Here is a 115,343-nt window from a genome sequence, read left to right on the forward strand (position 1 = left end):
CTAATGCCCCAAAATGGTTCGATATCATCAAAGAATGTCTATTTTGGGCTGTTTTTTGCCGTTTTGTTGCCAATTCTTTACAGCGTTAATGCTAAATTAGAGCAACTTGGTTAAGTTGTCTGACCAATTGTTCTTGATTCAAACGAATTCTACGGGTATAAAGTTTACCTATAAATGTAATTGTTGTTGCGTAATTGTTAAGATGTTGTGTTTTTATTCGTATTTTATGAATATAAAGTCAATATGAGGCCGCATAGAGCAGCATTACGTGAATCAATATTCAATCGAACGTTTGAATATGTTGTCGTGTTGTAGTTTTTTATTGCAAGGTATTAGTTATGGATATATCGCAAGCGTTAGGAATGGCAGCAAATATCATGTTGTTAGGCATGGTTTGTGTTTTTTCTTTTCTTGGGTTGCTCGTGGTTGCGGTCCAACTTTTGGCTAAGTTTTGCCCAGAAGAAGCCCCTGTGACACCCGTTAAGTCTGGCCTAGCGAATCAGCCCGGCCTAGCAAATAATCAAGTTAATCCGAATGTAGTTGCCGCTATTTCTGCAGCCGTTCATAAATATCGTAACTCTCGTGGCAAGCCACAAGATAAATAGTACTAAGGAATATTTTATGTCTAAGCGCCTAGCCCTCACCGATGTTGTTTTACGAGATGCACATCAATCATTGTTAGCGACTCGTTTTCGTTTGGAAGATATGCTTCCTATTGCTGATAAACTCGACAAAATTGGCTTTTGGTCGCTCGAAACCTGGGGCGGAGCAACTTTTGATTCGTGTATTCGTTATCTTGGTGAAGATCCGTGGCATCGTATTCGTGAATTAAAAAAAGCGATGCCCAATACTCGCCAGCAGATGTTACTGCGTGGCCAAAATTTACTTGGTTATCGTCATTATGCAGATGACGTTGTCACTAAATTTGTTGAACGTGCTCATACGAGTGGCGTTGATGTGTTTCGGATCTTTGATGCGATGAATGATGTTCGTAACCTTGATACTGCGGTTAAGTCGGTATTAAAGGTTGGTGGGCATGCTCAAGGCACCATTTCATATACCACTAGCCCAGTGCACAATTTGCAAATGTGGTTAGATATGGCCAAGCGTCTTGAAGACATGGGTTGTCATTCTATTGCGATTAAAGACATGGCGGGTTTGTTGAAGCCTTTTGAAGCTTATGAATTGGTTACTAGCCTTAAACAGACGGTTGATTTGCCTATTTCAATGCATTGCCATGCAACGACGGGTTTGTCTACGGCCACTTATCAAAAAGCGATTGAAGCTGGTATTGATGTTTTAGACACTGCTTGTTCTTCAATGAGCTCAACGTACGGCCATACTGCGACTGAAACCGTGGTAGCGATGACCGACGGTACCGAATATGAAACAGGGCTAGATTTAGTTTTGCTTGAGGAAGTGGCAGCCTATTTCCGCGAAGTGCGTAAAAAATACGCCAAATTTGAAGGTAGTTTACGTGGCGTTGATGCGCGTATTTTATTAGCGCAGGTTCCTGGTGGCATGTTAACTAACATGGAAAGTCAGCTTAAAGAGCAGGGCGCCGGTGACAAAATGGACGAAGTATTACTTGAGATACCTAAGGTTCGTGAAGATTTAGGCTTTTTACCGCTAGTAACACCAACGTCACAAATCGTCGGTACGCAAGCGGTGCTCAACATCTTAACGGGTGAACGATATAAAACGATCACCAAAGAAACCGCAGGTGTTTTAAAAGGCGAATACGGCGCTACTGCTGCTCCGAAAAATGCCGAGTTGCAAGCGCGAGTATTAGACGGCGCGCAAGAAATAACATGTCGTCCGGCTGATTTAATCGATGATGAGTTTGAATCGTTAAAGGCCGAATTACAAAAATTAGCGGCAGAGAAAAATATTACCCTAGCTGACGAGATTGACGATGATGTATTAATTTATGCGTTATTCCCGCAAATTGGTTTGAAATTTTTAGAAAATCGCAATAATCCAGATGCATTCGAACCTGCACCTGGTACTGAGCCTGAACCTGAACCTGAACCAACAGCGGTTGCACCAGTGGCGCAAGCTGCAGGTACGCCAGAGAGCTATAGTGTGCGGGTTAATGGTCAAGTTTACCAAGTTGAAGTTGCCGCAGGTGGCGACATTAGCAATATTGCACCGATGGCAGCCGGCGCAGCCCCTGTTAACGTGGCAGCAGCATCTAGTGGCGAGCCACTTAATGCGCCACTGTCGGGTAATATCTTTAAGGTTTTAGTTCAGCCTGGGCAACAAGTTGAAGCCGGTGAAGTGGTTATTATTCTCGAAGCCATGAAGATGGAAACGGAAATCCGTGCTGTTAACGGCGGGGTTATTGGCCAGGTAAGCATCAAAGAAGGTGACAGCGTTACTGTTGGTCAGCTCTTGATGACAATAGGTTAGAGGTTGCTATGGATGGATTAATCACACTATGGTACGACACCGGAATTGCAAATTTCGAGCTCGGTCAAATAATAATGATGGCGGTTGGTGGGTTATTACTCTACTTAGCTATTAGCAAAGGTTACGAGCCTCTGTTGCTTTTACCTATTGGTTTTGGTGCTATTTTAGCTAATATTCCTATGGCAGGGTTTACCGACGAAGGTGGCATTTTATGGTATATCTACCATGTTGGCATTGAAACTGGGGTCTTCCCACTGCTGATATTTATGGGTGTTGGTGCCATGACAGACTTTGGTGCCTTAATTGCGAACCCTAAAATGCTATTTTTAGGGGCGGCAGCGCAGTTTGGTATTTTTGCGACTTTGTTCGGGGCAATTACCTTAAACTTGGTGCCCGGTTTTGAATTTAGCATGGCCGATGCCGCCGCAATTGCGATTATAGGTGGCGCTGATGGTCCTACGGCCATTTTCTTAGCCTCGCGTTTGGCACCTGATTTGTTAGGGGCAATCGCCGTTGCAGCTTATTCGTATATGGCGTTAGTGCCGTTAATTCAGCCACCGATCATGAAAGCCTTAACCACGCACGAAGAACGCTCAATCGTGATGGAGCAGTTACGTCATGTGTCGAAAAAAGAAAAAATAATCTTTCCGCTGATGGTGCTTGGGGCGACGATATTATTCTTGCCTGCGGCGACGCCACTGGTTGGCATGTTCTGTCTTGGCAACTTAATGCGCGAGTCTGGCGTGGTTGATCGTTTAAGCAATACCGCTCAAAACGAACTAATCAACATTGTGACGATTTTCTTAGGCTTAGCAGTAGGCTCTAAACTATCGGCTGATAAGTTCTTAACTGTTGAAACACTAGGTATTTTAGCGCTTGGTGCCGTAGCTTTCAGTATTGGTACCGCGTCGGGTGTGATGATGGCGAAGTTAATGGGTCGTTTCTCTAGCTCACCCATTAATCCATTGCTCGGTGCTGCTGGCGTGTCAGCCGTGCCAATGGCGGCGCGAGTTGCCAATAAAGTTGGTTTAGAAGCTAACCCGCATAATTTCTTGCTGATGCATGCGATGGGGCCTAATGTTGCAGGGGTACTTGGTTCTGCTGTCGCGGCGGGTATTTTACTGGCGCTAGTCGGTGGTTAATCGCTGAGCTTAATCTTAACCAAAAAAAAATAGCTTCTTCGGAAGCTATTTTTATTTGTGTCCCACAACTTTAAAATCTAGGTTAACCACAACATTAAACTTAAATAGCCACCGATAATTGCACTTAAGGTTAAAATGTAGATAAAGCCTTTTTTCCCCTGAGCTAAGCTCCAGTTATGTTGTTTTAAATACAGTGCCCACAACAAGCAGAGAATAAGGGGCAGTAAAAATATTCGTGTAATCATTAATTAATCCATTATATGATGCGAATGGTTTGATTACTTTATCAAAAATTTTATCAAGAGGCACAATTAATGTCGTTTATTGAGTTACCTACAACATATAACGCAATGGCTATCACCAAGTTTGGTGACGCTGATACGTTACGGTTAATTGAGCGACCGTTGCAATTACCAGCCACAGGCGAAGTACTCATTAAGGTAAGCTCGGCAGCGGTTAATCCGATTGATGTCAAAACACGCGCTGGGCTTGGCTGGGCAGCGCAGCAAAATGCGGACAAATTACCTTTTGTTGCCGGTTATGATTGCTATGGTGAAGTTGTGGCTGTGGGCGATGGCGTTTCAGAATTTAGCGAGCATGATATGGTCGTCGGCATGGTTGGTTTTCCACTGGTCGCCGGTTGTTATGCACAATACGTTTTAGCGCAGGCCGCCAACGTGACCACTGTTGGCAACGATATTAATGCCGACATTGCGGCATTGCCGCTAGCAGGGTTAACCGCTTATCAAGGGCTATTTGAGTTTGGCCAATTGCAAGCCGGAGACACTGTTGTTATTAGCGCTGCGGCTGGCGGTGTCGGTCACATTGCGGTTCAGTTAGCCGCGATGAAAGGTGCGCATGTTATTGCGGTGGCTAGTGTTCATAATCATCAGATGTTAAGCGAGCTTGGCGCCACGCAGGTTATTAATTACCATGAGCTCAGTCAATTTGAGTCATTAACAAATGTTGATTTGTGGCTCGACTTAATTGGCGGTGACGCCGCGATTGAGCAATTAGCGTTAGCAGGAGAAGTTAAGCGTTTAGTGACGGTGCCTACCATGAGCGCAGCCGCTGTTTGTAATTCGGTCACAGCTAAAGGCACGATTGGGCAAGGCATGTTAGTAAAACCAGAACTTACGCAATTAATTGAGCTGGTTGAACTGGTTGAAAAAGGCAAGCTTCGTCTCAATATAGTCAAACAGCTAGACTTTAAACTGGCCAGCGAGGCTCACATGTTAATCGAGCAGGCTAATGTCAGCGGTAAGATCGTACTAACGATGGATTAATCATGGAGCTACTCGGTTTATTTGTCGCCAGTTTTTTAGCGGCAACGTTATTGCCCGGTGGTTCAGAAGCGGTATTGTTGATGCTGCTAGCCCAATCGCCAGAGCTATTATATAGTTTAGTTTTTGTCGCCAGTTTAGGAAATACCCTTGGTTCTTTAACCAGTTATGGGGTCGGTTATTTAGGCCGAGTTAAATTAGCTCAAGCTCAGTTTAATTCACGTTCTGCCAAGCTGATTGAACGTTTTGGTGTTTGGGCGTTGTTATTAAGTTGGTTGCCGTTAATTGGTGACCTATTATGTGTTTTAGCGGGTTACTTTAAACTCAGGTTCTGGCCCAGTGTGTTGCTTATTAGCCTAGGTAAAACCGCCCGCTATAGTATATTGGCTTTTGTTTATTTACGACTGTAGTCGTTATGTCGCTTGTTGAGCGGCTAACCAAATGATACAGTCACTTTTTAAAATTAGGGTCTTGTGATTGTATTCATTAAGTCGCCGAACCCCGTTATATCTTGGTCACAAGACAAGTATTAATTTAGAGAAATCATTTTGATAAATCGCTATAAAGATAAAATTTCAGCGCTAAAGTCGCCTCAGTATGCGCCGGTTTTTACTGGTATTCAGCGCGGTATTGAGCGTGAAGCACTTAGGATTGACGATAATGGTCGGTTGTCTTTAACACCGCACCAAAGTGCCTTAGGCAGTGCGCTGACTCATGAATCTATTACCACCGATTATTCTGAGTCTTTACTGGAATTTATTACGCCAGTTAGTCAAGACATTGATCAACTGGTTGGGCATTTACGAGACGTTCATAGCTATACCCTAAATAATATCGATGGTGAGTTATTGTGGCCATTAAGCATGCCTTGTGTGATAGCCAAAGAAGCTGATATTCCGATTGCGCAATATGGTCAGTCTAATGTTGGGCAAATGAAGACTATTTACCGTGAAGGTTTGCGTAACCGTTACGGTAGCCTGATGCAAATTATTGCCGGGGTACATTTTAATTTTTCATTTTCTGATCAAGCATGGCCACTGCTGCAGCAATTTTGTGATGATAAAACTGACGAGGCTGATTTTCGGTCGAGCAGTTACTTTTCATTAATTAGAAATTTCCATCGCTTAGGCTGGGTTATTCCTTATATGTTTGGCGCCTCGCCAGCATTGTGTGGCTCTTTTTTACAAGATAACACTCCGTATAAATTTGAAAAACTAGGCAAAGGCACTTATTACTTGCCCTTTGGCACCAGCTTGCGTTTAAGTGATTTAGGTTATACCAATAGTGAGCAAGACAATTTATCGATTTGTTATAACAACATTGATAACTATCTTGAGTCAGTGAAAGTTGCCATTGCTACGCCGTCACAAAAGTTTGCCGAAATTGGGATTAAGACAGATGGTAAATATAGCCAGCTTAACTGCAATGTCTTGCAAATAGAAAATGAGCTATACGCACCTATCCGTCCCAAGCGTGTGGCAAAGTCAGGTCAAAAACCTTCTGAAGCCTTAGCTGAACAAGGTGTTGAATACATTGAAGTGAGATCATTAGATCTTAATCCATTTTCAGATATTGGCATTACCAAGACTCAAATTCGTTTTCTAGATCTATTTTTGGTTCATTGCTTGTTATGGCAAGACAGTTCGATGACACAAGAACAACGCCAACAAACTGCAGACAACCTTAATCGGGTAATTTTAGAAGGGCGAGCGCCCGGATTAATGTTAACTGATGATCAAGGTGAAATATCTTTAACTGCATGGATGGAGCGCTTATTTGATGCGTTGGGTTCAATTGCGCAATTGTTTGACCATCACCTTGGCGGCACGCAGTATCAGCAATGTTTGGCCGAGCTATCGCCGATGATCAACGATCCGCAAGCGACTTACTCAGGCCAGTTAATGGCGCTGCTTCAGGAAAAAAATCTTGATAATACGCCATTTGGCATCGCTCAAGCTAAGATGTTTAAGACGCAGTTAAACGAAGCGGCCTTTGGTACGATTAGCTATCAGACGCTAGAGCAACAGGCTGTTGACTCAATCGTTAAACAGCGAGAATTAGAACAACAAGATACGTTAAGTATTGATCAGTTTCTTAGCGATTACTTTGCCAAGTAAGCAGTGAAATAACGTTTAGGCCACGCAAGGATCGCATTAATGCACCATAGTACTCGAGTGTTAAGTGAAAAAATAAGTCACTGCAAGCTAGCTTTATTGGTTGTGGTTGGCTTGTTGCTTAGTGGTTGTTCTACCTCTCCGCCGGCTAATCCAGAAAATATCTGTGCTATTTTTCATGAAAAGCCCGATTGGCATGACGCCGCGATTAGCACCAAAGAAAAATGGGGCGTGCCGGTGCACGTACCATTTGCAATGATGTATCAGGAAAGTTCATTTCGAGCCGATGCGCGCCCGCCAATGCGTTATTTTTTAGGTTTTATTCCGTACGGACGCCCGAGCACGGCTTACGGTTATTCGCAGGCCAAAACTATAACTTGGGGCGATTACGTTAAAGCAACGGGCAATAGCTGGGGCAATCGAGATAACTTTGATGACGCAATGGATTTTATGGGTTGGTATATGTATCAAAGCCATAAAATTAACGGTGTCTCGAAATGGAACGCTTATAGTCAGTATCTTAATTATCATGAAGGCTGGGGCGGTTACCGTCGCAAGTCTTACAACAAAAAACCTTGGCTAAAAAAAGTGGCCAAAAAAGTACAGTCACGTGCTAAACGTTACGCGGGACAGTATCGTAAGTGCAAAGACAACTTACCGAGCTCAGGCTGGTTTTGGTAGTAACCAATCACATGTAAAGTCGTCGTTTAATGGTAGGGTAGCTGTGGATTACCCTCTAAATAAACGGCGGTCTTGCCTTTTGTCGTATAACATCGCATCACTTAGTTCAGTTTATTTTCGGCTATCGCTGTTTTAATATCACCAATTTAAACCCTGTCGCGCAATTTTAGGATCTAACATCATGTCACACTCATCAGAACAATTATTGTCGCAATATTTCGGTTTTAGTACCTTTCGTCCCGGTCAGGAGCAAGTGGTTAACGCGATACTGCAAGGGCATAGTGCCGCGGCGATATTCCCGACGGGTTCAGGCAAGTCTTTATGTTATCAATTGCCAGCGACTCAACTGCCGCATTTAACCTTAGTGGTTTCACCTTTGTTGGCGCTGATCCAAGATCAGCTCGCGTTTATTAAAAGCAAAGGCATTAGTGCAGCCAGCATTGATTCAACACTTTCGCGCGAAGAGGTCAATGACGTAATGCAGGGAGTACGTGAGGGCCAAATCAAAATTTTAATGATTTCGGTTGAGCGGTTTAACAATGAACGTTTTCGTCAATTTTTGGCCCGGATCCCTATTTCGTTATTAGTGGTCGACGAAGCGCATTGTATTTCAGAATGGGGCCATAATTTTCGGCCTGACTATTTGAAATTACCTCACTATCGCCAACAATTTGATATTGCGCAAACCTTGTTATTAACGGCAACAGCGACCCCGAAAGTCATCAGTGACATGGGACGTAAGTTTGCGATTGCGCCAGCCAATATTACGCTCACTGGTTTTTACCGACCCAACCTTAATTTAGCGGTACAAGGTGTCAGTAGTGACCAAAAAATAGCTAGGCTTGAGCATTGGCTGGGCCAACATCAAGGGCAATCGGGCATTGTTTACGTGACGTTGCAACAAACAGCAGAGCAGGTCGCCGCGCAGTTATCACAGCGTGGTATCAGCGCTCAGGCATATCATGCGGGCATGCCCAGTGACCAGCGCCAGCATATTCAAGCGCAATTTATGCAGGACGACATTAAAATCATTGTCGCCACTATTGCTTTTGGCATGGGCATCGACAAAAGTAATATTCGGTTTGTCGCGCATTATGATTTACCAAAATCAATTGAGAATTATGCCCAGGAAATCGGCCGAGCAGGGCGTGATGGCGCCAGTTCACAGTGCTTAGTGTTAGCCAATAACGATAATATCAATGTATTAGAGAACTTTGTTTACGGTGATACCCCTGAGCCGCAGGCGATTAAATACGTGCTGGCGCAAATCGCGCAGCACTCAAGTGCGCAATCAAGCCAACAGTCAGAGCAATGGGAAGTTATCGATCATAGCCTGTCTAGCGCGGCTAATATTCGTTTGCTAAGCTTGAAAACGTTATTGGTATATTTAGAAATTCTAGGGGTGATTAAACCGCTTTATAATTACTTTGCCGAGTATAAATACAAACAATTAGTGGCACAGCCGCAAATTGTGGATCAATTTAAGGGCGAGCGCGCTGACTTTGTACGCGCTATATTCGACAGTGCTGACAAGAAAAAACTTTGGGCTACGGTTAATTTCGATACCCTTAATAGCCAATATGCCAGTGAGCGCAGCCGAGTGGTTAGTGCGCTTGATTATATGGATCAGCAAGGATTGATTGAGCTGCAAACTAAACAGCTGACTCAGGTTTATCAGGTATTAGAATCGAACTTTGATCTTGAACAGCTTGCCGCTAAGCTGGCCAAACGCTTTATTGATAAAGAAACCAGCGAAATTGACCGAATTCATCAATTGTTGGCCTTTTTTGCCAGTGATAGCTGCTTGTCGCAGCAGTTATGCCATTACTTTGCCGATTCTCGACTTACCCAAGCCTGTGGTCATTGCTCAACGTGTGCTGGTTTGGTGGCTCAACTGCCGCCGGCGCCAGAGCTACCGCCATTAGCACAGTTAAACTTTAGCCAATTAACTCAAGCGATCAGTGACAAGCTCGGTGAGCAAGTTAGCGCGGTATTGTTGGCGCGGTTTTTGTGTGGCTTGCCAACCCCAATATTCACTCGCTTGCGGGCTCGTTCTTTAACGGGGTTTGCGCAGCTCGAACGTTATCGCTTTGCCGAGGTTAAGGAATGGGTTGCAACGCAATTTAATAGTAAAGGTTGAAATATAAGCATTTAGTATAGTGTTTTATTGATTGGGGCAAGTTAAGATTGGCTGACAATAATATAAGATAAAACTTAACATTAGAGGGATTATAATGAAGTTAGAATCGTTAGCACTACACCATGGATATGAGTCAGAATCAACCACCAAGGCTGCCGCGGTACCCTTGTATCAGACCACATCTTTTACCTTTGACGATACTCAGCATGGCGCTGATTTATTCGATCTTAAAGTTGCCGGTAATATTTATACCCGAATCATGAATCCAACCAGCAGTGTGCTTGAACAACGAGTCGCTGCAATGGAAGGCGGTATTGGTGCGTTGGCTGTCGCGTCGGGCATGGCCGCTATTACTTACGCTATTCAATGTATTTGCGAAGTGGGCACTAATATTGTCAGCACTAGCCAGCTTTATGGTGGCAGTTATAACCTGTTTGCTCATACCTTTCCCAAGCAAGGCATTGACGTGAGAATGGTCTCGTTTGATGACTTTGACGGTTTTGAGCGAGCGATTGATGCCAACACCCGCGCGATATTTTGTGAATCGATCGGCAACCCAGCAGGCAACATTGTTGATATTGAAAAATTAGCAGCAATTGCTCATAAACATGGCCTGCCATTGATTGTTGATAATACCGTGGCGACCCCATATTTATGTCGACCGTTTGAACTGGGCGCCGACATTGTGGTTCATTCATTAACCAAATATATTGGCGGTCATGGCACCTCTATTGGTGGCATTATTGTCGACTCTGGCAAGTTTGACTGGGTGGCCAACAAAGAACGCTTTGCGATGATGAACGAACCCGATCCGTCATATCATGGCGTGGTATATACCGAAGCCTTAGGCGAAGCGGCGTATATTGGTCGTTGTCGCGTAGTACCGCTACGAAATACTGGTGCGGCTATTTCACCTTTTAACTCGTTTTTAATTTTGCAGGGGCTGGAAACCTTAGGTTTACGGATGGATCGTCATTGTGAAAATGCGATGGCGCTAGCGCACTACTTGAATAGCCACGAAAAAATAGAATGGGTAAATTATGCCGCATTACCCGATAGTCCATATTATGAGGTGTGCCAGAAAATTACTGGTGGCCGAGCATCTGGAATTTTAAGTTTTGGCCTTAAAGGCGGTCTTGAAGGCGGCGGTAAATTTATTGATGGCCTCAAGATGATCTTACGTTTGGTCAATATTGGCGATGCTAAATCATTAGCCTGTCATCCGGCATCTACTACGCACCGTCAGCTCAATGATCAAGAATTAGCGGCAGCGGGTGTTAGCCGCGACTTAGTCCGTATTTCAGTCGGTATTGAGAGCATTGAAGATATTATCGCCGATGTGAGCCAAGCACTAGATTTAGTGTAAGGCGCAGTTAATTTAGCTAAGTTGAAAGTCGCCGCTGCTGGTAAGCCGCGGCTTTTTTATGCGTGGCATACAATTGATTGCCTCGGCTGCTGCTAAGGCTTAATATTAAGTATTAATAACAGTAACAAACATAGAGTATGACAATGATTAGAGCGTGTTACGTGGTGTTGGCAAGTTTGGCGTTGACTGGTTGTTATCGAAACTGGCCACAGGTCGATGCCTTAACCAATAAAGTGACTTGTGAGACGACCAAGTCACAGGCGAGCAGCTTGGCGCAGAAATTTGACGCGACAGTGGCATGGGATCCGACTTATCTGGTCTTGTCGGTGGTCAAAGAACAAGATGCACTGGCATTGCAATTTGTGCCAGTGACCTATGGTTCTAAAGTGTTAAGGCTCGACACTTTGTCGGTCGCCCGCTCGAACATTCGTTATTTCGGGCTGCACCGCCAGCAAGGCGATGTTGAGGTTTTATTACGCTGTAAAAGTTAGCAGCCGTTACTTTAATCTTCTATCAGGTGCCATTGCCGTCCTTGTTCAGACAACAAAATCAGTAAACCCGGTAATAAAGAAAACATCAGTAATGACAATAACATCACCGGGCTTATGTCCAATCGCTGTAATAAACCAACAATCGCACTCGCGCCACTCATTTGAAATAATCCCAACAATGCCGCGGCAGTACCGGCTCTGTCACCAAAGGGTGCCAATGCGGTACCCGCAGCAGAACCCAAGGTCCAAGCAAAGCCGATTGATGAGAAAAATATTGGTACCATAAAGGCCCAGGGTTCGTTGATGCCGCTTAAACCAAACATCAGCAAGCCAGAAAATATTAATACGCTTAAACCTAGAATTAATGCTGGGCGAGAACCGTACTTGGCCATGAACACCGGGGCGGTAAAACACGCGATAATATTAAAGAAGGCGTTAAGGCTAAACCAGCCCGTAAACTGGGCCATCGTTAATCCCTGCTCAATCATTAACAATACTGGAGCCGAAGTAACATAGGCTAAAATAACAGCCATCGCTAACATGCATAAACAAGCATGAAAAATAAATATAGGGTGTTTAAGTACACTAAAGTAGCGACTAAGACTAATCAAGCGACCTTGAGTATTAGTATGGGCTGGGCGAGTTTCTTTAAAGTAAACACTAATGATGACCAAGCTAACGAGCGCAAAGGCAGCCATGAAACTAAAGTTAGAGCGCCAGCCAAATTGGTGAGTTAACCAGCCACCAAAAATTGGGGCTAAGGCCGGAATAAAACAAATAGCGCCGTTAAGGTAGCTGATCATTTGACCACTGCGCTTGGCGCCAAAGCTGTCGCGAACCGCAGCAAAAGCGGCTACCGAGGTCGCACAAGCGCCGAGCCCTTGAATAACTCGGGCTGTTAGCATTAGCTCAATATGTTGGGCATACCAAGCTAATAATGAGCTAAGACCATAAATTGCAATACCTGCTAAAGCGATGGGCCTGCGGCCATAACGATCGGCTAAAGGGCCTGCAAATAGCTGCCCAAAACCAAGGCTGAACATAAACCAAGTAATAGTATCTTGCGCTAAAGTCGCTGACACACCTAAGTCTTGGCTAATTTGCGGCAGCGCCGGTAGATAGATGTCGATCGCCAACGGGCTAAATAACACCAGTAACACCATTAGTGCGATAATCCGGGTATCATTGTGGCTGGTTTGTTGTTGGCTTGTCGCGCATTGTTGAATCGTCATTAGCTACCTCATATTAATAAGGCTGATATTTTAGAGGCATGTGATCCTAAAAGAAATACCCATGTGTGATCTTTGCGAGTAGTAACGAAAATAAAGTCTCAAAAGGTCATTAATCCAGCCAGCAATGACAGTTGCGGCAGGGCAAGCGCAATATAATTTAGATGCATATTACGTAAACTCGCGGTGAATATGTCTGTAGACGTTCAATTTTTCGTCCATGAAAAATACGGTTTACTCCACATGCACCGATATCGTGACCAATACCTGCGTTATATTTAAAACGCTCTGCCGTGACAGTTGCGGATTATACGGTGATTATTTAGACTAACCCTAAAGAGCACAATTTGTATTTACTCGGAGACAATATGGATCTTAATACGTTGCTGGTGTTTGGACTGGCATCATTATCAATTAACTTAATTCCCGGTCCCGATGTTGTTTATATTGTGTCAAATACCATGAAAGGGCAGCTAAAATTAGGTATTGAGGCTGCGTTAGGCCTAGGCGTTGGTTACTTGCTGCATACGGTAGCTGCAGTCTTGGGCTTGTCGGCGTTAATCCTCAGCTCGACCTTGCTGTTTAACATTGTTAAATATATCGGCGCGGCCTATTTATTGTATTTAGGGATTTCATCAATACTCAACGCCTATCGTGGCCAATCTAGCTTTATCGCTAAAGACAGTGTCAACGACAGCACCAGCCAAAATGTTTTTAAGCAGGGGGTTATTGTTAGTATCTTTAATCCGAAAGTAGCAATGTTCTTTTTAGCCTTTTTACCGCAGTTTATTGATATAACGTCAGCGACGGCGACTAAAGAATTGGTGGTGCTTGGTTTGTTATTTACGGTGTTAGCGACTGGTTGTAATGTTGTTTATGCGTGTTTGGGCCATGTTATGTTTAATAATGCCCAAGCGTTGAAGTACGCGAGAGGCATTGAAGCGGGATCTGGTTTTATCTTGCTTGGTTTAGGCACTAAAGTCGCGTTGAGCGATCATTAAGCATTATATTACCGCCGATCCGCCAATATTTTATACGAACTGGCTGAATTATCGGCGGTTGATGTAATTTAAGCATAAAAGAACTTTACCTTTAAGTTCCCTTATGTATAATTCATTTCGTTCGCAGGGGTGTGGCTCCAATTGGTAGAGCAGCGGATTCCAAATCCGATGGTTGGGAGTTCGAGTCTCTCCACCCCTGCCACATTTAGAAAGCCCGGTTATGTTAAGTCATGGCCGGGCTTTTGTCGTTTTAGTCTTAAATATAAACGCCCACAGCTTAGCACAGCATATTCTATTATCTCTGAACAATAATCATCTATTTAATCAAAATGGTATCACTTGCTATTATTGTGCAATATGCTGCTGCATTAGTCTAATCTCGATGTTGAAACTTCGCGAGCGTCTTATACTCGTTTTTCTAACTTAGCCAGAGAACATCATTTCGTTTAGTAACGATAGCGAATGCACCAACCATCTATTGCACATTCTTGCTTTTATCAATGACCGCATCTACTCTTTTTATATCGACACTTGATTTTTTGCAGTGTCACAGAGGCTCTCTGACGCTAGTATTTTCATTAATGAAGATACTTTATATCTCTATTTTCTCATACGTGAATAATTTTTTGCTAGCTGCCGCACTTTTAGCCACGACAATTGCAATTGGATTGGACGATAAAAGCAATATATATATATCGATGATTTAAACAGGATGGACCCGTAATGTTAAAAAAGATCAAAGCAATTAAAAACAAACTGGAATTTGAAATTTCATTGCCGATGAAAACCCGCGCAGCACGCCGGCAAGATCATCAAGGATTGAGTCAGACCGATCCGGGCTCCCAAGCATGTATCATCGCGGCGGTGGGGTGGTTGAAAACCGCGCAGCAATGCTCTGCTTCAGATGACGGCGGTTATGCGCGAGACTTTAATCTTGTCACCGATCGTTGGTCAACATCTTACCCTGAAACGACGGGCTACATTATCCCGACCTTGCTGACATACGCTCAACGTTTTAACGATCACGAAGCAAAATTAAGTGCTATTCTGGCTCTTGATTGGTGTGTCGATATTCAATTAGCTTGTGGTGGATTTCAGGCGGGAAAAATTGATGCGACTCCCGTTGTGCCAGTGACTTTTAATACTGGGCAAATTTTGATTGGCTTAGTTAGCGGCGTGACCGAGGTCGGAGATAAGTATCGCGCGGCGATGTTAATGGCTGGCGACTGGTTAGTTAAGACCATTGATGATGATGGTTGTTGGCGTAAACATGCCACGCCCTATGCTGCTCCAGGAGAAAAAGCCTATGAAACGCATGTGTCTTGGGGATTGTTTGAAGCGGCAAAAATAGAGCCTGACAGGTTATACGGTGAAACGGGACTCAAGCAAGTAAAGTGGGCCCTAACTAAGCAAACCGCCAATGGCTGGTTTGGTTCGTGCTGTCTCGATCAGCCACAGGCGCCGCTTACTCATACGCTTGGATATGTGTTGCGCGGTGTTATCGAGGGTTACCTGTGGAGCAAGGATCAACAGTTACTAGACGCGGCTTTACTTACTGCCAATGCGTTAGCTGAGCAGGTAGCAGACGATGGTTATTTGGCCGGACGGTTTGACCCGCAGTGGCAACCCGAAGTTGAATGGGTTTGTTTAACCGGTAGCAGTCAAATTGCCGCATGTTTGTTTATTTTAAATGATGTAAAAGCTAATCCAAAGTTGTTGTTGGCGGCTAAGCGTTTAACCGCTTATGTTCGACGCTCAATGGTGGTGCAAGGGGACAAATCAATCCAAGGTGGCGTAAAAGGCGCCTTCCCGCTCGATGGTGCTTACGGTAATTACCAGTATTTAAACTGGGCCGCAAAGTTTTTTATTGATGCCGCTATGATGGATATTAAGGTTGATGAAAATGAAAGCATTGTTACAGTTAACTAAAGACAGCGTTAAAAAAGTACTTAAAGCTGTACATCGGATTCGTCGCCAGTTTGAAGTAAAAAATAGCGCAAAAACTATTACGCTTGAACAGTTAATTACAGATATTGCGAAATTAGGGATAAAAAAAGGCGATACCTTATTTGTTCACTCTTCTTTAAAAAGTTTGGGTTATGTCGAAGGAGGGCCACGCACTTTAATTGAAGCGCTTTATCAGGTGGTATCGCCATCGGGCACCATTATATTTCCGACCTACTATCTGCCAGGCGGAACTATTTATGCCACCTGTAAAATGGAAGATTATATCTTTGACCCGCGTAAACATGGCACTAATATTGGGCGCTTGCCTGAAGCTGTTTTGAAATACCCAGGAGTTGAGCGCAGTTTACATCCCACTCATTCTGTATCTGCGATCGGGGCAAATAGTAAATTTATCACCGAAGCTCATCATTTGGCTCCTTCGGTCTTTGGTGAAGGTTCACCCTGGGCTCGATTTCTTGAACTAAAAGGCAAGGTTTTAGGTTTGGGTGTATCGATGGGACCGATCACCTTTTATCATATGCTCGAAGACAGCTTAGCTGATGACTTTCCTTTGCCGGTCCGAATGGCCGAATGTCAGCTTAAATGTCGTAACGAAAATAATGAGGTGATTGAAGTGCCTATCCGTCCGTTAGATATCGATTTTTTGCCGCGGCGCATTGATAATAAAGGACGCAGTGATCTTCGTGAGTACTTTTGGCAAGAGTTCACCAGTAAAGAGCTATTAACGATTGCTCAGGTTGGACAGTCAACTTCGTGGGCGATTGACGGCAATGATTTTTATCGTCATTTAGAAAGGTTGAATGACGAAGGTATTACTATTTATGCGACGCCAGAGCAATTAGCCGCACGACCCATTTGACCACTCTTCTTCTACTAGACAACATAACAAGAAGTCGGATGGCGTAGGTTGATTTAATGATAGTGTTGGTCTTAATCGGTACATCATCGCACAAGCCCAGTTTTGCTTAGTCATCACTGGGCTTTTTTTATCACTAAATATTAAAGTCATGATCCGAGCCATGAAAACGCGATAGGTTGTAAAATCAATAAGCTAGTAACAACTAAAAGCAGAGAATATAGCAAAGTTAGGGCCGAAAATAAGACCTTGTCAGCGAAAAAACAAATCTTGTTGCTCGTCTTATTTGTGCTTTTGCACATTATGTACTATATTCCGCATTTGCCATCGAAACGTTTGCGTAAACGTTTCGATGGCAGTTGTAATTGATGTTGAAACACTGTTTCAGCTCAATTGGACGATGGATCCACCGTAGATCATCAATAATCATAATCAAGGCGTCACCATGAAGAAAAACTCACTCATTAATGCCGAGCTGTCTCACCTAGTAGCACGGCTTGGTCATACTGATGAAATTACGATCTGTGATGCGGGTTTACCGATCCCAGCTATAACGCAACGGATTGATCTTGCCCTTATCCCTGGGGTGCCAACTTTTATCGCGACTGTCAAAGCGGTATTGAGTGAGATGCAAATAGAGGGTGTGATATTAGCTAAAGAGTTGAGCAGTATCAGCCCTGAACTGCATCAACAGTTGCTAGATGTTATTGCCAATGAGCAAGCATTAACGGATAACAAAATTGTGATCTCTTATATCGACCATGAGCAATTTAAGCAGCAGACTCACGCGAGCAAAGCGGTGATCCGTACTGGAGAATGTACCCCTTATGCGAATGTTATTTTTCAATCAGGCGTAGCTTTTTAGCAGGGCTAACTAAGTGTATTTATCTACAAATAAGCGTAGGGACTGACATGACGCAACCAATTTTAAAACTCAGTGGCATTGTAAAATCATTTCCAGGGGTTAAAGCGCTCGATAATGCGTGTCTTAATGTCTACCCTGGCCGAGTCATGGCTGTGCTTGGTGAAAATGGCGCTGGTAAGTCAACTTTAATGAAAGTGTTGACCGGAATTTATTCGATTGATCAGGGCGAGATTTATTATCAGGGCCAAGTGGTAAGTTTTGATGGTCCGCGCCATTCTCAGGCGGTGGGCATTAGTATTATTCATCAAGAGCTCAACTTGTTGCCCGAGCTGACCATTGCTGAAAATATCTTCTTAGGGCGTGAAAAAACCAATGCCTTTGGCGGCATAAAGTGGGCCCAAATGTATCAGGACGCCGATGCCTTATTGCAGCGGTTAAATGTTAAACACAGCTCGCGTCAATTATTGGGTGAACTGAGTTTAGGAGAGCAGCAAATGGTAGAAATTGCCAAAGCGCTCTCATTTAAATCACGGGTCATCATCATGGATGAGCCAACCGATGCATTAACCGAGACCGAAACTCAATCGTTATTTCAGGTCATCAAGGAATTACGTAATGATGGCTGTGGCGTTGTGTATATTTCGCATCGACTAAAAGAGATTTTTGAGATTTGTGACGATATTACCGTATTACGTGATGGCAAGTTTATTGCCCAAACCCAGGTAACCGACATCGATGAAGACGGCTTAATCGAAATGATGGTTGGCCGTCGCTTAGACGAATTATATCCCCGGGTTGACGCGGATCATGGCACTACTTGCCTCGAGGTGAAAAACCTTAACGCACCTGGCCTTAATGATATTAGTTTTAGTTTAGATCATGGCGAGATCCTCGGGATCTCTGGCTTGATGGGCGCTGGTCGAACCGAGCTAATGAAAACGATCTACGGGGCGCTTGCTCGTCAGTCAGGCGAAGTTATTATCGACGGTAAGTCTATCTGTCCGAAAACACCGCTCGAAGGTTTGGCCAATGGTATTGCTTATATATCGGAAGATCGAAAAGGCGATGGCTTAATTTTGGGCTTGTCGGTTAAAGAAAATATGTCTCTTTGCGCCTTAAAGCAGCTATCGAAAGGCGTTCAGCTCGATCATGCCAAAGAAGTTGCGGCGGTCGAAGATTTTATTGGTTTATTTAATATAAAAACGCCAAGTCGTGAGCAAATAATTGGTAATTTGTCCGGAGGCAATCAACAAAAAGTGGCAATAGCCAAGGGGTTAATGACTCAGCCTAAGGTACTTATTCTTGATGAGCCAACCCGTGGGGTAGATGTCGGCGCGAAGAAGGAAATTTATCAGTTAATTAACCAGTTTAAAGCCAAAGGCATGAGCATTATTTTGGTGTCGTCAGAAATGCCGGAAATTCTGGGCATGAGTGATCGTATTTTAGTGATGCATCAAGGCGGTATCAGCGGTGAATTTATGGCCGACCATGCAACGCAGGAAAAACTGATGGCGTGCGCCGTTGGTAAAAATATTAATGAGGTAGCACAATGAGCGGTAAGGCCATGAGTAAAAAACAGCAGGCGGCGACTAGCAATCAGCTAATAGGTAACAAGCTTTTTAGTAAAGCATGGTTAATCGATCAAAAATCACTGATCGCATTAATTTTGTTGATTACTGTCGTGTCTTTTCTTAACCCTAATTTTTTCACGATGGGTAATATTCTTAATATTTTAAGACAAACATCGGTTAATGCCATTATCGCTGTCGGCATGACCCTAGTGATCTTAACCGCAGGTATTGATTTAAGCGTCGGCTCAATTTTAGCGCTGTGTGGTGCCTTTGCCGCCACATTAATCAGCATGGAAGTGCCGGTGATGTTTGCTGTGCCTATCGCATTATTAGCGGGCGCAGGCCTAGGTGCTCTTAGTGGAGTGATTATTGCCAAAGGCAAGGTACAGGCTTTTATTGCGACCTTGGTGACCATGACATTATTGCGTGGCGTTACCATGGTGTATACCGATGGTCGACCTATTTCTACTGGTTTCACTGATGTTGCCGATGACTTCTCATGGATCGGAACCGGTTACTTACTGGGACTTCCGGTACCAGTTTGGTTGATGATCATAGTCTTTGGCGCGGTGTGGTATTTATTAAACCATACCCGATTTGGACGTTACGTTTATGCCTTAGGTGGCAATGAATCAGCAACGCGTTTGTCGGGCATCGATGTCGACAAGGTCAAAATTGGGGTTTATGCAATTTGTGGCATGTTAGCGGCTTTAGCTGGCTTAATTGTTGCGTCTCGGCTGTCATCAGCCCAGCCTACGGCAGGCATGGGCTACGAACTAGATGCAATTGCGGCAGTGGTACTCGGAGGCACTAGTCTTGCTGGGGGCCGCGGCCGAATTATGGGCACGTTGATTGGTGCCTTGATCATAGGCTTTTTAAATAACGCATTAAATTTGTTAGACGTTTCTTCTTATTACCAAATGATCGCTAAAGCAGTCGTTATTCTGCTAGCGGTGTTAGTCGATACCAAAAATAAATAACCCCATCTGTTATTGCCTCGGCGCTATTGTCGTGGCAGCAGATTTAACAATAAAAAAAGGAAAATCGAATGAAAAAGTTAGCAACCCTAGTAACAGCAGCAGTGGTTTCAGCCTCAGTTAGCTCAGCCGCTTTAGCGCAAGACACTTTAGCGATGGTAGTATCTACCTTGAACAACCCATTCTTTGTAACCATGAAAGAAGGCGCAGAAGTTAAAGCTAAAGAATTAGGCTACAAACTAATCGTGCTTGATTCACAAAACGATCCAAGCAAAGAATTAGCGAATGTTGAAGATCTTACGGTACGTGGCGTTAAAGCTATCTTAATTAACCCAACCGATTCAGATGCAGTATCAAATGCCATTCGCATTGCTAATCGCGCTGGTGTGCCAGTACTAACATTAGACCGTGGTGCAAGCCGTGGTGAAGTCGTTAGCCATATTGCTTCTGACAACGTTGCTGGTGGTGCACTAGCCGGTCAATATATTGCTGACACATTGGGCGCTAATGTTAAAGTAATCCAATTAGAAGGTATTGCTGGTACTTCTGCTGCTCGTGAGCGTGGCCAAGGATTTATGCAAGCAGTTGCAAGCAACAAGATGGAATTACTGGGTAGTCAGCCTGCTGATTTCGACCGTGCAAAAGGACTTAACGTGATGGAAAACATGCTAGCCGCTAACCCAAATGTGCAAGCTGTTTTCGCTCAAAATGATGAAATGGCATTAGGCGCATTACGTGCAATACAAGCATCAGGTAAAAAAGTATTAATCGTTGGTTTTGACGGCACTAAAGACGGCGTTGCAGCAGTTAAGCGTGGCATCCTTGGCGCAACTATTGCCCAACAGCCTGCACTAATTGGTGCGTTAGGTATCGAAACAGCTGACAAAGTATTAAAAGGTCAAACTGTTGCTAAGAGCATTCCAGTATCACTGCAAGTGATCACTAAGTAATAGCAAGATGGCGAGCGTTCTAGTCAGGCGGTATAAAGTGTGACTAGAGAGCTCCGCCGTTTTTTATTTCTGATGATAAGGTTAACAAATGAGTAAGTTAGTTGTTTTGGGTAGCGTAAACGCTGACCATGTGCTTGAAGTTGCTACTTTTGCGCAGCCAGGGGAAACTTTGCTAGGGCATGGTTATCGCATTATCCCTGGAGGTAAAGGGGCTAATCAGGCTGTTGCTGCGGCGCGCTTAGGTGCTGATATTGCCTTTATTGCCTGTGTTGGTGATGACGCATTTGGCCATCAAATGATTAAAGATTTTAGCGCGGATGGCATCGATACTCATGCGGTGATGGTTGAAAAAAACCAACTTACCGGCGTCGCGATGATTCAAGTAGCCGCAACCGGAGAAAACAGCATTTGCATTGCTGCTGAAGCAAATAGTTGTTTAACACCACAACGGTTAGCACCTCATCATGCACTGATTGAAAATGCTAATATTTTATTAATGCAGCTAGAAACACCCATTGCCACCATTGAAGCCGCGGCTAAGATCGCGCATCAAGCTGGCACGCAAGTGGTGTTAAATCCAGCCCCTGCTCAGCAATTGTCTGATCAGTTGTTAGCGCTGGTTGATATGATCACCCCTAATGAAACCGAAGCACAAATACTGACTGGTATTAAGGTCGTTGATATGGATTCGGCGCAAACCGCCGCTAATGTATTACATGACAAAGGCATTAATTTAGTGCTGATCACCTTAGGCAGTGAAGGCGTTTGGCTGAGTCAAGCCGGCGTAGGCCAGCAAGTTAAAGGGTTTAGTGTTACTGCGACCGATACCACTGCAGCAGGCGATACTTTTAATGGTGCATTGCTCGTGGCATTACAAAATGATAAGTCACTTGATGACGCTATTGTCTTTGCTCACGCTGCTGCTGCAATATCAGTAACACGCAAAGGTGCACAAACATCTATTCCGCAACAAGACGAAGTGATTCGTTTTTTGCAACAACACAGTTAATTAGCGCTGAGTTATTACCAGCTTGTTTTATAATGTATTAGCTATTTTGGTCTGATTAATAAGGGTATTTTATGGCGACAATTAAAGATGTGGCAAAACATGCCGGCGTATCAACGTCGACCGTTAGTCATGTGCTCAATAAAACTCGCTATGTTAGTGATGGTGTTTCAGCCCGGGTTAAAACGGCGGTCGATGAACTGCGTTATGCCCCTTCAGCGTTGGCGCGCAGTTTAAAGATTAACAGCACCAAAACTTTTGGCATGCTGGTGACCACCTCAACCAATCCATTTTTTGGTGAAGTGCTAAAGGGCGTTGAATTGCGCTGCTACGAGCAAGGTTATACGCTTATTTTGTGTAATACCGAAGGCGATATAACACGGATGCACGCGAACCTTGATACCTTGTTGCAAAAACGGGTCGATGGTCTGTTATTAATGTGCAGCGAAGTAGAAAGCCAAGGGTTTAACTTGTTTGAACGTCACAAGCCCGTGCCTACGGTAGTGATGGACTGGGGCCCGACTCATTTTCCCTGTGATAAAATACAGGATAACTCCCATCGCGGTGGTTACATTGCCACTCAGCATTTAATTGCTAAAGGCCATACTGAAATCGGTTGCATTACCGGCGTGCTCGATAAACTGACCGCCCAGCAACGTTATTCGGGTTTTACCCAGGCAATGAACGAAGCGGGACTGGCGATTAATCCGGCTTGGATTGCTGCTGGTGATTTTGAATGTGAAGGTGGTGAGCAGGCGTTTGCTACCTTGTATGCCAGAGGGCCATTGCCATCGGCGTTATTTGTTTGTAACGACATGATGGCGTTAAGCGTTATCAATGCCGCGAGTAAAAAAGGACTGTCAGTACCCGATGATTTATCAATTATTGGTTATGACGATATTAACTTAGCCAAATACATGACCCCGTCGTTGACCACTATCCATCAACCTAAGCATCGTTTAGGTCAGCAAGCCGTTGATACATTGCTCGATAAAATAAAAACCAAACGACAAAACAATCAAGTGATTAAGCTCGAACCTGCCCTGGTTGAGCGAGACAGTGTTAAAACCCTAACTTAAATGTTTATCTTGCTATGATATTAGTTAGCTTTTTCGCTAATAAATACTCATTGTAGCTGCACAACAAAACGGGACTAAAAACCGGACTATTGTGCAGCACTTCAATCGGCTAAATTACCGCTGAGTTAAATATTGAGCCAAGAGAATTAATCTAGAGACTTAACCTAGAAACTTAAACAAGAGACTTCACCACATTGATAACCTTTAATTGGGTAAACTCATGTAAACCTTGCTCAGTAAACTCGACGCCAATTCCAGACTCTTTAGCGCCAGCGAAAGGAGCGAATGGGCCAAATACTGCATGCTGATTTATCCAAGCGGTGCCACATTCGAGCTTATTGGCAAGCTCAGTCGCCAATTTAATATCATTTGACCAAACCGAACCACCCAAACCAAATTTAGTATTGTTAGCACGGTTGATCACTTCGTCGAGATCATCAAAAACCATCACGGGTAAGATCGGACCGAAGGGTTCCTCGTCGACTAGAATGTTACCTTCTGTTATTTCGCTGACAATGGTCGGCTCAACGAAATAACCATTGCCTTGGATTACCTTGCCACCTGCTGTAACCGTTCCGTGCGTATGAGCGGTGTCGAGCAACAGTTTTATCTTATTGTATTGAGCTTCATTTTGGATTGGACCCATAGTGATACCGGGTTGAGAACCGCAGCCAACGACCGTCTGTTTAGCAAGCAGCGATAATTGCGTAACCATTTCTTGATAAATAGAACGATGAACATAAAGACGCTTTAAGGCAATACATACTTGTCCGGCATTCATAAAGGCACTGTGAAAAATCAGCGGGGCAACTTTTTTCGGATCAACATCGCCAAGTACGATGCCTGCGTCATTGCCACCAAGTTCGAGGGTAATACGTTTTAAATTTTGTGCGGCAGCCGCAGCCACTTTTTTACCGGTTACTGTTGATCCAGTAAAGCTGATTTTAGCGACATCAGGATGAGCCGTTAATAAATGACCAAGGTCGTTATTGTCGGTTAACACATTGACCACGCCGGCAGGAAATATTTGCTGACAATATTCACCAAGCTTAAGTGAGCTTAGTGGGGTAGTGGCAGCTGGCTTTAAAATAAAACTGTTACCGGCAAGTACCGCTGGCGCTAATTTAAAAGCGGCAATCATCAGCGGAAAATTCCAAGGGACAATACCAACAACTACCCCTAATGGCACGCGGTGAACTTCGATGCGATTATCGGCATCATCATTAAGCACAGTAACAGGCAGAGTCATCGCAGCGAAGGCACGTAAGAAAACGCAACTGTAGCTTACTTCAAATGCAGCTTCGCTTAGTGGTTTGCCTTGTTCCTGAGTGATTAATGACGCGAGTTCATCGGCATGTTGTTCTAATTTATCAGCCAGCTGAAGGATCATTCGCTGTCGGGCTGAAATATCACTAAATTGCCAAGTTGTTTGAGCTATTTTTGCCTGAGTTACCGCGTGCTCAATTAAGTCGGGTGTCGCTTTGGGACAAGTGGCAAACACTTCGGCAGTTGCTGGATTGATGACTGATAATTGCTCGCTGCTTTGTACAAGTTCACCGTCGATTAGTAATGAGTATATAGACATAATAAATCCTTATTGATTATTTTTTAGTTGCTGTATCATCGTTTCACGCATCTTAAATTTTTGAATTTTACCGGTTACCGTCATTGGATAATCTTGCACAAACTCGATATAACGGGGAACCTTATAGTGGGTTATTTTCCCTTGGCAAAAGGTTCTGACTTGCTCGCCGGTTAGGGTGTTACTCACTTTGGTTTTTATCCAAGCACAGATCTCTTCGCCCATATGTATATCTGGCACGCCAAAAACCTGTACCTCCTGAATATCGGGGTGGCTATATAAAAACTCTTCTACCTCACGTGGATAAATGTTTTCTCCGCCGCGGATCACCATGTCTTTTATCCGACCGACTATTGTCAGGTAACCTGCTGCGTCCATTACCCCGAGGTCGCCAGAATGTAACCATCCTGCATCATCGATAGTTTTTGCCGTTTGCTCGGGATCATTCCAGTAACCTTTCATTACCGAATAACCACGGGTGCAAACTTCACCTTTTTGGCCAATGGCAACGACGTGATTCTCATCGTTAATAATTTTTACCTCGATCCTTGGTACTGCCCGGCCTACTGTATTGACTCGTTTTTCGATCGGATCATGTGGTAGCGTTAAGTGATTAAGCGGGCTAAGTTCTGTTTGTCCGTAACCTATTAATATCTCGCTCATATTCATTTGCTTGATCACTCGGTTCATTACTTCTACCGGGCATGGGGCGCCAGCCATGATGCCTGTTCGCAATGTTTTTAAGTTAAAAGACGAAAATTGAGGATGATCAAGTTCACTAATAAACATCGTTGGCACACCGTGTAAGGCGGTGCATTTCTCTTGCTCACATGCTTTTAGCGTAAGCAAGGGATCAAAAGCGTCGTTGGGGTACACAATGGTTGCCCCATGCGTAATACAGGTAAGGTTGCCCAGCACCATGCCAAAACAATGATAGAGTGGCACGGGAATACAAAGCCGGTCTTGATCGCTAAATTTCATGCCGACCCCACAAAGGTAGGCATTGTTTAAAATATTACAGTGACTTAAAGTCGCACCTTTGGGAAAGCCGGTGGTGCCACTGGTAAACTGAATGTTAATTGGATCGTCGGGCAACAATTGCTGCTGTATTTTAGCCATTTGTTGGTGCTGCTGCTCGGTCCCGCAAGCCGCAACATCGCTAAAATTGAACATGCCCGGGCTGATTTCATCCCCCATTCGGATCACGAGACGTAGCTCAGGTAATAACGCAGACTTTAGTTTGCCAGGCTGTGATAGCGACAGTTCCGGTAGTAGCTGTTGCAGCATGTCTAAGTAATCACTGCTTTTAAATTTAGGCGCAGTCACTATCGCTTTGCACTCGACTTTTTTTAAAGCATATTCGAGTTCTGATATGCGATATGCCGGATTTAGACAGACTAAAATAACGCCAATTTTCGCACTGGCCATCTGGGTTATTAACCAATCTGCGCTGTTGGGTCCCCAGATCCCTAGTCGGTCACCTTTCTCTAAGCCTAGCTTTAGTAAGCCGGTGGCAAAAAGGTCAACCTGTTGTTGCAGTTCACGATAAGTCCACCGAATGTCTTGATGGCAAGATACCAGCGCTTGATTGTCAGGAAAACGACTGACAATCAGATCAAAATATTGACCTAAGGTTTGATAAATCAGCTGGTCATTAGCTGCGCCACACAAGTAGCTTTGAGTTAACATAAATATCTATCCTTTGTTAATTACTGCCGTAAAAACGCCCATCAGACCAGCGCGGCTGGCTCATGTTAAATTTGCCAGCCATTTCCGTAGCTGGATCCGAAAGAGTTAATACCAAGATCATCAATTTAATGTCATTGGTAATATCGATGCGCTTGCCTATGACGGCTTGGCTAGGTTTTCTATTTTCTTAATTAAATCGGCTCTAACTTCAGCGGCATTAGCACCGAGAGGGTTTTTTCTAAACGTTGAAACTTCTTGCACACTGAATGGTTTTTTTATTGTTTTACTGCGTCCTTGCGTTCGAATTAACCAATTAAGAATATCGGCAGTGTCTTGATCAGAAAGGGCCGAACGGCTAACGCCAGGCACCTGAATGAGGTATTGACGACCACCATCTACTTCAAGAAATCGATCGATAAATCCATTCATGTCGGGTACTGATGCATGAGTTGCCTTGGCCTCTGGTCCGTGGCAACCGCGGCAATTCATTGCATAATTAAACTCGGCTCTTTGCGCGGTGGTAACGACACTAACTTGTGCTGATTTAGGCTCGATTTCAGCGTTGGCGTTGTTCGTCGTAATGATTAAGACGCATAAAACAATAATTTTTTTCATGTAAACCTCTTTAATCAGCTGCTAGGCCTAAAATAACGGCTGTTGAGCACACATAGGTTTCACTAGAGCTACCGATACACCAATTGGTATCGTTGTTGGCATATACTCGATACATCGGTTTGTCATTTTCATTTCTATTACATAAACAACGTCCGCACGAAGTTTTGCCGCAACAATCGTTATAAGAAATAATGTAGTGTTTACCGTCTGCCGGATTAAGGCAGGTACCAATCCAGGTAATCGGTGACATTTCCGTGCCTGGGGGGCAAGACGAAGTGGTGCCGCCACAGCATGAGCACAAGAAACCATCGATGGCACAATGGCGCCAGTAATCGCAACTCGTTGGATCGCCGGGATCATTGTCATTGCCGGTTGTTTGCCCGGCAACCCCTGGATAACCGCCAGAGGCACCTGAGCTGCCAGCGGCTTTGGCGACCGGTAATAAAGGAATGCTGCTGACCCCGACTAACCCAACGCCTAGTTTGGTAATAAAGCTGCGACGAGAACTGAGCTGAGCAACTTTACGTGCTGAGTTTTCGACTCTTTTGTCTAAACTCTTGGTCAATAATTTATCGAACAACTTCATAATCTTCTCCTTTATTGAGTGGCGTGAAGTACAATGGGCATCACGCCAATCGCGCCAATCATTCGAATGTGTTTACCGTTTTGTGCGCTATAAACATCAAGGTTCATGTCTGCATTAGTCACGACCAACAGAGGTTTTTCACCTGTGGTCACTTCAATTGATACACCATGGTTTTTTAACGATATTGTTTTTATCTTTTTGTGGCTCTTGGCGTTAAATACCCAAACTTCAGTGCCACCATCTTTATGGCTACCGTTATATCCGTCTTGGTGCATCAAGATATAAATTTGTCCGTCGGGGTGACTGGTACTAATTTGCCAACCGCCAGGGCGCCAGTTTTTTTGACGTTCGCTGTCTGTCACCAATGACCAAGTGGGTAATATTTTTGGTTGTGATTGAGAAAAATCTATCGGTTGCATTTTTCCAAGGAAGCTTGGGAAGTAAGCCGTATCATTAATGTAGACACTCTTTTCAAACAGAGGATCGCTGGCAGCGTCGAAAAATGGAGGGATCGTAAACTGCTCAATAATTTCTCCTTGACGGTCAAACTGAAAACTCAGTAGGCCACCATCAGCACACAAACTGCTAAAACCGCGCTGGCCGGTTGGATAAATCAGGCTGCAGCCGGGGATATCAATGGTATTTAAAATTTTTCGCTGCTCAACATCAATGATTGATATAGAAGCGGCAGGGGTAAAATTAAATACTAATAGAAAGTCATCGTTATCAACTAACTGTAACGAATTTTTCTCGGTAACAACTTGGCCGCGTTTGCCCCCGGGTAGGATTAACTCAGCGATAACCGCTAAATTGTCTTTATCGGAAATGGTTAAGACGTCGGTGCGTTTTCCTCGGGTACCTCTACTGTAAAAGGTTTCGGTCGAGTAGAGCTCATTTCGCGAGCTTGAAGCAATAAAGCTGCCAAATTGAGCTGAAGTGATTGTGCCCTTGTAGTGCTTGTTAACGCTACCGACATCGACAAGTATAACCTTGCCTTCGGTGAGAGAAATAAAGTTTGGGTCATGTGCAAAAATCCAGCTAGATGGATACTTAATGGGTAATTTTTCTATCTTGCCCATTGTTTCATTTTCTAGATCTGCGGCTTGCAGCGTGAAACTTGCTAGTAAAAGAACCTTAAATAGGGTTCTGTTTGCTAATACAATCAAATTGAACATAGTTCGGTCGTCCTAAATTCAGATTAAAAAAGAAGATTAACTAAGTGAAGTGAGGCACTTAAATTAATCCCAATTTATAACAACGACAACAAACAGTCTTAGCCATGTCCCAATAGTGATATTATGTGGGTAAGGTCTGTTTTAGTTCGGTCGTCCTAAATTAAATTTACACAGGGCGAACAAAAAAGCAACATAAAATTAACATGCGAGTTGTTAGTGAATGGACAGGAAACAAATAAATTACTGAATAATAAATAGATTGAGAATAATATTGATGACAAAAAAAACAATGCCAAGAACGACTAGATATGAACGTGGTAAAGAAACCTATTTATCAATTATCACCGCTGCAACTGATGTATTTACGACAGAGGGTTATGGCGCGTTATCGATTAGAAAAGTGGCGGCGAAGGCGCAAATTAGTATTGGTAACTTAACCTATCATTTCCCTAACAAGCAATGCTTGGTCGAAGCGATGTTTGAAGATTTGTTAGAAGCGTATCTTGTTGAATTTGATGGCTACCTAAGTGATACCGAGGCTTGCCCGACGAAACAGCTAACCAGTATTGTTGCATATATTTTTAACGATTTAGCCAGTCCGCGTACTACGGTCGTGTTTCCTGAGCTATGGGCTTTGGCTAATCATGAAAAATATGCAGCATTAGTGGTTGAGCAAGTCTATCAAAAGGCGCGGAGCGCTTTTACCAAATTAATCCCGCAGATTAATCCCGCGCTATCGACTCAGCAGATTGAAGATCTTGCATTATTTATGTCGGCCTCTCTTGAGGGGCACACGATGTTTGTCGGGGCTAACAAGCAATTTACCGCGTCAATTGAGCGTTTAACTGCGATTGCACAGGCATCGTTTATTGAGCTCATTAAAAATCCGCCGAGCGATCAATAAAATATTTTTTGATATTTCACCTTGTTGATTAATAACAAATAGACAAATTAAATGTTGTTTATTTGTTAAAAAATCTCGACATGGGGAAAAAACCTGTCAATATTTAGCACGACCGACCTAAATTCAAAATAAGGATGTCTTATGTCAGACTTAACCATAGAACTTGCGATCGTCTTATTTTTTTGCTGGCTTTTTTGCTCATCGGCATTTGAAAAATACCGCAATATTGAGGATTACATCAATATTGTTGGCCAATTCAACATACCTGGTATTGGTTATCAAAAACATTGGGTGTGGGTATTAATTACTGGTGAAGGATTAGCTGCGCTGTCGTTGATTATATCGACCAAGTACCCAGTTTTTTGCAGCTTAGCTGTGGCGATACTCTTACTCTATTTTTCGGTAATAGCCGCGAATTTACTCCAAAATAGAAGCGATCTGAAATGCGGTTGTTCGGGGGCTGCGAAGCAGCAAACCATTAGTAATATCCATTTATGGCGCTTAGCCATTCTGATTAGCATGTTGCTGTTAGTTGCAATTCCGGCTGCTACACGTGTGCTCAATTGGCTTGATATATTCACGGTGCTATCAAGTTCAGTAATTCTAGTTATGTTTTATTTGGCAAGTGATTTACTGATTGAAAATGACTACAAACTAAGAAAACTAAGGAACTAACAAAATGAATTCATTAATAATTTCTAATATTGTATTGTGGCTAGCCGTTGTCGGACTTAGTCTGGTTGTTTTTGCCTTAACGCGTCAAATTGGTGTTTTATATGAAAGAGTAGCGCCGGCAGGAGCTTTGGCGATGAGCCAAAAACTCAAGGTAGGAGATCTGGCGCCAACAATGGATTTAATGACCGTCACTAATCATCCGATTACCATTGCACCTAAAAATCCGACTAAGAGTCAGCTACTATTTTTTGTCGCACCTGGTTGTCCAATCTGTAAATCGTTATTTCCGATCTTAAAATCGAGTTATCGGGTTGAGAAGGATTGGCTTGATATTGTCTTGGCCAGTGATGGTGACGATCAAAAACAGTTAGCAATGATCGAGCAATATAAATTACAACAACTACCATTTGTATTGTCAAAAGAATTGGGACAGCAATACGCTGTGGCTAAATTACCCTTTGCTGTACTAATCGATCAACAGGGGAAAATAGCCAGTTTAGGATTGGTTAATAGCCGCGAGCATCTTGAAAGTTTGTTCGAAGCGAAGGAGCGTGGCGTAGCATCGTTGCAAGATTACTTGGCACAAAAGGCTTAATTAAGACCGAATTTTAGCTTTAATCATAATGCCATCCAAGGGGGAATGCTCCTTGGATTTTTGGCGTTGAGCTTTACACGTTGTAACAGCCAAAATAAAATAGACATCAATAACAGTCTCTCTAACGAGAGATCAATCACTTTACGCAGTTTGTATGCCCAGCATAACCCAAACCCCTCTCGTTATACATTGATTGAAAATTATTCTAACGTACCGCTAGTCACTAAAGGGTATAATAAATGCTTATCAGATTAGGCGCTTTGTGGTTGAATGGGCTGTTAAGTGGTGGAGTTTTGTTTATCCCTATCTTTGAGTTTAATTAACAGCAATACTCATCGTTTTATCATAAAATTCTAGCGATAAATATCTAAGGGGATATTGATGGCAAACTATCAAAAATCTGCCGAGGCCATTGCGGCACTTAGCGAAGAACAATACCGAGTCACCCAGCAAAGTGGCACTGAGCATCCTGGCACTGGCGAATATCTTCATACCAGTGAACCGGGGCTTTATGTTGATATCGTTTCAGGCGAGCCGTTGTTTGCGTCAGCCGACAAATTCGAATCTGGCTGCGGCTGGCCAAGTTTTACGAAAGCGGTTGATACGAGCTATGTTAACGAAGTAAGCGATGCCACTCATGGCATGGTGCGGGTTGAAGTGCGCTCAACTCATGGCGACAGTCACTTAGGCCATGTATTTAACGATGGCCCAAGCACCAGCGGTGGGCTGCGCTATTGCATCAATTCAGCGTCTTTGCGCTTTGTACCACGAGATGAAATGACCAACCAAGGTTATGGCGCTTATATTAATCAAGTAGAGGATTTAGGATAATGGCAAACGAACGGGCAGTATTAGCGGGTGGATGTTTTTGGGGCATGCAGGATCTTATTCGCAAGTTATCTGGCGTAACGGCGACGCGGGTTGGTTATACCGGTGGTGATGTCGCCAACGCGACCTACCGTGATCATGGCAGCCATGCCGAAGGCATTGAAATTTTATTTGATAATGAGATCATCAGTTATCGCAAAGTGTTAGAGTTTTTCTTTCAAATTCACGATCCAACCACCGAACTGCGTCAGGGCAATGATCTTGGTACGGCTTATCGTTCGGCTATTTATTATGTCGACGAGGCGCAGCGCCTTGAAGCACTTCGCACGATAGGCGACGTTAATGCCGCAGGAATTTGGCCGGGCAAGGTGGTGACTGAGCTTGAGTTAGTGAGTGATTTTTGGGAAGCCGAACCAGAGCATCAAGACTATCTTGAGCAGCGACCAGATGGCTATACTTGTCATTTCCCTCGCCCAGACTGGGTGTTACCAACGAGCGATAGCCAGTGATCTTGGTTGCTATAATACGCTTAACTCGTCAGTCATCAATTAATCATTTAGCGGAAGTAACAGCATGAGCGAAGTCCAAATTGAATCTGGATTAAACGTTGATAATAGTTATGCCGAGCAATTAACCGGCTTTTATGTGGAAGGGGCAGGTGAGAAAGCGCCAACTCCGCAGTTGGTAAAACTCAATAGTTCACTGGCTAAGCAGCTAGGCTTTGATCTTGCTAATTTGTCCGATCCTGATTTAGCCGCGATGCTATCGGGTGGCATCACGCCAGTGGGTGCTTGCCCGTTATCACAAGTTTATGCGGGTCATCAATTTGGCGGCTTTAGTCCGCAGTTAGGCGATGGTCGCGCGTTGTTATTAGCTGAAGTTATCGACACTCAAGGCCAGCGGCTTGATATTCACTTAAAAGGTTCAGGCCTGACGCCATTTTCACGTGGTGGTGACGGCAAGGCGGTATTAGGTCCCGTTTTACGTGAGTATATTCTCGCCGAGGCGATGCATGCCCTCAATATACCGACCACTCGAGCATTAGCGGCAGTAACAACTGGCGAGCAGATTATGCGTAGTGGTTTGTTGCCTGGTGCCGTTATCGCACGCGTCGCGAGCAGTCACATTAGAGTCGGCACTTTCCAGTTCTTTTCCGCCCGAGGCGAACAAGAACAAGTCAAAAAATTAGCCGACTATACAATAGCGCGCCACTTCCCACAGCTAAAAGGCACCAGTGATTGTTACTTGGGCTTATTACGGGCAGTGCTAGCAGTGCAAGTGACATTGATTGCCAAATGGATGGCGGTTGGTTTTGTTCACGGGGTAATGAATACCGACAATATGACGATTTGTGGTGAGACAATTGATTATGGCCCTTGTGCTTTTATCGACAATTATCACCCTGAAGCGCTCTTTAGTTCGATAGATCAGCAAGGGCGTTATGCTTACGGTAATCAGCCTGGCATTGCTCAATGGAATTTGGCTCGATTTGCCGAATGTTTATTGCCACTAATTGACGATGATATCGACGAGGCGGTTAAGCAAGCTTCAGAGGTCATTAATGGCTTTAGCGATTGTTATCAGCAGCAGTGGCTTGCGGGCATGCGCGGTAAACTAGGTTTAACTAGCCCCCAAGAAAACGACTTAACCTTAGTTAATGAGCTACTTGACATGATGGCGCAGCAGCAGGTTGATTTTACCCAACTATTTCGTGCGTTAGCCAAGGTCGTACTGGGCGATAATGATGCTGCGGTTAAGCTATTTAGCGATACTGAATCATTTATGCAATGGCAGGCACTCTGGTTGGCGCGTTTAACCGAGCAAGCTGACAGTAGCGATGTGATAGCAGCGGCGATGAATGCGCTAAATCCAATCTATATTCCTCGTAATCACCAGGTGGAAAAAGCGTTACAAGCTGCTGAAAATGATGGCGACTTTGCTCCTTTTGAACAGCTTATGACGGTATTGGCGCAGCCGTTTACACCGCGCCAAGGTTTAGAAGAGTATGAGTTAGCTGCCCCAGCTGAGTTCGGGCGTTATCGAACCTTTTGCGGGACTTAAGTAAGCTAAATTCCATCTCGTGCCATTAACATTGAATGAAAATTCCATTCGATGTTAATGGCTAGCTTTGGTCGCGGTAGTTAACCTGCGAGGTGCCATTGCCTGTTGCTGGTTTAGCGAACTTGGCTATTAGCTGACTTTTGTTGGCAATTAATGCCCCGAGCATAATCAAGCTTAAGGCAATTAAAATGTTGCTGGTCCAAGCATTGAAACCCGCTACAGATAAAGCAATCGATGAGATTAACGGCGCGCAAAAACTCAGTGATGCCAGTAAGGTTTTATTGCCCTGTTTTAGCCCTATATCCCATAAATAAAAGGCACCGCCAACGGGCCCAAGGCCAAGCAGCGCAATGCCAAACCATTGTGAATAACTGAACTGCCAGTTAGATGGTTCAAGTGCTAAATGCGCGATGAACGCCAATACCGACACCGCCAACGATAACCAACCAATGTCTTCAACTTCGTTATCAGACCTTGTTAAATACCACGAGTAACTCGACCAAATAATCGCACAGAAAATAGCTAACACATAACCTAACAAGTATTGCTGATTCAACGCTAAGCCACTGTCGCCGACTAAAATAAAGCAAATGCCAATAAAGCCGATGACGCTGCCGATCACTGCATTGAATAACGTTGCTTTTGAAGCGACAAATACCGCAAGCAACATTGGCCATAAATAGACTATTAGGCTCACTTCGATGGCGGGGGCCGATTTTAATGCCATAAAAAACAGAAAGTGAAAACCGAACAAACCCGTTATGCCAAACAGCCACTGCGTTATGGTTAATGTCGGTTTTCTAAATAATGGCTGTCGCGTGACTAGGCGTTTGATAACAACAATTAGGGCTGACACTAAAAAGCACAGCGATAATAATTGAAAAGCTGGGATTTCAGTAGTCGCTGTGCCCAAAAGGGCTAGCGACCCCCACATTGTAATTGCCAGTAAACCATAGAAGGTGGCCATAATATTAGTCCGTTGTTGTAATGTAGGCCAATATTGTAACAAGCTTAATACTCTAAATGTATGCTATAAGGACGCAATTGTAGGCAGGTAAGACGCAGTTGTTTGATTTGATTTCTGGTTGATTACTTTAAGATTATCGTAAAAAGGCGCTGGGAGAACGACCAAAATAAGCCTTAAATTTTCGACTAAAAGCTGAAGGGTTAGTAGAGCCAATGGCTAAAGCAATTTGTTGAATGGGTAAATCTGAGTGGCTTAGCAATGCTTTCGCTTTTTCCATTTTACATTGGTTAATGTAGCTTAAGGTTGTTTGGCCTGTGCTTTGTTTGAATATTTTTTTGTATTGGGTGGTACTTAAGCAAGCTAATTTGGCTAATTGCTCAATCGAATAAACTTGGCTCAAATCTGATGTGATCAGATCAATGACTTTTTCTATTCGACGGTCAATGCGAGACAAGCACGTTTGCTGAGCGAGCAGTTGATAAAAAAGATCAAACAGACTCGATTCAAGTCGATCATTAACTTGATGGGCTAATTGCTGAGCAACAAATTGAATATAAGCCATCAGTGGCGCCGAGATTGATATTTTTTGATGATTGAATTTATCAATGTTGTCGGGTAACTCGGTCATATCTGCGACTAAAAAACTTGCCGTTTCAGTGGCTCTAAATTGATGGACTTGACCCGCTTTAATGATCACGCAGTCGCCAAGGCAGATTAGTCCAGCGTAATCACCGACCCTAATATCAATCGAACCGTGCATAGGCAGCACTAGTTGGTGATACAGATGGCTATGACAGCTGACATTATTAGTATAAGAACGAATGGAGAGTTGGTTGTGTTTGATCACGTTAATCCTGCTGTTATTGCTCTTTAATTTAGGCGCCAGATGAATATTTAGTTAGCAGTAATAGCTTAACTCGTTTATAGCTTGTTATACAGACCATCTCGATTGGCTCGTTTTATCCAGAGCAGGGATATACTTACACTGGATAAATAAGCGCAGGTGGGTAATAAGTAAAGTTTAGTCAAAAATAGGACAATTTTAATGAGAAATCTTGTCAGATTTAACATAGCGAGCTACACTTTTTTTATTCATCTAAAAAGGATCTCTGATGCTTAATACGGACCCCGGCAAGTCTAGTGACGAAAACTTGCGAACTTCAAGCACCATTAATAGTAATAATGCCCCCTCCTGTAAGGCTCAAGTTAGTCGTCGCTCTTTTTTGATCAAAGGTGTAGTAACAGCTCCAATATTAGCGAGTTTCGTCAATAAACCGCTATGGGCAGCTGATGATAATTGCATTAACTCTGGCAGTATGTCTGGTAACTTATCTAACCATAATTGTGCCGCGGTTGCGCGTAGTGCCAGCTGGTGGGCCGATGCATCGGACTCATTATGGAATGGTATAGAATTTAATAGTGCAACTTTACTGCCTTCAAGTAAATTTTATCAAGTGATCCAGACAGCACCGTTAAAGCTCAGCGCCAATAACAAATACCATGAAAAAATTAGTGGTGTGTTTGTTTTTCAAAGTTTAGATACTGATAGCAATAAATTATCTCTACGCGATGTTTTAAGAAACGGTCCACAGGTTGATCGAGAGTTACTAGCAGCGTTACTCAATATTGGTCATCCTGGGATCGCTTATGACGGCTACGCAGATCCATTACTTTTGATCCGTGACTATCAGGATGTTAAAGATAATTATCTGATGAGTTTGAATTCTGGTGCCTCGCAAGCGATTTTAAATGGGATGTTTGATACTTTTGCTGCAAGTTTAGCTAATATAAATCGAGATTATGACAATTTACCCGGCGTGCCATAAGCACTTGAAGTTTCGGCCTGATATTGCAATGCTCTATCATAGCTTTGATGATGGAGTGGTTTTGTTTGATCCGGACTCTTCAAACACGACGCTTTATCACACCATTGTATTGTGGTTAATTGAGCTAACGGCAACAGATGAGTTTGAGTATGAGCAGGTGCTTAATCGTCTGATTGATGATTATAAAAACGACGACCCGATGGAACTGTCGCAACTATTGGACCGTACATTAAACTCACTAATGAAGTTAGGATTTGTTCAAAGGATTTGACTCTGATTTTATCAACATATAGCAAAAAGGAATTTTGCCGGCTGGTTAAAACGACCGGACTCAATATTAAAATTGGGCCGTTTAATATCAAGCTGACTTCCAATGTTCCGACATTTCTGGACAACTTCTATTTCCTCTATAGCGACTGCGTTATAGTGGGTGATGATCAATACATCGATTTTCATATCTGCCTTAAGCCGCCGAGCATTTTTCGGCGCTGGTATCGGCCGCAAGTTAATTTTTTTATAAATGAATTTCGTCCCTTTAAACCCTTACCTATCGACCAAACCATGGCTTTTTTTGAATGGGGCTTAAATTGGACGATTGCCCAGCAAGCATTGCAATATCTTATTATTCACTCTGCGGTTGTTGAAAAAGAGGGTAAAGCGATTATTTTACCTGGTATGCCTGGAGCAGGTAAAAGCACGCTTTGTGCGGCATTGGTTCATCATGGTTGGCGTTTGTTGTCAGACGAGCAGGCGTTGATTAGCCAAGACGCTACTGAAATTGTTCCGCTTGCTCGACCAATTAATCTCAAAAACCAATCAATAGAAGTGATTAAAGAGTTTTGTCCTGATGCAAAATTTGGCCAAGTGTTTGCACAAACCTCCAAAGGTGATATTTGCCATGTAAAACCACCGGTAAGCGCTATCGAGCAAATAGCGGTTAATGCCCAGCCATTTGCAATCGTATTTCCGAGTTACGAGCACGGGCTGGATCAAACTAAGTTGACAACAATGGCTAAAGGGGAGACCTTAATTGAACTTATTAACCATTGCTTTAATTATACGATCCTTGGTCTTGATGGTTTCAAACGCTTAAGTACTTTGGTTGAAAATAGTCAGTGTTTTAGTTTGTCCTACTCGGACTTAAACAGTGCTATTTCGACACTTGACGAGTTGTACTAATGTTATTAGCTGGAATATTTAAGATGGAAAAGTCAATTTTAAATCGGCTATTGCAAACGCCAATTATAGCTCAGTCATTTTCGGATCCTCAGTGGGATCTGTGTTTGCGTCAAGCACAGGCAGCAAACTTATTAGGGCGATTGAATTTTCTGCTGCAACAACACGATAATTTACAATACCTGCCGCAGCGGGCGTTAAATCACCTTGCCGCCGCTGTGCTGCGCAGCAATAAACAGCACCAAGACATCAGGGCCGAAGCTAAACGATTGTCGAGTCACTTATCTGAGCACGGCCTTGAAATAACCTTTTTAAAGGGCGCTGCTTATGTATTAACGGGCATTGCCAGTCAAGGGCGGATATGTTCAGACATTGATATATTGGTTAAAAAATCTCAATTAAGCCAAGTGGAGCGGCGGTTAGAAGATGTCGGTTGGGCCCCTGAAGCGGTTAGTGATTATGATAAAAAATATTACCGACAGTGGATGCACGAAATTCCGCCGATGATCCATTTGGGTCGGCAGACTATTTTAGATGTCCATCATAATATCGTGCCATTAACGGCGAAAAAATTACCCAATGCCCACCAATTATTAGAAAGCCGCTGTGCTACCGATGATCAACAAGCACATTATGTGTTATCTCCGATGGATATGATTTTACACAGTGCTGTTCATCTGTTTTCTGAAGGGGAACTTGATAAAGGGTTAAGAGATTTAACCGATTTGGATTTATTATTTAAGTACTACTTTGATGATCCTGGCTTAGATCATTACCGCAGCAAGCAGCTGTTTGCGCGAGCCCAGCAGCTCAATCTTGAAACCAGTTTGTGTTATGCGCTGCGATATTGTCATCAAGTACTTAAAACCGAGTTGCCTGCACACTCTTTAATACAAAACCCGAATAATCCGGTTAAATTATTGATACTCGATTATTGCTATCAACATACCTTAGTGCCTTACCATAGTAGTTGCCAAGGATTGCACTTTGAGCTGGCCTGTTTAATTTTGTATTTGCGTAGCCACATCAAAAAAATGCCTTTGAAATTACTACTGCCTCACCTCTCGATTAAATGGTGGCAACGCGCAAAAAAACTATTTGTAGTAACTTAATTTTTAACAAGAATTCAGGTTACTTAAGCTTCATCCAGATGACTTAAAATAAAAAAAGGTACTAAGCAATGCTTAATACCTTTTTATCAGGAGCTTTTAATTAGGATCGTTAACAGAACCTTTAATTAAAGAAAGGATTACCAGCCTTTAACTATGCCACCCTTGAACGTTTTAAAAGCAGCGTTATAAACTTCTTCAGTTTGGTAAGCCTTAACAAAGTTTTGAACGTTTTGTGCTTGCACGTTATCGCTACGAGCAACGACTAAGTTAACAAATGGTGAGTCTTTGTCTTCAACAAATAAACCATCTTTAGCAGGCGTTAAATCGATAGCGCTTGCGAACGTCGTATTAATCACAGCCAGCGCAACATCGTCTAATGAACGGGGTAACTGTGCCGGTTCTAATTCAATGATTTTAAGATTCTTTTCACTGCTAACAATATCAAGCACGGTTGAATTAAGACCCGTACCTTCTTTAAGCGTGATTAGGCCTTGTCTCTCTAGCAACACTAATGAACGACCAAGGCTGCTTGGCACGCTTGATAACGCAATTAGGTCGCCATCTTTAAGTTCGTCTAATGTTTTAATCTTGTTTGAGTAACCCGCGATTGGGTAAACCAACGTGTTACCGGCAATAGCAAACTTATAACCGCGGTCAGCTATTTGCTGATCAAGATATGGCTTGTGTTGGAATGCATTGGCGTCAATAGAGCCTTCATCTAGTGCTGCGTTAGGCGTGATGTAATCAGAAAAAGTCACTAGCGTAACCTCTAAGCCATACTTCTCTTTAGCAACTTTAGCCGCAATTTCAGCAACCTGAGCTTCTGAACCAGCCATAACGCCAATAGTTACTTTGTTATTATCTACCACAGCGGCTTCTTGCTCGCCACAACCGACTAAGGCGATAGTTGATGCTAAACCTAAAGCGGTTAAGACTTTTTTTAGATTAAATTTCATGGTCTTTCCTTTAATAAAAATAATAATAAAAATATATTAGCGGTGATCAACACGTTTAACGAGGTGATCACCTATTGATTGAATCAGTTGCACCAACACCACTAAAATAACGACGGTGATCATCATCACTGTGCTATCAAAGCGTTGGTAACCATAACGAATGCCAACATCACCTAAACCGCCACCACCTACAGTGCCCGCCATTGCCGAGTATCCCACTAAGGTAACGAGGGTGATGGTAACTGCATTGATAATGCCCGGTAGTGCTTCTGGCAACATAACCTTGGTAATGATTTGATGTGGTTTTGCGCCCATTGCTTGGGCCGCTTCAACTAAACCTGAAGGTATCTCTAATAATGCGCCTTCTACTAATCGCGCAATAAATGGAATAGCTCCAATGGTCAGCGGCACAATGGCTGCGGCGGTACCAATTGAGGTGCCGACCAAAAAGCGAGTTAGCGGAATGAGCACCACTAACAAAATAATAAACGGGATCGAGCGCCCGACATTAACCACCATGCCAATGGATTTATTAAGCGCGATATTCTCCATCAAACCATTTTTCTTACTGATGTGTAATAACACACCAAGTGGAATGCCAAAAACAAAACCAAGTAAACCAGAGACGATTACCATGGTGAGTGTTTGGCCTAGTGAGTCGACTAGCAGTTCGATTAAACGAGTATTTTCTGTCCACCAAGTGGCCACAGCATTAAGCGACATAACCAAGCACCTCTACTTCTACTTTTTGATCTTTCAAATAATTAATTGATTGGGTAACGGCTGCTGGAGTACCGATAAATTCGGCTAACATTAAGCCAAATTTAACGCCGCCAACATAGTCCATGTTTGAGTTGAGAATGCTAACATCGATATTAAACTCGCGAGCAATATGGCTAATGATTGGTGCATCGACCGAAGCGCCAGTAAACTCTAACCGAATCAGTGGGTAGCTGTTGGCGACTTGAGTCTTTTGCAGCAATGCCTGATAATCTTCTGGGATCGAAAGATCTAAGGTCGAGCGAATAAACTCACGGGCAAGATCCGTTTTAGGATGAGCAAAAATATCGCCCACTTTACCTTGTTCAACCAGCTTGCCATCACCAATAATCGCCACTTCTTGACAGATGCCTTTGACGACAGCCATTTCGTGGGTAATTAATAAAATGGTGAGGTTTAACTCTTTATTAATTTTACGTAATAATTTTAAAATCGACTGAGTGGTTGCTGGATCAAGTGCGCTAGTCGCCTCATCACATAATAATACTTTGGGATCTGACGCTAATGCTCGAGCAATTGCTACGCGCTGCTTTTGACCACCACTTAAGTTGGCTGGATAAGTATTACGCTTGTCGGTAATGCCAACTAAAGCGAGTAAACTTTCTACTTTGGCTTTTATCACTGGTTTAGTGATACCTGCTAACTCTAACGGCAGGGCTATATTGTCAAAGACCGTACGAGAGGACAGTAGATTAAAATGCTGGAAGATCATCCCAATTTTACGGCGAGTTAAGGTTAACTCCTGCTTCGACAGTGTCGTTAAATCAATACCGTCAACTATGATGCTGCCATTGGTTGGCCGCTCAAGCAGATTAACACAGCGAATAAGGGTACTTTTACCGGCACCAGATGCGCCAATAACACCAAAGATAGTGCCTTGAGCTATGGTCAGGTTTATATCACAAAGTGCATTAATCGCTTTGTCACCTTGATAAAATACCTTGTTAACATTGTTTATTTCTATCATCGAACTTCCTGAAATTAAATATGAGTTACGCAATTATCTGCTACCGGGAATAACAACACCGTGCTGACTACTACGTAACAATAGTTGGATGGTAAGACATCTAGACGGCCAAATCAATCACTAATTATATTCTATTTGCTATAAGTTAGATTTTTGGGATGCAGTGGGTGTTATTGGTTTAATTTCGTACAAACATTAGCGGGCTTCAATTGTTTTTTTTCGGTGTCATTATCGAGGTAATACAGCGCTATTTTTTACTCTTCATCGACGTCGTCGGACAATCGTTTACCAAAGAAATCGTTCGAGCTGTTGTCATGAGGGTTGGTTAGTCAGGAAGTTCGTTATTGCTTAAAGAATAAACAAGTGAATAAATGATTTTTCTCGCTGTTTTTTGCTGGGGCTAATTTAGCTTGTTTTTGTGCGCATCCGTCGTGTTTTTGTTTGTAATGTTTAGGGTTTTAAATTATTTTAATCGTTATACAAGGTGTTAGAGCTTTACACTGTTCATAAGGTCTTTTTGAGTCTATTTTCAAAAGTAGCTAACTAATTCGGTGATGTTCCAACTACCATATAATGTTAGATAAGGAAGCTGCTGCCATGATCGTTGAAAGACTAAAAAAATACTAATAAAAAACAGATTAAGGTTAAAGATTAAGGTTAAAGATTAAGGTTAAATATTGAGTACTCAGACAGTTAAAAATAGTTGGTTTGGTCATTTACGAGACTTAGTGTGTATGGGGTCGACCACACTCACTGTGACACCTGATGGCATGCAGTGGTCAGATGCTAAAAACAGCAACACATTTATGTGGTCGCAATTAAAAAGTCCACCCACTTTTACCATGGGCTGGTTGGGTAGCAAGCTGGTATTTATCGTCGACGGTAAAGAATATAGAAAATATTATCTCAGCTATAGCGCAAAACAGGCATTCGAATCAGCAACAGCTACGCAGTGGGTCAATGCTAATCAAAGCAGCCTAATAGAGTTTATTGGCAAGATCGAACGTTTAGTCAGCCGTCGTTATTTACGCCAGTCATACCTGCATTCAATTAAACAATCTGCTGCCAATGAATGCGAGCGCTGGTTACCTTGGGCCCAAACGACCGGTTTAAGTACTGAGTTACGAGGCGCGCTTAATAAGCTAATCACCATTGACCAGTGGCAGAGCCAATCGGTAAGCGATGTTCAAGCGGCTTATGTCCGTGAGCAACTCAATAATTATCAGCATTTCTTCGATACGGTTGAGGCTAATCCGTTAACCCAGAAACAACGTGAAGCTTGTGTTATCGACGATGATAACAATCTGTTACTTGCGGGGGCAGGAACCGGTAAAACAAGCGTAATGGTAGGGCGGGCAGGTTATTTACTTGCAAGCAACCAAGCTGCTCCTTGTGATATTTTATTATTGGCCTATGGTAAAAATGCGGCCAAGGAGATGGATCAGCGGATTAAAGACAAACTCGATAATGATCGGATTAAGGCAAGTACTTTTCATGGTTTAGGCATGAAAGTGATAAGTTCGGTTGAAGGCGTTAAACCGAGTTTATCGCCATGGGTTAATGATCCGAAAGCCAAAGATAAGTGGGTCCAAAACACCCTTGAATCTTTGATGACAGCGGCTGATTATCGGCACAAGTTATTAGAGTATTTCGTTAAGTATTATTACGTCGAGAAAAGTGACTATGAATTTGAATCGATGGGGCACTATTTAGATTACTTGAGCGCTAACGATATTCGATCACTTAAAGGCGATTTAGTGAAGAGCTTTGGTGAACTGTACATTGCCAATTGGTTATTTAGCATGGGCATCGAATACCAATACGAAGCACGTTATCAGCATAAAGTAAGTTGTTTAGACTTTATGCAATATCAGCCCGACTTTTATTTACCAGAATATGATATTTATATTGAATATTATGGTATTGATGAAGTAGGCAATACCGCGCCATATATTGATAAAGAACAATATCACGCGGCAATGCAGTGGAAGCGTAGTATTCATCAGCAGCATCAAACGACTCTAGTAGAGTTATTCTACTATCAACATCGCGATGAAACCTTACTCGATATACTTGCGCAACAGCTAGCATCACTCGATGTAAAAAGTGTGCCGCTACCCGATGAGGCAATGTTAGCAACCTTAAATGAGTTAGGTCGAGTGACCGAACTAGCTAAGTTGTTTTCACAATTAATTGGCTTATATAAATCAGCCTGTTTAGATCAAAATGGCTTAGAAACAGCTATCGCTAATTCAGCCGATGCCAAGCAAACGAACAAAGCATTTGAGTTGTTACAACCCGTGTTAGAACGATACCAGACCTTATTAGTTAAGCATGATTATATTGATTTTGAAGACATGATTGCTAAAGCCTTAACCTATATTGAACAAGGCAAGTTCAGCTCACCATGGCGTTATATTATGGTTGATGAATTTCAGGATATATCGGAACCTAGGGCTAGGCTTGTTCGTGCGTTACGAGATAGTAACGTCGGCTCATCGCTATTTTGTGTCGGCGATGATTGGCAGGCTATTTATCGATTTAGTGGTGCCGATGTTGGATTAACCACCGGTTTTACCCAATATTTTGGACCAACGACCACGTCCGTTTTAGATAAAACCTTTCGCTTTAATAATAGCATTGGCGATGTTTCCAGTAAGTTTGTGACCCAAAACCCGGTGCAGCTAACCAAAACGATTACCTCAGAAGCACAAATAAGCCAGCCTGCTGTTTCAATTGTTAGGTCCAATGCTGTTTCAATTGCAGACGCAAGCGCGTTACAGCAAGTGTTAGCGGCTATTTCTGACAAGGTGTCCGACAGCGCAACCGTTTATTTATTAGCGCGCTTTTGGTTTCATTTACCGGACCAACAACAAGAACGGCAATTAAATAGCTTGTTTCCTAAGCTGAAAATTAAGGGTCTTTCTATTCATACCTCTAAAGGCAATGAAGCTGATTATGTCGTGTTAATGGGCATGGTTAAAGGTAAGCAAGGCTTCCCGTCAGCCAAGGTTACACCGCCCTTGTTAGATGCATTACTGCCAGCCGTTGAGGCCTATGCTTATGCTGAAGAGCGTCGTTTATTCTATGTTGCACTAACCAGAGCGCGTCATCGTGTTTATGTGTTGGCTGATATGACGGTGTGTAGTGAATTTGTCACTGAGTTAATTGATAACGAATATGAGGTTGAGCTTGATGAATTTGCAACATCGTTTGTTCAACGCTTAATGAAAGAGATTAAATGTATGCGCTGCCGTAGCGGCTCGTTAGTCGAGCGGTTAAGTAAGTTTGGCGTTTTCTACTCGTGTTCTAATTATCCACGATGCAAACACAAAGAAAAGGGCTGCTCAAGCTGCGCTAGCCCGATGACCAGAGAGCAAGTGACTGGGTTTAAAGTGTGCTTGAGCGATCAATGTAATAATTTCACGCCCTTGTGTGATATTTGCGGCGGAGAAATGGCTTTGCGTAAGGGGCCCCGCGGTGAATTTTGGGGCTGTCGTAATTATCGCGCTAAAGAAAAACCAAGTTGTGGCCATACTAAACAGCGAGATGAAATAGTATTGCCTGTGTAGCGCTACAGCAGATGCATAACAAATACGATGTGCACGTTGTTACGACGTGCATAAATTTAACGTTTTGATAGCCACAAAAAAAGCCCAATCAACTTTCATTGATTGGGCTTTGCTTTGAACACGTTACTAAGCGTTGCTTAGTTCATGCCGTATTTTTTAAGCTTCTTACGTAAAGTACCACGGTTGATACCTAGTAAGTTTGCTGCGCGAGTCTGGTTGCCACGAGTAAACTGCATAGTTAGGTCAAGTAGTGGACGTTCCATTTCACATAAAACCATTTCGTAAACTTCAGTTGGCTCTTCACCATCTAATTGAGCAAAAAAGTTACTTACCGCACGTTTTACTGAGTCACGTAGTAATTGTGGCTTAACGGTACCATTAGCAAGTTGAATAGGATCAATTGATAGTGGAGTTTCAGTGGTAGTTGTAGGAGTTTGATCAAACATGTAAATTTGCTCTTCTGTTAAATATTGTCGGTGAAAAATTTATCTAAGACGACAAGCTGCTCGCTTGCCGTTTCTATTTTAAATAACTCTTGACGTAAATCACTACGTCGCTCCTTGAGATACCAGCCAATGTGCTTTCGTGCTATTCGCACCCCTAAAAAATCACCATAAAACTGGTGAAGGGCTTGCACATGGTCAAGTAATGTCTCACGAACTTCAGTAGTAGTAACTGGAGTAAGCTTGTTTCCTGTTGTTAAAAAATGATTAATCTGTTGGAACAACCAAGGGTTACCTTGAGCTCCTCGACCAATCATAATAGCGTCGGCACCTGTGTAGTCTAAGACGTCACGGGCTTTTTCCGGGCTAGTAATATCGCCATTGGCAACCACAGGTATTGAAATCGCCTGTTTAATTGCTTTAATGGTGTCAAACTCAGCAAAACCTTTATACATACAAGCTTTGGTTCTGCCGTGTACTGCAAGGGATGCAATGCCAGCATCTTGTGCTAGCTGCGCAATAGCAATGCCATTACGATTATTGGTATCCCAACCAGTGCGAATTTTTAAGGTTACCGGTACATTTACGGCGTTAACCACGCTATCGAGAATCTCTTTAACTAATTCTGGATATTGCAGTAAAGCTGATCCCGCTAACTTCTTATTGACCTTTTTAGCTGGACAACCCATATTAATATCGATTATCTGCGCGCCTTGTTCAACGTTGAACTGAGCAGCGAAAGCCATTTCCTGAGGATCCGAACCTGCAATCTGAACGCTACGAACACCCGCTTTATCGGTGTGGCTCATTCGCTGCATTGATTTGCTGCTTTGCCATACCTTAGGGTTCGACGAACACATTTCAGAGACCGTCATGCCGGCGCCAAGTTTAAAACACAACTCGCGAAACGGTTTATCAGTAATTCCGGCCATTGGGGCTAAAATGAGCGGATTGGCTAATTGGTACTGACCAATCTTCATACGGGTAACATCTCTACGTCTTCAGGGCTGCGTATACTACGCATTTTTAATGGATTAAGAAAGCTCAATATTTAAACGAAAAGTAATTATTTATCTTGACAGTGAAAAAGTGTGATACCGATACAAAAAATAAGAAGTTTTAACCAGAGCTAGGCCTACTCTGGCATTGCTAACTGTCGTTATTGTTTATTATTGGTATCAAAATGGTGGTTTTTGTAATAGAAGTTAACACGATGTAACGGACGATTGGCGCGGTAAAGCGCCAGTCGTATTATTAGCGCTTTATGCCGTTTAAACGAATCCATTCGTCATGTTCGGTTGCCGGGGCCATGTCGAACCACTGGCTGTAAACTTCTAATAATTTATCAGCTTGTGAGGGTAATAAGCCTGAAAGCGCTAGCGGGCCGCCAGATTTTACTAAGCCTTGCATTGCTGGCGCTAATTGTTCTAGCGGTCCGGCTAAGATGTTAGCAACCAGCACATCAGCTAAAATATTGTCTGGTTGATCTTGAGGTAGGTAAAGCTCAATTTTATCTTCCACGCCATTACGACGGGCATTTTCTTTACTGGCTAGAATTGCTTGTGGGTCGATGTCGATACCGATTACACGCTTCGCGCCTAATTTTAGTGCCGCAATGGCTAAAATCCCTGAGCCACAACCAAAATCGACAACAGTTTTATCGGTTAAGTCTAAACCGTCTAGCCAAGTTAAACATAGCGCGGTCGTTGGGTGAGTACCGGTGCCAAACGCTAAACCAGGATCTAACATCACGTTCACGGCTTGTGGATCGGGTACGTCGCGCCAGCTTGGGCAAATCCACAAACGTTGGCCAAATTTCATTGGGTGGAAATTGTCCATCCATTCACGAACCCAGTCTTTATCTTCTAGTGGCTCAATTTTATGAGCAAAATCATTACCAAGTTCAGGCTGAGCACTTAAAAAATCGACCACGGCGATCATATCTTGCTCGCCTTCATAAAGCGCAACAATATCAGTATCGCCCCATAAACGTGTTTCACCCGGTAAAGGCTCAAACACTGGGTTATCCTTGGCATCTAAGAAGGTGACAGATAAAGCACCGCTGTCGCTGAGAATATCACCAAGATGTTCGGCTGTTTTGTCGGTGGCGTTTAGTTTTAATTGGATCCAAGGCATCGGGTAATCCGTATGAGTCTGTAATAATGGCGCCGATTATAGCCTAACCGCCAATTAACGCCCATAAAAAAACCAGCGTGAACGCTGGTTTTTTTTAAATTGCGAGCAAGCGCTAGTTACATACCTAATTTCTTTTCAAGGTAGTGAATGTTGGCGCCACCATTTTGAAAGTTTTCATCTTCCATAATGCTTTGCTGTAGCGGAGTATTGGTTTTAATACCTTCAACCACTAGTTCGCTCAAGGCATTACGCATTCTGGCAATGGCGATGCCACGGTTTTCACCGTAAGTGATTAACTTACCGATCATTGAATCGTAATGAGGTGGAACTGTGTAACCGGCGTAGATGTGAGAATCCCAACGGATCCCTAAACCACCTGGCGCATGGAAACGCTTGATTTCACCTGGACTTGGAATGAAAGACACCGGATCCTCAGCATTAATACGACATTCAATCGCATGGCCACGAATTTTAACTTCATCTTGAGTAATAGATAACGGCTGACCAGCAGCGATCCGCAATTGCTCTTTGATTAAGTCAATACCAGTTACCATTTCAGTAACACAATGCTCAACTTGAATACGGGTGTTCATTTCAATGAAATAGAACTCGCCGTTTTCATAAAGAAACTCAAAGGTGCCCGCACCACGGTAACCGATATCAACACAAGCCTTAGCACAGCGATCGCCAATGAAGCGGCGAATTTCTTCGGTAATGCCCGGTGCTGGTGCTTCTTCAACTACTTTTTGATGACGACGTTGCATTGAGCAATCGCGCTCGCCTAAATGGATCGCATGGCCTTGACCATCCGCTAAAACTTGAACTTCGATGTGACGAGGATTTTCAAGGAATTTTTCCATGTAAAGCTTGCCATTATTAAAACAGGCAATGGCTTCGGCTTTGGTTAGCGCGATAGTTTCAATGAGTTCAGCTTCACTGCGAACTACGCGCATACCACGACCACCGCCGCCGCCAGAGGCTTTAACGATAATAGGGTAACCGATGCGTTTAGCGATTTTTTTATTAAGCGCTTCATCTTCGCCTAACACACCGTCAGAACCAGGTACTGTTGGTACGCCAGCTTTACGCATGGCTTCAATGGCAGAAACTTTATCACCCATCAGGCGAATAGTATCGGCTTTAGGGCCAATGAAAATAAAGCCTGATTGCTCAATTTGCTCTGCAAAGTCAGCATTTTCAGCTAAAAATCCGTAACCAGGGTGGATAGCAACAGCGCCAGTCACTTCGGCTGCACTGATAATAGCTGGGATGTTCAAATAGCTTTTGGCCGCAGGAGCTGGACCAATACATATTGTTTCGTCAGCCAACAGCACGTGTTTTAATTCACGATCGGCGGTTGAATGGATAGCAACAGTTTTAATGCCCATTTCTTTACAGGCGCGCAAGATCCGTAATGCGATTTCGCCACGGTTAGCGATAACAATTTTATCTAACATGACAAATAGCCTTTATTCGATGATTACTAGAACCTGATCAAACTCAACCGCTGCACCATCTTCAACTTCGATAGCAACAACAGTGCCGGCTTTGTCGGCTTCAATTTGATTCATCATTTTCATTGCTTCAACGATGCATAGAGTATCGCCAACTTTAACCTTACTGCCCACTTCAATAAATGGCTTAGCATCAGGTGATGCCGCGCGGTAGAAGCTACCAACCATAGGTGATTTCACTTGATGTCCAGTAACAACGGCTGGCGCAGCTTCAGCAGCAACAGGAGCTGCAACAGGAGCGGCGACGGCAACTGGTGCAACAGCAACAGGCGCTGCTACAGGCGCAGCACGACTGATGCGTACAGACTCTTCACCTTCAGAAATCTCAAGTTCAGTGATACCTGACTCTTCAACTAGTTCGATCAATTTTTTTATTTTACGGATATCCATGATTTTTCTCTTTTTTATTCAGTGGGGGGCTGTGATAAGTGATTCACAGCCGCATGTAAGGCATATTCATAACCCGCACCGCCTAAGCCACAAATAACTCCGATCGCGACATCGCTGAAGTACGAGTGGTGACGAAAAGCTTCACGTTTATGAACATTTGATAAATGAATTTCTATAAAAGGGATGTTAACGGCTAAAATAGCATCACGCAGCGCGACACTAGTATGAGTGAACGCTGCAGGGTTGATAATAATAAAGTCGGCATCGGTTTGATGAATAGCATCAATTAACTCAAATTCGGCATTTGATTGAATATGGGTTAATGAAACATTCAGCTCCTGTGCTTGCTCTGTTAATTTGGTCACTATTTGTGCTAGTGTTTGCTGACCGTAGTGGCCAGGCTCACGACGCCCTAACATATTTAAGTTTGGACCATTCACCAATAAAATGCGTCTATTTTCGCTCATCTCGCTGACATCCTCTGAGTATATCTAACAACGTCTTAATAACTTTATTCTCTAGTGCAACTAAACTTAAAATTGCATGAAAATTGCAGATATTACTTTATCTAAGCACAGTATATACAATTGCTGTCTTTTAGCAGCAAAATACTGGTCTTATCACCTACGATGGTGTTTGAACTGAATATAAAGAGCAAGTGTCACTTTTTCTGATTTTAGTTCAAAAATACTTTTTTGTTTATTGGTAATAGGTCGATGTCCTGCCTCTCCAATTTACCCTGAATGAACTTTAACGTCATGGAGCTAATAATGTAGCTTGGGAAAGATGATGACAAATTTAGCGCCGAGCAGATCAGATTGTTCAATGTTTAATTGCGCTTGGTAGCTTTTTGCAATATCAACGACCACCGCCATGCCAATGCCTTGCCCTTGCTCTTGAGTGTCTAGCCGAGCGCCGCGCTGGATTATTTCTTTAGCTTCGACCTCGTCGAGGCCAACGCCATTATCTTCGACAATTAATTGTAATTGGTCTGCTTGCTCGACCACCGATACTTTGACCTCACCAGCACCGTATTTATAGGCATTGTCCATCAGGTTACCTAGCAGCTCCATTAAATCACCTTGATCGCCCTGAAAATAACTGCTTTGCTTAATTCTTACTTCACACATCACCGCTTTGTCGCGATAGACTTTGTCGAGTGCATTTTTTATTTGCAGTACGTGATCAAGAATATTAACCCGGGTGATGCCAGTAACTTGCTGGGAAACAACGGCACGTTGCAGTTGGTATCGGACAATTTGATCCATCCGCTGGGTTTGTTGCCTGGTAATGTTAACCAGGTCACGACTATTGTCATGCGCGGCATTGCTGAGTACCGCCAAAGGTGTTTTTAGCGAGTGGGCTAAGTCACCTAGGCGTTGATGATAACGTTCGCGCTGTTTTCGTTCGCTATCGATCAAACGGTTGAGATTGCCGGTTAAACGGCTTAATTCATTGGGGTAATCATCGCTTAATGCCTCAATATATCCCTCTTCAATTTTCTTTAATTCAGTGGCTAAATGCTGTAATGGCTTTAGTCCACGACTGAGTAATAAATGCTGCGCGGCTAATAAGATCACTGCTACGCCGCCGAGCCACAGCCATAAATCTTGTCGAAAGCTACTTAAAGATGATTGGTATGGCGCGTTATCTTCCATTACTACAAAGGTATATTGATAATCTTTGCCGCCACTTTCTTCAATCGTGCCATAAGCGGCGACAAAGAGCTCTAGTCCACTGTGGCTGTTGTCGGTGCCAAATGAACGTTTGCCCGGCTTTTGTGGGTAGGCGGTAATTGGCGAGATATCTAACGCTGACTTTGAACGCCATAACTCGAGACCAGCGCGATCTAGTACATAACCATACAAACCAGAACTGACCTGATTAAAACGTGGTTCTTGCTGGTAGACCGGAATGGTGAGGTATTTGCCTTGTTGTTCGGAATTAGAGATCAGGCTAATGATGTGTAACTGGAGTTTTTCTTGGCTGGCAGAACGAGCAGCGCGGCTAAAGGCTGAGTCCAATACCGCGGCGGTAATACTAAAAAACACCAGCAGTAACAGGCTAGCCATAATTAATATTCTGGCGCGTAAAGAGTAGCGATTCAAACGGTAACCCTCATGAGTTCAATATTCATCGATAGGTCGATTGGAAATAACGGCATGGGTGCGCCACCTATTCTTTATGCTTGTTTATAAGCAAAGTGTAACGACAAGGCCGCCGTTACACTAGGTGTTTTATTTATTTTAGGCGCGAGCTATGTTAGCCATTAGCTAGCGCTGGGTTGATCCGGTAGCCTCGTCCACGCAAGGTTTCAATCGGGATTAAGCTGCCGTCAGGGTCGAGTTTTTTTCGCAACCGACGAATGAACACTTCAATGACGTTTGAATCTCGATCGTAATCTTGATCATAAATATGTTCGGTGAGTACTGTCTTTGAAACCACTTGATGCGGATGGGTCAGTAAGTATTCAATCACCTTATACTCATAGGCGGTTAATTCAACGTCAACGCCGTTAAGTGAAACAGATTGCGCGTTTAAATCTAGGCAAATAGGGCCGAAATTTTGGGTTGCCGACGCCATGCCGACACTGCGGCGCAATAATGCTTTGACGCGGGCTTGTAGTTCGTCCATTTCAAAAGGTTTGGTTAGGTAATCGTCGGCACCAGAGTCGAGCCCAAGTACTTTCTCTTGCCATTGGTCGCGCGCTGTTAAAATGATAATAGGAAAGTTTTTTTCCTGAGCCCGTAATTGTTTGATCACTTCAATGCCATCAATTTTTGGCAACCCCAAATCAATAATGGCTAAATCGTAAGGATATTCAGTGCCCTGAAATAGACCGTCTTCACCGTCGACTGCCGTGTCTATTGCATAACCTTGCTTGGTTAAATTGCCCGACAATTGTTCTCGTAATAATGGCTCATCTTCAATGATTAAAATTCGCATTTTATTCCCTTATTTTTGAGGCTCTTTTTTCAAAAACTCACCAGTATTTGTATCGATATATACTGTTTTTATTCTGCCATTTTTTAGTAATAATTTTATTTTAAAATAACTGGTATTGCTTGCATCAATTGATTTTACGGCTAATACCTTAGCGTGATACTTGAGGCGAGCCTGTTGTGTTGCTTCGCGTTCATTGATAACGCCAGCGATTGCACCAGCTTGCAACAAAATAAAGCTTAGTGGAAGAAGAATTATATTTCGTAATGCCATTTCTTTCTCAGTTTTTAAAGTAAACCAAAACACCATAAATAACCAGTAGTCTTAAGTTAGACGTTAGATCTAGGTTATTTGGTGAGCGACAATAGCAATTCTCGTTCCTCGAGCACACACCATAACTGGTGCTGCCTGTCCTTAGGTTTGTTGCTTTGATCAATTACTCAATCATCGTCAATAAATAAGTTGGTTGTGTCATCAACATGTTGCATAACCATAGTACAAAGTCTTCAAGGTGTTTATGACAAAACAAACAACTAAATAGGCTCGCTGAATGCTAGAATCGTAGTGACATTATGGCGTTTAGATTCTGAACTTTGGCTGAATTAACAATCAGAAGAAAGTACTGGACTTTATAACTGCTGCGATGAAACAGTCAACATCATTTTGCGTATTATAGGGGGCAAATGACGCGCGAATTGTACCATTTAATTGCAAAGATTCCATCAATGGCATTGCACAATGATGACCCGCACGCACCGCAATGTTTTGTTGATCTAATAAGGTTGCGATATCGGACGGATGCTCATCGCTAAAAACGAAACTAATGATACTCAATTTGTTTTCAATATTGCCAACAATGGTCAGGCCATCGATTGTTAGCAATGCTGCCGCTGCTTGGCGCATTAGGTTGTTTTCGTAGCTACAAAGCTGCTGGCGATCAAATTGCGCTAAAAAATCAATCGCAGCTGCAAGGCCAATAACACCACTAATATTAGGTGTGCCGGGTTCAAATTTAAACGGTAACTGGTTAAATGTGGTGCCGCTAAAACTAACCCGTTTAATCATTTCACCGCCGCCTTGCCAAGGCGGCATTGCTTCAAGCAGCTGCTGCTTGCCATAAAGCACGCCGATACCGGTCGGGCCATAGAGTTTATGGCCCGAAAAAACATAAAAGTCACAATCGAGCTCAACCACGTTTACTTCAATGTGCGCTATCGCTTGGGCCCCGTCAATTACGGTCACAGCGCCAACATCTTTGGCCAGCGCAATTAATTGCTCTATCGGGTTGATAACGCCAGTGACATTTGAGGCATGAGCAACGGCGACTATTTTTACTTGGTCGGTGATAATGGCTTGTGCTTGAACGATATCTAGCTCGGCGTCGTCGGTCAGATTAATAACCTTTATTTCGGCACCCGTCTGCTGTGCTAGCAATTGCCAAGGCACGATGTTGGCGTGGTGTTCACTAACGGCAACGACTATTTGATCGCCCGGTTTAAGCGTTGAACGGCCATAACTTTGGGCAATTAAATTAATCGCTTCGGTGGCTCCTTTAGTAAAGATAACTTCTTTACTGGAATGAGCATGAATAAATTTGGCCACCGTGGTGCGAGCCAATTCAAATTGCGCGGTGGCTTTGGCACTTAACTGATGCGCCGCGCGGTGAACGTTGGCATTACTGCTACTATAAAAAGTAGATATAGCATCAATGACTTGTTGTGGCTTTTGCGCTGTTGCCGCACTGTCGAGGTAAATTAGCTTACTGTTACAAATTAACGGAAAGTGGCGACGAAAATCTTCAGGGTTGAACATAGTAGCAATTGACCTTAAACCAGCGGTTTTAAAAAACGTGCTGTATGTGATGTTGGATGCTGGGCAATTTCTTCGGGAGTGCCGGTACACAATATTTGACCGCCACCTGCGCCGCCTTCAGGGCCTAAATCAATCACCCAGTCGGCAGTTTTTATCACATCAAGGTTATGCTCAATCACGACAATGGTATTGCCATGGTCGCGTAAGCGGTGCAACACATCGAGCAACATCTGAATGTCCTTAAAATGCAGACCTGTGGTTGGTTCATCAAGAATATACAGGGTTTGCCCGGTGTCTCGTTTCGAGAGCTCTTTGGCAAGTTTAACTCGCTGTGCTTCACCACCCGATAAAGTAATGGCCGATTGTCCTAATTTTATATAAGACAAACCGACATCCATTAAGGTTTGCAGTTTGCGCGAAATCGCGGGAACAGGTTTAAAGAATACGTTGGCATCTTCGACGGTCATCTCTAATACCTGATGAATGCTTTTGCCTTTATAGAGTATTTCAAGAGTCTCACGGTTATAACGTTTAGAACTACAGACATCACAAGGTACGTAAACATCAGGTAAAAAGTGCATTTCAACCTTAATTAAACCATCACCCTGACAAGACTCACAACGACCCCCTTTAACATTAAAGCTAAAGCGACCTGGTTTGTAACCTCGTGAACGTGATTCTTGAGTGGCGGCAAAAAGTTCACGGATCGGGGTGAAAATACCAGTATAGGTTGCTGGATTAGAGCGTGGCGTTCGACCAATTGGGCTTTGGTCGATGTCGACCACTTTGTCACAATTGTCCAAGCCTTCAATTCTATCGTAAGGAGCTGGTTCGTCATTAACCGCTTTATTAAGTGCTAAATGGGCAATGCGGTAGAAGGTATCGTTAATTAGGGTTGATTTACCTGAGCCTGAAACACCAGTAATACAAGTAAACAAGCCATTTGGAATAGCTAAATCAACCGATTTTAGATTGTTGCCGCTCGCGCCAAAAAGCTTAATCCATTTGTCACTGGCTTTGGTCCGCACAGCAGGATATTCAATCTGTTTAACACCAGATAAATACTGCCCAGTTAACGATTCCGGAGTATCAATAATGTCTTGGTAACTGCCTTGTGCGATAATTTCGCCGCCGTGAACACCAGCGCCGGGGCCAATGTCGATAATGTAATCGGCACTGCGAATAGCGTCTTCATCGTGCTCGACCACAATCACGGTATTGCCAAGATCACGTAAATGATTAAGCGTTTTTAACAAGCGTTCGTTATCGCGTTGATGTAAACCAATCGAAGGTTCGTCAAGCACATACATTACGCCGACTAATCCTGCGCCAATTTGGCTGGCCAAACGGATCCGCTGTGCTTCACCGCCCGATAAAGTGTCGGCGCCGCGTGATAGGCTCAGATAATTCAAACCAACATTAACTAAAAATCCGAGTCGGTCATGAATTTCTTTTAAGATTTTTTCAGCGATTTTGGCCCGTTGACCACTAAATTCAAGTTGTTCAAAATAATCGAAACATTCGCCAATCGAATATTCTGTTATTTCGGGCAGGTTAACTTTGCCAATAAAGACATTGCGCGCCTCTAAACGTAAGCGGCTGCCATTACAACTTGGACAAGATTGCTGATTAAGGTATTTAGCCAGCTCTTCCCGGACTGAATTCGATTCAGTCTCGCGGTAGCGGCGATCCATGTTATTAATAATCCCTTCAAAGGGATGATTACGAATAACCACATCACCACGGTCATTCATGTACTTAAACTCAAGAGATTTATTGCCGCTGCCGTATAACACCAGATCTTTATGTTCTTGAGGCAGTGAAGCGTATGGTACTTCTAAATCGAATCCGTAGTGCTCGCTTAGTGAACTTAGCATTTGAAAGTAATAAAAATTGCGACGATCCCAGCCGCGGATCGCGCCACCGCCTAAACTGAGTTCGTCGTTAACAATCAATCGCTGTGGATCAAAAAATTGTTTAATGCCTAAGCCGTCACAGCTGCCACAAGCACCAGCCGGGTTATTAAACGAAAATAATCGCGGCTCAAGTTCTGCCATTGAATAACCACAATGAGAACAGGCAAAATTAGCTGAAAACAAAACAGGTTCAATGTCACTGTCGTCATCCATCGCGACAATGCTTGCGACGCCACCCGACAAATCGAGCGCCGTTTCAAATGACTCGGCTAAACGCTGTTGTAAATCATCACGCACTTTAAAACGGTCAACCACCACTTCAATATCGTGCTTTTTTTGCAGTTCCAGTTTCGGTGGATCGCTTAAATCGCATACTTCGCCATCAATGCGAGCACGAATAAAGCCTTGAGCGGCCAAGTTATCTAATAATTTGGCATGTTCACCTTTACGTTGTTGGACCACAGGTGCCAGTAACATCAGTTTGCTGCCCTCGGGCAGGGATAAAACCTTGTCGACCATTTGGCTCACGGTTTGAGCGGCCAGCGGGGTATCGTGGGTTGGACAGCGTGGTTCGCCAACTCGGGCAAACAGCAGTCGCAAGTAATCGTGAATCTCGGTAATGGTGCCGACGGTTGAACGCGGGTTATGTGAGGTCGATTTTTGCTCAATCGAAATAGCTGGGCTTAAGCCTTCAATTGAATCGACATCTGGTTTTTCCATTAAGGATAAAAACTGCCTGGCGTAAGCCGACAAGGATTCAACATAACGGCGTTGTCCTTCGGCATAGAGTGTGTCGAAGGCGAGCGATGACTTACCCGAACCTGATAATCCGGTAATCACCACCAACTTATCGCGTGGAATAGTTAAATTGATATTTTTAAGATTGTGGGTTCTGGCGCCCCGTATTTCAATATTATTTACTCGCACTAATCCATTCCTGTCACAACACTATTATCGAACGGGCTAGTATCGCATAATCAATGGGTTTTTACTGTCAAAATTAATCAACTTAGCTTGTTCGTTGAACGACCCGCTGTTTTATTGAGCTTATCATTGCGAAAATTGATAAACATCATCTCTTGGCTAATCGTCCCTTGGGGATTAAAATAAGCTCATGCTACAATCCGCATTTTATTAACGAGAGCCTTGGTTATATTATGGATTATTCCAGTGGTTTAAATTCGATCGAAAAGCGCGCCGCCATTTCATTAGCGCTGGTTTTTGGCTTAAGAATGCTCGGGTTATTCATGATTATGCCGGTATTTGCGGTCTACGGTCAGCAACTAGACGGTTATTCTCCGATGTGGGTTGGACTAGCGATTGGTGCTTATGGTTTGACGCAAGCATTGTTACAAATTCCGATGGGCATGCTCTCGGATCGTTACGGGCGCAAGCCGATTATTCTTATTGGTTTAGTGATTTTCTGCATCGGCAGCCTTATCGCTGGATTCTCTGATTCTGTTTATGGCGTTACCATCGGGCGCGCAGTTCAAGGCATGGGCGCTATTGCGAGTACTATTTTGGCCTTAGCCGCTGACGTAACCCGAGACGAGCAACGGCCCAAAGTAATGGCCACCATCGGCATGTGTATTGGTTTGTCGTTTGCGGTGTCGTTAATCGTTGGCCCGATATTGGTTGATAGCATTGGTTTGTCAGGACTGTTTAATGTGACTGCACTGCTGGCTATTGTGGGCATGTTAGTGGTGCTATTTATTGCGCCTAATGCGGTGAGTAAAGCGCCCAAAGGTGATACCCGTGCCGCGCCTGAATTGATTTTAGATTTGCTCAAAGATGGCCAATTGTTACGCTTAGACATTGGCATCTTTGTTTTGCATTTAGTGCTTACCTCAATCTTTGTTGTTTTACCTTTGATGTTGCTTAAGCTCGATTTCTCAATTCACGATCATTGGCAATTATACTTTCCAACGTTGCTTATCTCTTTTGTGTTGATGGTGCCATTAATCATTATTGGTGCAAAAAATAAAAGCATGAAGCAAATGTACCGCTGGTCTTTGTTGTTGCTGGCGATGTCTTTGGTGATGATGTTTACTTTACAAGACTCATTACCAGGGCTATTTGTCGCAGTGGTGGCATTTTTTACCGCCTTTAATTATTTAGAAGCCTCGTTACCATCACTTATCGCAAAGTTTGCACCAGCCGGAAAGAAAGGCACCGCGATGGGGATTTATTCATCGAGCCAGTTTTTTGGTGCCTTTTGGGGCGGCATATTAGGCGGCGTTTGTTTTCAGTGGTTTGGTCTAGGCGGGGTCTTTGCCACGTCAACCACCTTGGTATTGCTGTGGTGGTTTTACGCCAAGGGCATGGTCAATCCTAAGGTGCTAAAAAGCTATACTTTAGACGCGAACGCTGATGATCAACACAGTGCCGAGCAAATGGCTGGTAGGTTAATGTCATTGCCCGGAGTAAGTGAGGCTATTGTCATCTTTGACGACAAAGCCGCATATTTAAAAGTTGATGCTAAATTATTTAATGTCAGCAGTGCACGGACTGTGTTGCTTGGTTAGTGTTATTGGCTTGTCGAAGATAAAATGAATAAATTTGGGATGATGTTTACGATTAACATATCAGTTTAGCGTAATTTTATTTGAGTAAACCACATGCTGTGTTACTCTTTGACGCTAGTCAAAATGTCGCAAAAAATTTAGGGGATAAGCATGGCCAGTAAAGGCGTGAATAAAGTAATTTTAGTCGGAAACTTGGGTAAAGATCCTGAGATCCGCTACATGCCGAACGGCGGTGCAGTAGCTAACTTAACATTAGCGACCTCAGAGTCATGGCGCGATAAAGCCACCGGCGAGCAAAAAGAGAAAACCGAATGGCATAACGTGTCTATTTTCGGCAAGCTTGCTGAAATTGCGGGTGAGTACTTACGCAAAGGCTCTCAAATTTACATTGAAGGTGCATTGCAAACGCGTAAATGGAAAGATCAAAGTGGTCAAGACCGTTATACCACTGAAATAGTGGTACAAGGTTTTAACGGTACTATGCAAATGCTTGGCGGACGTCAAGGTGGTGGTCAAGGTCAGCAACAAGGCGGATACCAGCAGCAAGGCGGTCAAAATCAAGGCCAGCAGGGCGGATACCAGCAACAAGCACCACAACAGCAAGGTGGATACCAGCAGCAATCGGCACCACAGCAAGCGCCAGCTCCACAAGCTAACTTTGGTGGCCAGCAATCACAGCAAGGTGGTTTCCAGCAACAAGCTCCTGCTCAGCAGCCTGCGCAACAACCAGCCCAGCAGCCAGCTCAAGCACCTGATTTAGACGATGGTTGGGATGACGATATCCCGTTCTAGATCATATAAAACAATAAAGTGTCAATTTAGACATCGAAAATCATAAAAACCCAGCGTAATTGCTGGGTTTTTTTATGCGAGTATTTTATAACCAGTCATGATGAGATATTATGAGAGCGACTATATAAAATCATCATCTTTCAGTGACTTGTTACACCAATCTACGCTCAGTGGTGATCATGTTATTCGATAAAAGGAATTAAGCACATGGGATCGCAAAGGAACGAACTGCTCAGTTTAATTGAGCAGCATCGCGGGGTTCAAGACAACATGACAGACGCCGTCAAGATGTCAGGCATCTTGCCGCAGCCAACAGCGTGGGCCTGCTTTATTAATAGCCTCTTGTTGTGGGTTGGCTGTATTACGCTGGGCTTGTCGTTTATTTTCTTTTTAGCCCACAACTGGTCTCACATGAGCCGCTTGGTCAAATTTGCTTTGGTCGAGTCAGCTTTGGTGCTGGCGATATTGGCCTATTTAAGAGTTCAAATTTACTCGGTAAGTAGCAGTGCAGCGTTAATGCTGGGGGCTATTTTACTTGGTGCGTTAATGGCCTTTTTTGGCCAAACCTATCAAACCGGTGCCGATCCATGGCAGCTATTTTTTTATTGGGCAATGTTAATAACGCCATGGGCGTTGATTTCGCGTTTTGTCGCGATTTGGCTGATGTGGCTAGTATTACTTAATCTATCAATAGGGCTATATTGTGATGTGAACGGTAATCCACTGTCGTCGATTGTTGAGGGGCGGGTCAGTGTAGTGTGGTTAATTTTTGGGTTTAATACCTTTAGTTTTGTGGTGTGGGTTGGGTTAAGCCAGAAATTACAATGGCTGCAAAAACAGTGGGCGATTAGGCTTCTGGCGACCGTTGCTGGCATTACCATTACCAGTTTAGCTTTAGGCTATATTCTAGAATCAAGCGGGCCAAGTGTATTAGCGCTGGCGGCTTGGGCGGTGTTTTTATCATCGCTCTACTATGTCTATCGAGTACGACAAATCGATCTATTCATGCTCGCGGGTTCATGCCTGAGCGTTATTGTCGTTATTGTGACGTTTATAGGTAAAGAAGTCTTAGAGCACGGTGATGAGTTCGCCTTTTTATTGCTGTCGGGTCTTGTTATTGGTTTGGGGACCGGGGCCGCATTTTGGCTCAAGCAAGTCCAGCAGGAGGCACAGCTATGACGATTAAAACAAGTGAATTATGGCTCAAGCTTGAAGAAAAAGGCATTATTCAAGCTGATGACGCGAAGCATATTGCTGTCATTTCACCATGGTATATCAAAGTGTTACTGGCTATCTCAGGTTGGTTAGGTGCGCTATTTCTATTGTGCTTTGTATTTATTGCACTGTTTTGGTTTATCGAAAGTTTGGTGGCTTCTCTTTTTGTCAGTGTCGTGCTGATATTTATCGCTTATCGGATACTGTTAAGGCCCAATAATGAGTTTTATGAACACTTAGGCTTGGCAATCAGTATTAGTGGTCAGGTGTTGTTTATTCGGGTGATAAGTGATTGGGAATCTTCTTTGATGATTTCACTAACGCTAGCCATTTTTCAGGGCCTGCTAACGTACTTTATGCCGAGTTTTTTACATCGTTTTTTCTCAACGATTTTTACCGCGGGAGCTTTGGCTGCAAGCTTAGCGATATTAGGCGCGCCGCAATTGATGGCTAGTGGCTTAATTTTTGTAACTGCATGGCTTTGTTTAAATGAATTTAGCTTTGCTAAGCAATACCAGCGAGTTAGCGCAGTGATGTACGGATTAGTCGTATCGACGCTACTGTTAAACTGCAACGCACTTTTTGGCACCGATGTTGATAGCTCATTGCACCGCCTGAGTGAAACAGCCATGCAAATGCCGGGCTGGGTTAGCGACGCAATTTATATTATTGCGCTTGTTTTTACCGTGTGGCAGTTACTGGTGGCAAATCGTGTCGGGTTAAACACGGGATTTTCCAAGTTGGTATTACTCTTTGCACTGCTCTTAGGCTTGGTGACATTAAATGCGCCGGGTATTGGGGTTTGTTTAGTTATTTTACTGGTTGGCTTTGCGCATAGTAATCGGGTATTGGTTGGGCTGGCGATTAGTTCGTTGGTAGTCTATAGCTCGACCTATTACTTCATGATGGAAGAAACGCTGTTGTATAAATCTGGCCTATTACTGGTGGTAGCTGCTTTGATGTTGCTCGGACGATTTTTGCTTAATAGCACTCTGCTACAGCTTAAGGATAAGTAAGATGCAAAAAATAATCGCAATGGTGGCATTGGTCTTGTCATTACTCGTTATCAATTGGTCAATTTACCAAAAAGAACAATTATTGGAAAACGGTCAAAGGGTTTTGCTTAAACTGGCACCGGTCGATCCCCGTTCATTAATGCAGGGCGACTACATGGCATTACGATTTGATATGGCCAATAAAATTCAATCGACGCTAAAAGAGGCTGGCGTGACCGGTTCCGATAATCCGTATAATAAGTCGTACAATGGTCACATTAATATTGAATTAGACCAAGATGATGTCGGCTCTTTTGTCAATCTTGTGACTGACGATGTCGCTAAAACTGAGGTGGTTTTACAGTTTAGATTGCGGCAAGGGAAAATTAAATTTGCGACCAATGCTTATTTTTTTGAAGAGGGCAGCGCCAAGCAATTGGAAGGGGCGCAATACGGCGAATTTAGGGTTAATCATCAGGGCGAGTTATTACTTATCGCTTTACTTGATAAAGACTTAAATAAGTTAGGTTAACGCGTTAGTGATAAAAACAACTGGGTAGTATCGATTGGTGTTTAATGTAATTGGCATAATCGAAGTAAAGGTTTAATTAATATGCTTAAAATTAGGCGGATCAGCAACTCAATCGATCCGGCATGGCTGCAAAGTCGTCAAATATACCGTGACCAATTCCCAAGTGATGAGCGCGAACCTGAAGCTGTGCTCTGTGCTGGCATTGACAGTGGGGAGTATCAGTTATGGGTTGGCGAATATGACGGGACCGTTGTCGGCTTTTACATTTTAAGCCTTTACCCGGTTCACAACTATGTGCTTTTTTCTTATTTAGCGGTGGCGGGGCAACATCAAGGACAGGGCATTGGCCGTGAGCTATGTCGCCATGCTATCGCAACCACGCAAACCGCTGCGACTTGTAAGTGGTTATTTGTCGAAGCTCAAGCGCGCCAAGCACGTTATTACGGCGGTTTAGGCTTTTTAATGTTGGACTATCAATATTTGGCACCTTGTTTTGACAGTCGCGAGAGTATTGCCATGTCATTGTTAGTGGTAGCGGTTAATAATCAAACCAAACATATTGAAATTAATGAACTTAATGATATTGTAGAGCACATGTTTGTCGTCGGTTATCAATTAGAACCCGGCGATTTAAGACTGCAACAGCAGTTATCTTGTCATCAATCAACCATTGCACTTATTGCATGGCCATAACAGTGGAAGTTACGACATGCGCAAATCTGAGCCTCTTAATGTTTTAGCTAAATTGTTTAGTTATTTAACGGATGAATCATTTCTTGATGGTCGAAGTTGGGCGTTGGCGCAACTTCGAGAGCACTCAGTGGAGCTGTATCAAGACATTTCCTTGTTTGATCATAATCAAAGTCAGCCATTAGCGGGCCAACATACTGATTCAACCCTGTTATTGATTTATAGCGCGCAATATTTTAATGCTCGGATCATGATTGAAAATAGCTACCATTATCGTGACGCCAATCAAATGATCAAATTGGCTTGTGCCGCTTTAGCTCAAGTCAGTGATGGCATCAATAGTGAATTTATCCAAGCTTTATCCCGGTTTAGCCAGCTGCAGCATTGGCTGTGCGAAATCGACCGCGGTATTTACAACAGTTATGCCGATACCTTAGCCGTGGCGAGTGGCCAGTTGATCGATGATACGCAGGTAATAAAGCAATTAAGCTGCAACTTTGATCAAGCATCGTTAGTGTTATTTAATGACAACTTACGCGAGCTGCTCGACGCTTATGCCCATTATGGAATAGCGATACAATATATTGCGCAATTGAATTTAATTAAGTGGGATGATCGATCTGAATTTGGCAAACAATTAGCGACAATTAAGCCGCTATTTGATCAACAAGTTAGTGCGTTAGAGGCAATGGGCCAGCATATTTTAGCGGGTGATTTGTGCCCGCACTTTCCGATATTACAGCAGTTTCTGGCGCAAAGAACCGCCGACGAAGGCAAGTTAGTTGTCAGCCAAGGCAGGGTGGAGATAAACTATTTTTCCCGCTTAGGTTATGACTTTATTTTACCTTTTGAGCAGTTTGTGGCGACCCAGCAGCAATCAAATGGCGGTAGCAGCTTAGCGATTACAGCGTTATATTCTGATATCCCAGAGTGGGAGCCAATGTCTGACATTTGGTCTGGGTTAGCAGCCAATGGCATTGTAGAAACCTTGGGTTGGAACTTACCTGATTTGGTGATTAATTTTCGCGGTCACAAGCTCTCTTGTACGGTCGAGTTAAAATATTATAGTACGGGCATGTTTAATTTAAGCATTAATCTGCCGATTGAGCAGCAATGCATTAGCGGAGTGCGCCATGCGGCCAGTTTAGGAACCGCTTTTGCGCTTGATCAAGAGATGCTGTGGCACGATAACAAGCATTTTAGCTTTGTTGCCGAGTTGGCCGATTATATTTTTTCTCAACTCGATATTTTCGTCAAGCAATCAATACCGAGTGAGGCCGATACTTCGGGCGATTTATTATATTACAACGTTGAAAATAATCGTTTTGTGCAATTACAGGTAGATCGGGTGTTTCAGCAAACGCAGGACAACCGAGAATATTTAACCAGCGAGCAATTACTGCAGCATTGCGCATTTGTCGCATTAGTTTTACCCCAGCGAGAGGTTCGCAGCGCAATTGACGATTGGGTTGCTTATGATACTAGCGCGATTAAGGCCAATAATATCGGCGCGGTGCGTTATAACAAAAATGATTTGTTGTTTTGCAATCAATTTGAATCGGTGATTGCACTGACCGAGCAGCCGATGTGGGTGACCGAGCAAGCAGCAGAATCATTAAAGGTTGCGGCGATGATTATTAACTTGTTGCAAAGTGCCAACACCCAGTTTAATCAGCAGCTTAAACTGGCAGATCTTAGTCAGCGAGCCACCAGTAAAAATTCAACGAAAGAACTGGTAGTAATAAGGAAAAAGCTGGCGACCCAACTGTTGAATTTAGTCCACTTTGAAGACAAAATTAAATGGTTATTTGAAATTATAAGCGCTGGCAGCATGATGACTTATCCCGATCATACCAAGCTGATGAAACAGATCTTAAATCATATGCAATTTGAACAATTGCACCAACGCAGCATTCATTTATTAACTTACATTGAAAGTCAGCACCAGCAAACCGTACTAGAAATAGAAAATGTGGATGCTTTAATGGCTAGCAAAGAAAAACAGCGACTAAATTCAATTTTGTCGGGGGCAATGCTGTTGATTTCTGTTGGTGCATTAAAGGACTTTTTCGACATGATTAACGATGCTGAAATCGGTGTTGTGTTGTCTGGTTTTTCCAAGTTCAGCATTACCACCGGGGCCTTATTGTTTGTGTTGTATGCCTTAATGAAAGGGGCAAATTCGAAAGACTAATTGAAAGCGGCGCTTTCAATAATTTGTTATTTTTCTAACATGATCACTGTTCAGCGAGGATAGATATAATTGTCAGCGCTGAGCTGAGTTTGGTTTATTTTAGGTTAGTGTTGGATTAAATCTTCACTATACTAAAAGAATGATTAAATCTTACCCATTCTTTTACGCTGTAATATCACGTTCGCGCTTAATGTTAGTGGTAGCGCGAACCACCAATGCGTTGGTGGTTGCATTATTGGCACTGGTATTTTTTTATAGTCAGGTTCACTGGAGCGTGATTGTCGCGGTAAGTATACTGGCGGGCTGCGGTTTAGAATATTGTGTACATATTACGTCGCCAACGATTGAAAAAATTAGTTTTAATGAGCAAGGGACCGTGGTATTTCGTGATAAGACCGACTGTTACCGTGGCATTATTAGTGAGCGTAGTTTAGTGTGTGATTGGTGGTGTTTATTGCATATCAAACATCAGCAAGCTCAGCCTGATCTTTGGTTAACGTTGTGGCGTGATGCGATTGATGATCAAGCGTATCGCCGCTTATCGAGAGTTGTTCGAATTAAGCGGCGTTTAATTTAGCGCGTGGTGTTATTGCGGTGGCGTTAAGATTGACGGTCCACTGTTTGGTAAACTATCTGGATAATCAAGATTGTAGTGTAAGCCGACACTTTCTTTGCGCGACATCGCACAAGCGATGATTAACTCAGCGACTTGCACCAAGTTGCGCAGTTCGAGCAAGTTGTTCGACACTTTGAAATTTTTGTAATAATCATGAATTTCTTGTTGCAGCAACTCTACCCGGTGTTGAGCTCGCTCTAGCCGTTTGTCCGTTCTGACAATACCAACGTAATCCCACATAAATAGTCTAAGTTCGTGCCAGTTATGCTGAATAACTACCTCTTCGTCAGAATCACACACTTGAGACTCGTCCCACGGTGCTATATCTGCAACTACTGGACTATCGTGAAACTTGGCCTGAATATCTTTGGCGGCAGCTTGAGCAAAGACTAAACATTCGAGCAAAGAATTACTGGCCATTCGATTAGCGCCGTGCAAACCGGTATAAGCCACTTCGCCTATTGCATAAAGATTGCTGATGTCAGTCGCGCCATTTTTATCGGTCATCACACCACCACAGGTATAATGGGCCGCAGGCACGACGGGCATCGCTTCTTTAGTAATATCGATGCCGAGATCAAGGCATTGGCGATAAATAGTGGGGAAATGCTTGATGATAAATTCATCGGTTTTATGGCTGATATCAAGGTATAAACAGTCAACACCGAGGCGTTTCATTTCAAAATCGATAGCGCGAGCGACAATATCACGTGGCGCTAATTCACCGCGCTTATCAAAGTCGTCCATAAACCGGCTGCCATCGGGACGCTTTAAGACCGCGCCTTCGCCACGCAGTGCCTCAGACAATAAAAAATTGTTTGATTGTGGGTGGTAAAGGCTCGTGGGATGAAATTGGTTAAACTCCAAATTAGCCACACGACAACCTGCGCGCCATGCCATGGCAATGCCATCGCCGCTGGCTACGTCAGGGTTGCTAGTATATTGATAGACCTTGCTGGCTCCGCCAGTGGCGAGCGCGACGTGTTTGGCCTTGATGGTTTCGACATGTTCAGCTTGGCGATTCCAGACATAAGCACCAACGGCATAAGTTGTATCTTGATCCTTTGAGGTAATAATGTCGACCGCATTATAACGTTCTAGAATTTGAATGTTCGGGTGTTTCATCACTTGCGACTGTAAGGTCGTTTGAACCTCTTTGCCAGTCGCGTCGGCCGCGTGAAGAATGCGGCGATGACTGTGGCCACCTTCTTGGGTTAGGTGATAACGTTGCTCACCTAAGGCCGATTCTTCTTGATCGAAATCAGCGCCACACTCGATTAACCATTCTAATGATGATTTCGCATTTTTCGCCGTCATTTCAACGATTGAGCGATCGCACAGATTTGCGCCTGCGATCAACGTATCAGCCACGTGCGACTCAATGCTATCTTTTTTATCAAAGACGGCAGCGATGCCTCCTTGGGCATAAAAGGTTGAGCCATCATTAAGTAGTGCTTTGCTCAGCACGATAATTTTTGCCTCTTTGGCCAACTGTAATGCCAAAGTTAAGCCTGCCGCGCCACTACCGATAATTAATATGTCGCAGGAATGTTCAATAACTTGTTTCATGTGATCGTTGCTTGAAAAGCCTTGGTATACTATGGTTGCTAAAATAGCATTATTTTTACTAATAAAAATAGCGTGATCCGCATTATTTTTTATAAAAATTAAAAAATGTATTCTTTTTTAGAACTTTTTAACAAATAGTGAGTCTATTGTTGAGCGTTTACTTCGAGCAATCAGTAAAATAGCAGATGAACTGGAGATAGTGCTTGAATGAGCGAACAAAAAACAGACCAACAACTTGTTGAGTTGGTCCAGCAGGGAAATAAAGCTGCATTTGATTTATTAGTCAGAAAATATCAGAACAGAGTTTTAAATTTAGTTAGTCGTTTTGTTAAAAACCAAGGCGATGTTCAGGACGTGGCTCAGGAAGCTTTTATTAAAGCTTATCGAGCGTTACCGGGTTTTAGAGGTGAAAGTGCGTTTTATACTTGGCTTTATCGCATTGCGGTAAATACAGCTAAGAACTATTTAGTGGCGCAAAAGCGTCGACCTTCTGGTTCTGATATTGATGCCATGGATGCAGAAAATTTTGATGGCAGTGATAATTTACGTGAAAATTCATCACCCGAGCGATTATTGTTATCAGAAGAATTACGAAAGGTCGTGTTTGCGACCCTAGAGCAACTACCTGAAGATTTACGCACGGCAATTACGTTGCGTGAAATGGAGGGGTTAAGTTATGAGGATATTGCACAGGTGATGGAATGCCCAGTTGGGACAGTTCGCTCACGGATTTTTAGAGCACGCGAAGCGCTAGATAAGCAAATTGAACCACTAATGCAAAGGTAAAGTTATGGTTGGTGAAAACAAGCAACAACTCTCAGAATATATTGATGATCTGTCTCTTTCAGATGACATGCTTAAACAGTTGGCTGAAAGCGGCGAATTGAAACAAACATTTACTCATTATCAATTGATTGGTCAAGCAATGCGTGATGAATTGCCACCGCAGATTGATCTCGATTTTTCCGCTAAAATTGCGGCGGCAATTGAACTTGAGCCAACCATTATCGCGCCTAAAGCTAGTCATGTTGATAATGCCGTCAAGACTCCCAAACAAGCGAAAATAATTCCTTTTATCAGTAAGTTTAGTCAATACGGTATTGCTGCTAGTGTGGCTGCGGCCTTAGTTATTGGGGTGCAGCAATTGAATATTGCAGATAGCTCAATCGCTCCTTCGCCAGTATTACAGACCGTGCCGATGGGTGGGTTTGTGTCGCCAGTTAGTTTGCAAGTCAATACTAAGTCAGCGGTTCAGCAGCGTAACGAGCAACAGCAACGCATAGAGCGACGTCGTCAGGTTAATGCTTATATTCAAGATCATGTTTTACAACAGCGCATTAAATCTGAGGTAGTGGATAAATAATCTGTGGCAAAGCATAAGTCATAACATTGAGGTGTTAAGTTGGTAAAAGTTTTTTTGATTGGCGTGGTATTTTATATTTTGATTGGGCGCTTTGCGTACGCTGAAAAGAATCCGCTGCAATGGTTAGCTCAAATGGACCTTGCATATCACAACAACAATTTTTCATTATCGATTACGCATCTACAACGTAATCGTGTCCAATCATTTTTATTTGAACATGGCATTGTTGAAAGTAAACAAGTAGTTTACGTTAAATCATTAACAGGGCCAATTAGTTATAGCTATCGAATTGATAACCTCGTTACCTATATTGACCCGGAAGTTCAGCCGTACAGTGTGCATGCTAATACCATTGCCGTGCCATCCCCGTCATTTTTTATCAACAAGCAAGCGGCGATCGAAAGAAATTATAACGTTTCGTTAGCGGGAAAAGGGCGGGTTGCTGGGCGAGTGACTCAACTAGTCCGGTTAAAAGCGAAAGACAAAAATCGCTTTAATTATGTGTTGTGGCTCGATATTGAAACAGCCTTGTTACTGAGATACGACTCGTTTGATTTGCAAAATAACCTGATAGAACAGATGCAAGTTATTCAAGCGCAATGGTCCCCCCAGGCCAGTAATAAACTAACAGAATTAGTTGCGGCTGATATCCCTTCGCTTAAAATGGCCCCTGCAGGTGATGTAGAAACCCGATGGAAATTTAATTGGTTACCACAAGATTATCAAATAATAGCCACGGACAGTCACCGGTTGTTAACGACGACTCAGCCTGTCGATTATTTGATGTTAAGTGATGGCCTGTCAGAGGTCTCGGTTTATATTGCCCGTGCTGGTGAGGTTTCTTTTCCTGAACGTTTGATAACTCAAGGCGGCACGGCGGTGGCTCGTCATCGTCAAGGCTCGGTCGATATCACAGTCGTGGGTAAAATCCCCTTAGACACCGCAACTAAAATTGCACGTTCAATCACTCTTAAGTAAAATCCCCCTCTGGTATTAAACGAGGTAAGATTGAGGCGATGATCAAACAACAAGCGTTAGTGACACAGGTGATGATTGGTCAGGTTGAAGTTGAAGTGGCCATTGAATCGAGTTGTAGTGGCTGTAACAGTGCCGATAACTGTGGTGTTGGCACGGTGTCGAAAGCCTTTAGTGGCAAAACACAGCACTTAGAAATTGAGACTCAACGCATTTTGCATGTTGGGCAGTGGGTAACAATTGCAACACAAGAGGGCAACCTATTGATGTTAGCAGCTTTGACTTATTTACTGCCGTTAGCTGGTTTGTTATTGGCCGGGTTAATAACCCAACCGTTGTTTGATTCTGAGGTCATTGCATTGATCATTAGCTTGAGCGGGGGTTACCTGTTTCATTTAATCGCTAAGCGACTGATTAATGCTCGCGAGGCTAAGTCACCGACCATATCTATTTTGTGACCGAACTGATTCTTACGTCAATAAAGCTCATTTCGCGTGCAAGCTTATTGGCTGGTACCATTAAAGCACGGTTAAGTTGAGCCGATAGATCAGCGCCCGCCTCACATCTATTAGCGATTAACTTTGGCAGCGCTTGATATTTACGGTAGAATTGCCGTTTTTCTTATTTCACTATCTTTTAGGTTGGCTACACATTAATGAAGAACATACGTAATTTCTCAATTATAGCCCATATTGACCATGGTAAATCTACCTTATCGGATCGGTTGATTCAGTTTTGTGGTGGTTTGTCGGATCGTGAGATGGAATCCCAAGTTCTTGATTCAATGGATATCGAGCGCGAGCGTGGTATCACGATTAAATCGCAAAGTGTATCGTTAGATTATAACGCCAAAGACGGTGAAACTTACCACCTTAACTTCATCGATACCCCTGGTCACGTTGATTTCACTTATGAAGTTTCACGTTCACTAGCGGCGTGTGAAGGTGCATTGCTTGTTGTTGATGCGGCACAGGGCGTTGAAGCACAAACACTGGCCAATTGTTACACCGCACTGGAAATGGATTTAGAAGTTGTTCCTGTGCTCAATAAAATTGATTTGCCGTCAGCAGATCCTGAAGCCGCTTCTGAAGAAATAGAAGACTTGGTTGGCATTGAAGCAATTGAAGCTGTGCGTTGTTCGGCTAAAACCGGTTTAGGCATTCAAGATGTTTTAGAAGAAATTGTTAGCAAGATGCCGGCACCCGTCGGTGATGTTGATGCGCCGCTGCAAGCACTGATTATTGATTCGTGGTTTGATAACTACCAAGGCGTTGTTTCTTTAGTAAGAATCAAGCATGGCAAAGTTAAAGTCGGCGATAAAATGAAAGTGATGTCAACTGGTGATATTCATCAGATTGACAAAGTAGGGGTGTTTACGCCAAAGCAAACTGAAACTGGCGCCTTAAGCGCGGGCGAAGTAGGTTATATCATTGCTGGCATTAAAGAAATTCATGGCGCGCCCGTTGGTGATACTCTCACGTTGGCCCGTAACTCGGCCGCCGAACCATTACCTGGTTTTAAGCGAGCAACTCCGCAGGTTTATGCCGGTTTATTTCCGATTAGTTCAGATGATTACGAAAACTTCCGCGATGCCTTAAATAAGCTAAGCCTAAACGATGCCTCGCTGCAATTTGAGCCAGAAAGCTCTAGTGCGTTAGGTTTTGGTTTCCGGATTGGTTTCTTGGGCATGTTGCACATGGAAATCATTCAAGAGCGGTTAGAACGAGAGTACGATCTTGATTTAATCACGACGGCGCCAACAGTAAATTATGAAGTTATCACCACTTCAGGTGAAACTATCCAGGTTGCTAATCCATCTGATTTGCCGCCGGTGCAAAATATTGAAGAAATTCGCGAACCTGTGGTTGAAGCCAATATCTTAGTCCCGCAAGAATACTTGGGCGCAGTTATCACGTTATGTATTGAAAAGCGTGGTGTGCAAACAAACTTGGTCTATCACGGCAAGCAGGTCGCAGTAACCTACGAATTGCCAATGGCTGAAGTAGTATTGGACTTTTTCGATCGACTAAAATCGACTTCACGTGGTTACGCGTCACTTGATTATAACTTCAAGCATTTTCAAACATCGAACATGGTTCGAGTTGATATGTTGATTAACGGTGAGCGTGTTGATGCGTTAGCTATGATCACGCACCGTGACAATGCTCAGCGTCGTGGCCGTGCTGTGGTTGAAAAAATGAAAGAACTTATTCCCCGTCAAATGTTCGATATCGCGATTCAGTCAGCGATTGGTGGTCAAATTATTGCCCGAACCAACATTAAAGCATTACGTAAAGACGTGACCGCAAAATGTTATGGTGGTGATATTAGCCGTAAGAAAAAGCTACTTCAAAAGCAAAAAGCCGGTAAAAAGCGAATGAAGTCAGTGGGTAATGTTGAATTGCCGCAAGAAGCATTCTTGGCCGTATTGAAAGTCGGAGAGTAATTAATGGCAGCCTATTTTGAATTGTTTTTAGTCTTAGCTACCGCATTTACCGGGGTAGTCTGGGCGATAGATCATTTTGTTTATTTACCTAAGCGTAAGGCCGCTGTTGCTGGTTTGCCAAGCGATATTGAGCAAGAAGCTAAAGACAAAGTATTGCTCGAGTCGATATTAGTAGAAAACTGTCGCGGTATTTTTCCGGTGATTGGTTTTGTGTTGGTATTACGGTCATTTATCTACGAACCTTTTCAAATTCCGTCGGGCTCAATGATGCCAACTTTATTGGTTGGTGATTTTATTTTGGTTGAAAAGTTTGCTTATGGCATTAAATTGCCGGTGTTACGTAAAACCGTCATCGAAACGGGCAAGCCACAGCGTGGCGACTCGGTCGTTTTTAAATATCCACCGCAGCCACAGGTCGATTACATTAAGCGAGTAATCGGTTTACCCGGTGATACGGTGTTATATCGTAATAAAAAGATTTATATTAAGCAGGCGTGTCAAGCAGGCGTTAGCCCTTGTCCAATTTTTGAAGAAGTGGCATTAGATATTGTTGATCAAGGTGATTTTTTCCAAGGTAATTATCCGCTCACAGAAGCGTCTGAAGACCTCTTAGGCATTAATCACCATATCTTATTTAATCCAGCATTTGCTGGACGCCCAGAACAGTATTATCGTCAAGACGGTACCCGTCAAGGCGAGTGGATTGTACCACCGGGTCAGTATTTTGTAATGGGAGACAATCGAGACAATAGTTTAGATAGTCGCTATTGGGGTTTTGTGCCTGAGCAAAATATGGTCGGTAAAGCAGTATTTATTTGGACCAGTTTTGAGTTTGCCAACGGTAGTGATAGTTGGTTACCGAGCTGGATTCCATCAACAGTACGTACAGAACGTATAGGTAAAATTGGTCAGTAGATGAATCAAATAGCAGTTGATAAGCTAGAACGTAAAATAGGTTACAGTTTTAGCAATAGAGAATATTTAGTGCAAGCACTAACGCACCGTAGCATGGGAGGCGCGCATTACGAGCGGCTCGAGTTTTTAGGTGATTCGTTATTAGGCATGTTTATTGCTGAAGCACTTTTTGATCAGTTTCCAAAATCATCGGAAGGTGACCTTAGTCGCATGCGTGCGACCTTGGTTCGCGGCCAAACGTTGGCTGAAATAGCGCGTGAATTCGAACTTGGTGATCATTTGCGTCTTGGGCCCGGTGAGTTAAAAAGCGGTGGCTTTCGTCGCGATTCAATTTTAGCCGATGCGGTAGAAGCTATTATTGCCGCGGTCTATATCGACCGTGATATGGAGGCGTGTAAAACATTAGTTTTACGCTGGTATCAAGGACGTTTGCAACAAATTGAGCCTGGTAATAACCAGAAAGATCCGAAAACCCAATTACAGGAATGGCTGCAAGGCCGCCGTTTACCTTTGCCTGTTTATGAAGTATTGGAAGTTACGGGTCAAGCGCATAACCAAAAATTCACCATGTCTTGTCAGGTCGAAGGTGTTGAACAACAGCTTGTTGGCAGTGGCACATCACGTCGTAAAGCTGAGCAAGACGCAGCGCAAAAAACGCTGGAGATAATTCATGCAACAAAATGATCAAGAAACCTACTGTGGTTTTATCGCCATTATTGGCCGTCCTAATGTTGGTAAATCAACTTTACTGAACTACATTTTAGGGCAAAAAGTTAGTATTACATCGCGTAAGCCACAAACGACGCGTCACCGTGTTATGGGTATTGAGACTGAAGGTGCTTACCAGACCATCTATGTTGATACTCCAGGCTTGCACAGTGAAGAAAAGCGCGCGATTAACCGTTTAATGAATCGCGCAGCCGCTAGTTCAATTGGTAACGTTGAAATGGTGTTTTTCTTAGTTGAAGGCACTCAGTGGACTGGCGATGACGAAATGATCTTAAATAAATTACGTAAAAGCTGCCATGATACACCGGTAATTTGTGTGGTTAATAAAGAAGATAATGTTCAAATTCGTAGCGCGTTATTGCCACATTTAAAATGGCTTGGCGAGCAATATGATTTTGAACAAATCGTGCCTATTTCGGCTAAAAATGGCGATGGTGTACCACGCTTAACCAAATTAGCGCGCGGTGCTTTACAGCCGGGCCAGCATCATTTTCCAGAAGAATACATAACGGATCGTTCGCAGCGCTTTATGGCGTCAGAAATTATTCGCGAAAAGTTAATGCGTTTTACAGGTGATGAAATACCTTATTCGGTAACGGTTGAGATTGAAGCCTTTACGATGCAGCCAAATGGCGTGTTTAATGTCAGCGCTTTGATCTTGGTTGAGCGCGAAGGCCAAAAACGGATGATCATCGGTAAAAAAGGTGAAAAACTTAAGCAAATCGGCCGTGAAGCTCGTAAAGACATGGAAGAAATGTTTGACAATAAAGTCTTTCTTGAGCTGTGGGTTAAAGTGAGATCTGGCTGGGCTGATGATGAACGTGCGTTGCAAAGCTTAGGTTATGGCGACTTCTAATACGGCATATGGCGATGAATTATCTAGATAAAACATCGCCATCTATTCAGATGCCTAGTCGTCATTCAAAACACAGTGTTTCAGCATTAAGTGCCGCATATTTACTCCATACCCGTCCTCTGGGTGAAAATAGTCTAATAGTCGAATTAATTACCGAAACCCATGGTCGCATTGCGGCGGTAGCTAATGGCGCTAAGCGTAAAAATAGCGCGACCAAAAGTTTGTTGCAGCCGTTTCGACCCGTATTGGTTTCTTGGCGTGGTTTGGGCGATCTAAAAACCATTGTTCGCATTGAATCGCCAACCCTGTCCTTACCGCTTAAACGAGAGTTTCTCTATAGTGGCTTGTATCTCAATGAGCTGTTATTACGCTTACTTGGCAAAGAAGATCCTCAGCCGCAAGTTTATAGCAGTTATCACGCCACCCTGATGGCACTCGCTAAACAACAAGATATCGAGTCATCACTGCGGATGTTTGAGCTTTCGCTATTAGGCGAACTCGGCCATGGTTTTACCCTTACTTTCGACAATACGGGTCATCCGATCCAGCCCGATTGGCAATACCGTTATCACGCTGAACTTGGTTTAATGTCAAAAGTTGGTGGGAAATTTAGCGGTCAGCACCTTTTGGCTATTGCAAAGCATGATTTTTGTGACAAGATAACCAGAAATCAGGCTAAAGCGTTGACTCGTCAAGCCTTAGCGCCGTTGTTAGGCTCTAAACCATTATACAGCAGACAATTGTTTGCCCGTCGACCTATCCATAATATTTAATAAGGACCTTAGCGTGAACCCAATTTTTTTAGGCGTTAACATTGATCATATTGCGACTTTACGTCAAGCGCGTGGGACCACTTACCCAGATCCTGTTCATGCAGCGGCCGTCGCCGAGCTAGCGGGTGCCGACGGCATCACGATTCATTTACGTGAAGACCGTCGTCATATTCAAGATCGTGATGTTTATACTTTGGCTAAAACCCTGCAAACCAGAATGAATCTGGAGCTGGCGGTGACCGATGAAATGATCGCGATTGCATGTGACGTTAAGCCTGAATATGTCTGCTTAGTGCCTGAGAAGCGTGAAGAGCTAACAACTGAAGGCGGGCTTGATGTCGCAGGGCAACTAGACACCATGTTAGAAGCGGTAGCTGAGCTTAAAGCCGCAGGCATTAAGGTGTCACTGTTTATTGATGCTGACAAAACTCAAATAGATGCTGCAGTGACGGTTGGCGCGCCATATATTGAATTACATACTGGCTGTTATGCCGAGGCAACGACTGACAGCGAAATTAAGCGCGAGTTAGAGCGCATTCAAACCATGGCAACCTATGCGCATAGTCAAGGTTTGATCGTTAATGCTGGCCATGGTTTGCATTATCACAATGTGGAAGCAATTGCGGCTATTCCAGAAATTTATGAATTAAATATCGGTCATGCCATTATTGCCCGCGCTGCCATCGATGGCCTCGACAAAGCAGTACGCGATATACGTCAAAAGATGGTTCAAGCCCGCGTTATGGCGGCAACCTAACCAATAGTGTTAGCGCCAAGGACGGTGCAAGTTCAAGTCATAGAACAATTCTTTAGTTTAACCCTACCGCTTTTAGCCAACCGTAAACAGCTTTAACAACGTTGTGATTGGCGTATCGATCGCCGAGCTCTATTTGTCGATAACTGTGTTGTTTTTGTTTAATACTGAGTTTTTGTCGGTATGACATCTCAACGCTCAAGTTTTCTTGACGGTGATATACATCTAACATTTTAAGATCCAATTCGCTTATTTGAACGGAAAGCTGCTGATAATCTTGGGCATAGGAAGGTTGATCTTCGGGTGTTTTTGGCAGTATCAGTAAGGGTTTGCTATTGAGCATAATGAGTGCATTGGGCAATTGGATTTTCTGTTGCAGATAGGCCATCATTAGGTAACTTATTTGACTGCCTTGCGTGATGAGAATAATGCGACCGCCTATTTCCTCGGCGGCTTTAATCGCGGAGTTTAATCGTTCGTTGAACCGCTGTTGATAAGATAGCGGTTTCTGTTCCCCTCGAGACGAATAACGTGGCGGTGGCATTATTGCAATCGTGGTCCAGCCATGATCATTAAGCCCTATTCGAAGCAGGTTTATGGCTCCGCTGGCAGAGGGTAAGCCGTCTATTTCTGGTAACAAGATGGCAACACCACGCTCAGTCGCGGTTAAATATTGGCGTTGTAACGCCAAAAACTTGCCGTTCTCCAGACTCAGCCAGCGCACTTCGATAGCCTCGATGCTGCGGGATAAGTTAATCTCATTGGCGGGAGCTTGAGGCTCGGTAGCAGCAAGCACCATTTTGCCACACAATAAGATCGACCAAGCTGCTAGGGTCAGTACAACAAATTTAACTCTGCCATTTACCACTATTGCTCTACCTTGATTAGACATCCGTTATCTTTTTAGATTAGAACACTATTTATCAGCTCTAATCAGCCCATTTATCATCGCATTAATATAACCGCTATTCAGGTTAATATAATGCAATAAAGGGGCCGTCGGCTCAAGTTAGGGATTTAGCAAGGTGATTTAAAATGGGCAGGGCGCAACAAAGGTAATAGGTTGCTCGGTGCCAGGATGAGTGATTGTTAACTTGTGGGCATGCAGTTGCAACCGGTTTGCCATTGTAACCGCGGTTGGTTTACCATAAAAGCGATCACCCAATATTGGATGGTCTATTTGTTGCATATGTACTCGTAATTGATGAGACCGTCCAGTAATTGGCGTCAACTCTATCAGCGATGATTGTTCTTCACGTGATAATACCTGCCAATGCGTTAGTGACGGCTTGCCATCGTCATAGCAGACTTTTTGTAAGGGCCGGTTGGGCCAATCGCAAATCAGCGGTAAATCAACCTGACCGTTTTCACTGGACGGGTGGCCTAATACGCGGGCCAAATATGTCTTGCTGGTAGTACGTTGTTGAAATTGGCGTGAAATATGACTTTGCGCCGCTTTGGTTAATGCAAAGAGCATAATGCCAGAGGTATCCATGTCTAGCCGATGAACAACGACGGTGCTTGGTAAAACCCGCATTAACCGCGTGGTTACGCTGTCACGATGATGGAGTTCGCGACCGGGTACCGACAATAAACCACTGGGTTTGTTAATGACAATAATGTCATTATCAACATAGATAATTTCAAGCCAAGGGCTGGTAGGTGGGTTGTAGACAAAAGCCAAGGGGAACCTGCTAATTAAGAATGCAAAACACTATTGTATCATCAAAGTCCGATCACTAAAGTTGTACGATTAAAGTTTTGGCCAAATTTGACGATATATTAAAAGAGAGTAAATAACTGAGTCACTATGCGAAAGATAATAAATAATTACCTAGTCAGCCTAAGTTTGTTGACGCTAGTCGGTGTGTCGACTCCCACTTTAGCTGAGCTCGAAGACGGCGTAATTCAGCTCTATTCACAACGTGATTTACTAGGGCTGATTGCTAAAAATACCCACCTGCAGCGGGTGAAAGCCGACGACTGTCAGTTGGTTGAAGATATTAAAGCGCGAGCCGAAATAGTTAAGCTGCCCAGTTATCAATTCTTATACGGCGATATGCTTGCTTATGGTGTGTGTGTTGAGCGTGATGCAAAACACGGTATTTACCTGATGGAACAAAGTGCTCATCAAGGGTTAGTCGAAGCCATCGAACAATTAGGGCGCTATTATCATATTGGGCGATTCTTTCAGCAAGACAACCAGCGGGCGTTAAGGTATTTGTCTGAGGCGGCAGGCTTAGGCAATGTTAGGGCCCAGCTACGTTTGGTCGGGATGTTAGTGGATGGTGAAGGCAGTCCAGTTGATTATGAAGAGTCCTATCATTGGCTGCACAACTCGATTATCAGTGACGCTAAAAAACGTCAACAAGCTAAAAACTTGTTAAGTAAACTGGCGAAATTAATGCCGCAAAGAGTCATCGAACGCGCGAAACGACCGTTACTAAAATAGCGACGATTGTTGATGATAGTTCGAAAAGAAATCAATTAAAATCAAATTAGAGCGATTCATTTTTAGGCGGTGCTAGCGATACCTGTTATACTAGCGCCAATTATGATTAATAACGTTTAAAGATGTCTAATAAATTTAGCCCAGAGCAAGATCCACATTTTGCTCGTGAGCAGCAAAATTACGAAAAACCCATCGCCAGTCGTGAGCTTATTCTTCAATTGCTCAAAGATTCTGACGCCCCACTAAAGCGTGAACAAATTGCTCAAGCCTTTGAAATTGACGATCCTGATTCATTAGAAGGTCTGCGTCGTCGCCTGCGTGCGATGGAACGTGACGGTCAAGCGGTTTATATTCGCAACGGAAGCTACGGCTTGCCAGAGCGGATGGACCTAATGAAAGGCCGAATTATTGGTCACCGTGATGGTTTCGGTTTTTTCCGACCTGAAGAAGGCGGTAAAGATCTGTTTGTCGATCAAAAACAGATGCACGGCGTTTTGCATGGCGATATCGTGTTAGCACAAACTGGTGGTAATGACCGTCGTGGTAAGCGCGACGCTCGCATTGTCCGAGTTGTTGAACATGGTAAAACCGACTTTGTTGGTCGTTTCTTTGTTGATGGTGAGATTAATTTCGTTGTACCAGACGAGTCTCGGATTGCCCAAGATATTATCATTACCGACGGTAGCGTTAATGGCGCTCGTAATGGTCAGGTAGTTATCGTTCGGGTAACCAAACGACCATCACGTCATCAAAGCCCACTCGGTGAAGTCATTGAAGTGATGGGTGATGAAATGGACCCAGGCATGGAAATTGAGATGGCGTTACGCAATCATGATTTACCACACCAGTTCTCTGATGCCCTGTTAGCTGAAATTGCTGATCTTACCCCTGAAGTGCCTGAAAGCGCTAAAGCCGGTCGGGTCGATTTACGCGAGTTACCGCTAGTTACTATTGATGGCGAAGACGCACGCGATTTCGATGACGCTGTTTACTGTCGTCGTAAGAAGAGCGGTGGCTGGCGCTTATGGGTTGCCATTGCTGACGTTAGTAGCTACGTAAAAATGGGAACCGCGCTTGACGATGAAGCATTAGAACGTGGCAACTCAGTTTACTTCCCTGCGAACGTTATTCCAATGTTACCTGAAGTTCTGTCTAACGGCTTGTGTTCACTAAATCCACATGTCGACCGCTTATGTATGGTTTGTGAAATGACCGTGAGCGAGAAAGGCAACTTGTCGGGTTATAAGTTCTATCCGGCGGTCATGAACTCGCACGCTCGTTTCACCTATACCAAGGTTGCAGCTATTCTCGATGGCGATAAAGCCTTGTGTCAGGAATATGCGGCACAAGTTGGCGATTTAAAAGAGCTGCACAAGTTGTATACGGCATTAAATGCTCGTCGACTAGAACGCGGTGCTATTGCGTTTGAAACAACTGAAACTCAGTTTGTCTTTAATGAAAATCGTAAAATCGACAAAATTGTACCGTTAGTACGTAATGACGCGCATAAGATGATCGAAGAATGCATGATTTTAGCCAACGTTGCTTCAGCTAAATTTGTTGAGAAAAACGAAGGTGTTGCCTTGTATCGAGTACACGATACACCGGGTGATGACAAACTGACTAACTTCCGCGCTTTCCTTGGGGAATTGAGCTTGTCTCTGGGTGGTGGTGAGAAACCAACTCCGGCTGACTACAGCCAGTTACTCGACAAAGTCAAGGGACGTGATGACGCTGAACTGATTCAAATTATGCTGCTTCGTTCAATGAAACAAGCAGTATATGCACCTGAAAATGCAGGGCACTTTGGTTTAGCACTTGATCATTATAGTCACTTCACTTCGCCGATTCGCCGTTACCCTGATTTAATTTTACATCGTACGATTAAATCGTTGTTGGTAAAAACTAATGAGCTAGATGCCATCGAAGGTAAAAAGATTGGGGCTTACCCTTATCTTGCTGAGCAAGTATCTAACTTAGGTGAACATTGCTCAATGACCGAGCGCCGTGCTGATGATGCAACGCGTGATGTCGCTGATTGGCTTAAATGTGAATACATGCTTGATCATGTTGGTGACAGCTTTAAAGGTACCATCAGCACAGTGACCAGTTTTGGTTGTTTTGTGCGACTTGACGGTGTCAATATCGAAGGTCTATTACATATCAGCGCTTTGCCTGGTGATTATTATCATTTTGACGCCGCCAAAGCACGATTAGTGGCAGAGCACTCTAATGATACTTATCACATGGGTGATCGCATTGAAGTGCAAGTGGCTTCGGTTAATCTTGATGACAAGAAAATCGATTTAACCTTAGTTGCTTTCCAGGGCAATAAAAAACGTCTGCGCGGCAGCAACAAGCGCTCGGGTGATAAACCAAATCGCTCGAATAGCAGTAGTCGGAAAAAGACCTCAAACGATGACCTGAAATCAGGTTACAAGAGCGGTCATCAGCCGAGTGATAAGCCAGTTAAAAAGCGTAAACCGAGCAGACGCAAGTCAGGTCCGGGCGCTAAAGAAAAATCACGTCAGGGCAACAATGCCTAGTATTAAGACGTTTAATTAAAGAACAAGGTAGCAAACAGTAAATGAGTAAACACGATCTTCTATTTGGATTACATAGCGTTGAAGCAGTTTTAAATAACGAACCTGAACGTATTCTTGAAATTTTCGCCTTAAAAGGTCGCGAAGATCAACGAATGAACAAGGTGGTTAACGCTGCGCGTCGTAACGGCATAAGTGTTGCCTTTGTTGGTAAAAAAACCATGGACGATAAAGCCGATGGTGAGTCTCACCAGGGCATTATTGCTAACGTGCGTACCGCCAAGGTTAAAACCGAAGCAGATTTAGATGATATTATTGCCAACAATGATCAGCCGTTTTTATTGATCCTTGACGGTGTGACCGATCCGCATAACTTAGGTGCTTGTATCCGTAGTGCCGACGCTGCTGGCGTTCATGCGGTGATCGTACCGAAAGACAAATCAGCATCGTTAACACCGATAGTGCGTAAGGTTGCCTGTGGCGCCGCTGAGACTATGCCACTGATTCAAGTGACTAACTTAGCGCGTACTATGCGTGAAATCCAAGACAAAGGTGTCTGGATTATTGGCACGGCTGGTGAAGCGACATCGGGTCTGTTTGAAACCAAAATTAGCGGCTCAGTGGCTATTGTCATGGGCGCTGAAGGCAAAGGCATGCGTCGGTTAACTCGTGAGCATTGTGACGAGTTAGTATCACTGCCAATGGCTGGCAGCGTATCAAGCCTTAACGTTTCGGTAACGACCGGTATTTGTTTGTTTGAAGTGGTCCGTCAACGCGGATAATAATTTACAACAAATTATTACTAAAATGGTCGTTAACCTTTAGGTAACGACCATTTTTTTGTCCTCATTATTAGAAAATCCTGCGGTTAGCTTAAAATAATATTATTGCTCGTTATTGTTAATTCACCTCAGGTCAGTGCTTTGCGCGATTATATTTAATAATAAATCAATATTGCGGCCTACAAAGCGTTGATTGTGGTATTTCTCATTGCGAAATATTTTTTTCTGCTATATAATTTCGCCTCCAAAATCGGCTTCTCATTAGTTCCTTGCCCTATTACTGGTCTAGCCGAGCCACGTTGGGGCTAACAAACCGTAAGGAATAATAAATGCGTCATTACGAAATCGTATTTATGGTTCACCCTGATCAGAGTGAACAAGTACCTGCAATGATTGAGCGTTACACTGCTTCAATTAAAGATTCTGGTGGTCAAATCCACCGTCTAGAAGACTGGGGCCGTCGTCAGTTGGCTTACCCAATCGAAAAGCTTCACAAAGCTCACTACGTTCTTATGAACGTTGAAGCTGGTCAAGAAGTAATGGACGAGTTAGAGCATAACTTCCGTTACAACGATGCAGTGATCCGTAGCCTAGTACTTCGTACTAAAGCTGCAGTTACTGAAGCTTCTGACATTGCTAAGGCAAAAGAAGAACGTCGCGATTCAAAGCGTCGTGAAGCACCAGTTAGCGAAGAAGCTAAAAAAGAACAACCAGCAGCAGAGTAATCTGTAATAGGTAATTTGAAGATTGATGACTGAAAACTCAACGGTTATAAGTGGCACATTGTGCACCAGCCCGCGTCGTAAAGTCAGTCCCGCCGGTATTCCACATACATATCTTGTAATGGATCACCGTTCACAGCAGTTAGAAGCAGGTTTCCCTCGGGGGATCTATTGCAGAATGACTATTGTGTTAAGTGGAAAAGAGAATCAAAGCACCGTTACTAAGTTGGTTAAGGGCAGTAATATCAAGGCAAGTGGTTATCTTGTCTGGCATCAAGGCCGAAATGGCTCGCCAAAAATTGTATTACATGCTCATTCGATTGAATTGATGAATTAGGAGAAATCTCCATGGCACGTTTTTTTAGACGTCGTAAATTCTGCCGTTTCACAGCAGAAAATGTAGTAGAAATTGATTACAAAGATATCACTACTTTGAAAAATTATATCACTGAAAGTGGTAAAATCGTTCCTAGTCGTATCACTGGTACTCGCGCAAAATATCAGCGTCAGCTTGGCCGTGCTATTAAGCGCGCTCGTTACCTGGCTTTACTTCCATACACAGACTTACACCAGTAAGTCGGTTATTGAATTTTTAGGAGATAGGTAATGCAAGTTATTTTACTTGATAAGATTGCTAAGCTTGGTGGTTTAGGCGACAAGGTTTCTGTGAAATCTGGTTTCGCTCGTAACTTCCTTTTACCGCAAGGTAAAGCTGTTTTTGCAAGCAAAGAAAACATCGCTAAGTTCGAAGAACGTCGCGCTGAGTTAGAAGCTAAATTAGCTGCTAACCTAGCTGCTGCTCAAACCCGTGCTGAAAAAGTTGCTGCGTTATCAAACGTTGTAATTTCTTCTGTATCTGGTGACGAAGGTAAGCTATTCGGTTCTATCGGTACTCGTGATATCGCTGATGCAGTTTCTGCTGCTGGCGTTGAAGTTGTTAAGAGCGAAGTTCGTCTTTCTGAAGGCGCACTACGTCACACTGGCGAATTCGAAGTTGTACTTCATCTACACGCTGAAGTAAATGCAACTGTTACTATTGAAATCGTAGCTGAGTAATCTCTAGCTAATTTTTCAAAGTAAAAAAAAGCCGCTTAAGTAATTAAGCGGCTTTTTTGTGTCATAAATTTGATGTAATTGGGATTAACAGTCATTGGTTAGTTGATGTAAGACGAGCTCTTGATAACCAATCACCCCTAAGATCTCTTCTTTTTCTACCACAGGGGTATAATGCAGGTCGAAATTTTCGAATAATCGCGCGCAATAGCGAATATCCATTTGCGGCGGTACGCTGATCAGGGGTTTAGCCATTACTTCATAAATATTGACCCGTTCGGGCGCACGATCCTTGGCAATCACTTGCTTGGCAATATCTTGCAGAAGCAAGATGCCATAGGCGTCATGTGGGTCGCGTTTATTAACAATAATAACATCGCACTTTTCACGTTTCATTACCTCAATGGCTTCACGAATTGTCTGCATACCGTCCATTTTAATGAAACGATTGGTCATGACTTCAGATGCTTTAATCAGAGTGTTTGTACTCACAATTCTTTCTCCACAGTTTCGCTTAGTCGATTAATTTGATGACTAACGCCGACGGCATCTTCGACATCAATTTGGATTGCTATGCCAGATCCTGGTTTTTTATCAAATTGACCAACTTGATAAATTTTTTCCAAAATATGGCGACTTAAATGTTCTTCGACAATAAATAAGATGACATCACGAGGCTCATCTAAGGTTAAACCAAAGAAGGTTTTAGGTTGTTGAATACCTTCTCCTCTGGCGTTATTAATAATAGTAGCACCGGTTGCTCCTGCCTCTCGTGCCGCATCCATAATGAGATCCGTGGTGTTGTCATCAACGAAGGCGATGATTAATTTAAAATGCATATTTCTCTCCGATCATGCGTTTTTTACTTAGTAACATTATGTTTTATGTGAATGTTTGGTTAGCTTTTCCGATATCTGCGCATAAGCCATTACCGACATAATAGGGAACAAGCTAGCAAAAGCGATTAAACCAAAACCGTCAATTATTGGGTTTCGTCCGGGTACTGTCTCGGCTAAACCCAACCCAAGTGCGGCGACTAATGGTACTGTAACGGTTGAAGTTGTAACGCCACCTGAATCATAAGCCAGTGGAATAATTAATTTTGGTGCAAATAAGGTTTGAATAACAACGACGACATAACCCGCCATGATGTACCACTGAATAGGATCTCCGACCACAATCCGATAACAGCCGAGCGAGATACCAACGGCAACACCAAATGCGACAGAAAGCCGTAAGCCCCACACGCCGACGGTTCCACCTGATACTTCATTGGCTTTAATTGCAACGGCAATAAGAGACGGCTCAGCAATGGTGGTTGCAAAACCAATTAAAAAAGCAAAGATATAAACCCAGCTATAATCGGTCCAAGCAAGTTGCTGTACCACGCCACTAAGCTGCGCTGCATTATCAACACCGGCAATAAAGGCTGGATCAGTCAGTTGCTTGGCCATTAACCGCCCTAAAGGAAACAGCGCTAATTCAAGCCCAATTAAGAATAATGATAAGCCGATTAAGACCCAAACAAAGCCCCGTAATACCTTACCAAGATTGGGTAATGGCTTGCGGATTACGGCAAATTGAAAGCCAAATAAAATCGCCGCTATCGGCAGGACATCGGTGAAGGTGGCTAAGATTGTTTGCACAATCTGAATTAGGATGTCGCTCAAGGTCATAGTTTAATCATCCCGTAAGCCATCACGAAAATCATAGGGGTTAGGGAGGCTAAGGCGATTAGCCCAAAGCCGTCGATCATCGGATTTCTGCCTTTAATTGAGGAAGCTAAACCCACCCCCAAAGCAGTGACTAGCGGCACGGTGATGGTTGAGGTTGTAACGCCGCCAGAGTCATAAGCAATCCCGATAATCTCTGGTGGTGCGAACATTGTCATAATAACGACGAGTAAGTAGCCGATAATAATAAACCATTGCAGCGGCCAGCCTTTGATTATTCTAAATACCCCCAGCGCGATAGCAATACCAACACTTAACGCAACACTTAGTCTAAGTCCTTGGGCATAATCGTTCATCGCGGCTTGGCTGGCTCCAATTAAACCACCATCAGCCGCTACTTTTGCCGCTTCAGCGGCAACGGCTATTAAAGCTGGCTCGGCGACTGTCGTGCCAAAACCGAGGCAAAAAGCAAAGATCAATAACCACTTCACGCTGCCTTTACGGGCAAAGGCGTGGGCCATTGATTCACCAATCGGAAATAAGCCTTGTTCCAGGCCGTGAATAAAGAAAGTAAGACCTAGTAAAACAAATAAGACCCCAAGCAGTAACTGACCGACATTAGGCAAGGGCTGGCCAATCACTACCAGCTGAAAGAAAACAATCACCGCAATGATCGGTGCCAAATCTCTGGCACTGCTGATCATAAAATAAAACAGTTTTTTGAAGGTCTTTTGCAACTTAGATCCCTTAAATTGAGCTGATTGTACTTTTATCTTACCGTAAAAGTGAGCTTTTGATCTAGGCCATATATTAGTAACTAGCGGGTTAAAACAGGTTTTTAAATAATAAGATAGTAGGATTGACAGTTAATTAAAGCGCTAATCCGATGGGCGGGGGTTTAATCGAAGAATTGATGGCGGCAGCTGGTGAGCTACAACAAGAGAAAAAGGTGATTAAATTTGGATAAAAAAAGCCGCGTTAAACGCGGCTTCAATCTTTAAGCTAAGTTAAATGCTTGCTTAGTATTCGAACATTGCCGAAATAGATTCTTCGTTTGAAACGCGGCGCAGTGCTTCAGCAATCATGCTGTCTAATGACAGAACTTTTACTTTACCGGTTGCAATCATTTCAGGGCTCAGTGGAATTGAATCTGTAACAATAAATTGTTCGATTACACTGTTTTCAACGTTTTCTACTGCACTGCCTGAAAATACTGGGTGAGTTGCGTAAGCGTAGATATTACGAGCGCCATGTTCTTTGAGCGCTTCGGCTGCTTTACACAAGGTGCCGCCAGTATCGATCATATCATCAACAATAATACAGTCACGATCAGCAACATCACCGATAATATGCATAACTTGTGATACGTTGGCTTGTGGGCGACGTTTATCGATAATAGCCAAGTCGGTATCATCAAGTAATTTCGCTAACGCACGTGCGCGCACGACACCGCCAATGTCTGGAGACACGACGATAGGGCGGTGAAACTCACGGCTTTTAATATCATTCAAAAGGACAGGAGTACCAAATACGTTGTCTACTGGTACATCAAAGAAGCCCTGGATTTGCTCTGCGTGCAAATCAACCGTTAAAACTCGGTCAACCCCAACACTCGACAAGAAGTCAGCAACAACTTTGGCAGTAATTGGTACACGAGCACTGCGAACGCGGCGATCTTGGCGCGCGTAGCCAAAATAAGGGATAACGGCAGTAATACGACCAGCAGAAGCTCGGCGTAGTGCGTCAACCATCACTAATAACTCCATCAGGTTGTTATTAGTGGGTGAGCAAGTTGATTGCAAGATGAACACATCTGCACCACGTACATTTTCGTTAATTTGTACGCTAATTTCCCCGTCACTAAAGCAACCAACAGTCGCATCACCTAATTTCAGGTAAAGACGATCGGCAATTTTTTTAGCAAGTTCAGGGATGGCGTTTCCAGCAAATAGCTTAATATCAGGCACGTTAAAACCTCAGGCGTTGGTTTTGTCGGTGGTATTTAAGACCACCATTGCATTAGTCGTTTTATTATAAAACAACTAACAGTAAGTTATGTTTGCATCAAATCGGCAGACTGGAATGGTTTAGTTTCGTTACTAAAGGAGATTGGTTAATCCCTTTGGCGATAAAACCTTGCATCGGTTTTGGTAATTTATCTAACACAGCAGCCGCTGACTGTTGGTCGACAAATTCACCAAAAACACAACTACCAGTGCCGGTCATTTTTGCTGGCGCGTATTGTATCAACCACGCAAGGGCCTTGGCAACTTCAGGATAACGATTTTTTGTGACTTTTTCGCAATCATTTGTCAATAAAGCATTATTTATTTGTGATATAGAAATGGGAGCTGTATCACGAACTAACTCAGGGGCGCTAAAAATTTCGCGGGTACACACTGAAACACCGGGCCAAATCACCAAATACCAAGGTTGTGGTGGTGAAACAGGGGTTAGTTTTTCACCAATTCCTTGTGCGAATGCGGCGAAACCACGAATAAAAATTGGAACATCCGCCCCTAAGCTCAGCCCGAGCTGTGCCAGTTGGTCGTTTGATAACTGACATTGCCACAAATGATTCAAGGCGACTAAGGTGGTCGCAGCATCAGATGAACCGCCGCCAAGACCCGCGCCCATTGGCAGGATTTTAGTCAGTTCAATTGAGGCTCCTGCATTGTGTAATGCATAGGGCTTTAGCAACATCGCCGCGCGATAAATAAGATTATCTTCAAGTGTAACACCTGGCACATCCGGGCTAAGGCTAATAGATCCTGAATCATTACAATCGATAGCTAAGCTGTCGCCATAATCTAAAAATTGGAACACAGTCTCCAACGTATGGTAGCCATTATCGAGCTGGCCAGTAATATGAAGAAACAGATTTATTTTAGCCGGTGCTGGCCACTGATTGTTGCCAGGAGTGATATTGTGCATAGAGAGTCTTATCATTGGTTGGGTCTAGTTACTGCTCAAGTTGCCACTGGCTAATCGCCAGTTTTAATAATGAGCCGTCGCGTTGTAATCTTAGCTGATGAGGTAGCTTATGTCCTTGCACCGTTTTGTATTGACCAAGGCTGAGCTGCCATGGTCGATTTAAACTGTCAACAATGATGCCTTGGGTAAAATCACCCTGCGGGCTCAAGCTGACTTGTGTTGCATCGCTTACTTCGCCAATTAACCAATGTTGCAGTTGATTGACCGGAATATGCCAGCCAGTTAATTGCCAAATTAATTGCTCGGCGGAACGGCCTTTAATCGGGCCGTCGTCGGCTTCAATAGTGACTAAGTGCTTATCACCTTCGATCGTCAGCACGGTAATCCCAAAAATGGTCAATAGTTTTATATCGAAATGCGGGCCATTTTGTTGCCAGTGAATTTTTAGTCCTTGTTTTTTCTGCGGGGTTTTGATCGCAAATTTACCTGAGAATTGCCATTGTGATAATGGATAATCAGGGTTCAAGGTTTGAGAAGGTTTAGTCACACAGCCAGCCAAGAATATTGGCAGCAATAAGAACAAGAATCGTTTAAGCATGTCTGAGTTAAAAAATTTGACTTAGATTGGCTATAGAGTAGCTTCTTTTTGATCTAGGCACTAGAGATGCTTTCAATTGCGCGCGTTTTTCATGTAAAATTCTTAGCAATAATTACCTTATAGATAAATAGTCGAACCAATCACATGTCTTTAGTTGCCTTAGGTATCAATCATAAAACTGCGTCAGTAGCATTGCGGGAAAAAATTGCATTTTCTCCTGACCAAATGGTTGAGGCGTTACAACAGTTAAAAATGCTCAATCACGGTGGCGAAGCGGTGATTGTGTCTACTTGTAATCGCACCGAGCTTTATTGTAATCAAGCTCAAGGTGAGCAATTAATTGATTGGTTGGTTGATTTTCATCAAATTCCAAAGTCCGAATTAGCGCAAAGTATTTATTTACATCAAGATGCTGCAGCTGTAAATCACTTAATGCGGGTATCTTGTGGGTTAGATTCGCTGGTCTTAGGTGAGCCGCAAATATTAGGTCAAATTAAGCAGGCTTATAGTACCGCCAAATCAGCAGGCTCTATGGGACTGTTGATGGACAAGTTATTTCAACGCACATTCTCTGTTGCCAAAAAAGTCCGGACCGAAACTAACATTGGGGCCAACGCTGTGTCGGTCGCCTTTGCCGCGGTGACCCTAGCAAAGCAGATATTTTCCCAGCTATCAGAAACCAATGTGTTATTAATTGGTGCCGGTGAAACGATCGAATTAGTGGCCAAGCATTTGACCGAGGCGGGAGCAACTAACATTACGGTTGCCAATCGTACTTTAGCGCGCGCACAAAGCATGGCTGAGCAAATTAATGGTAGTGCGATAACCCTGAGCCAAATCCCCGATCATTTGGCTAATTCCGATGTCGTGATTTCATCAACCGCTAGCACCTTGCCAATCCTAGGTAAGGGCATGGTCGAAACGGCGACTCGTTCACGGCGTCATCAGCCGATGTTATTGATTGATATTGCGGTGCCACGTGATATTGAATCACAAGTCGGTGAACTCGATGATGTGTACCTTTATACGGTTGATGACTTACAGGGAATTGTTGATCAAAATATGGCCTCGCGCCGCGCGGCAGCTGATGAAGCTGAAGTGATAACGGTTGAGCAAGCCGACCACTTTATGGCGTGGACTCGCTCGTTAGAGTCAATTGATTATATACGTCAATATCGTGAGCAAAGTTTAACGGTAAAAAACGAACTGGTCGAAAAAGCCCTGACAAAACTGGCCGCAGGCATTGATGCCGAGAAAGTCATGATTGAGCTGGCTAACAAATTAACCAATAAACTTATTCATAGCCCAACCCGCGCCATGAGTGATGCTAGCCACGCGGGTGATGTGACCAAGCTTTCGGTATTGTGCGATGCACTTGGCCTCGAGCAAGATCCTGAATTAAATTAAGCCCCGAATTGTGCCAAAGCCAGCCTTGGCTATTCGTACTAGATCCTACAGTCGCAATGCTTACGGGGATATATTACAATAGCCACCATACATCCTATTTGTGGTTATCTTAAGTAGCCCGCATTTGTTAGTGAGAAAATACAACAATGAAACCAACGGTTTATGCCAAATTAGAAGGGCTTGATGAACGCAGCCAAGAAGTGGAAGCTTTATTGTCGGATCCAGAGACTATCGCCAACCAAGATTTATTTCGTGCGCTAAATCAAGAATACTCATCGCTAGGACCTGTTGTTGAAGCCTTTAACCAGTATAACGAGGCACTGAGCGATTTTGAGTCGGCTCAGGAAATGCTCAAAGATGATGATCCTGACATGCGAGAAATGGCCCAAGAAGAATTTAAATTGACCAAAGCGGCCGTCGCAGAAATGGAAGATACCATACAAATTCTGTTATTGCCTAAAGATCCTAATGATGATCGCAATGCCTTTTTAGAGATTCGTGCTGGGGCCGGTGGCGACGAAGCGGCGATTTTTGCGGGTGACTTGTTTAGAATGTATAGCCGTTACATTGAAGCGCGTGGCTGGCGGATAGAGATCGTTAACCTTAACGAAAGTGAGCAAGGCGGCTTTAAAGAAGTCATTGCTAAAATTTCGGGCGAAGGTATTTACGGAATTATGAAATTTGAGTCGGGCGGTCATCGGGTGCAACGTGTACCTGAAACTGAATCACAGGGCCGTGTTCACACATCAGCATGTACTGTTGTTATCATGCCTGAGATCCCTGAAGCTGAACAAATTAAAATTAATCCAGCTGATTTAAAAGTTGATACTTTCCGTGCTTCTGGCGCCGGTGGTCAGCACGTTAATAAAACTGACTCAGCGGTTCGTCTTACTCACATTCCTACGGGTACCGTGGTTGAATGTCAAGATCAGCGCTCGCAGCATAAAAACCGTGCGCAAGCGATGTCAGTACTTTCGGCTCGCTTACAGCAAGCTGAAGACGAAAAGCGTCAAGCTGCCGAAGACACTACCCGCCGCAGCTTAGTAGCCAGTGGTGACCGTAGTGAGCGAATTAGAACGTATAACTACCCACAAGGACGCGTTAGTGACCACCGGATCGGCCTAACGTTATACCGTCTTGGTGATATTATGCAGGGTGATATCGACTTGGTGATCCAACCGTTATTAAACGAACAGCAAGCGGATCTGTTAGCCGCATTGGCCGAAGATAACCGCTAAATGCTAGTGTTGAGTATAAAGCAGTTACTCGAGCAGGCGAGGTTACAATTAACGGCGAGTGACTCGCCCTTGCTCGATGTTCAAGTGTTGTTAGCCCATGTGCTTGATGTCGATCGCAGCTATTTCTATACCTGGCCAGAAAAAGAACTTGCAGCGCCTTTAGTTGCTCAGTTTCAAGTACTGGTTGAGCGGCGTCAACTCGGCGAGCCAGTTGCTTACTTGGTTGGTAAGCAGGAGTTTTGGTCGCTCGCGCTAAGCGTTTCAGCAGCGACCTTAATTCCGCGCCCAGAAACTGAATTGTTAGTTGAGCTGGTCTTAGACAATGTAACGGCCACTAAAGCTGTCGGCATTGATTTAGGCACTGGCACTGGTGCTATTGCATTGGCGCTAGCCAGTGAACAGCCCAATTGGCAGCTGTTGGGCGTTGATTTTAGCGAACCTGCAGTGATGCTAGCGAACAAAAACAAGCAGCAACTCGCGATTGCTAATGCCGAGTTTATTCAGTCGAGTTGGCTAAGTAGCGTTGGCAGGCAGTATCGTCATAGCTGTGATTTTATCGTTTCAAATCCTCCTTATATCGACAGTAATGATCCACACTTACAGCTCGGTGATGTTAGGTTTGAACCTAAGTCGGCCTTAGTCGCTGCTAACAATGGTTTACAAGATATTATTGATATCACTGAGCAAAGTTGTGATTATCTTAAACCAGACGGTTTGTTATTATTCGAACATGGTTTTGAGCAAGGGCCTGCGGTTCGTCAAATACTGACCGACTGTGGCTTTGTCGGTGTTGTCACCGACCGCGATTTAGCCGGTCTTGATCGCGTAACCTCAGGGCGACGCCCTAGTTAACTTGTTATCGTCCAGAAACAGACATCCTTGTCTGTTTCTGGAGACACTACCGTAAAACGTGGTTTTACTTCGCTTTCATTTTCAACAAGTTGAAAATATTGGCACATCCCTGTACCACATAGCCAGTGCCCTGCTTCGCAGTTTCTGGATGGACACTAGCTAAATTACCCCCATTGTTAGGTGGTTATTTATTAAGCAGTCATTAAGGTTTAGTGGCTTGTTATTCGCATTATTAGCTAAAAACAGTAAAATGGCTGATAAATTTACAATGAGAAAATTTCATGGAACAGTTTTATCTCCCAATTAAGCACTTACACGTTACTCTTGTGGCGTTTAGCGTGCTGTTTTTTGTCGTTAGAGCAGGCCTGATGTTTGCTGGCCGGGCCATTCACCAGCAAAAGTGGGCAAAAATCACTTCTCGCGCCGTTGATACGTTCTTATTAGTTAGTGCTGTCATGTTATGTATCATCATTAACCAATCACCTGGTGCTGATGCTTGGCTGACTGAGAAATTACTCAGTGTCATTATTTATATCGTGCTGGCTTATGTCGCATTATATCGCGCTAAAACCACCAAAACTAAGGTGTTAGCGACAATTGGTGCCTTAGGTTGGGTCGTGATTGCGGCTAAACTCGTGATCTTTAAACAAGCATTTATTTTAGGTTAATGCCACCGTGACTGACTCTTTTGATATAGTAGAGATTGCCCCGCTTGAGTTACTGCGTTATGGCTCAAGCGCGATCAGTGAAGCGCAAGTCATAGCGGCTGGTGATGAGGTCTGGGATCAATTGCTCGATAGTGTCGACTTATTAGCTCGCCAAATTAAAGGCCAGTCGATTGAAGATCAATGGCTCGATTTTAAAGAGTTATTTTATGGTCAGTGGCAATTTAAAATGGCTGAGCAAGATTATTTTTCGATGCCAAGCAATAGCTTTCATTCGTTAATGACTGAGCGTGAAGGCAACAATGTGACGTTTTCAGTGGTACTGAATAACTTGCTGAAAATGTGTGATATCGCGGTAGAAATTATCGACTTTCCAGGTCCTTTGGTCTTGCGAATTGGCGGTGATAATGGCTTTTATGTCGATCCGTTAAACGGCGAACCATTAAGTCAGCGCATGTTAGAGCTATTGGTTCGTGGTCATTTGGGCGACCACCATCGTTTAATACCTGAGCACCTAACCGCCGCTACTGATGAGGTGACCAACAAACGTTTCTTAATTAGTATTAAGCAAGCCTGTTTGCTGGCGCACGAATTTGAGTTGGCGTTGAACTTTAATGAATGGTTATTAGCGCTGAGCCCTGATGATCCGCAGCAACGGATGGAGCGTGGTTTCGTCTTACAACAGCTCGATTGCTTTAAAGGCGCCAGTGATGACTTTAGTTACTTTATTGATAATTGCCCTGAAGATCCAAACGCCGAGGTGTTAAAGATGCATATAAAGACACTCGACGCGCAATTGACTACTTATCACTGATTTTTACGCGCCGACATAGTTGTGGTGATTACAGCGCCACGCTACATTGCTTATTCAGTGCTCTAAACCACTGAGATAGCCAATCAGGAACCCTAACATGACTGAGAACAGCATGACTCAAAAAATTATTAAGCTTGGTGCTATTGAAGTAGCGAATGACAAACCCTTCGTTTTATTTGGCGGCATGAATGTATTAGAATCGCGTGACATGGCGATGGCTGTGGCCGAACATTATGTTGAAGTGACGACGAAACTAGGCATTCCATACGTATTCAAGGCGTCATTTGATAAAGCAAATCGTTCGTCAATTAACTCATATCGTGGTCCTGGGCTTGATGAAGGCTTGAAAATTTTTGAAGAAATCAAAAAGACCTTTAACGTGCCAATTATTACCGATGTTCATGAACCGCACCAAGCCGCTGCTGTGGCTGAAGTGGTGGATGTAATTCAGTTGCCCGCCTTTTTGTCTCGCCAAACTGATTTGGTTGCCGCGATGGCGAAAACCAATGCAGTGATTAACATTAAAAAAGCGCAATTTTTAGCGCCCGAAGAAATGCGTCATATCCTCAGCAAATTTAATGAAGCGGGCAATGACAAATTGATGTTATGTGAGCGCGGATCATCTTTTGGTTACAATAACTTAGTTGTTGATATGCTTAGTTTTGGCATCATGAAAGACATGGGTTATCCGGTCATTTTCGATGTTACCCACTCATTGCAACGCCCTGGTGGCCGCAGTGATAGTGCCGGTGGTCGACGTGCTCAAGTTACTCAGCTTGGTTTAGCCGGTATCAGCCAAGCAATCGGTGGCTTATTTTTAGAAGCGCACCCAGATCCAAGCAAAGCCAAATGTGATGGTCCTTGTGCTTTACCGTTAGCAATGTTGGAGCCATTTTTAGCCCAAATGAAAGCGGTTGATGACGTGGTAAAAAGCTTACCGATTTTAGATACTCAAGGTTAATCATTTTAACTCAAACAGCTGACATTTCAGTTGTTTGAGTTAACTCCCCCACCAATTCAGCTCGCCACACCGTCCTGTTTCTTAATTCGTCTGACTTTTTACTTACTGCCACTAGACGTGATTGAACTCAAAATGCCATAATTGGATTAGAAAACCTAATCAGTAATAATGTTAATTATGTCTAGAAGATTACCACCATTAAATGCACTAAAAGCTTTTGAAGCGGCGTCTCGCCATCTAAGCTTTACCCGAGCAGCCGAAGAACTGTTTGTTACTCAAGCGGCGGTTAGTCATCAAATTAAATCATTAGAAGAAAACTTAGGCATTAAATTATTCCGCCGTAAAAATCGTTCATTGTTATTAACCGAAGAAGGGCAAAGTTACTTCCTCGATATTAAAGACGTTTTTTCAGCCTTGATTGAAGCAACCGATAAAGTATTGTCTCGAACGGCGGTTGGCGCCTTAACGGTTTGCACTTCACCGAGCTTTGCCATTCAGTGGTTGGTACCAAATTTAGCCAAATTTAGTGAACGGCACCCGGAGATTGATGTGCGAATAAAGGCACTTGATCTCGAGGAAGGTTTATTAACTGATGATGTCGATGTCGCGATTTATTATGGCCGAGGTAATTGGTCTGGTGTACGTTGTGACAAGCTGCGCAATGAATACTTAATCCCTGTTTGTGCGCCTTCGCTGCTGGTTGGCAAGCGACCACTTAATTCATTAAGTGATTTGCAAAACCACACCTTATTGCATGACTCTAGCCGCAAGGACTGGAAAATATGGATGCGCGAGGTTGGCGTCTCACTTGATAATGTGCATCAGGGGCCGATCTTTAGTTTGTCATCGTTAGCCTTGCAGGCAGCAGTTCATGGTCAAGGTGTTGCGTTAGGGTCTAATTTGCTGGCGCGAGCTGAAGTGGAATCTGGGCGTTTGGTTTGTCCGTTCGATCAGTTTCTATTAAGTAAAAATGCTTATTATATCGTGAGTAATGAAACACCGAGTGAATTAGGGAAAATCGATGTCTTTCGGCAATGGATGTTAGCCTTATTTAAAGAGCAAGAATTATCAACGAGAATGCCAGCGGCATAGCTAGTGTCCATCCAGAAACTGCGAAGCAGGACACTGGCTATGTGGTACAGGGATGTTTCTGGACGATAACTAGCCACATTACCCCATAGAGAGAAATATGAATATTTATTGTCGGATATTATTAGGCTTTGTCGGTCTTAATGGCGCGCTTGCCACTGGACTTGCTGCTGCGGCTAGTCACAGTGCGGTGATGGTGGCCAACCCGTATTTAACACAGGTATTCGCTAAAGCCAGTACGATGCATTTTTATCATTTGTTAGCGTTGCTAGGGCTTGCGGCTTGGTATCAGTTAACGGGCGCTCGACGTTGGTTAGTTAGTGCTGGTTTTTTTGCGCTGGGTATCACTTTATTTTGTGGTCCCTTGTATCTATTTTCCTTTGGTGGCGCTAAGATCGCAGGCATATTAACCCCCATTGGTGGGGCATGTTTTATTTTAGGCTGGTTAGCATTGTTGCTCGCTGCCGTCTTTAATAACAAAGTAACTAGTAGAGAGAGTTAAATGGATAGCGGTTTATTACTTTATTGTCGTCGTGGCTTTGAAAAAGAATGTGCAGGCGAAATTCAGAAAATAGCCAGTGATCAAGAAGTTTTCGGTTATTGTGTGGTTCAAGATAATTCTGGTTATGTACATTTTGTTTGTCAGGAATTAGCCCAAGCAGACAAACTAGCGCAGCGAATAGCTTTTACTAAGTTAGTTTTTGCTCGACAGATGATTGTGTTGGTGGCTAAGTTACAGGATTTGCCAAGTGACGACCGGATCAGTGTGATTGTTGAAGCGGCTAGCGAATTACCAGTTTGTGGCGATATTCGGGTTGAAACACCAGATACCAATGAAGCGAAAGAATTGTTAAGTTTCTGCCGTAAGTTTACTGTGCCTTTACGTGGCGCGCTGCGTAAACAAGGTTGCTTACTAAAAAAAGAGCACCTGAAAAAGCCAGTTATCCACTTAATGATGCTAGATTCATCGCAAGGTTTTTTAGGGTATTCTTATCCTGATAATAACTCACCATTTTTTATGGGGATCCCGCGCTTGAGGTTCCCGGCGGCGGCGCCGAGTCGATCGACGCTAAAACTTGAAGAAGCAATTTTATTGTTTGTGCCTAAAGATAAGCTTGAAAACCGCTTAAGCTCAGGCATGAGGGGCGTTGATTTAGGCGCTTGTCCTGGCGGTTGGACGTACCAATTGGTTAGACGTGGTTTGTTTGTCAGTGCGATAGACAACGGCCCGATGGCGCAATCACTAATGGACACTGGCCAGGTCACGCATTTTATGGAAGACGGCTTTAAGTTTGTGCCGGAAAGAAATGTTGATTGGATGATTTGTGACATGGTTGAAAAGCCGATTAAGGTCGCCGATCTGATGTCTGATTGGTTAGTGAAGGGCTGGTGTCGCGAAACCATCTTCAATCTTAAATTGCCGATGAAAAAGCGCTTTATTGAAGTTTATAAGTGTTTAGATCATATTGAAGCAAAATTGCGACGTGCTGGTTTGCGTTATGAGCTGCAATGTAAGCACTTATATCATGACCGCGAAGAAGTGACCGTGTCGGTTCATATCATCGGCTAGCCGATAAAAAAACCGCTATCACAGCGGTTTTTTATTGCCAGTTAAAAAACTTATTACATGCTGATCGTGGTATTCACCGCGCCGGCATCTTGTCCTGGGGCAAACCAACGCGTCGAGACAGTTTTAGTCTGGGTCCAGAAAGCAATTGCTTGCTTACCGTTCGGGCCCAAATCACCCAATTTAGAGCCGCGTGAACCGGTAAAGCTAAAGTATGCAACGGGCACCGGAATCGGAATATTAACGCCTAATTGACCGGCATCAGCTTCATTTTCAAAACGCTGAGCGTAATATCCTGAGTTAGTAAATATTGAAGCACCATTGCCGTTCGGGTTGGCATTAATGATTTCGATAGCTTGTTCAAAGGTATCGGCTTCTAAAACTAACAGTGCTGGGCCAAAGATTTCTTGGGTATAAATATCCATCTCGGTGGTTACGCCACTAAACATGGTTGGACCGACAAAATTACCTTTTTCATAACCAGCCACCACACAATTACGCCCATCAACCATTAAATTGGCGCCTTGCTCAACACCAGAATCAATGAGTTTAATGATCCGCTGTTTGGCTTGTGGCGTTATCACTGGGCCTAAATCGGCGCTGCGATCTGTGCCTGGGCCGACCTTCATTTCATGGCTACGTTTGGCTATTTCGTCAACCCACTGACGGGTTTCACCGACTAAAATAACCACTGAATTTGCCATACAGCGTTGTCCTGCCGCGCCATAGGCTGCGCCAAGAATATTATTGATTGCCTGATCTTTATCGCTATCTGGCATGATAATACAATGGTTTTTAGCACCCATCATACATTGCGCTCGTTTATTGTGGGCACTGGCATTTTGGTAAATATGGGTGCCAACATTAGTCGAGCCAATAAATGATACGGCTTTAATTAATGGGTGCTCACACAAACGGTTAGCCACTTCTGGGCCGCCGTGCACGACATTTAATACACCCGGTGGCACACCAGCTTCTAGCGCAAGTTCAGCCAATAATAAAGAGGCGGATGGATCTTGTTCCGAGGGTTTGAGCACAAACGTATTACCGGTTGCGATAGCCAGCGGAAACATAAAACAAGGCAACATTACCGGGAAATTAAAGGCGGTAATACCAGCGCCCACGCCTAGTGGCTTGTGCAAGGTATGCACGTCAACATTGCCGGCAACATTGCTGGCCATTTCACCCAGCTGTAACGAAGTAATCGAGCAAGCATGTTCAACTACTTCTAAACCACGGGCGACTTCACCTTCGGCATCTGGCAGGGTTTTACCATGCTCTAAAGTAATTAATTCAGCGAGTTTACTGGTGTTTTCACGGATTAAAAATTGCAGCTTTAGCATGATCCGCATGCGCTGACCCAGCGGCACTTTTTTCCACGACTGAAAGGCCTCATGGGCATTTTCAATCGCACTATCTACTTCGTCAAGTGTCGCAAAGGGGACCTGTGCAACGACTTCTTGAGTTGCGGGATTAACGACATCAATCCACTTGCCTGACGTGGACTCAACTTTTTGACCGTTGATGATCATTGGAATGCGGCGAACTGACATAATATATCCTTTTTTATTAGCGGACTAAGGGATCATCAAAGCGTTAGCGTTAGCGTTGGCGTTTACGTTTACGTTAATCCCAAGCATCAACTGAGCATAATGCTTAGGGGAACGCTTGACAAGAGCAGTGAGCGCAAGGCACCCTTGCATAAATGCAAGGCTACTCACGGTTAAATTTACCACTAACATAGGACACAATATTGATGAACTGGGATGATTTAAAAGTGTTTTTAGAAGTGGCCAGAGCAGAGACCTTATCCTTAGCCGCTAAAAGATTAAAATTAGATTCATCAACAGTTTCAAGAAGGGTCCATAAACTAGAGTCGTTATTGGAGACACAATTATTTGACCGCGGTGCGGGCGGCCACACCTTAACCCGTGATGGTCATGAATTACTAAAGACAGCGATTGTGATTGAACAGAAGACACAAAGCGCTCTTGAAATTTTGCAAGGAAGAAACCTGCAGGAGCAGGGCAATGTTAGGCTCGGCACGACGGATGCTTTTGGTAGTTTTTTTATCGCGCCAAATCTTGGCGGGTTTTTCAACAGCCATCCTAATATCACCGTTGATTTATTGCCGCTACAGCGTTTTGTTAAATTAACTCAACATGAAGCTGATTTGGCGGTAACGATTGAAAAGCCTAAAAATGAGCTGTTAGTTGTTTCAAAATTGTCGGATTACCGTTTGCGGATGTATGCCAGTAAACGCTATGTAGCAGAGCATGGTGAGATTAGTAACCTGGAGCAATTGAGTCAGCATTCGTTGATTGGTTATGTTGATGATTTACTGTTTAGCGATCAACTGAGTTACTTAAATCATTACTTGAGTGATATCGAACCTATTTTTAGAAGTACCAGTGTTATTTCGCAATTTAGCGCGGTTGAGCAGGGATTAGGAGTGGCAATTTTACCCTGTTTTTTAGCGGATAAATCAGACCAATTAGTGCGGGTGCTCGATCAGATCAATCTTACTCGCAGTTTTTGGATTGCTGCGCCCAGTGATCGGATGCGTCTAGCTAGAGTTAGTCATCTGTGGCACTACCTTAAGCAAACAGCCCAAGACTCACAAGATATCTTGATGGGTACTTAATCGGTGGATCGTATCAGGCCGTAAGATACTTAAGCTTTTATATTAACGTGATTGCCCAGGTTAGCGCTTGGCTGCGGACTGGCCATTACGTGTTGAGTACTGGCGGCTGATTCAATTAATTGCAATGCCATTTTACCATTCGCTTCTTGCAAATTTTTTGCAAGGGAAGCCGTTAGTAATTGCTGGCCACTGTTTGAGTTGGTTGCTGAAACGCTAGACATAATAGACCCTTTTATGAGTGATGTTTTACTGCCCAGAATTGTTCTCGTGAGCCAATGTAATAATGACTATGATCCTAAACTAACAAAATCGCGCCAATTAATAAAGGGCATGAGCCTGCTCTGTCCTTGACCTGAATCGTTAATTAAACGAGTAGCAGCGATCAGTTGAGTGTAAATATATATTTCTACAGCTAAATTTTTATATTGTTAATGTTTTAATTAATGGGCCATCGGTAGGAATTAGGATCGGCAACGAGCTATCCTAAATCTACACAATGGCGCAGTTAGGTGCTTATCCGATGAGCGGCGAAGCATCTAACTGCAGGTATGACAAAAGAACAGCTAGCTTCTTACTTTGTTATGGTATTTCTTTAATAAGCCCAAGATATATTGCGGCGCGTGATTGCGCTTCCACACCCCCGCAGCATATTTGTTGGCTTCACTCATCGTAGGGTAAAGGTGAATCGTGCCGAGAATTTTATTTAAGCCTAAATTATATTTCATTGCCGTAACGTACTCGGTGAGCAACTCACTGGCGTTGTGACCCACAATAGTGACGCCGAGTATTTTATCTGTGGTGCCTGCGGTGATCACTTTAATCCAGCCTTTGGCTTGGTTGTCGGCAATTGCGCGGTCTAAATCATCAATATCATACCGAGTGACACAATAATCGATGCCTTGCTCAGCGGCCTCGGTTTCATTAAGACCTACTCGGGCGACTTCTGGATCAACGAAGGTCGCCCAAGGAATAACTCGGTAATCAACCGCAAACTTTTTGAATCGACCAAATAAGGCGTTGACCGCGCTATACCACGCTTGATGTGCCGCGACATGGGTAAATTGATAAGGGCCAGTAACATCGCCTACGGCGTAAATATTAGGATAATTGGTTTGCAGATATTTATTGACCGCAATGGTTTTATTTGGCCGCAATGTTATGTCTAACTGCTCTAGCCCAAAACCAGCCGTATTAGCACTACGGCCGACTGCTATTAAAATGTGATCAAATTCGATCGCCACTTCTCGTTCTTGAACCTGACAAATAAGCCGCTGGCAGCCGTCAGTTACTTCAACGCGTAACGCTTGATGATTAGTTAGCACGTCGATGCCCTCATCAATAAATTGCTGCTTAATATATTCGCTAACCTCGGGATCTTCACGCGGCATGATCCGATCAAACAATTCAACTTGGCTGACTTGACTGCCCAATCGCGCAAAGGCTTGCGTTAGCTCGCTGCCAATTGGACCACCGCCTAAAACAATCAATCGCTGCGGCAGCTCGGTTAATTGCCACAAATTATCGGACGTCAGGTAATTTACTTGATCTAGCCCGCTGATTGGCGGCACAAAAGGTCTAGCGCCAGTGGCAATAATGATTTGAGCGGTCGTGAAAGGCTTACCATCAATCTCGACTGTCCAAGGATCAACAATATGGGCGGTTGCTTGTTTTACATCAACACCTAACTTGCTATAGCGCTCAACAGAGTCATGGGGTTCAATTTTTTTGATTACTTGATGGACGCGGGCCATGATCTTGGCGAAGTTGACCGTGGTTGTTGATTGTTCAAAGCCTAGTTGCTCGGACTTTTTTACTTCATGGGCAAATTTGGCGGCTTTAATTAAGGCTTTTGATGGCACGCAGCCAGTATTAAGACAGTCGCCACCCATTTGATGCTTTTCAACGAGGGCAACCTTAGCATTAACAGCAGCGCCGATATAAGAGCTTACTAAACCACCGGCACCAGCACCGATAACAATAAGATTGTAATCGAAAGACTTAGGTCGCTGATAAGGGCGATAAATACGATTAGCTTGCAGTTTGTCGAGCAGTCGCTTGGTCAGCAACGGCATTACCCCTAATAGCGCAAATGCCGCTAATAAAGGCGCAGAAATAAGGCCACTGAGATCGTTTACTTGACCTAGTTGGGTGCCGGCAAACACAAACGCTAGCGTGCCAGGTAACATGCCTAATTGACTGACGATAAAATAACGTTTAGTTGAAATTGAGGTGACCCCCATGACCAAGTTGACGATAAAAAATGGGAAAATCGGTACTAAGCGCAGGCCAAATAAATAAAAGTTACCTTCATTATCTATGCCTTGGTTGATGGTAGTTAGCTGCTGTTTGAATTTTTTGTTTATTTTGTCGCGCAATAAATAGCGCGAACTTAAAAAAGCTAGGGTCGCGCCAAGCGTACTGGCAAATGAGACTAACAACGTGCCATATACCAGGCCAAATAATGCACCCGCAATTAGGGTGAGGATCGCCGCGCCGGGCAACGAAGCGCCAGTTATGATGACGTAGGCGACAAAGAACGTAATAGTGGTGAGCCAAGGAGACTTGGTTAAATTTTGTTCGAATTCACTTTGGTGACTTTTTATGTAGTCAAGGTTGAGATACTGATCCCAGCCTAATAAGAAGAATAGCCCTATAATAAGCGCCAAGGTCGTAATTAAGATGACTTTTGATTTATTCATTTTTGTACTCGCAACTTTCATGGATAACTTATATAGACAGGCTAAGTGGTATAAAAAATTTCACCGCTGGCACTTTTTTATTTTCCCGTTTAATTAGCTGTAAATAAAGATATTTGGGTCTAATCCTATTTGTTTTCAGTCATTACTCGCTATTTTTGTGACGAATCGTACGAAAATAAATCAACTATCTTTTTTAATAAGTTCAGTCTCTTGTGCTATTCAGATCAAAAGTCGTCAATTGTGTCTTGACGTGTCTTCCTCATCCCCCTAAAATTGTTTAAAGTGGCAATAAGTGTCACAAAGTGGATTTATTGGGATTATAACAAGGGAAACATAGATGTTTCGTGGCACGACCGCTATTAATCTCGATGTAAAAGGACGCTTAACGATGCCAACTGTGTATCGCGAAGTAGTGCGCTTGCAAGGGGAAGGGAAAATGGTCTGTACTATCGATATTAAACGTCCTTGCTTGATGTTATATCCAATAAACCAATGGCAACCAATAGAAGAAAAATTGATGCTGTTGTCTGATTTTGAACCGCAAGAAGCGGCGATCAAGAGTTTAATTCTTGGTAATGCTAATGACTGCGAGATGGATAAAAATGGCCGGGTATTATTGCCGGCTCCATTAAGACAACATGCTGACTTTGATAAAAAATTAATGTTGGTTGGTAAAGTAAATAAATTTGAATTATGGGATGAAACTCAATGGTTGGCACAAACGCAAGAGCACTTAGCGTTAGTGAAATCGATTGATTTCAGCACATCAGTTCGCTTAAAGGATCTAGCACTTTAGATTATGACTCAACAATTTTCTCACGTTACCGTTTTACTCGATGAAGCGCTAGACGGACTAACGATAAAATCTGACGGCATCTATATTGACGCGACTTTTGGTCGTGGCGGTCATTCACGTAAGCTCTTATCAAAATTGGGCCCAGACGGTCGGTTATTTGGTATCGATCGTGATCCAACAGCGATTGCCGTGGCCAAAGAGCTTGAGCTTGAAGACTCACGCTTTCGCATTCTCGCCGGACCATTTTCTCAGTTGGCAAGTTATGTCGAAGATCTTGACTTAACGGGTCAAATTGACGGTGTATTAATGGATTTGGGCGTATCTTCTCCCCAGCTCGATGACGCTGAGCGTGGCTTTAGCTTTATGCGTGACGGCCCACTTGATATGCGAATGGATCCAACCACTGGCCGCAGCGCGGCGCAGTGGTTGGCACAAGCTGATGTCGATGAGATTGCTTATGTGATCAAAAACTTTGGCGAAGAAAACTGGGCGACTCATATTGCGCGCTCGATTGTCGCCGATCGTCAAGAAACGCCGTTTGAAACCACCAAGCAACTCGCTGATTTTGTGGCGCGAGTGGTGCCGAAAAAAGATCGTAACAAGCATCCGGCTACCCGAACGTTTCAAGCGATCAGAATTTACATTAACAGTGAATTAGAAGAAATAGAGCAAGCCTTGTTGGCTTCAATCGACGTCTTAAAATCTGAGGGACGGTTGTCGGTTATTAGTTTCCACTCACTGGAAGACCGGATCGTTAAGCGTTTCATCAGAAAGCAATCGAAAGGCAAAGAAGTACCTTTTGGTTTGCCAATGACCGAAGACGAGCTTAACAAAAGCAGAAATTTTAAAGCCATCGGCAAAGCGATAAAACCATCGAAAGATGAAATAGACGTTAACCCACGTTCGCGCAGCTCAGTGTTGCGTTTAGCGCAGAAGCTTTAGTCGTTAATGACTGACGAGCGGCGAGTTAACTTACCCAAGGTCATTTTGGCCGATTTGTTAAGTCACCTATGGTTAGTCGTATTGATTTTGGTGGTGCTGGGCTCGGCCATTGCCGTTGTTTACAGCAGCCATCAAAATCGCTTGTACATTGGTCATTGGGAAGAATTGCGTCAACAGCGTGATGAACTAAAGCTCGAAGCACGACATTTATTGGTCGAAGAAATGGCCTTGGCCGAACATAGTCGAATTGAACGCATAGCAACGGAACAGCTACTGATGAAACGCCCATCAACAATAAAAGAAATAGCGGTGTCATTAAATTGAAAAAACAAGCGAAAGTAAATAGTCAACCAGGCCTCATTTCATGGCGGCTGTACGTCATTGCCGGTTTAATTATTCTGGTTTTTGTTGGCATTGTTGCACGCGTTAGTTTTTTACAGTTGATCGACTCTAAACATTTGCGCGAGCAAGGCGATATGCGCTCGTTGCGAACCACCATAAGCGAAGAGCATCGTGGTAATATTTTTGATCGACATGGCAGTGCACTCGCGGTAAGCGTACCTGTTGAAATAGTGTGGGTTGATCCTAAAATAGTTCATAGCAATAATGGCTTGAGCGATATGCGCCGCTGGCAGGCCTTGTCAGACGTATTAGAACGACCATTAGCTGATGTCTTGGCAACCGTTAAAGATAAAAAACGCCGTTTTGCTTACCTAAAACGTCAAGTTTCACCGGCGCAAGCCAATTATATTAAACAATTAAAAATCCCTGGCGTTTACCTTAAACCTTCATCTCGGCGTTATTACCCGACCGGTGAGGTTGTTGCTCATGTGGTGGGTTATACCAATATTGATGATAAAGGCCAGGACGGCATCGAACGCAGTTTTGATGACTGGTTAACCGGTGCGCCAATTAAGCAAGAAGTGCGAAAATCTCGTGATGGCATGGTGGTCGAGCGACTCGATATCGTTGAAGAGGGCGAACACGCTAACGATATTGTGCTCAGTATTGATCAGCGGATCCAGGCCATCGCTTACCGTGAGCTTAAGATTGCGACTGAATATTACCGTGCTACTTCGGGCTCTGTTGTGGTGCTTGATGTTAAAACGGGTGAAGTATTAGCGCTGGCTAATATACCGTCATTTAATCCGAATAACCGCCGGACCATGGCGCCGCATAAATTACGTAACCGCGCAATTGCCGATGCGTTTGAACCGGGCTCGACCATGAAGCCGCTGGCCGTAATGACCGCGCTCGATTTTGGTAAGTTTAAGGTTGATTCGGTCATTGATACCTCACCTGGCTGGTACCGGATTGGCGGCAGTCGCATTAAAGACAGCCATAACTATGGCAAAATAAATGTTGCGACTGTGATCTCAAAATCATCGAATGTTGGAGTCAGCAAGCTTGCATTATCAGTGCCTAAACAACAATATTTGGGTGCATTCTCAGCACTAGGTTTTGGCGCGCATACTAACATTAGCTTGCCGAGCGAAAGTCCTGGCTTGTTGCCGCAGCGACGCCGTTGGTCCGATTTTGAATTAGCTACCCTGTCATTTGGTTATGGCATGACGGTGACACCACTGCAGCTGGCGCAAGCCTATTCAGTTATTGCTAACCAAGGACGACTTAATCCCGTTTCCATTTTAAAACTTGAGCAGCCACCGAGCTCAACTCAGGTTGTTTCACCGCGTGTTGCCAATGCGGTCTTAAATATGATGGAAGGGGTGACACAGCAAGGTGGCACTGCACTTAAAGCTCGGATTGGTGGTTATCGGGTGGCTGGTAAAACGGGTACGGCTCAAAAAGCGATTGCTGGCGGTTATGGCGACGAGTATTTAGTCTCATTTGCCGGGATTGCCCCAATTGATGATCCGCGCCTAGTAACAGTCGTGTTTATTAATGAGCCCCAAGGTGACAAATATTACGGTGGCGACGTTGCCGCGCCAGTGTTTGCAAAAGTAACAACAGGTGCCTTGCAGTTATTGAATGTCGCGCCAAGTAAAACCGTTGAATTACCAATAGATATAGCCTCATTACCCTCACTGTCAGGTAGTAATAGGGGCATAAAATGAGTCAGCCTAATTCGATGTTGTTAACAGATTTACTCCGCAGATTATTGCCTGAAACCGAGCTGGAAAAACTCGAAAAAATTACCATTAAAGGCATCAGTCTTGATAATCGAACGCTCGATACCGATTGGTTATTTGTGGCATTAAACGGCAGCCAATGTGATGGTCGCCGCTTTAGCGCCGCTGCATTAAAGCAAGGCGCCGCGGCAGTCTTAAGTGAACTAGCACCAGAGCAAGTCAGCTATGTTGAACTGACTGCTGATGGCGCGATTGTGCACCTGAGTGACTTAGTGGCGCAATTATCGCAAATAGCAGGCGATTATTACGGCCAGCCAAGTCAGCACTTGACCTTAATCGGTGTCACTGGCACCAATGGCAAAACCACGGTCACCCAATTGATTGCGCAGTGGTTAGAATTACTCGGCCAGCGTGCTTATACCTTAGGCACGCTGGGCAATGGTTTTATCGAAGCACTTGAGCCTAGCATCAATACCACGCTTAATGCGATTGATGTTCAGCGTCATTTAGCGCAAGCCGTGGCCGCGGGCGCAAGTTATGCGGTGATGGAAGTATCGTCTCATGGTTTGGCCTTGCACCGAATCGCAGATTTAACCTTCGACGTTGCAGCTTTTACTAACTTAAGTCGTGACCATCTTGATTTTCATGGTGACATGGCAGGTTATGCGGCGGCCAAACAGCAATTATTTAGTGCCAAGCATTGCTTGCAAGCGGTGCTTAATGGCCAAGATCCCGTTGCCCGACAATGGTTAGAGCAATGGGATAGCAAGGTTAAGGTCAGTTGCTTTAATCAGCGCCAGCCTGATGTTGAGCAATATCTGGTTGCGACAAACGTGAGTTATCATACGGGCGGGATTGACGCGACTATTGTTACCAATCAGCAGCAAGGCCAACTGAGCAGTCAGTTGCTGGGCGCGTTTAATTTAGAAAATATCTTAGCGGCGTTAAATATTTTAGTCAGTGCTGGTTTTACACTTGAGCAGCTGCTTGAGCTCGCACCACAGTTATCGCCAGTTGCTGGTCGCATGGAAGCTTTCTCAGTGGCTGGTTTGCCAACGGTAGTGGTTGATTATGCCCACACCAGTGATGCGTTAGTCAAAGCACTGCAGGCATTGCGGGTGCATTGTGATAACGAGCTGGTGGTGATGTTTGGTTGTGGCGGTGACCGCGACCAAGGCAAGCGGCCGCTAATGGCTGCGGCTGCAGAACAATATGCCGACAAGGTTATTTTTACTCAGGACAATAGTCGCAGTGAATCACCGCAACTCATTATTGAGCAGATGTTTGCTGGGATCCAAAAACCAGCGGCTATCAAGGTTGAGCTCGAACGCACTAAGGCCGTTGAACTGGCTATTAAGATGGCCAGCGCTAATGATATTGTGTTATTAGCTGGTAAAGGTCACGAAGATTATCAGTTACTTGGCGCTGAAACGCTTGATTATGATGAGCGAGTTTGGGCGCAAAAAGTACTGGCTCGACTAAGCAAGGAGTCAATCGATGATCGCAGTTAAGCTTTCGTACATAGTTGCCCAATTAGGATGGCGCCTGCTTGGCCCCGACCGGGTGATTGAGTCGGTTATAACTGACTCACGGCAGGTAACAACGGGTGACTGTTTTGTCGCACTTTATGGTGAAACATTCGATGCCCATCAGTTTATCGACCAAGTCATAAAGCAAGGCGCAAGCACGATAATTGTTAATGCTGAGCAAGATGTTGCAGCAAGTGATGTCTCGCAGCTTATCGTCAAAGATACTCGCGTCGCGCTTGGTCAATTAGCCGCGCTTAACCGCCAGTTATGTGATGCTAAATTTATTGCGATCACTGGCAGTTGCGGTAAAACCACGGTTAAAGAAATGGTCGCGGCAATTTTATCAAACCGCGGGCAGGTATTAGCTACCGCCGGTAATTTTAATAACGACATTGGGGTGCCGCTAACCTTATTACGGTTAACCAAAGACTGTGATTTTGGCGTGATAGAGCTAGGGGCTAACCATGTTGGTGAAATCGACTATACCAGTAGCCTAGTGCAACCCGATGTTAGCCTTATTACCAATATTGGCGCGGCCCACCTGGAAGGTTTCGGTGGCATTGCTGGGGTGGTAAAAGCAAAAACAGAAATATTTAATCATTTAAGTGCTCAGGGTGAGGCGATATTTGACCAAGCCAGTGAGCACGCCAGTTCATGGCAGCAGCTTAATGTTAAGCGTCAAATAACGACATTTACCACCGAAGCCGGTGAAAACAGCAGTTTATATGCAACCGATTTAAGTTTTAATGCCGCCGGTAAAGCGCGCTTTACCTTAAACTCTCCGCTTGGTCAGCAGTGGGTTGAGCTAGCGTTGCCTGGTCAACATAATGTCGGTAACGCCTTGGCAGCTGCCGCGGCATGTTTAGCCGTTGGCGCCAGTCTTAGCGACATCGCTTTGGGGCTTGAATCGATGCAAGATGTTGCAGGGCGCTTAAATTTTAGTGCGTTATCGCCGTTAGTGACCGTGATTGACGATACTTATAACGCCAACAGCAGTTCGATTGCCGCGGCGGTTAAGCTGTTAGGTCGACGTCAGGGTTATAAAATTCTGGTGTTAGCTGACATGGCTGAATTGGGTGATTACGCCGTCGAGTGTCATAAAGAACTTGGGCCAGTCATTGAACAACAACAAATAGATTTATTATTAACCATTGGCCAATTTAGCCAACATTATGCCAGCACATTTTCTGGCCAGCATTACCATTTTGAGGATAAGAACAGTTTGAACCTACATATTGAGCAGCAGTTACACTCACACCAATCTATTAACACTACGGTGTTAGTTAAGGGTTCACGAAGTGCCAAAATGGAACAAGTGGTCGCGCAGATTAAAATCGCTTACTCAACACTAGGGGAGCAGAGCCAATGCTAGTCTGGTTAGCCGAGTACTTAACCCAATACATTACCGGGTTTAATGTTTTTTCTTATTTGACCCTGCGCAGTATCTTGTCGGCGTTAACCGCACTGACTTTTTCGCTCTGGATGGGGCCTAAATTAATCCGCTATCTGCAGCGGATGCAAATTGGTCAAACCGTACGTGATGATGGTCCACAATCTCACTTGAGCAAATCAGGCACCCCGACCATGGGCGGCATATTAATTCTGGGGGCTGTTATTCTCAGTACCTTGTTATGGGCTGATTTAACCAACAGTTACATCTGGGTGGTGTTATTTGTCATCTCAGGTTTTGGCATCATCGGATTTGTTGATGATTATCGCAAGGTCGTGCGCAAAGATTCTAATGGTTTGATTGCTCGCTGGAAATACTTTTGGCAATCTGCTATCGCATTAGGCGTCGCCTTTTTCTTGTATTTCACCGCCAGTTCGCCGAGTGAAACCGTCTTTATCGTGCCGTTTTTCAAAGATGTCTTGCCTCAGCTTGGTTTGCTCTATATTGCCTTGGTGTACTTTACTTTAGTAGGTTCAAGCAACGCGGTTAACTTGACCGATGGTCTTGATGGTTTGGCTATTGTACCGACATTAATGGTGGCCGGAGCGTTTGGTTTGGTCGCTTATTTGACGGGTAACGTCAATTTTTCTCATTACCTCCATTTGCCACATTTACCCTTAGCCAGTGAGCTAACGGTATTTTGTTTGGCAATATTCGGCGCCGGATTAGGCTTTTTATGGTTTAACACTTACCCAGCCCAAATTTTCATGGGCGATGTTGGCTCATTAGCATTGGGTGCCGCTTTAGGTATTGTTGCCGTCTTAGTTCGTCAAGAAGTGTTGTTGATTATTATGGGCGGGGTATTCGTGATGGAAACCGTGTCGGTTATTTTACAAGTCGGCAGCTATAAATTACGTGGCCAACGAATATTTAGAATGGCCCCAATTCATCACCATTACGAATTAAAAGGCTGGCCTGAACCGCGGGTAATTGTCCGTTTTTGGATTATTTCATTGGTCTTGGTGTTGGTGGGTTTAGCGACCTTAAAAATTCGTTAAAATCGTTAGTAACAATTACTAGTAAGTCATTAGATAAAGTTAAAGGTTAGATAAGCATGATAATAAACGCACAACAGATCACCAACGTTGCTGTCATTGGGTTAGGACTCACTGGGCAGTCGTGTGTGCGTTTTTTATTGCAGCAAGGCATAACGCCAACGTTATATGATACCCGGCCAAACTTAGATTTAGGCCCAATCACCGAGCAATTTGGTGCGTTAAATACAACACTTGGACCACTTGATGACAGCAGCTTTGATCACTACCAAATGGTGCTCGTTAGTCCTGGTATTGCAATAAGCCACCCGTCGATAGCTGCCGCAAAAAAAGCCGGATGCTTGATTTGGGGCGATATTGAATTGTTCGCTCATTTTGTTAAGGCACCAGTGATTGCGATTACGGGGTCGAACGGCAAAACCACGGTCACGAGTTTGCTCGGCGAAATGGCAATTAACGCCGGTATTAACACCGCGGTTGGCGGTAACATTGGCGTGCCAGTGCTGGATTTAGTCGCTGATCAATCAATTGAGCTGTATATCTTAGAGTTATCAAGCTTTCAGTTAGAGACCACTAGCGACTTAGCATTAGTGGCGGCGACTATCTTAAATATTAGTGATGATCACCTTGATCGTTACGACGGCTTTGCCCAGTACGCCCAGGCCAAGCAACAGATTTATTTACGCAGTCAAACGGCTGTCGTTAATCGTCAAGATCATTTAACCATGCCAAGCACTGACATCGCGCAAATTAGCTTTGGGCTCGATGCACCTGCCGCCGGCCATTATGGCCTTAAAGATGGCGGGCTTTATCACGGTGATACTTTATTAATCGCGACTACAGAAATTGCGATGATTGGCCGTCATAACTATCTGAATGCTTTGGCGGCTTTGGCGTTAGGCACGCAAGCGGGCATAGCATTGCCAGCGATGCTCGACACCTTAACGACCTTTGGTGGCTTGGAACATCGCTGCCAACAGATTTCAAGCAAAGGCCAAGTACGCTGGTTAAATGATTCGAAGGCGACCAATGTTGGCGCTACGCTTGCTGCACTGGAAGGTTTAGCCGATCATCCGGGTCAATTGATCGTGATTGCTGGTGGCGATGCTAAAGGTGCCGACTTGTCACCGCTTAAGCAACCGTTTGCCCAATATGTTGACCAGCTTTTTGTGATTGGTGTTGATAAACAGCCGCTGTGCGATATTTATCCGCAAGCAATTTGTTGTGACGATTTAACGGCGGCGGTAGTTGGCGCGGCTAAGTTATGCCAAGCAGGCGACATTGTGTTGCTGTCGCCAGCCTGCTCGAGTCTTGATATGTTTCGCAATTATATTGAACGTGGTTTGTGTTTCGTCGCCGCGGTGGAAGCATTATGACGACGCGGCCAATAAACTTATTTCCGGCGTCGGTTACGGCGGTGTGGCAAGAGATCATCGGATTAGGTAAACCGAAACATAACTTACTCTATGATCGCTTTTTATTTAGCTTAATCACCACCTTATTATTGATAGGTTTTGTGGTTGTAGCATCGGCCTCAATGCCGGAAGGGCAACGTTTAACGGGTGACCCTTTTCATTTTATTAAACGCCATATATTTTATATTGCGGGCTGTATTGTCATTTTAGCGGTTGGCTTGCAAGCGTCGATGGCGCAGTGGCAAAAATACAGTGGCGTGATTTTAATTTGCGCATTTCTAGCATTAGTACTGGTGATGTTTGTTGGTAAAACAGTTAACGGCAGTACCCGCTGGTTGTCGCTTGGGCCGGTTAATATTCAAGTATCTGAATTGGCGAAATTAGCTTTCTTTAGTTATCTTGCGGCTTACATTGTGCGCCGTCACAGCGAAGTGATTGAACAAGCTAAAGGCTTTTATAAACCGCTGGCGGTATTTTTAGTGTTGGCGGGGTTAATCTTACGCCAACCCGATTTAGGCACTGTGGTGGTGATGTTTGTTACCACGGTTGGCATGCTGTTTTTAGCTGGCGCTAAACTGCGAGACTTTTTTGCCTTAATTTTCGGTGGTGTGGTACTGGTGATTGGTTTGATCATGGTATCGCCGTATCGTATGAAACGAGTGACCTCGTTTTTAGATCCGTGGCAAGATCCCTTTGGCGATGGTTACCAACTGACTCAATCGTTAATGGCCTTTGGTCGTGGTGATTGGTTAGGGCAAGGCTTGGGCAATTCAATTCAAAAGCTTGAGTATTTACCCGAGGCTCATACCGATTTTATTTTTGCGATTTGGGCCGAAGAAATGGGCTTGGTTGGTGTGACTATTTTGCTGTTATTGCAATTGATGTTAGCACTTAGAGCGTTATGGATCGGTAAAAGAGCATTAGAACTTGGCCAAAGTTATGGCGGTTATTTAGCGCTGGGCATTGGCATGTGGATTAGCTTTCAAACAGCGGTTAATACCGGTGCAGCCAGCGGCATGTTACCAACCAAGGGACTAACACTGCCGTTAATTAGTTATGGTGGCAGTAGTCTGTGGGTAATGATGTTAGCCATGGTCGCACTATTACGGATTGACCATGAGTGTCGATTAAGTCAAATTCAAGCAATAAAAAAAGGCAGTTGTTAATGTCAGTAAAACGTATTTTAGTGATGGCTGGTGGTACAGGCGGACATGTGTTTCCGGGCCTAGCCGTTGCTGACTTATTGCAAACCCATGGTTGGCAAGTGCATTGGTTAGGCACGTCTCAACGGATGGAGGCGCAACTAGTGCCTCAGCATGGTTTTGATATTTCATTTATTGACGTGCAAGGCGTGCGAGGCAATGGTTTGTTACGGTTGCTTAAAGCGCCGTTTAAATTAGCCAAGGCAGTGATGCAAGCGCGGCAAGTGATTAAGCAGTTTAAGCCCGATGTCGTGTTAGGCATGGGTGGGTTTGCCAGTGGTCCTGGTGGGCTGGCAGCACGTTTAATGGGCGTGCCGCTAGTCTTGCACGAACAAAATGCGGTCGCCGGGGTGACGAATAAAATTCTAGCCAAATTTGCGACCAAGGTCATGGTGGCATTTGAGTCGGCTTTGCCGGGCGTGGCCAAGCAAGTGGTTGGCAATCCGGTGCGAGCCGATATATTAGCACTGGCCGCTCAAGTGAAGCCACAGCAATCCAATGAGCAGCCGTTACATTTACTAGTAGTCGGTGGCAGTTTAGGCGCGCAAATATTAAACCAGACGTTACCGCAGATGTTGCCATTATTGGGCAATCAGCGCGCGATAGAAATTAAACATCAGGTTGGCAAAGGTAATAGTGCCGCGGTTATAAATGCGTACCAGCAAGAGAGCGGTATTCAAGTAAGTGATTTTATTGATGACATGGCCCAGGCCTATGCATGGGCCGATTTAGTGGTATGCCGAGCTGGCGCACTAACCGTTTCTGAAATTGCAGTACTTGGTTTGCCCGCCATTTTTGTACCATTACCTTATGCGGTTGATGACCATCAAACCAAGAATGCTCAGCAGTTGGCTGAATTAGGCGCGGCGAAAATTTTGGCACAATCGACCATGACACCACAGGTATTGGCGAGCTTAGTTGATCAATTGAATCAACCCGCTACTTTAAATGAAATGGCACAAGCGGCTCAGAGCTTAGGCGCAAATGATGCGAGCCAGCAAGTGGCCGTAATTTGTGCAACGTTAGCGGGCGCGAGCAGCAACGAACTAAATAACTTACTAGCAACAGAAGTGAAATAAATGACAAAAGTAATAGGCGATCAAGCAACTCCATTGCACAGCAGTATTCCGGAAATGCGCCGGGTTAAGCGGATCCATTTCGTTGGGATTGGCGGGGCTGGTATGGGCGGTATCGCTGAAGTGCTTGCCAACCAAGGTTATGAGATTAGTGGCTCAGATATTGCGACTAATCGGGTGACGCAGCGATTAGCTGCGCTAAATGCCACCATTTATATTGGTCATGCTGCCAGCCAAGTTGAGGGCGCTAGTGTGGTTGTGGTATCAACGGCTATCGATCCGGCTAACCCTGAATTGATTGCAGCAAAAGAATTGCGGATCCCAGTGGTTCAACGCGCCGAAATGTTGGCTGAATTAATGCGTTTTCGCCATGGTGTTGCCGTTGCTGGCACCCATGGTAAAACGACCACCACCAGTTTGATTGCCAGTGTCTTTGGTCAAGCCGGACTTGACCCAACCTATGTGATTGGTGGATTGCTTAATAGCTCAGGCACCAATGCCAAATTAGGCTCGAGCCGTTATTTAATCGCTGAAGCCGACGAAAGTGATGCCTCATTTTTGCACTTGCAGCCAATGGTTTCTGTGGTAACAAATATCGAAGCTGATCACATGGATACTTATCAAGGTGATTTTAGCCGCTTAGAAGATACCTTTATTGAGTTCATGCACAACCTGCCATTTTATGGCTTGGCGGTAGTGTGTCTTGATTGCCCGGTTATTCGCAGTTTGTTACCACGAATTTCACGCCAAATGACCACCTATGGTTTTTGTGATGATGCCGATGTTCGCGCGAGCGACTTTGTGCAAACGGGCAATAGCTGCCAATTTGTGGTCCATCGTGATGGTGTCGCGCCGTTGCAGGTTA

112 protein-coding genes and 1 tRNA gene (1 of these 113 cut by a window edge) are annotated in these 115,343 nt (G+C 43.8%); 77 read left to right on the forward strand and 36 right to left on the reverse strand.

The features are described 5' to 3' along the window. The first annotated feature begins 338 nt into the window (after nt 1–338). Genes HRU23_01285 through HRU23_01295 form a run of 3 tightly spaced genes read left to right on the forward strand, consistent with a single transcriptional unit; the run spans nt 339 to nt 3,554 of the window. Nucleotides 339–605, forward strand: coding sequence for an oxaloacetate decarboxylase subunit gamma (locus tag HRU23_01285; protein NRA52752.1), 267 nt, complete (start codon nt 339–341; stop codon nt 603–605). A gap of 16 nt (nt 606–621) precedes the next feature. Beyond that, entirely contained in the window at nt 622–2,412 is a 1,791-nt protein-coding gene (oadA, locus tag HRU23_01290; protein NRA52753.1) for a sodium-extruding oxaloacetate decarboxylase subunit alpha, read from the forward strand. Nucleotides 2,413–2,420: 8 nt separating this feature from the next. Beyond that, entirely contained in the window at nt 2,421–3,554 is a 1,134-nt protein-coding gene (locus HRU23_01295) for a sodium ion-translocating decarboxylase subunit beta (protein NRA52754.1), read from the forward strand. A gap of 77 nt (nt 3,555–3,631) precedes the next feature. Here the strand turns inward: HRU23_01295 and HRU23_01300 are convergent, their stop codons facing one another. Then, on the reverse strand, nt 3,632–3,799 hold the full coding sequence (locus HRU23_01300) for a hypothetical protein (GenBank protein ID NRA52755.1): 168 nt from the start codon (nt 3,797–3,799) through the stop codon (nt 3,632–3,634). Between the two features lie 69 nt (nt 3,800–3,868). On the opposite strand from HRU23_01300, the gene HRU23_01305 reads away from it, so the two are divergent. The 7 genes from HRU23_01305 to HRU23_01335 all read left to right on the forward strand — a co-directional run bounded on the left by HRU23_01305 (nt 3,869) and on the right by HRU23_01335 (nt 11,629). Next, nucleotides 3,869–4,840 carry an NADP-dependent oxidoreductase gene (locus HRU23_01305; protein ID NRA52756.1) on the forward strand — a complete coding sequence of 324 codons (972 nt, stop codon included), beginning with the start codon at nt 3,869–3,871 and terminating at the stop codon, nt 4,838–4,840. Then, nucleotides 4,840–5,247: a DedA family protein gene (locus HRU23_01310; GenBank protein ID NRA52757.1), complete on the forward strand. Its 408-nt coding sequence runs from the start codon at nt 4,840–4,842 to the stop codon at nt 5,245–5,247. Before HRU23_01305 ends, HRU23_01310 begins: the two co-directional genes overlap by 1 nt. A gap of 162 nt (nt 5,248–5,409) precedes the next feature. Further along, nucleotides 5,410–6,954: a glutamate--cysteine ligase gene (locus HRU23_01315; protein ID NRA52758.1), complete on the forward strand. Its 1,545-nt coding sequence runs from the start codon at nt 5,410–5,412 to the stop codon at nt 6,952–6,954. Nucleotides 6,955–7,026: 72 nt separating this feature from the next. After that, nucleotides 7,027–7,632 carry a hypothetical protein gene (locus HRU23_01320; protein NRA52759.1) on the forward strand — a complete coding sequence of 202 codons (606 nt, stop codon included), beginning with the start codon at nt 7,027–7,029 and terminating at the stop codon, nt 7,630–7,632. Between the two features lie 181 nt (nt 7,633–7,813). Beyond that, nucleotides 7,814–9,772 carry a RecQ family ATP-dependent DNA helicase gene (locus HRU23_01325; protein NRA52760.1) on the forward strand — a complete coding sequence of 653 codons (1,959 nt, stop codon included), beginning with the start codon at nt 7,814–7,816 and terminating at the stop codon, nt 9,770–9,772. A gap of 94 nt (nt 9,773–9,866) precedes the next feature. Further along, on the forward strand, nt 9,867–11,138 hold the full coding sequence (locus HRU23_01330; protein ID NRA52761.1) for an aminotransferase class I/II-fold pyridoxal phosphate-dependent enzyme: 1,272 nt from the start codon (nt 9,867–9,869) through the stop codon (nt 11,136–11,138). 143 nt (nt 11,139–11,281) lie between these two features. Continuing rightward, nucleotides 11,282–11,629, forward strand: coding sequence for a hypothetical protein (locus HRU23_01335; GenBank protein ID NRA52762.1), 348 nt, complete (start codon nt 11,282–11,284; stop codon nt 11,627–11,629). A gap of 11 nt (nt 11,630–11,640) precedes the next feature. On the opposite strand, the gene HRU23_01340 is transcribed toward HRU23_01335, so the two are convergent. Next, nucleotides 11,641–12,861 carry a multidrug effflux MFS transporter gene (locus HRU23_01340; protein ID NRA52763.1) on the reverse strand — a complete coding sequence of 407 codons (1,221 nt, stop codon included), beginning with the start codon at nt 12,859–12,861 and terminating at the stop codon, nt 11,641–11,643. Nucleotides 12,862–13,226: 365 nt separating this feature from the next. Between HRU23_01340 and HRU23_01345 the strand changes: the two genes are divergently transcribed. From HRU23_01345 to HRU23_01390, 10 genes are all read left to right on the forward strand, one after another. After that, complete coding sequence (locus HRU23_01345; GenBank protein NRA52764.1) at nt 13,227–13,859, forward strand: LysE family translocator; 633 nt, start codon at nt 13,227–13,229, stop codon at nt 13,857–13,859. A gap of 125 nt (nt 13,860–13,984) precedes the next feature. Next, nucleotides 13,985–14,061: transfer RNA gene (locus HRU23_01350), tRNA-Trp, on the forward strand. Nucleotides 14,062–14,582: 521 nt separating this feature from the next. Further along, complete coding sequence (locus tag HRU23_01355; GenBank protein NRA52765.1) at nt 14,583–15,788, forward strand: hypothetical protein; 1,206 nt, start codon at nt 14,583–14,585, stop codon at nt 15,786–15,788. Then, nucleotides 15,763–16,686, forward strand: a complete 924-nt coding sequence (locus tag HRU23_01360) for an AAC(3) family N-acetyltransferase (protein ID NRA52766.1) — start codon at nt 15,763–15,765, stop codon at nt 16,684–16,686. The genes HRU23_01355 and HRU23_01360 overlap by 26 nt, the downstream gene beginning before the upstream one ends. 442 nt (nt 16,687–17,128) lie before the next feature. Further along, nucleotides 17,129–17,548 carry a D-ribose pyranase gene (gene rbsD, locus HRU23_01365; GenBank protein ID NRA52767.1) on the forward strand — a complete coding sequence of 140 codons (420 nt, stop codon included), beginning with the start codon at nt 17,129–17,131 and terminating at the stop codon, nt 17,546–17,548. 47 nt (nt 17,549–17,595) lie between these two features. Continuing rightward, nucleotides 17,596–19,101 (forward strand): ribose ABC transporter ATP-binding protein RbsA, encoded by a 1,506-nt coding sequence (rbsA, locus tag HRU23_01370; protein NRA52768.1) that lies wholly within the window; start codon nt 17,596–17,598, stop codon nt 19,099–19,101. Next, the gene (rbsC, locus tag HRU23_01375) at nt 19,098–20,099 is read left to right on the forward strand and encodes a ribose ABC transporter permease (protein ID NRA52769.1); all 1,002 of its coding nucleotides are present in this window, start codon (nt 19,098–19,100) and stop codon (nt 20,097–20,099) included. Before rbsA ends, rbsC begins: the two co-directional genes overlap by 4 nt. Nucleotides 20,100–20,167: 68 nt before the next feature. Continuing rightward, a complete protein-coding gene (gene rbsB / locus HRU23_01380; GenBank protein NRA52770.1) occupies nt 20,168–21,046 on the forward strand; it encodes a ribose ABC transporter substrate-binding protein RbsB in 879 nt (292 codons plus the stop codon). An 88-nt stretch (nt 21,047–21,134) separates the two neighbouring features. Next, the gene (gene rbsK / locus HRU23_01385) at nt 21,135–22,055 is read left to right on the forward strand and encodes a ribokinase (protein ID NRA52771.1); all 921 of its coding nucleotides are present in this window, start codon (nt 21,135–21,137) and stop codon (nt 22,053–22,055) included. A 71-nt stretch (nt 22,056–22,126) separates the two neighbouring features. After that, the gene (locus tag HRU23_01390; protein ID NRA52772.1) at nt 22,127–23,131 is read left to right on the forward strand and encodes a substrate-binding domain-containing protein; all 1,005 of its coding nucleotides are present in this window, start codon (nt 22,127–22,129) and stop codon (nt 23,129–23,131) included. A gap of 172 nt (nt 23,132–23,303) precedes the next feature. Here HRU23_01390 and HRU23_01395 read toward each other — a convergent pair whose 3' ends face one another. The 5 genes from HRU23_01395 to HRU23_01415 all read right to left on the reverse strand — a co-directional run bounded on the left by HRU23_01395 (nt 23,304) and on the right by HRU23_01415 (nt 28,778). Further along, nucleotides 23,304–24,716, reverse strand: coding sequence for an aldehyde dehydrogenase family protein (locus HRU23_01395; GenBank protein NRA52773.1), 1,413 nt, complete (start codon nt 24,714–24,716; stop codon nt 23,304–23,306). A gap of 9 nt (nt 24,717–24,725) precedes the next feature. Further along, nucleotides 24,726–26,402 carry an AMP-binding protein gene (locus tag HRU23_01400; protein NRA52774.1) on the reverse strand — a complete coding sequence of 559 codons (1,677 nt, stop codon included), beginning with the start codon at nt 26,400–26,402 and terminating at the stop codon, nt 24,726–24,728. Between the two features lie 156 nt (nt 26,403–26,558). Beyond that, nucleotides 26,559–27,017: a hypothetical protein gene (locus HRU23_01405; protein NRA52775.1), complete on the reverse strand. Its 459-nt coding sequence runs from the start codon at nt 27,015–27,017 to the stop codon at nt 26,559–26,561. Nucleotides 27,018–27,027: 10 nt separating this feature from the next. Beyond that, the gene (locus HRU23_01410) at nt 27,028–27,603 is read right to left on the reverse strand and encodes a methylamine dehydrogenase (amicyanin) light chain (GenBank protein NRA52776.1); all 576 of its coding nucleotides are present in this window, start codon (nt 27,601–27,603) and stop codon (nt 27,028–27,030) included. 11 nt (nt 27,604–27,614) lie between these two features. Next, the gene (locus HRU23_01415) at nt 27,615–28,778 is read right to left on the reverse strand and encodes an amine dehydrogenase (GenBank protein ID NRA52777.1); all 1,164 of its coding nucleotides are present in this window, start codon (nt 28,776–28,778) and stop codon (nt 27,615–27,617) included. Between the two features lie 274 nt (nt 28,779–29,052). Here HRU23_01415 and HRU23_01420 point away from each other — a divergent pair, with 274 nt between their 5' ends. From HRU23_01420 to HRU23_01445, 6 genes are all read left to right on the forward strand, one after another. Next, complete coding sequence (locus HRU23_01420; GenBank protein NRA52778.1) at nt 29,053–29,682, forward strand: TetR/AcrR family transcriptional regulator; 630 nt, start codon at nt 29,053–29,055, stop codon at nt 29,680–29,682. 141 nt (nt 29,683–29,823) lie between these two features. After that, complete coding sequence (locus HRU23_01425) at nt 29,824–30,357, forward strand: hypothetical protein (protein NRA52779.1); 534 nt, start codon at nt 29,824–29,826, stop codon at nt 30,355–30,357. A gap of 4 nt (nt 30,358–30,361) precedes the next feature. Beyond that, nucleotides 30,362–30,952, forward strand: a complete 591-nt coding sequence (locus tag HRU23_01430) for a redoxin family protein (GenBank protein ID NRA52780.1) — start codon at nt 30,362–30,364, stop codon at nt 30,950–30,952. 381 nt (nt 30,953–31,333) lie between these two features. After that, complete coding sequence (msrB, locus tag HRU23_01435; protein ID NRA52781.1) at nt 31,334–31,783, forward strand: peptide-methionine (R)-S-oxide reductase MsrB; 450 nt, start codon at nt 31,334–31,336, stop codon at nt 31,781–31,783. Next, on the forward strand, nt 31,783–32,289 hold the full coding sequence (gene msrA, locus HRU23_01440; GenBank protein ID NRA52782.1) for a peptide-methionine (S)-S-oxide reductase MsrA: 507 nt from the start codon (nt 31,783–31,785) through the stop codon (nt 32,287–32,289). The genes msrB and msrA overlap by 1 nt, the downstream gene beginning before the upstream one ends. A gap of 64 nt (nt 32,290–32,353) precedes the next feature. Next, nucleotides 32,354–33,841: a YdiU family protein gene (locus HRU23_01445; GenBank protein ID NRA52783.1), complete on the forward strand. Its 1,488-nt coding sequence runs from the start codon at nt 32,354–32,356 to the stop codon at nt 33,839–33,841. Nucleotides 33,842–33,902: 61 nt separating this feature from the next. Here HRU23_01445 and HRU23_01450 read toward each other — a convergent pair whose 3' ends face one another. Together HRU23_01450 and HRU23_01455 are read right to left on the reverse strand one after the other, a co-directional pair. Further along, a complete protein-coding gene (locus tag HRU23_01450) occupies nt 33,903–34,808 on the reverse strand; it encodes an EamA family transporter (protein NRA52784.1) in 906 nt (301 codons plus the stop codon). Between the two features lie 133 nt (nt 34,809–34,941). After that, on the reverse strand, nt 34,942–35,568 hold the full coding sequence (locus tag HRU23_01455) for a helix-turn-helix transcriptional regulator (protein ID NRA52785.1): 627 nt from the start codon (nt 35,566–35,568) through the stop codon (nt 34,942–34,944). Nucleotides 35,569–35,920: 352 nt separating this feature from the next. On the opposite strand from HRU23_01455, the gene HRU23_01460 reads away from it, so the two are divergent. The 4 genes from HRU23_01460 to HRU23_01475 all read left to right on the forward strand — a co-directional run bounded on the left by HRU23_01460 (nt 35,921) and on the right by HRU23_01475 (nt 38,922). After that, nucleotides 35,921–36,634 carry a hypothetical protein gene (locus tag HRU23_01460; GenBank protein NRA52786.1) on the forward strand — a complete coding sequence of 238 codons (714 nt, stop codon included), beginning with the start codon at nt 35,921–35,923 and terminating at the stop codon, nt 36,632–36,634. Between the two features lie 61 nt (nt 36,635–36,695). Continuing rightward, entirely contained in the window at nt 36,696–36,905 is a 210-nt protein-coding gene (locus tag HRU23_01465; protein NRA52787.1) for a hypothetical protein, read from the forward strand. Continuing rightward, nucleotides 36,902–37,813: an HprK-related kinase A gene (locus tag HRU23_01470; protein ID NRA52788.1), complete on the forward strand. Its 912-nt coding sequence runs from the start codon at nt 36,902–36,904 to the stop codon at nt 37,811–37,813. The genes HRU23_01465 and HRU23_01470 overlap by 4 nt, the downstream gene beginning before the upstream one ends. Nucleotides 37,814–37,836: 23 nt before the next feature. Beyond that, on the forward strand, nt 37,837–38,922 hold the full coding sequence (locus HRU23_01475; protein NRA52789.1) for a nucleotidyltransferase family protein: 1,086 nt from the start codon (nt 37,837–37,839) through the stop codon (nt 38,920–38,922). A 137-nt stretch (nt 38,923–39,059) separates the two neighbouring features. On the opposite strand, the gene HRU23_01480 is transcribed toward HRU23_01475, so the two are convergent. The 3 genes from HRU23_01480 to metN are packed head-to-tail and all read right to left on the reverse strand — an operon-like array spanning nt 39,060 to nt 41,625. Further along, the gene (locus HRU23_01480; GenBank protein ID NRA52790.1) at nt 39,060–39,878 is read right to left on the reverse strand and encodes a MetQ/NlpA family lipoprotein; all 819 of its coding nucleotides are present in this window, start codon (nt 39,876–39,878) and stop codon (nt 39,060–39,062) included. Between the two features lie 36 nt (nt 39,879–39,914). Continuing rightward, a complete protein-coding gene (locus HRU23_01485; protein NRA52791.1) occupies nt 39,915–40,601 on the reverse strand; it encodes an ABC transporter permease in 687 nt (228 codons plus the stop codon). Further along, on the reverse strand, nt 40,591–41,625 hold the full coding sequence (gene metN / locus HRU23_01490) for a methionine ABC transporter ATP-binding protein MetN (protein ID NRA52792.1): 1,035 nt from the start codon (nt 41,623–41,625) through the stop codon (nt 40,591–40,593). Before metN ends, HRU23_01485 begins: the two co-directional genes overlap by 11 nt. A gap of 734 nt (nt 41,626–42,359) precedes the next feature. On the opposite strand from metN, the gene HRU23_01495 reads away from it, so the two are divergent. After that, nucleotides 42,360–45,197 carry a UvrD-helicase domain-containing protein gene (locus tag HRU23_01495; GenBank protein ID NRA52793.1) on the forward strand — a complete coding sequence of 946 codons (2,838 nt, stop codon included), beginning with the start codon at nt 42,360–42,362 and terminating at the stop codon, nt 45,195–45,197. A gap of 137 nt (nt 45,198–45,334) precedes the next feature. On the opposite strand, the gene fis is transcribed toward HRU23_01495, so the two are convergent. From fis to uvrA, 11 genes are all read right to left on the reverse strand, one after another. After that, nucleotides 45,335–45,643: a DNA-binding transcriptional regulator Fis gene (gene fis, locus HRU23_01500; GenBank protein ID NRA52794.1), complete on the reverse strand. Its 309-nt coding sequence runs from the start codon at nt 45,641–45,643 to the stop codon at nt 45,335–45,337. A gap of 17 nt (nt 45,644–45,660) precedes the next feature. Continuing rightward, entirely contained in the window at nt 45,661–46,620 is a 960-nt protein-coding gene (gene dusB / locus HRU23_01505; protein NRA52795.1) for a tRNA dihydrouridine synthase DusB, read from the reverse strand. Nucleotides 46,621–46,894: 274 nt separating this feature from the next. Next, entirely contained in the window at nt 46,895–47,776 is an 882-nt protein-coding gene (prmA, locus tag HRU23_01510; protein NRA52796.1) for a 50S ribosomal protein L11 methyltransferase, read from the reverse strand. 116 nt (nt 47,777–47,892) lie between these two features. After that, a complete protein-coding gene (accC, locus tag HRU23_01515; protein NRA52797.1) occupies nt 47,893–49,233 on the reverse strand; it encodes an acetyl-CoA carboxylase biotin carboxylase subunit in 1,341 nt (446 codons plus the stop codon). A 12-nt stretch (nt 49,234–49,245) separates the two neighbouring features. Further along, nucleotides 49,246–49,680: an acetyl-CoA carboxylase biotin carboxyl carrier protein gene (locus tag HRU23_01520; protein ID NRA52798.1), complete on the reverse strand. Its 435-nt coding sequence runs from the start codon at nt 49,678–49,680 to the stop codon at nt 49,246–49,248. Between the two features lie 14 nt (nt 49,681–49,694). Continuing rightward, nucleotides 49,695–50,147 (reverse strand): type II 3-dehydroquinate dehydratase, encoded by a 453-nt coding sequence (aroQ, locus tag HRU23_01525; GenBank protein NRA52799.1) that lies wholly within the window; start codon nt 50,145–50,147, stop codon nt 49,695–49,697. Between the two features lie 297 nt (nt 50,148–50,444). Continuing rightward, nucleotides 50,445–51,788, reverse strand: coding sequence for a GHKL domain-containing protein (locus HRU23_01530; protein ID NRA52800.1), 1,344 nt, complete (start codon nt 51,786–51,788; stop codon nt 50,445–50,447). Between the two features lie 154 nt (nt 51,789–51,942). Further along, nucleotides 51,943–52,626 carry a response regulator transcription factor gene (locus tag HRU23_01535; protein NRA52801.1) on the reverse strand — a complete coding sequence of 228 codons (684 nt, stop codon included), beginning with the start codon at nt 52,624–52,626 and terminating at the stop codon, nt 51,943–51,945. A gap of 9 nt (nt 52,627–52,635) precedes the next feature. Next, on the reverse strand, nt 52,636–52,932 hold the full coding sequence (locus HRU23_01540) for a PepSY domain-containing protein (GenBank protein NRA52802.1): 297 nt from the start codon (nt 52,930–52,932) through the stop codon (nt 52,636–52,638). A gap of 300 nt (nt 52,933–53,232) precedes the next feature. Further along, nucleotides 53,233–54,435 carry a SufS family cysteine desulfurase gene (gene sufS, locus HRU23_01545; GenBank protein ID NRA52803.1) on the reverse strand — a complete coding sequence of 401 codons (1,203 nt, stop codon included), beginning with the start codon at nt 54,433–54,435 and terminating at the stop codon, nt 53,233–53,235. 14 nt (nt 54,436–54,449) lie between these two features. Beyond that, a complete protein-coding gene (gene uvrA, locus HRU23_01550; protein ID NRA52804.1) occupies nt 54,450–57,278 on the reverse strand; it encodes an excinuclease ABC subunit UvrA in 2,829 nt (942 codons plus the stop codon). Between the two features lie 230 nt (nt 57,279–57,508). Here uvrA and HRU23_01555 point away from each other — a divergent pair, with 230 nt between their 5' ends. From HRU23_01555 to HRU23_01590, 8 genes are all read left to right on the forward strand, one after another. After that, nucleotides 57,509–58,876, forward strand: coding sequence for an MFS transporter (locus HRU23_01555; GenBank protein NRA52805.1), 1,368 nt, complete (start codon nt 57,509–57,511; stop codon nt 58,874–58,876). 150 nt (nt 58,877–59,026) lie between these two features. Continuing rightward, nucleotides 59,027–59,668, forward strand: a complete 642-nt coding sequence (locus tag HRU23_01560; GenBank protein ID NRA52806.1) for a single-stranded DNA-binding protein — start codon at nt 59,027–59,029, stop codon at nt 59,666–59,668. A gap of 207 nt (nt 59,669–59,875) precedes the next feature. After that, nucleotides 59,876–60,847, forward strand: coding sequence for a DUF2157 domain-containing protein (locus HRU23_01565; protein NRA52807.1), 972 nt, complete (start codon nt 59,876–59,878; stop codon nt 60,845–60,847). Then, nucleotides 60,844–61,899, forward strand: a complete 1,056-nt coding sequence (locus tag HRU23_01570; GenBank protein NRA52808.1) for a DUF4401 domain-containing protein — start codon at nt 60,844–60,846, stop codon at nt 61,897–61,899. Before HRU23_01565 ends, HRU23_01570 begins: the two co-directional genes overlap by 4 nt. A gap of 1 nt (nt 61,900) precedes the next feature. Then, a complete protein-coding gene (locus HRU23_01575) occupies nt 61,901–62,410 on the forward strand; it encodes a GDYXXLXY domain-containing protein (GenBank protein NRA52809.1) in 510 nt (169 codons plus the stop codon). An 81-nt stretch (nt 62,411–62,491) separates the two neighbouring features. Next, nucleotides 62,492–63,103 carry a GNAT family N-acetyltransferase gene (locus HRU23_01580; protein NRA52810.1) on the forward strand — a complete coding sequence of 204 codons (612 nt, stop codon included), beginning with the start codon at nt 62,492–62,494 and terminating at the stop codon, nt 63,101–63,103. Nucleotides 63,104–63,119: 16 nt separating this feature from the next. After that, on the forward strand, nt 63,120–65,294 hold the full coding sequence (locus tag HRU23_01585; protein ID NRA52811.1) for a hypothetical protein: 2,175 nt from the start codon (nt 63,120–63,122) through the stop codon (nt 65,292–65,294). 190 nt (nt 65,295–65,484) lie between these two features. Beyond that, nucleotides 65,485–65,871, forward strand: a complete 387-nt coding sequence (locus HRU23_01590; protein ID NRA52812.1) for a hypothetical protein — start codon at nt 65,485–65,487, stop codon at nt 65,869–65,871. Nucleotides 65,872–65,880: 9 nt separating this feature from the next. Here HRU23_01590 and nadB read toward each other — a convergent pair whose 3' ends face one another. Further along, on the reverse strand, nt 65,881–67,479 hold the full coding sequence (gene nadB / locus HRU23_01595; GenBank protein ID NRA52813.1) for an L-aspartate oxidase: 1,599 nt from the start codon (nt 67,477–67,479) through the stop codon (nt 65,881–65,883). Nucleotides 67,480–67,686: 207 nt separating this feature from the next. Here nadB and rpoE point away from each other — a divergent pair, with 207 nt between their 5' ends. The 10 genes from rpoE to pdxJ all read left to right on the forward strand — a co-directional run bounded on the left by rpoE (nt 67,687) and on the right by pdxJ (nt 76,293). Further along, a complete protein-coding gene (gene rpoE, locus HRU23_01600) occupies nt 67,687–68,265 on the forward strand; it encodes an RNA polymerase sigma factor RpoE (protein ID NRA52814.1) in 579 nt (192 codons plus the stop codon). 4 nt (nt 68,266–68,269) lie between these two features. After that, nucleotides 68,270–68,842, forward strand: coding sequence for a hypothetical protein (locus HRU23_01605; protein NRA52815.1), 573 nt, complete (start codon nt 68,270–68,272; stop codon nt 68,840–68,842). A gap of 39 nt (nt 68,843–68,881) precedes the next feature. Next, nucleotides 68,882–69,820 carry a MucB/RseB C-terminal domain-containing protein gene (locus HRU23_01610; GenBank protein NRA52816.1) on the forward strand — a complete coding sequence of 313 codons (939 nt, stop codon included), beginning with the start codon at nt 68,882–68,884 and terminating at the stop codon, nt 69,818–69,820. Between the two features lie 38 nt (nt 69,821–69,858). Continuing rightward, nucleotides 69,859–70,275, forward strand: coding sequence for a SoxR reducing system RseC family protein (locus HRU23_01615; GenBank protein NRA52817.1), 417 nt, complete (start codon nt 69,859–69,861; stop codon nt 70,273–70,275). A 197-nt stretch (nt 70,276–70,472) separates the two neighbouring features. Further along, nucleotides 70,473–72,263 carry an elongation factor 4 gene (lepA, locus tag HRU23_01620; GenBank protein ID NRA52818.1) on the forward strand — a complete coding sequence of 597 codons (1,791 nt, stop codon included), beginning with the start codon at nt 70,473–70,475 and terminating at the stop codon, nt 72,261–72,263. 3 nt (nt 72,264–72,266) lie between these two features. Next, nucleotides 72,267–73,178: a signal peptidase I gene (gene lepB, locus HRU23_01625; GenBank protein ID NRA52819.1), complete on the forward strand. Its 912-nt coding sequence runs from the start codon at nt 72,267–72,269 to the stop codon at nt 73,176–73,178. Continuing rightward, on the forward strand, nt 73,179–73,862 hold the full coding sequence (gene rnc, locus HRU23_01630; protein ID NRA52820.1) for a ribonuclease III: 684 nt from the start codon (nt 73,179–73,181) through the stop codon (nt 73,860–73,862). Next, nucleotides 73,849–74,763 (forward strand): GTPase Era, encoded by a 915-nt coding sequence (gene era / locus HRU23_01635; protein NRA52821.1) that lies wholly within the window; start codon nt 73,849–73,851, stop codon nt 74,761–74,763. Before rnc ends, era begins: the two co-directional genes overlap by 14 nt. Before the next feature lie 50 nt (nt 74,764–74,813). After that, complete coding sequence (gene recO, locus HRU23_01640; protein ID NRA52822.1) at nt 74,814–75,536, forward strand: DNA repair protein RecO; 723 nt, start codon at nt 74,814–74,816, stop codon at nt 75,534–75,536. A gap of 13 nt (nt 75,537–75,549) precedes the next feature. Beyond that, nucleotides 75,550–76,293, forward strand: coding sequence for a pyridoxine 5'-phosphate synthase (pdxJ, locus tag HRU23_01645; protein NRA52823.1), 744 nt, complete (start codon nt 75,550–75,552; stop codon nt 76,291–76,293). A gap of 52 nt (nt 76,294–76,345) precedes the next feature. On the opposite strand, the gene HRU23_01650 is transcribed toward pdxJ, so the two are convergent. After that, a complete protein-coding gene (locus HRU23_01650; protein NRA52824.1) occupies nt 76,346–77,182 on the reverse strand; it encodes a DUF3530 family protein in 837 nt (278 codons plus the stop codon). Nucleotides 77,183–77,320: 138 nt separating this feature from the next. After that, nucleotides 77,321–77,974, reverse strand: coding sequence for a bifunctional tRNA pseudouridine(32) synthase/23S rRNA pseudouridine(746) synthase RluA (gene rluA / locus HRU23_01655; protein NRA52825.1), 654 nt, complete (start codon nt 77,972–77,974; stop codon nt 77,321–77,323). A gap of 126 nt (nt 77,975–78,100) precedes the next feature. On the opposite strand from rluA, the gene HRU23_01660 reads away from it, so the two are divergent. From HRU23_01660 to rplI, 7 genes are all read left to right on the forward strand, one after another. Beyond that, on the forward strand, nt 78,101–78,742 hold the full coding sequence (locus HRU23_01660) for a sel1 repeat family protein (GenBank protein ID NRA52826.1): 642 nt from the start codon (nt 78,101–78,103) through the stop codon (nt 78,740–78,742). A gap of 122 nt (nt 78,743–78,864) precedes the next feature. Continuing rightward, nucleotides 78,865–81,288 (forward strand): ribonuclease R, encoded by a 2,424-nt coding sequence (gene rnr / locus HRU23_01665; GenBank protein NRA52827.1) that lies wholly within the window; start codon nt 78,865–78,867, stop codon nt 81,286–81,288. A gap of 41 nt (nt 81,289–81,329) precedes the next feature. Then, the gene (gene rlmB / locus HRU23_01670) at nt 81,330–82,067 is read left to right on the forward strand and encodes a 23S rRNA (guanosine(2251)-2'-O)-methyltransferase RlmB (GenBank protein ID NRA52828.1); all 738 of its coding nucleotides are present in this window, start codon (nt 81,330–81,332) and stop codon (nt 82,065–82,067) included. Between the two features lie 329 nt (nt 82,068–82,396). After that, a complete protein-coding gene (gene rpsF, locus HRU23_01675) occupies nt 82,397–82,792 on the forward strand; it encodes a 30S ribosomal protein S6 (protein NRA52829.1) in 396 nt (131 codons plus the stop codon). 25 nt (nt 82,793–82,817) lie between these two features. Continuing rightward, nucleotides 82,818–83,126: a primosomal replication protein N gene (priB, locus tag HRU23_01680; protein NRA52830.1), complete on the forward strand. Its 309-nt coding sequence runs from the start codon at nt 82,818–82,820 to the stop codon at nt 83,124–83,126. Between the two features lie 11 nt (nt 83,127–83,137). After that, a complete protein-coding gene (gene rpsR / locus HRU23_01685; GenBank protein ID NRA52831.1) occupies nt 83,138–83,365 on the forward strand; it encodes a 30S ribosomal protein S18 in 228 nt (75 codons plus the stop codon). Nucleotides 83,366–83,395: 30 nt separating this feature from the next. Beyond that, nucleotides 83,396–83,845, forward strand: a complete 450-nt coding sequence (gene rplI / locus HRU23_01690; GenBank protein ID NRA52832.1) for a 50S ribosomal protein L9 — start codon at nt 83,396–83,398, stop codon at nt 83,843–83,845. 84 nt (nt 83,846–83,929) lie between these two features. Here rplI and HRU23_01695 read toward each other — a convergent pair whose 3' ends face one another. From HRU23_01695 to lolB, 7 genes are all read right to left on the reverse strand, one after another. Beyond that, entirely contained in the window at nt 83,930–84,298 is a 369-nt protein-coding gene (locus HRU23_01695) for a CBS domain-containing protein (GenBank protein NRA52833.1), read from the reverse strand. Between the two features lie 32 nt (nt 84,299–84,330). Continuing rightward, nucleotides 84,331–84,681, reverse strand: a complete 351-nt coding sequence (locus HRU23_01700) for a P-II family nitrogen regulator (GenBank protein ID NRA52834.1) — start codon at nt 84,679–84,681, stop codon at nt 84,331–84,333. A 36-nt stretch (nt 84,682–84,717) separates the two neighbouring features. Then, nucleotides 84,718–85,518, reverse strand: coding sequence for a DUF1538 domain-containing protein (locus HRU23_01705; protein ID NRA52835.1), 801 nt, complete (start codon nt 85,516–85,518; stop codon nt 84,718–84,720). Further along, on the reverse strand, nt 85,515–86,219 hold the full coding sequence (locus HRU23_01710; GenBank protein NRA52836.1) for a DUF1538 domain-containing protein: 705 nt from the start codon (nt 86,217–86,219) through the stop codon (nt 85,515–85,517). Before HRU23_01710 ends, HRU23_01705 begins: the two co-directional genes overlap by 4 nt. Before the next feature lie 315 nt (nt 86,220–86,534). Beyond that, on the reverse strand, nt 86,535–87,482 hold the full coding sequence (locus HRU23_01715; GenBank protein NRA52837.1) for a ribose-phosphate pyrophosphokinase: 948 nt from the start codon (nt 87,480–87,482) through the stop codon (nt 86,535–86,537). Between the two features lie 97 nt (nt 87,483–87,579). After that, nucleotides 87,580–88,449, reverse strand: coding sequence for a 4-(cytidine 5'-diphospho)-2-C-methyl-D-erythritol kinase (ispE, locus tag HRU23_01720; GenBank protein NRA52838.1), 870 nt, complete (start codon nt 88,447–88,449; stop codon nt 87,580–87,582). Nucleotides 88,450–88,477: 28 nt separating this feature from the next. Further along, complete coding sequence (gene lolB, locus HRU23_01725; GenBank protein ID NRA52839.1) at nt 88,478–88,996, reverse strand: outer membrane lipoprotein LolB; 519 nt, start codon at nt 88,994–88,996, stop codon at nt 88,478–88,480. A 195-nt stretch (nt 88,997–89,191) separates the two neighbouring features. Between lolB and hemA the strand changes: the two genes are divergently transcribed. The 9 genes from hemA to rlmM all read left to right on the forward strand — a co-directional run bounded on the left by hemA (nt 89,192) and on the right by rlmM (nt 97,643). Next, nucleotides 89,192–90,454 carry a glutamyl-tRNA reductase gene (gene hemA / locus HRU23_01730; protein ID NRA52840.1) on the forward strand — a complete coding sequence of 421 codons (1,263 nt, stop codon included), beginning with the start codon at nt 89,192–89,194 and terminating at the stop codon, nt 90,452–90,454. A 146-nt stretch (nt 90,455–90,600) separates the two neighbouring features. Further along, a complete protein-coding gene (gene prfA, locus HRU23_01735; protein ID NRA52841.1) occupies nt 90,601–91,692 on the forward strand; it encodes a peptide chain release factor 1 in 1,092 nt (363 codons plus the stop codon). Continuing rightward, on the forward strand, nt 91,693–92,544 hold the full coding sequence (prmC, locus tag HRU23_01740; protein NRA52842.1) for a peptide chain release factor N(5)-glutamine methyltransferase: 852 nt from the start codon (nt 91,693–91,695) through the stop codon (nt 92,542–92,544). A gap of 281 nt (nt 92,545–92,825) precedes the next feature. Beyond that, nucleotides 92,826–93,212 carry a SirB2 family protein gene (locus HRU23_01745; GenBank protein ID NRA52843.1) on the forward strand — a complete coding sequence of 129 codons (387 nt, stop codon included), beginning with the start codon at nt 92,826–92,828 and terminating at the stop codon, nt 93,210–93,212. A 7-nt stretch (nt 93,213–93,219) separates the two neighbouring features. Continuing rightward, nucleotides 93,220–94,023, forward strand: a complete 804-nt coding sequence (locus HRU23_01750; GenBank protein NRA52844.1) for a tetratricopeptide repeat protein — start codon at nt 93,220–93,222, stop codon at nt 94,021–94,023. 112 nt (nt 94,024–94,135) lie between these two features. After that, nucleotides 94,136–94,984, forward strand: a complete 849-nt coding sequence (gene kdsA, locus HRU23_01755; protein NRA52845.1) for a 3-deoxy-8-phosphooctulonate synthase — start codon at nt 94,136–94,138, stop codon at nt 94,982–94,984. Nucleotides 94,985–95,161: 177 nt separating this feature from the next. Further along, nucleotides 95,162–96,076: a transcriptional regulator GcvA gene (locus tag HRU23_01760; protein NRA52846.1), complete on the forward strand. Its 915-nt coding sequence runs from the start codon at nt 95,162–95,164 to the stop codon at nt 96,074–96,076. A 97-nt stretch (nt 96,077–96,173) separates the two neighbouring features. Then, entirely contained in the window at nt 96,174–96,575 is a 402-nt protein-coding gene (locus tag HRU23_01765; protein ID NRA52847.1) for a DUF423 domain-containing protein, read from the forward strand. After that, entirely contained in the window at nt 96,576–97,643 is a 1,068-nt protein-coding gene (rlmM, locus tag HRU23_01770; protein ID NRA52848.1) for a 23S rRNA (cytidine(2498)-2'-O)-methyltransferase RlmM, read from the forward strand. A gap of 53 nt (nt 97,644–97,696) precedes the next feature. Here the strand turns inward: rlmM and HRU23_01775 are convergent, their stop codons facing one another. After that, nucleotides 97,697–99,193 carry a CoA-acylating methylmalonate-semialdehyde dehydrogenase gene (locus HRU23_01775; GenBank protein NRA52849.1) on the reverse strand — a complete coding sequence of 499 codons (1,497 nt, stop codon included), beginning with the start codon at nt 99,191–99,193 and terminating at the stop codon, nt 97,697–97,699. A gap of 203 nt (nt 99,194–99,396) precedes the next feature. Between HRU23_01775 and HRU23_01780 the strand changes: the two genes are divergently transcribed. Then, entirely contained in the window at nt 99,397–100,284 is an 888-nt protein-coding gene (locus HRU23_01780; protein NRA52850.1) for a LysR family transcriptional regulator, read from the forward strand. Between the two features lie 29 nt (nt 100,285–100,313). Here HRU23_01780 and HRU23_01785 read toward each other — a convergent pair whose 3' ends face one another. Together HRU23_01785 and HRU23_01790 are read right to left on the reverse strand one after the other, a co-directional pair. After that, a complete protein-coding gene (locus HRU23_01785; GenBank protein ID NRA52851.1) occupies nt 100,314–100,505 on the reverse strand; it encodes a hypothetical protein in 192 nt (63 codons plus the stop codon). Nucleotides 100,506–100,847: 342 nt separating this feature from the next. After that, nucleotides 100,848–102,983, reverse strand: coding sequence for an FAD-dependent oxidoreductase (locus HRU23_01790; GenBank protein NRA52852.1), 2,136 nt, complete (start codon nt 102,981–102,983; stop codon nt 100,848–100,850). Nucleotides 102,984–103,320: 337 nt separating this feature from the next. On the opposite strand from HRU23_01790, the gene mraZ reads away from it, so the two are divergent. The 11 genes in view from mraZ to murC are tightly spaced (at most 56 nt apart) and all read left to right on the forward strand, a layout consistent with a single transcriptional unit that may run on beyond the window. Continuing rightward, nucleotides 103,321–103,779, forward strand: coding sequence for a division/cell wall cluster transcriptional repressor MraZ (mraZ, locus tag HRU23_01795; protein ID NRA52853.1), 459 nt, complete (start codon nt 103,321–103,323; stop codon nt 103,777–103,779). A gap of 3 nt (nt 103,780–103,782) precedes the next feature. After that, nucleotides 103,783–104,721 (forward strand): 16S rRNA (cytosine(1402)-N(4))-methyltransferase RsmH, encoded by a 939-nt coding sequence (gene rsmH, locus HRU23_01800; protein NRA52854.1) that lies wholly within the window; start codon nt 103,783–103,785, stop codon nt 104,719–104,721. Nucleotides 104,722–104,727: 6 nt separating this feature from the next. Further along, nucleotides 104,728–105,045: a cell division protein FtsL gene (gene ftsL, locus HRU23_01805; protein NRA52855.1), complete on the forward strand. Its 318-nt coding sequence runs from the start codon at nt 104,728–104,730 to the stop codon at nt 105,043–105,045. Continuing rightward, entirely contained in the window at nt 105,042–106,796 is a 1,755-nt protein-coding gene (locus tag HRU23_01810) for a peptidoglycan glycosyltransferase FtsI (GenBank protein ID NRA52856.1), read from the forward strand. The genes ftsL and HRU23_01810 overlap by 4 nt, the downstream gene beginning before the upstream one ends. After that, a complete protein-coding gene (gene murE / locus HRU23_01815; GenBank protein ID NRA52857.1) occupies nt 106,793–108,322 on the forward strand; it encodes a UDP-N-acetylmuramoyl-L-alanyl-D-glutamate--2,6-diaminopimelate ligase in 1,530 nt (509 codons plus the stop codon). Before HRU23_01810 ends, murE begins: the two co-directional genes overlap by 4 nt. Further along, nucleotides 108,309–109,712 carry a UDP-N-acetylmuramoyl-tripeptide--D-alanyl-D-alanine ligase gene (gene murF, locus HRU23_01820; GenBank protein ID NRA52858.1) on the forward strand — a complete coding sequence of 468 codons (1,404 nt, stop codon included), beginning with the start codon at nt 108,309–108,311 and terminating at the stop codon, nt 109,710–109,712. Before murE ends, murF begins: the two co-directional genes overlap by 14 nt. Next, nucleotides 109,706–110,788 carry a phospho-N-acetylmuramoyl-pentapeptide-transferase gene (mraY, locus tag HRU23_01825; GenBank protein NRA52859.1) on the forward strand — a complete coding sequence of 361 codons (1,083 nt, stop codon included), beginning with the start codon at nt 109,706–109,708 and terminating at the stop codon, nt 110,786–110,788. The genes murF and mraY overlap by 7 nt, the downstream gene beginning before the upstream one ends. Nucleotides 110,789–110,844: 56 nt before the next feature. Next, nucleotides 110,845–112,161: a UDP-N-acetylmuramoyl-L-alanine--D-glutamate ligase gene (gene murD, locus HRU23_01830; GenBank protein NRA52860.1), complete on the forward strand. Its 1,317-nt coding sequence runs from the start codon at nt 110,845–110,847 to the stop codon at nt 112,159–112,161. After that, nucleotides 112,158–113,366, forward strand: a complete 1,209-nt coding sequence (gene ftsW / locus HRU23_01835; protein NRA52861.1) for a cell division protein FtsW — start codon at nt 112,158–112,160, stop codon at nt 113,364–113,366. The genes murD and ftsW overlap by 4 nt, the downstream gene beginning before the upstream one ends. Then, entirely contained in the window at nt 113,360–114,481 is a 1,122-nt protein-coding gene (gene murG, locus HRU23_01840) for an undecaprenyldiphospho-muramoylpentapeptide beta-N-acetylglucosaminyltransferase (protein ID NRA52862.1), read from the forward strand. The genes ftsW and murG overlap by 7 nt, the downstream gene beginning before the upstream one ends. Then, nucleotides 114,482–115,343 carry the 5' portion of a UDP-N-acetylmuramate--L-alanine ligase gene (murC, locus tag HRU23_01845; protein ID NRA52863.1) on the forward strand. 614 nt of this gene lie beyond the right edge of the window, so 862 of the gene's 1,476 nt are visible here — the first part of the coding sequence; the start codon lies at nt 114,482–114,484; the stop codon falls past the right edge of the window.

This window comes from Gammaproteobacteria bacterium, assembly GCA_013214945.1.
GTDB lineage: Bacteria > Pseudomonadota > Gammaproteobacteria > Enterobacterales > Psychrobiaceae > Psychrobium.

Bases quoted from the DNA above. Each gene is read 5' to 3' on its own strand.
- HRU23_01285 (NRA52752.1), top strand. From the start codon at position 339: ATGGATATATCGCAAGCGTTAGGAATGGCAGCAAATATCATGTTGTTA.
- oadA (NRA52753.1), top strand. From the start codon at position 622: ATGTCTAAGCGCCTAGCCCTCACCGATGTTGTTTTACGAGATGCACAT.
- HRU23_01295 (NRA52754.1), top strand. From the start codon at position 2,421: ATGGATGGATTAATCACACTATGGTACGACACCGGAATTGCAAATTTC.
- HRU23_01300 (NRA52755.1), bottom strand. From the start codon at position 3,799: ATGATTACACGAATATTTTTACTGCCCCTTATTCTCTGCTTGTTGTGG.
- HRU23_01305 (NRA52756.1), top strand. From the start codon at position 3,869: ATGTCGTTTATTGAGTTACCTACAACATATAACGCAATGGCTATCACC.
- HRU23_01325 (NRA52760.1), top strand. From the start codon at position 7,814: ATGTCACACTCATCAGAACAATTATTGTCGCAATATTTCGGTTTTAGT.
- HRU23_01330 (NRA52761.1), top strand. From the start codon at position 9,867: ATGAAGTTAGAATCGTTAGCACTACACCATGGATATGAGTCAGAATCA.
- HRU23_01335 (NRA52762.1), top strand. From the start codon at position 11,282: ATGATTAGAGCGTGTTACGTGGTGTTGGCAAGTTTGGCGTTGACTGGT.
- HRU23_01340 (NRA52763.1), bottom strand. From the start codon at position 12,861: ATGACGATTCAACAATGCGCGACAAGCCAACAACAAACCAGCCACAAT.
- HRU23_01345 (NRA52764.1), top strand. From the start codon at position 13,227: ATGGATCTTAATACGTTGCTGGTGTTTGGACTGGCATCATTATCAATT.
- HRU23_01355 (NRA52765.1), top strand. From the start codon at position 14,583: ATGTTAAAAAAGATCAAAGCAATTAAAAACAAACTGGAATTTGAAATT.
- HRU23_01360 (NRA52766.1), top strand. From the start codon at position 15,763: ATGAAAGCATTGTTACAGTTAACTAAAGACAGCGTTAAAAAAGTACTT.
- rbsD (NRA52767.1), top strand. From the start codon at position 17,129: ATGAAGAAAAACTCACTCATTAATGCCGAGCTGTCTCACCTAGTAGCA.
- rbsA (NRA52768.1), top strand. From the start codon at position 17,596: ATGACGCAACCAATTTTAAAACTCAGTGGCATTGTAAAATCATTTCCA.
- rbsC (NRA52769.1), top strand. From the start codon at position 19,098: ATGAGCGGTAAGGCCATGAGTAAAAAACAGCAGGCGGCGACTAGCAAT.
- rbsB (NRA52770.1), top strand. From the start codon at position 20,168: ATGAAAAAGTTAGCAACCCTAGTAACAGCAGCAGTGGTTTCAGCCTCA.
- rbsK (NRA52771.1), top strand. From the start codon at position 21,135: ATGAGTAAGTTAGTTGTTTTGGGTAGCGTAAACGCTGACCATGTGCTT.
- HRU23_01390 (NRA52772.1), top strand. From the start codon at position 22,127: ATGGCGACAATTAAAGATGTGGCAAAACATGCCGGCGTATCAACGTCG.
- HRU23_01395 (NRA52773.1), bottom strand. From the start codon at position 24,716: ATGTCTATATACTCATTACTAATCGACGGTGAACTTGTACAAAGCAGC.
- HRU23_01400 (NRA52774.1), bottom strand. From the start codon at position 26,402: ATGTTAACTCAAAGCTACTTGTGTGGCGCAGCTAATGACCAGCTGATT.
- HRU23_01405 (NRA52775.1), bottom strand. From the start codon at position 27,017: ATGAAAAAAATTATTGTTTTATGCGTCTTAATCATTACGACGAACAAC.
- HRU23_01410 (NRA52776.1), bottom strand. From the start codon at position 27,603: ATGAAGTTGTTCGATAAATTATTGACCAAGAGTTTAGACAAAAGAGTC.
- HRU23_01415 (NRA52777.1), bottom strand. From the start codon at position 28,778: ATGTTCAATTTGATTGTATTAGCAAACAGAACCCTATTTAAGGTTCTT.
- HRU23_01420 (NRA52778.1), top strand. From the start codon at position 29,053: ATGACAAAAAAAACAATGCCAAGAACGACTAGATATGAACGTGGTAAA.
- HRU23_01425 (NRA52779.1), top strand. From the start codon at position 29,824: ATGTCAGACTTAACCATAGAACTTGCGATCGTCTTATTTTTTTGCTGG.
- HRU23_01430 (NRA52780.1), top strand. From the start codon at position 30,362: ATGAATTCATTAATAATTTCTAATATTGTATTGTGGCTAGCCGTTGTC.
- msrB (NRA52781.1), top strand. From the start codon at position 31,334: ATGGCAAACTATCAAAAATCTGCCGAGGCCATTGCGGCACTTAGCGAA.
- msrA (NRA52782.1), top strand. From the start codon at position 31,783: ATGGCAAACGAACGGGCAGTATTAGCGGGTGGATGTTTTTGGGGCATG.
- HRU23_01445 (NRA52783.1), top strand. From the start codon at position 32,354: ATGAGCGAAGTCCAAATTGAATCTGGATTAAACGTTGATAATAGTTAT.
- HRU23_01450 (NRA52784.1), bottom strand. From the start codon at position 34,808: ATGGCCACCTTCTATGGTTTACTGGCAATTACAATGTGGGGGTCGCTA.
- HRU23_01455 (NRA52785.1), bottom strand. From the start codon at position 35,568: ATGCACGGTTCGATTGATATTAGGGTCGGTGATTACGCTGGACTAATC.
- HRU23_01460 (NRA52786.1), top strand. From the start codon at position 35,921: ATGCTTAATACGGACCCCGGCAAGTCTAGTGACGAAAACTTGCGAACT.
- HRU23_01475 (NRA52789.1), top strand. From the start codon at position 37,837: ATGGAAAAGTCAATTTTAAATCGGCTATTGCAAACGCCAATTATAGCT.
- HRU23_01480 (NRA52790.1), bottom strand. From the start codon at position 39,878: ATGAAATTTAATCTAAAAAAAGTCTTAACCGCTTTAGGTTTAGCATCA.
- HRU23_01485 (NRA52791.1), bottom strand. From the start codon at position 40,601: ATGTCGCTTAATGCTGTGGCCACTTGGTGGACAGAAAATACTCGTTTA.
- metN (NRA52792.1), bottom strand. From the start codon at position 41,625: ATGATAGAAATAAACAATGTTAACAAGGTATTTTATCAAGGTGACAAA.
- HRU23_01495 (NRA52793.1), top strand. From the start codon at position 42,360: ATGGGGTCGACCACACTCACTGTGACACCTGATGGCATGCAGTGGTCA.
- fis (NRA52794.1), bottom strand. From the start codon at position 45,643: ATGTTTGATCAAACTCCTACAACTACCACTGAAACTCCACTATCAATT.
- dusB (NRA52795.1), bottom strand. From the start codon at position 46,620: ATGAAGATTGGTCAGTACCAATTAGCCAATCCGCTCATTTTAGCCCCA.
- prmA (NRA52796.1), bottom strand. From the start codon at position 47,776: ATGCCTTGGATCCAATTAAAACTAAACGCCACCGACAAAACAGCCGAA.
- accC (NRA52797.1), bottom strand. From the start codon at position 49,233: ATGTTAGATAAAATTGTTATCGCTAACCGTGGCGAAATCGCATTACGG.
- HRU23_01520 (NRA52798.1), bottom strand. From the start codon at position 49,680: ATGGATATCCGTAAAATAAAAAAATTGATCGAACTAGTTGAAGAGTCA.
- aroQ (NRA52799.1), bottom strand. From the start codon at position 50,147: ATGAGCGAAAATAGACGCATTTTATTGGTGAATGGTCCAAACTTAAAT.
- HRU23_01535 (NRA52801.1), bottom strand. From the start codon at position 52,626: ATGCGAATTTTAATCATTGAAGATGAGCCATTATTACGAGAACAATTG.
- HRU23_01540 (NRA52802.1), bottom strand. From the start codon at position 52,932: ATGGTGTTTTGGTTTACTTTAAAAACTGAGAAAGAAATGGCATTACGA.
- sufS (NRA52803.1), bottom strand. From the start codon at position 54,435: ATGTTCAACCCTGAAGATTTTCGTCGCCACTTTCCGTTAATTTGTAAC.
- HRU23_01555 (NRA52805.1), top strand. From the start codon at position 57,509: ATGGATTATTCCAGTGGTTTAAATTCGATCGAAAAGCGCGCCGCCATT.
- HRU23_01560 (NRA52806.1), top strand. From the start codon at position 59,027: ATGGCCAGTAAAGGCGTGAATAAAGTAATTTTAGTCGGAAACTTGGGT.
- HRU23_01565 (NRA52807.1), top strand. From the start codon at position 59,876: ATGGGATCGCAAAGGAACGAACTGCTCAGTTTAATTGAGCAGCATCGC.
- HRU23_01570 (NRA52808.1), top strand. From the start codon at position 60,844: ATGACGATTAAAACAAGTGAATTATGGCTCAAGCTTGAAGAAAAAGGC.
- HRU23_01575 (NRA52809.1), top strand. From the start codon at position 61,901: ATGCAAAAAATAATCGCAATGGTGGCATTGGTCTTGTCATTACTCGTT.
- HRU23_01580 (NRA52810.1), top strand. From the start codon at position 62,492: ATGCTTAAAATTAGGCGGATCAGCAACTCAATCGATCCGGCATGGCTG.
- HRU23_01585 (NRA52811.1), top strand. From the start codon at position 63,120: ATGCGCAAATCTGAGCCTCTTAATGTTTTAGCTAAATTGTTTAGTTAT.
- HRU23_01590 (NRA52812.1), top strand. From the start codon at position 65,485: ATGTTAGTGGTAGCGCGAACCACCAATGCGTTGGTGGTTGCATTATTG.
- nadB (NRA52813.1), bottom strand. From the start codon at position 67,479: ATGAAACAAGTTATTGAACATTCCTGCGACATATTAATTATCGGTAGT.
- rpoE (NRA52814.1), top strand. From the start codon at position 67,687: ATGAGCGAACAAAAAACAGACCAACAACTTGTTGAGTTGGTCCAGCAG.
- HRU23_01605 (NRA52815.1), top strand. From the start codon at position 68,270: ATGGTTGGTGAAAACAAGCAACAACTCTCAGAATATATTGATGATCTG.
- HRU23_01615 (NRA52817.1), top strand. From the start codon at position 69,859: ATGATCAAACAACAAGCGTTAGTGACACAGGTGATGATTGGTCAGGTT.
- lepA (NRA52818.1), top strand. From the start codon at position 70,473: ATGAAGAACATACGTAATTTCTCAATTATAGCCCATATTGACCATGGT.
- lepB (NRA52819.1), top strand. From the start codon at position 72,267: ATGGCAGCCTATTTTGAATTGTTTTTAGTCTTAGCTACCGCATTTACC.
- rnc (NRA52820.1), top strand. From the start codon at position 73,179: ATGAATCAAATAGCAGTTGATAAGCTAGAACGTAAAATAGGTTACAGT.
- era (NRA52821.1), top strand. From the start codon at position 73,849: ATGCAACAAAATGATCAAGAAACCTACTGTGGTTTTATCGCCATTATT.
- recO (NRA52822.1), top strand. From the start codon at position 74,814: ATGCCTAGTCGTCATTCAAAACACAGTGTTTCAGCATTAAGTGCCGCA.
- HRU23_01650 (NRA52824.1), bottom strand. From the start codon at position 77,182: ATGTCTAATCAAGGTAGAGCAATAGTGGTAAATGGCAGAGTTAAATTT.
- HRU23_01660 (NRA52826.1), top strand. From the start codon at position 78,101: ATGCGAAAGATAATAAATAATTACCTAGTCAGCCTAAGTTTGTTGACG.
- rnr (NRA52827.1), top strand. From the start codon at position 78,865: ATGTCTAATAAATTTAGCCCAGAGCAAGATCCACATTTTGCTCGTGAG.
- rlmB (NRA52828.1), top strand. From the start codon at position 81,330: ATGAGTAAACACGATCTTCTATTTGGATTACATAGCGTTGAAGCAGTT.
- rpsF (NRA52829.1), top strand. From the start codon at position 82,397: ATGCGTCATTACGAAATCGTATTTATGGTTCACCCTGATCAGAGTGAA.
- priB (NRA52830.1), top strand. From the start codon at position 82,818: ATGACTGAAAACTCAACGGTTATAAGTGGCACATTGTGCACCAGCCCG.
- rpsR (NRA52831.1), top strand. From the start codon at position 83,138: ATGGCACGTTTTTTTAGACGTCGTAAATTCTGCCGTTTCACAGCAGAA.
- rplI (NRA52832.1), top strand. From the start codon at position 83,396: ATGCAAGTTATTTTACTTGATAAGATTGCTAAGCTTGGTGGTTTAGGC.
- HRU23_01695 (NRA52833.1), bottom strand. From the start codon at position 84,298: ATGACCAATCGTTTCATTAAAATGGACGGTATGCAGACAATTCGTGAA.
- HRU23_01700 (NRA52834.1), bottom strand. From the start codon at position 84,681: ATGCATTTTAAATTAATCATCGCCTTCGTTGATGACAACACCACGGAT.
- HRU23_01705 (NRA52835.1), bottom strand. From the start codon at position 85,518: ATGACCTTGAGCGACATCCTAATTCAGATTGTGCAAACAATCTTAGCC.
- HRU23_01710 (NRA52836.1), bottom strand. From the start codon at position 86,219: ATGATCAGCAGTGCCAGAGATTTGGCACCGATCATTGCGGTGATTGTT.
- ispE (NRA52838.1), bottom strand. From the start codon at position 88,449: ATGCACAATATCACTCCTGGCAACAATCAGTGGCCAGCACCGGCTAAA.
- hemA (NRA52840.1), top strand. From the start codon at position 89,192: ATGTCTTTAGTTGCCTTAGGTATCAATCATAAAACTGCGTCAGTAGCA.
- prfA (NRA52841.1), top strand. From the start codon at position 90,601: ATGAAACCAACGGTTTATGCCAAATTAGAAGGGCTTGATGAACGCAGC.
- prmC (NRA52842.1), top strand. From the start codon at position 91,693: ATGCTAGTGTTGAGTATAAAGCAGTTACTCGAGCAGGCGAGGTTACAA.
- HRU23_01745 (NRA52843.1), top strand. From the start codon at position 92,826: ATGGAACAGTTTTATCTCCCAATTAAGCACTTACACGTTACTCTTGTG.
- kdsA (NRA52845.1), top strand. From the start codon at position 94,136: ATGACTCAAAAAATTATTAAGCTTGGTGCTATTGAAGTAGCGAATGAC.
- HRU23_01760 (NRA52846.1), top strand. From the start codon at position 95,162: ATGTCTAGAAGATTACCACCATTAAATGCACTAAAAGCTTTTGAAGCG.
- HRU23_01765 (NRA52847.1), top strand. From the start codon at position 96,174: ATGAATATTTATTGTCGGATATTATTAGGCTTTGTCGGTCTTAATGGC.
- rlmM (NRA52848.1), top strand. From the start codon at position 96,576: ATGGATAGCGGTTTATTACTTTATTGTCGTCGTGGCTTTGAAAAAGAA.
- HRU23_01775 (NRA52849.1), bottom strand. From the start codon at position 99,193: ATGTCAGTTCGCCGCATTCCAATGATCATCAACGGTCAAAAAGTTGAG.
- HRU23_01780 (NRA52850.1), top strand. From the start codon at position 99,397: ATGAACTGGGATGATTTAAAAGTGTTTTTAGAAGTGGCCAGAGCAGAG.
- HRU23_01785 (NRA52851.1), bottom strand. From the start codon at position 100,505: ATGTCTAGCGTTTCAGCAACCAACTCAAACAGTGGCCAGCAATTACTA.
- HRU23_01790 (NRA52852.1), bottom strand. From the start codon at position 102,983: ATGAATAAATCAAAAGTCATCTTAATTACGACCTTGGCGCTTATTATA.
- mraZ (NRA52853.1), top strand. From the start codon at position 103,321: ATGTTTCGTGGCACGACCGCTATTAATCTCGATGTAAAAGGACGCTTA.
- rsmH (NRA52854.1), top strand. From the start codon at position 103,783: ATGACTCAACAATTTTCTCACGTTACCGTTTTACTCGATGAAGCGCTA.
- ftsL (NRA52855.1), top strand. From the start codon at position 104,728: ATGACTGACGAGCGGCGAGTTAACTTACCCAAGGTCATTTTGGCCGAT.
- murE (NRA52857.1), top strand. From the start codon at position 106,793: ATGAGTCAGCCTAATTCGATGTTGTTAACAGATTTACTCCGCAGATTA.
- murF (NRA52858.1), top strand. From the start codon at position 108,309: ATGATCGCAGTTAAGCTTTCGTACATAGTTGCCCAATTAGGATGGCGC.
- mraY (NRA52859.1), top strand. From the start codon at position 109,706: ATGCTAGTCTGGTTAGCCGAGTACTTAACCCAATACATTACCGGGTTT.
- murD (NRA52860.1), top strand. From the start codon at position 110,845: ATGATAATAAACGCACAACAGATCACCAACGTTGCTGTCATTGGGTTA.
- ftsW (NRA52861.1), top strand. From the start codon at position 112,158: ATGACGACGCGGCCAATAAACTTATTTCCGGCGTCGGTTACGGCGGTG.